Origin of the sequence: Massilia aurea (assembly GCF_014200505.1) — a bacterium.
In the GTDB taxonomy this organism is placed as follows: domain Bacteria; phylum Pseudomonadota; class Gammaproteobacteria; order Burkholderiales; family Burkholderiaceae_D; genus Telluria; species Telluria aurea_B.
Genome location: NZ_JACHBX010000001.1, coordinates 1,372,975 through 1,488,317 on the forward strand (window position 1 = coordinate 1,372,975; position 115,343 = coordinate 1,488,317).

General features: G+C 63.7%; 95 protein-coding genes and 1 tRNA gene (2 of these 96 only partly in view). 55 read left to right on the plus strand and 41 right to left on the minus strand.

The window, feature by feature from the left end:
• On the minus strand, window positions 1–1,701 hold the 5' portion of the coding sequence (locus HD842_RS06120; protein ID WP_183552273.1) for a peptidase U32 family protein. 270 nt of this gene lie to the left of the window's left edge; 1,701 of the gene's 1,971 nt are visible here — the first part of the coding sequence; it begins with the start codon at window positions 1,699–1,701; the stop codon falls past the left edge of the window.
• 164 nt (window positions 1,702–1,865) lie between these two features.
• On the opposite strand from HD842_RS06120, the gene HD842_RS06125 reads away from it, so the two are divergent.
• From HD842_RS06125 to HD842_RS06165, 9 genes are all read left to right on the plus strand, one after another.
• On the plus strand, window positions 1,866–2,969 hold the full coding sequence (locus HD842_RS06125; RefSeq protein ID WP_183552276.1) for a LacI family DNA-binding transcriptional regulator: 1,104 nt from the start codon (window positions 1,866–1,868) through the stop codon (window positions 2,967–2,969).
• Window positions 2,970–3,354: 385 nt separating this feature from the next.
• A complete protein-coding gene (locus tag HD842_RS06130; RefSeq protein WP_183552279.1) occupies window positions 3,355–4,575 on the plus strand; it encodes a fumarylacetoacetate hydrolase family protein in 1,221 nt (406 codons plus the stop codon).
• A 65-nt stretch (window positions 4,576–4,640) separates the two neighbouring features.
• On the plus strand, window positions 4,641–5,444 hold the full coding sequence (locus HD842_RS06135; RefSeq protein ID WP_308638191.1) for an SDR family NAD(P)-dependent oxidoreductase: 804 nt from the start codon (window positions 4,641–4,643) through the stop codon (window positions 5,442–5,444).
• A complete protein-coding gene (locus HD842_RS06140) occupies window positions 5,441–6,313 on the plus strand; it encodes an SMP-30/gluconolactonase/LRE family protein (RefSeq protein ID WP_183552282.1) in 873 nt (290 codons plus the stop codon). Before HD842_RS06135 ends, HD842_RS06140 begins: the two co-directional genes overlap by 4 nt.
• A 21-nt stretch (window positions 6,314–6,334) precedes the next feature.
• Window positions 6,335–8,113 carry an IlvD/Edd family dehydratase gene (locus HD842_RS06145; RefSeq protein WP_183552285.1) on the plus strand — a complete coding sequence of 593 codons (1,779 nt, stop codon included), beginning with the start codon at window positions 6,335–6,337 and terminating at the stop codon, window positions 8,111–8,113.
• A 112-nt stretch (window positions 8,114–8,225) separates the two neighbouring features.
• Window positions 8,226–9,230, plus strand: a complete 1,005-nt coding sequence (gene xylF / locus HD842_RS06150) for a D-xylose ABC transporter substrate-binding protein (protein WP_183552288.1) — start codon at window positions 8,226–8,228, stop codon at window positions 9,228–9,230.
• A gap of 95 nt (window positions 9,231–9,325) precedes the next feature.
• The gene (xylG, locus tag HD842_RS06155) at window positions 9,326–10,879 is read left to right on the plus strand and encodes a D-xylose ABC transporter ATP-binding protein (protein ID WP_183552291.1); all 1,554 of its coding nucleotides are present in this window, start codon (window positions 9,326–9,328) and stop codon (window positions 10,877–10,879) included.
• Window positions 10,880–10,895: 16 nt separating this feature from the next.
• Complete coding sequence (locus HD842_RS06160) at window positions 10,896–12,038, plus strand: sugar ABC transporter permease (protein WP_183552293.1); 1,143 nt, start codon at window positions 10,896–10,898, stop codon at window positions 12,036–12,038.
• A 168-nt stretch (window positions 12,039–12,206) separates the two neighbouring features.
• The gene (locus HD842_RS06165; RefSeq protein WP_183552295.1) at window positions 12,207–13,703 is read left to right on the plus strand and encodes a tyrosinase family protein; all 1,497 of its coding nucleotides are present in this window, start codon (window positions 12,207–12,209) and stop codon (window positions 13,701–13,703) included.
• Window positions 13,704–13,776: 73 nt separating this feature from the next.
• Here HD842_RS06165 and HD842_RS06170 read toward each other — a convergent pair whose 3' ends face one another.
• Window positions 13,777–15,357, minus strand: coding sequence for an aldehyde dehydrogenase (NADP(+)) (locus HD842_RS06170; RefSeq protein WP_183552297.1), 1,581 nt, complete (start codon window positions 15,355–15,357; stop codon window positions 13,777–13,779).
• A gap of 213 nt (window positions 15,358–15,570) precedes the next feature.
• On the opposite strand from HD842_RS06170, the gene HD842_RS06175 reads away from it, so the two are divergent.
• The 5 genes from HD842_RS06175 to HD842_RS06195 all read left to right on the plus strand — a co-directional run bounded on the left by HD842_RS06175 (window position 15,571) and on the right by HD842_RS06195 (window position 25,904).
• Entirely contained in the window at window positions 15,571–17,817 is a 2,247-nt protein-coding gene (locus tag HD842_RS06175; protein ID WP_183552299.1) for an exo-alpha-sialidase, read from the plus strand.
• Window positions 17,814–20,117, plus strand: coding sequence for a glycoside hydrolase family 95 protein (locus HD842_RS06180; RefSeq protein WP_183552301.1), 2,304 nt, complete (start codon window positions 17,814–17,816; stop codon window positions 20,115–20,117). The genes HD842_RS06175 and HD842_RS06180 overlap by 4 nt, the downstream gene beginning before the upstream one ends.
• A gap of 30 nt (window positions 20,118–20,147) precedes the next feature.
• The gene (locus HD842_RS06185) at window positions 20,148–21,833 is read left to right on the plus strand and encodes a DUF5597 domain-containing protein (RefSeq protein WP_183552303.1); all 1,686 of its coding nucleotides are present in this window, start codon (window positions 20,148–20,150) and stop codon (window positions 21,831–21,833) included.
• A gap of 47 nt (window positions 21,834–21,880) precedes the next feature.
• Entirely contained in the window at window positions 21,881–24,748 is a 2,868-nt protein-coding gene (locus HD842_RS06190; RefSeq protein WP_183552304.1) for a glycoside hydrolase family 31 protein, read from the plus strand.
• Window positions 24,749–24,812: 64 nt separating this feature from the next.
• Complete coding sequence (locus HD842_RS06195; RefSeq protein WP_183552305.1) at window positions 24,813–25,904, plus strand: SGNH/GDSL hydrolase family protein; 1,092 nt, start codon at window positions 24,813–24,815, stop codon at window positions 25,902–25,904.
• An 88-nt stretch (window positions 25,905–25,992) separates the two neighbouring features.
• Here the strand turns inward: HD842_RS06195 and HD842_RS06200 are convergent, their stop codons facing one another.
• A complete protein-coding gene (locus tag HD842_RS06200) occupies window positions 25,993–28,335 on the minus strand; it encodes a DUF4214 domain-containing protein (protein ID WP_183552306.1) in 2,343 nt (780 codons plus the stop codon).
• Window positions 28,336–29,137: 802 nt separating this feature from the next.
• Here HD842_RS06200 and yfcF point away from each other — a divergent pair.
• The 3 genes from yfcF (at window position 29,138) to HD842_RS23965 (ending at window position 33,780) form a co-directional block, all read left to right on the plus strand.
• Window positions 29,138–29,755 carry a glutathione transferase gene (gene yfcF, locus HD842_RS06205; protein WP_183552308.1) on the plus strand — a complete coding sequence of 206 codons (618 nt, stop codon included), beginning with the start codon at window positions 29,138–29,140 and terminating at the stop codon, window positions 29,753–29,755.
• A gap of 81 nt (window positions 29,756–29,836) precedes the next feature.
• Window positions 29,837–30,304 (plus strand): hypothetical protein, encoded by a 468-nt coding sequence (locus HD842_RS06210; protein WP_183552310.1) that lies wholly within the window; start codon window positions 29,837–29,839, stop codon window positions 30,302–30,304.
• Window positions 30,305–30,900: 596 nt separating this feature from the next.
• Entirely contained in the window at window positions 30,901–33,780 is a 2,880-nt protein-coding gene (locus HD842_RS23965) for a PAS domain-containing protein (RefSeq protein ID WP_183552312.1), read from the plus strand.
• Here HD842_RS23965 and HD842_RS06220 read toward each other — a convergent pair.
• The 5 genes from HD842_RS06220 to HD842_RS06240 all read right to left on the minus strand — a co-directional run bounded on the left by HD842_RS06220 (window position 33,777) and on the right by HD842_RS06240 (window position 42,830).
• Entirely contained in the window at window positions 33,777–35,342 is a 1,566-nt protein-coding gene (locus HD842_RS06220; protein ID WP_183552314.1) for a GH39 family glycosyl hydrolase, read from the minus strand. The two genes, HD842_RS23965 and HD842_RS06220, sit on opposite strands and share 4 nt — an antisense overlap.
• Window positions 35,339–35,743 (minus strand): helix-turn-helix domain-containing protein, encoded by a 405-nt coding sequence (locus HD842_RS06225; protein WP_183552316.1) that lies wholly within the window; start codon window positions 35,741–35,743, stop codon window positions 35,339–35,341. The genes HD842_RS06220 and HD842_RS06225 overlap by 4 nt, the downstream gene beginning before the upstream one ends.
• A gap of 43 nt (window positions 35,744–35,786) precedes the next feature.
• Entirely contained in the window at window positions 35,787–38,015 is a 2,229-nt protein-coding gene (locus HD842_RS06230) for a beta-glucosidase family protein (RefSeq protein WP_183552318.1), read from the minus strand.
• Between the two features lie 48 nt (window positions 38,016–38,063).
• Window positions 38,064–39,743 (minus strand): sodium:solute symporter family transporter, encoded by a 1,680-nt coding sequence (locus tag HD842_RS06235; RefSeq protein WP_183552320.1) that lies wholly within the window; start codon window positions 39,741–39,743, stop codon window positions 38,064–38,066.
• Window positions 39,744–39,833: 90 nt separating this feature from the next.
• Window positions 39,834–42,830 carry a TonB-dependent receptor gene (locus HD842_RS06240; RefSeq protein ID WP_183552322.1) on the minus strand — a complete coding sequence of 999 codons (2,997 nt, stop codon included), beginning with the start codon at window positions 42,828–42,830 and terminating at the stop codon, window positions 39,834–39,836.
• A 586-nt stretch (window positions 42,831–43,416) separates the two neighbouring features.
• Here HD842_RS06240 and HD842_RS06245 point away from each other — a divergent pair.
• The 10 genes from HD842_RS06245 (at window position 43,417) to HD842_RS06290 (ending at window position 54,144) form a co-directional block, all read left to right on the plus strand.
• Window positions 43,417–43,767, plus strand: a complete 351-nt coding sequence (locus HD842_RS06245) for a hypothetical protein (protein ID WP_183552324.1) — start codon at window positions 43,417–43,419, stop codon at window positions 43,765–43,767.
• A gap of 136 nt (window positions 43,768–43,903) precedes the next feature.
• The gene (gene fdnG, locus HD842_RS06250) at window positions 43,904–46,978 is read left to right on the plus strand and encodes a formate dehydrogenase-N subunit alpha (RefSeq protein ID WP_183552326.1); all 3,075 of its coding nucleotides are present in this window, start codon (window positions 43,904–43,906) and stop codon (window positions 46,976–46,978) included.
• Between the two features lie 3 nt (window positions 46,979–46,981).
• Window positions 46,982–47,911, plus strand: coding sequence for a formate dehydrogenase subunit beta (gene fdxH, locus HD842_RS06255; protein ID WP_183552329.1), 930 nt, complete (start codon window positions 46,982–46,984; stop codon window positions 47,909–47,911).
• Window positions 47,912–47,921: 10 nt separating this feature from the next.
• Window positions 47,922–48,551 (plus strand): formate dehydrogenase subunit gamma, encoded by a 630-nt coding sequence (locus HD842_RS06260; RefSeq protein WP_183552332.1) that lies wholly within the window; start codon window positions 47,922–47,924, stop codon window positions 48,549–48,551.
• Between the two features lie 181 nt (window positions 48,552–48,732).
• On the plus strand, window positions 48,733–49,764 hold the full coding sequence (gene fdhE / locus HD842_RS06265; protein ID WP_183552335.1) for a formate dehydrogenase accessory protein FdhE: 1,032 nt from the start codon (window positions 48,733–48,735) through the stop codon (window positions 49,762–49,764).
• Between the two features lie 2 nt (window positions 49,765–49,766).
• Window positions 49,767–51,224, plus strand: a complete 1,458-nt coding sequence (selA, locus tag HD842_RS06270) for an L-seryl-tRNA(Sec) selenium transferase (RefSeq protein WP_183552337.1) — start codon at window positions 49,767–49,769, stop codon at window positions 51,222–51,224.
• Window positions 51,221–53,140 carry a selenocysteine-specific translation elongation factor gene (selB, locus tag HD842_RS06275; protein ID WP_183552340.1) on the plus strand — a complete coding sequence of 640 codons (1,920 nt, stop codon included), beginning with the start codon at window positions 51,221–51,223 and terminating at the stop codon, window positions 53,138–53,140. The genes selA and selB overlap by 4 nt, the downstream gene beginning before the upstream one ends.
• A 43-nt stretch (window positions 53,141–53,183) precedes the next feature.
• Window positions 53,184–53,279: transfer RNA gene (locus HD842_RS06280), tRNA-Sec, on the plus strand.
• 35 nt (window positions 53,280–53,314) lie between these two features.
• Entirely contained in the window at window positions 53,315–53,761 is a 447-nt protein-coding gene (locus HD842_RS06285; RefSeq protein WP_183552343.1) for a glycine cleavage system protein H, read from the plus strand.
• Window positions 53,758–54,144, plus strand: a complete 387-nt coding sequence (locus HD842_RS06290) for a DsrE family protein (RefSeq protein WP_183552346.1) — start codon at window positions 53,758–53,760, stop codon at window positions 54,142–54,144. Before HD842_RS06285 ends, HD842_RS06290 begins: the two co-directional genes overlap by 4 nt.
• On the opposite strand, the gene map is transcribed toward HD842_RS06290, so the two are convergent.
• The 3 genes from map to HD842_RS06305 all read right to left on the minus strand — a co-directional run bounded on the left by map (window position 54,141) and on the right by HD842_RS06305 (window position 58,473).
• Window positions 54,141–54,914, minus strand: a complete 774-nt coding sequence (gene map / locus HD842_RS06295) for a type I methionyl aminopeptidase (protein WP_183552349.1) — start codon at window positions 54,912–54,914, stop codon at window positions 54,141–54,143. The genes HD842_RS06290 and map overlap by 4 nt on opposite strands.
• Window positions 54,911–55,129 (minus strand): ParD-like family protein, encoded by a 219-nt coding sequence (locus HD842_RS06300; RefSeq protein ID WP_183552352.1) that lies wholly within the window; start codon window positions 55,127–55,129, stop codon window positions 54,911–54,913. The genes map and HD842_RS06300 overlap by 4 nt, the downstream gene beginning before the upstream one ends.
• A 113-nt stretch (window positions 55,130–55,242) precedes the next feature.
• Window positions 55,243–58,473, minus strand: coding sequence for a di-heme oxidoredictase family protein (locus HD842_RS06305; RefSeq protein WP_183552355.1), 3,231 nt, complete (start codon window positions 58,471–58,473; stop codon window positions 55,243–55,245).
• Window positions 58,474–58,779: 306 nt separating this feature from the next.
• Here HD842_RS06305 and HD842_RS06310 point away from each other — a divergent pair, with 306 nt between their 5' ends.
• The 3 genes from HD842_RS06310 (at window position 58,780) to HD842_RS06320 (ending at window position 62,246) form a co-directional block, all read left to right on the plus strand.
• The gene (locus HD842_RS06310; RefSeq protein ID WP_183552358.1) at window positions 58,780–59,469 is read left to right on the plus strand and encodes a hypothetical protein; all 690 of its coding nucleotides are present in this window, start codon (window positions 58,780–58,782) and stop codon (window positions 59,467–59,469) included.
• 132 nt (window positions 59,470–59,601) lie between these two features.
• Window positions 59,602–60,588 carry a heme o synthase gene (cyoE, locus tag HD842_RS06315; RefSeq protein ID WP_183552361.1) on the plus strand — a complete coding sequence of 329 codons (987 nt, stop codon included), beginning with the start codon at window positions 59,602–59,604 and terminating at the stop codon, window positions 60,586–60,588.
• Between the two features lie 59 nt (window positions 60,589–60,647).
• Complete coding sequence (locus HD842_RS06320; RefSeq protein ID WP_183552363.1) at window positions 60,648–62,246, plus strand: alpha,alpha-trehalose-phosphate synthase (UDP-forming); 1,599 nt, start codon at window positions 60,648–60,650, stop codon at window positions 62,244–62,246.
• Between the two features lie 28 nt (window positions 62,247–62,274).
• On the opposite strand, the gene HD842_RS06325 is transcribed toward HD842_RS06320, so the two are convergent.
• Genes HD842_RS06325 through HD842_RS06340 form a run of 4 tightly spaced genes read right to left on the minus strand, consistent with a single transcriptional unit; the run spans window position 62,275 to window position 65,390 of the window.
• A complete protein-coding gene (locus HD842_RS06325; protein WP_183552365.1) occupies window positions 62,275–62,988 on the minus strand; it encodes a glycosyltransferase in 714 nt (237 codons plus the stop codon).
• The gene (locus HD842_RS06330; protein WP_183552366.1) at window positions 62,985–63,599 is read right to left on the minus strand and encodes a class I SAM-dependent DNA methyltransferase; all 615 of its coding nucleotides are present in this window, start codon (window positions 63,597–63,599) and stop codon (window positions 62,985–62,987) included. The genes HD842_RS06325 and HD842_RS06330 overlap by 4 nt, the downstream gene beginning before the upstream one ends.
• Window positions 63,592–64,365 (minus strand): PIG-L deacetylase family protein, encoded by a 774-nt coding sequence (locus tag HD842_RS06335; protein ID WP_183552367.1) that lies wholly within the window; start codon window positions 64,363–64,365, stop codon window positions 63,592–63,594. The genes HD842_RS06330 and HD842_RS06335 overlap by 8 nt, the downstream gene beginning before the upstream one ends.
• The gene (locus HD842_RS06340) at window positions 64,353–65,390 is read right to left on the minus strand and encodes an acyl-CoA dehydrogenase (RefSeq protein ID WP_221290135.1); all 1,038 of its coding nucleotides are present in this window, start codon (window positions 65,388–65,390) and stop codon (window positions 64,353–64,355) included. Before HD842_RS06340 ends, HD842_RS06335 begins: the two co-directional genes overlap by 13 nt.
• 176 nt (window positions 65,391–65,566) lie before the next feature.
• Here HD842_RS06340 and HD842_RS06345 point away from each other — a divergent pair, with 176 nt between their 5' ends.
• Window positions 65,567–66,025 carry a DUF2721 domain-containing protein gene (locus tag HD842_RS06345; RefSeq protein ID WP_183552368.1) on the plus strand — a complete coding sequence of 153 codons (459 nt, stop codon included), beginning with the start codon at window positions 65,567–65,569 and terminating at the stop codon, window positions 66,023–66,025.
• A 3-nt stretch (window positions 66,026–66,028) separates the two neighbouring features.
• Here the strand turns inward: HD842_RS06345 and HD842_RS06350 are convergent, their stop codons facing one another.
• The gene (locus HD842_RS06350) at window positions 66,029–66,940 is read right to left on the minus strand and encodes an alpha/beta fold hydrolase (RefSeq protein ID WP_183552369.1); all 912 of its coding nucleotides are present in this window, start codon (window positions 66,938–66,940) and stop codon (window positions 66,029–66,031) included.
• 130 nt (window positions 66,941–67,070) lie between these two features.
• On the opposite strand from HD842_RS06350, the gene HD842_RS06355 reads away from it, so the two are divergent.
• Window positions 67,071–67,658, plus strand: a complete 588-nt coding sequence (locus HD842_RS06355) for a CGNR zinc finger domain-containing protein (RefSeq protein ID WP_183552371.1) — start codon at window positions 67,071–67,073, stop codon at window positions 67,656–67,658.
• 114 nt (window positions 67,659–67,772) lie between these two features.
• Here HD842_RS06355 and HD842_RS06360 read toward each other — a convergent pair whose 3' ends face one another.
• Entirely contained in the window at window positions 67,773–68,153 is a 381-nt protein-coding gene (locus HD842_RS06360) for a translational machinery protein (protein WP_183552373.1), read from the minus strand.
• Between the two features lie 180 nt (window positions 68,154–68,333).
• Between HD842_RS06360 and HD842_RS06365 the strand changes: the two genes are divergently transcribed.
• The 3 genes from HD842_RS06365 to HD842_RS06375 are packed head-to-tail and all read left to right on the plus strand — an operon-like array spanning window position 68,334 to window position 70,443.
• Complete coding sequence (locus HD842_RS06365; RefSeq protein ID WP_183552375.1) at window positions 68,334–68,747, plus strand: Rrf2 family transcriptional regulator; 414 nt, start codon at window positions 68,334–68,336, stop codon at window positions 68,745–68,747.
• A gap of 9 nt (window positions 68,748–68,756) precedes the next feature.
• Complete coding sequence (locus HD842_RS06370; protein ID WP_183552377.1) at window positions 68,757–69,215, plus strand: MarR family winged helix-turn-helix transcriptional regulator; 459 nt, start codon at window positions 68,757–68,759, stop codon at window positions 69,213–69,215.
• Window positions 69,216–69,252: 37 nt separating this feature from the next.
• Window positions 69,253–70,443: an FAD-dependent monooxygenase gene (locus tag HD842_RS06375; RefSeq protein WP_183552379.1), complete on the plus strand. Its 1,191-nt coding sequence runs from the start codon at window positions 69,253–69,255 to the stop codon at window positions 70,441–70,443.
• Here the strand turns inward: HD842_RS06375 and HD842_RS06380 are convergent.
• Window positions 70,429–71,373, minus strand: a complete 945-nt coding sequence (locus HD842_RS06380) for a LysR family transcriptional regulator (RefSeq protein WP_183552381.1) — start codon at window positions 71,371–71,373, stop codon at window positions 70,429–70,431. The two genes, HD842_RS06375 and HD842_RS06380, sit on opposite strands and share 15 nt — an antisense overlap.
• A gap of 98 nt (window positions 71,374–71,471) precedes the next feature.
• Here HD842_RS06380 and HD842_RS06385 point away from each other — a divergent pair, with 98 nt between their 5' ends.
• A complete protein-coding gene (locus tag HD842_RS06385) occupies window positions 71,472–72,734 on the plus strand; it encodes an SGNH/GDSL hydrolase family protein (protein WP_183552383.1) in 1,263 nt (420 codons plus the stop codon).
• 10 nt (window positions 72,735–72,744) lie between these two features.
• Here the strand turns inward: HD842_RS06385 and HD842_RS06390 are convergent, their stop codons facing one another.
• Window positions 72,745–73,755 (minus strand): tyrosine-type recombinase/integrase, encoded by a 1,011-nt coding sequence (locus HD842_RS06390; RefSeq protein ID WP_183552385.1) that lies wholly within the window; start codon window positions 73,753–73,755, stop codon window positions 72,745–72,747.
• A gap of 413 nt (window positions 73,756–74,168) precedes the next feature.
• On the opposite strand from HD842_RS06390, the gene HD842_RS06395 reads away from it, so the two are divergent.
• From HD842_RS06395 to HD842_RS06405, 3 genes are all read left to right on the plus strand, one after another.
• Window positions 74,169–74,420, plus strand: a complete 252-nt coding sequence (locus HD842_RS06395; RefSeq protein ID WP_183552386.1) for a hypothetical protein — start codon at window positions 74,169–74,171, stop codon at window positions 74,418–74,420.
• Window positions 74,421–75,116: 696 nt separating this feature from the next.
• The gene (locus HD842_RS24440; RefSeq protein ID WP_183552388.1) at window positions 75,117–76,046 is read left to right on the plus strand and encodes a DnaJ C-terminal domain-containing protein; all 930 of its coding nucleotides are present in this window, start codon (window positions 75,117–75,119) and stop codon (window positions 76,044–76,046) included.
• 12 nt (window positions 76,047–76,058) lie between these two features.
• Window positions 76,059–76,412 (plus strand): chaperone modulator CbpM, encoded by a 354-nt coding sequence (locus tag HD842_RS06405; RefSeq protein WP_183552390.1) that lies wholly within the window; start codon window positions 76,059–76,061, stop codon window positions 76,410–76,412.
• Between the two features lie 152 nt (window positions 76,413–76,564).
• On the opposite strand, the gene HD842_RS06410 is transcribed toward HD842_RS06405, so the two are convergent.
• Window positions 76,565–77,431 carry a hypothetical protein gene (locus HD842_RS06410; protein ID WP_183552392.1) on the minus strand — a complete coding sequence of 289 codons (867 nt, stop codon included), beginning with the start codon at window positions 77,429–77,431 and terminating at the stop codon, window positions 76,565–76,567.
• Window positions 77,432–77,647: 216 nt separating this feature from the next.
• On the opposite strand from HD842_RS06410, the gene HD842_RS06415 reads away from it, so the two are divergent.
• The 3 genes from HD842_RS06415 to HD842_RS06425 all read left to right on the plus strand — a co-directional run bounded on the left by HD842_RS06415 (window position 77,648) and on the right by HD842_RS06425 (window position 79,381).
• Window positions 77,648–78,115: a hypothetical protein gene (locus HD842_RS06415; protein WP_183552394.1), complete on the plus strand. Its 468-nt coding sequence runs from the start codon at window positions 77,648–77,650 to the stop codon at window positions 78,113–78,115.
• Between the two features lie 67 nt (window positions 78,116–78,182).
• Window positions 78,183–78,797 (plus strand): 2-hydroxychromene-2-carboxylate isomerase, encoded by a 615-nt coding sequence (locus HD842_RS06420; RefSeq protein WP_183552396.1) that lies wholly within the window; start codon window positions 78,183–78,185, stop codon window positions 78,795–78,797.
• Between the two features lie 305 nt (window positions 78,798–79,102).
• Complete coding sequence (locus HD842_RS06425) at window positions 79,103–79,381, plus strand: hypothetical protein (protein WP_183552398.1); 279 nt, start codon at window positions 79,103–79,105, stop codon at window positions 79,379–79,381.
• A 209-nt stretch (window positions 79,382–79,590) separates the two neighbouring features.
• On the opposite strand, the gene HD842_RS06430 is transcribed toward HD842_RS06425, so the two are convergent.
• A complete protein-coding gene (locus tag HD842_RS06430) occupies window positions 79,591–80,757 on the minus strand; it encodes a tyrosine-type recombinase/integrase (RefSeq protein ID WP_183553675.1) in 1,167 nt (388 codons plus the stop codon).
• Between the two features lie 197 nt (window positions 80,758–80,954).
• On the opposite strand from HD842_RS06430, the gene HD842_RS06435 reads away from it, so the two are divergent.
• Window positions 80,955–81,353, plus strand: a complete 399-nt coding sequence (locus tag HD842_RS06435) for a hypothetical protein (protein ID WP_183552400.1) — start codon at window positions 80,955–80,957, stop codon at window positions 81,351–81,353.
• A 77-nt stretch (window positions 81,354–81,430) separates the two neighbouring features.
• On the opposite strand, the gene pnuC is transcribed toward HD842_RS06435, so the two are convergent.
• Both pnuC and HD842_RS06445 read right to left on the minus strand, forming a co-directional pair.
• Window positions 81,431–82,045, minus strand: coding sequence for a nicotinamide riboside transporter PnuC (gene pnuC / locus HD842_RS06440; protein ID WP_183552402.1), 615 nt, complete (start codon window positions 82,043–82,045; stop codon window positions 81,431–81,433).
• Window positions 82,046–82,150: 105 nt separating this feature from the next.
• Window positions 82,151–82,645: a pyridoxamine 5'-phosphate oxidase family protein gene (locus HD842_RS06445; protein ID WP_183552405.1), complete on the minus strand. Its 495-nt coding sequence runs from the start codon at window positions 82,643–82,645 to the stop codon at window positions 82,151–82,153.
• A 173-nt stretch (window positions 82,646–82,818) separates the two neighbouring features.
• Between HD842_RS06445 and nadB the strand changes: the two genes are divergently transcribed.
• Genes nadB through HD842_RS06460 form a run of 3 tightly spaced genes read left to right on the plus strand, consistent with a single transcriptional unit; the run spans window position 82,819 to window position 86,245 of the window.
• The gene (nadB, locus tag HD842_RS06450) at window positions 82,819–84,429 is read left to right on the plus strand and encodes an L-aspartate oxidase (protein WP_183552406.1); all 1,611 of its coding nucleotides are present in this window, start codon (window positions 82,819–82,821) and stop codon (window positions 84,427–84,429) included.
• Between the two features lies 1 nt (window position 84,430).
• Complete coding sequence (locus tag HD842_RS06455) at window positions 84,431–85,330, plus strand: DMT family transporter (protein WP_183552407.1); 900 nt, start codon at window positions 84,431–84,433, stop codon at window positions 85,328–85,330.
• A gap of 27 nt (window positions 85,331–85,357) precedes the next feature.
• Window positions 85,358–86,245, plus strand: coding sequence for an NAD-dependent protein deacetylase (locus HD842_RS06460; RefSeq protein WP_183552408.1), 888 nt, complete (start codon window positions 85,358–85,360; stop codon window positions 86,243–86,245).
• A 60-nt stretch (window positions 86,246–86,305) separates the two neighbouring features.
• Here the strand turns inward: HD842_RS06460 and HD842_RS06465 are convergent, their stop codons facing one another.
• The 8 genes from HD842_RS06465 to queE form a co-directional block, all read right to left on the minus strand.
• Window positions 86,306–86,626 (minus strand): hypothetical protein, encoded by a 321-nt coding sequence (locus tag HD842_RS06465; RefSeq protein ID WP_183552409.1) that lies wholly within the window; start codon window positions 86,624–86,626, stop codon window positions 86,306–86,308.
• 28 nt (window positions 86,627–86,654) lie between these two features.
• Entirely contained in the window at window positions 86,655–87,518 is an 864-nt protein-coding gene (gene nadC, locus HD842_RS06470; RefSeq protein WP_183552410.1) for a carboxylating nicotinate-nucleotide diphosphorylase, read from the minus strand.
• The gene (nadA, locus tag HD842_RS06475; protein WP_183552411.1) at window positions 87,515–88,648 is read right to left on the minus strand and encodes a quinolinate synthase NadA; all 1,134 of its coding nucleotides are present in this window, start codon (window positions 88,646–88,648) and stop codon (window positions 87,515–87,517) included. Before nadA ends, nadC begins: the two co-directional genes overlap by 4 nt.
• Before the next feature lie 60 nt (window positions 88,649–88,708).
• Window positions 88,709–90,310, minus strand: a complete 1,602-nt coding sequence (locus HD842_RS06480) for an ABC-F family ATPase (RefSeq protein ID WP_183552413.1) — start codon at window positions 90,308–90,310, stop codon at window positions 88,709–88,711.
• Between the two features lie 103 nt (window positions 90,311–90,413).
• A complete protein-coding gene (gene ldcA, locus HD842_RS06485) occupies window positions 90,414–91,331 on the minus strand; it encodes a muramoyltetrapeptide carboxypeptidase (protein ID WP_183552415.1) in 918 nt (305 codons plus the stop codon).
• 102 nt (window positions 91,332–91,433) lie between these two features.
• Complete coding sequence (gene tadA, locus HD842_RS06490) at window positions 91,434–91,952, minus strand: tRNA adenosine(34) deaminase TadA (RefSeq protein WP_183552417.1); 519 nt, start codon at window positions 91,950–91,952, stop codon at window positions 91,434–91,436.
• Entirely contained in the window at window positions 91,945–92,391 is a 447-nt protein-coding gene (gene queD, locus HD842_RS06495) for a 6-carboxytetrahydropterin synthase QueD (protein WP_183552419.1), read from the minus strand. The genes tadA and queD overlap by 8 nt, the downstream gene beginning before the upstream one ends.
• A gap of 42 nt (window positions 92,392–92,433) precedes the next feature.
• On the minus strand, window positions 92,434–93,069 hold the full coding sequence (gene queE / locus HD842_RS06500) for a 7-carboxy-7-deazaguanine synthase (RefSeq protein WP_183552421.1): 636 nt from the start codon (window positions 93,067–93,069) through the stop codon (window positions 92,434–92,436).
• A 172-nt stretch (window positions 93,070–93,241) separates the two neighbouring features.
• Between queE and HD842_RS06505 the strand changes: the two genes are divergently transcribed.
• Together HD842_RS06505 and HD842_RS06510 are read left to right on the plus strand one after the other, a co-directional pair.
• Window positions 93,242–94,192 (plus strand): histidine kinase, encoded by a 951-nt coding sequence (locus tag HD842_RS06505; RefSeq protein ID WP_183552423.1) that lies wholly within the window; start codon window positions 93,242–93,244, stop codon window positions 94,190–94,192.
• A 186-nt stretch (window positions 94,193–94,378) separates the two neighbouring features.
• A complete protein-coding gene (locus HD842_RS06510; RefSeq protein WP_370660795.1) occupies window positions 94,379–95,371 on the plus strand; it encodes a GGDEF domain-containing protein in 993 nt (330 codons plus the stop codon).
• 155 nt (window positions 95,372–95,526) lie between these two features.
• Here the strand turns inward: HD842_RS06510 and HD842_RS06515 are convergent, their stop codons facing one another.
• The 3 genes from HD842_RS06515 to HD842_RS06525 form a co-directional block, all read right to left on the minus strand.
• Window positions 95,527–97,302, minus strand: a complete 1,776-nt coding sequence (locus tag HD842_RS06515; protein WP_183552425.1) for a hypothetical protein — start codon at window positions 97,300–97,302, stop codon at window positions 95,527–95,529.
• A gap of 166 nt (window positions 97,303–97,468) precedes the next feature.
• The gene (locus tag HD842_RS06520) at window positions 97,469–97,744 is read right to left on the minus strand and encodes a hypothetical protein (RefSeq protein ID WP_183552427.1); all 276 of its coding nucleotides are present in this window, start codon (window positions 97,742–97,744) and stop codon (window positions 97,469–97,471) included.
• A gap of 12 nt (window positions 97,745–97,756) precedes the next feature.
• Window positions 97,757–98,545, minus strand: coding sequence for a DNA/RNA non-specific endonuclease (locus HD842_RS06525; protein WP_183552429.1), 789 nt, complete (start codon window positions 98,543–98,545; stop codon window positions 97,757–97,759).
• Between the two features lie 195 nt (window positions 98,546–98,740).
• On the opposite strand from HD842_RS06525, the gene HD842_RS06530 reads away from it, so the two are divergent.
• Window positions 98,741–99,001, plus strand: a complete 261-nt coding sequence (locus HD842_RS06530; protein WP_183552431.1) for a hypothetical protein — start codon at window positions 98,741–98,743, stop codon at window positions 98,999–99,001.
• A 126-nt stretch (window positions 99,002–99,127) separates the two neighbouring features.
• Window positions 99,128–101,473 carry a PAS domain-containing hybrid sensor histidine kinase/response regulator gene (locus HD842_RS06535; protein ID WP_183552432.1) on the plus strand — a complete coding sequence of 782 codons (2,346 nt, stop codon included), beginning with the start codon at window positions 99,128–99,130 and terminating at the stop codon, window positions 101,471–101,473.
• An 89-nt stretch (window positions 101,474–101,562) separates the two neighbouring features.
• Here the strand turns inward: HD842_RS06535 and HD842_RS06540 are convergent, their stop codons facing one another.
• On the minus strand, window positions 101,563–102,741 hold the full coding sequence (locus HD842_RS06540) for a glycosyltransferase (protein WP_183552433.1): 1,179 nt from the start codon (window positions 102,739–102,741) through the stop codon (window positions 101,563–101,565).
• A gap of 435 nt (window positions 102,742–103,176) precedes the next feature.
• On the minus strand, window positions 103,177–104,385 hold the full coding sequence (locus HD842_RS06545; protein ID WP_183552434.1) for a hypothetical protein: 1,209 nt from the start codon (window positions 104,383–104,385) through the stop codon (window positions 103,177–103,179).
• 142 nt (window positions 104,386–104,527) lie between these two features.
• Here HD842_RS06545 and HD842_RS06550 point away from each other — a divergent pair, with 142 nt between their 5' ends.
• Window positions 104,528–105,820, plus strand: coding sequence for an NCS2 family permease (locus HD842_RS06550; protein WP_183552435.1), 1,293 nt, complete (start codon window positions 104,528–104,530; stop codon window positions 105,818–105,820).
• A gap of 178 nt (window positions 105,821–105,998) precedes the next feature.
• The gene (locus HD842_RS06555) at window positions 105,999–106,802 is read left to right on the plus strand and encodes a DUF481 domain-containing protein (protein WP_183552436.1); all 804 of its coding nucleotides are present in this window, start codon (window positions 105,999–106,001) and stop codon (window positions 106,800–106,802) included.
• Between the two features lie 13 nt (window positions 106,803–106,815).
• Here the strand turns inward: HD842_RS06555 and HD842_RS06560 are convergent, their stop codons facing one another.
• Genes HD842_RS06560 through HD842_RS06570 form a run of 3 tightly spaced genes read right to left on the minus strand, consistent with a single transcriptional unit; the run spans window position 106,816 to window position 108,886 of the window.
• On the minus strand, window positions 106,816–107,292 hold the full coding sequence (locus HD842_RS06560; RefSeq protein WP_183552437.1) for a GNAT family N-acetyltransferase: 477 nt from the start codon (window positions 107,290–107,292) through the stop codon (window positions 106,816–106,818).
• Window positions 107,289–108,569 carry an MFS transporter gene (locus tag HD842_RS06565; protein WP_183552438.1) on the minus strand — a complete coding sequence of 427 codons (1,281 nt, stop codon included), beginning with the start codon at window positions 108,567–108,569 and terminating at the stop codon, window positions 107,289–107,291. Before HD842_RS06565 ends, HD842_RS06560 begins: the two co-directional genes overlap by 4 nt.
• Complete coding sequence (locus HD842_RS06570; protein ID WP_183552440.1) at window positions 108,566–108,886, minus strand: thioredoxin family protein; 321 nt, start codon at window positions 108,884–108,886, stop codon at window positions 108,566–108,568. The genes HD842_RS06565 and HD842_RS06570 overlap by 4 nt, the downstream gene beginning before the upstream one ends.
• Window positions 108,887–109,138: 252 nt before the next feature.
• On the opposite strand from HD842_RS06570, the gene HD842_RS06575 reads away from it, so the two are divergent.
• Together HD842_RS06575 and HD842_RS06580 are read left to right on the plus strand one after the other, a co-directional pair.
• Window positions 109,139–109,978: a glucose 1-dehydrogenase gene (locus tag HD842_RS06575; protein WP_183552442.1), complete on the plus strand. Its 840-nt coding sequence runs from the start codon at window positions 109,139–109,141 to the stop codon at window positions 109,976–109,978.
• A gap of 167 nt (window positions 109,979–110,145) precedes the next feature.
• A complete protein-coding gene (locus HD842_RS06580; RefSeq protein ID WP_183552444.1) occupies window positions 110,146–111,936 on the plus strand; it encodes a sensor histidine kinase in 1,791 nt (596 codons plus the stop codon).
• Here HD842_RS06580 and HD842_RS06585 read toward each other — a convergent pair.
• A complete protein-coding gene (locus tag HD842_RS06585; RefSeq protein WP_183552446.1) occupies window positions 111,926–112,411 on the minus strand; it encodes an META domain-containing protein in 486 nt (161 codons plus the stop codon). The genes HD842_RS06580 and HD842_RS06585 overlap by 11 nt on opposite strands.
• A 128-nt stretch (window positions 112,412–112,539) precedes the next feature.
• On the opposite strand from HD842_RS06585, the gene HD842_RS06590 reads away from it, so the two are divergent.
• Window positions 112,540–113,109 carry a M23 family metallopeptidase gene (locus HD842_RS06590; RefSeq protein ID WP_183552448.1) on the plus strand — a complete coding sequence of 190 codons (570 nt, stop codon included), beginning with the start codon at window positions 112,540–112,542 and terminating at the stop codon, window positions 113,107–113,109.
• Here HD842_RS06590 and HD842_RS06595 read toward each other — a convergent pair.
• Window positions 113,075–115,343 carry the 3' portion of a penicillin-binding protein 1A gene (locus HD842_RS06595; protein ID WP_183552450.1) on the minus strand. 206 nt of this gene lie beyond the right edge of the window, so the window shows 2,269 of its 2,475 coding nt (coding positions 207–2,475); its start codon lies beyond the right edge, outside the window; its stop codon occupies window positions 113,075–113,077. The genes HD842_RS06590 and HD842_RS06595 overlap by 35 nt on opposite strands.

Below are 115,343 nucleotides of genomic sequence, written 5' to 3' on the forward strand. Positions count from 1 at the left end.
TTCGCCGGCTTCCTCGTGCGACTCGTATGCGGCGTCGATCAGCTGCACGCCGTGCTTCTGGTAGAACGCGCGTGCCTTGTCGTTGTAGACATTGGCCAGGTAGCTCAGCTGCACGTCGGGATACACCGGGGGAGGCGTCGTTGCCGACTTGCGCTCGGGCCGCTGCCAGGCCGCCAGGCGCGCCACTTCATGCGCCGCGATGGCGTCGCGGCGCAGCGCATTGATCGCCGCGCTCGGCACGAACCACGGCTGGCTCAGCTTGAGCTCGACGTGACCGGCTTCGAACATGGTGTTGCCCAGCTTGGCCAGGCTCGAACGCAGCGAGGCATCCGCCTGCGCGGCCTGCGTCGCCGGCTGCAGGGCAATTGCGGCCGCTGCATGCGACGTGATGCCGTCCTCGTCGATGATGTCCAGGCGCAGGCCGTCCGGCTGTTCGCTGAGCACCAGCTCCAATGCCACCTTGCGCTCGGACGATTTCTTGTTGAGCGTTGCTTCCCAACCGTGATCGCGGTTGCGGTGGATGACGGTGCCGACCTTCAAGCCTGCCAGCGTCTGCATCGGCTCGTTCGGATAGACGCGCCAGCGCTGGCCGTCAGCCTCGTCGCCCAGCTTGTCGGTCTTGTTGGCCTGGATGCCGACCGTGTCGCGCTTGTACATATAGTTCAAACCGTCGCCGTTGGCCATTGGCGCGCTGGTGACGACATCGAAGCTGTCGCCGTTCAAGCGCGCCACGATGCCCAGTTCCACACCCACGTACTTCGGCGAATCGAACGCACCGATATCGGTCAGGCGGCCCTGCGCGAAATATTCGGTATGGCCGCGGTGGAAGTTCTTGTCGACGTCCGGCGTGAACATGACGCGCGTGCGGCCGCTCGAGGCGCGCACGAATTCCGGCCGCTGGTCCAGCAGTTCGTCGAGCAGCAACCGGTAGTGGGCCGTGATGTTTTTCACGTACCCCATGTCCTTGTAGCGGCCTTCGATCTTGAACGAACGGATGCCGGCATCGACCAGCGCGCCCAGGTTGCGGCTCTGATCGTTGTCTTTCATCGACAACAGATGCTTGTCGAACGCAACCACGCGGCCCTGGCCATCGCTGAGCGTGTAGGGCAGGCGGCAATTCTGCGAGCAGTCGCCCCGGTTGGCCGAGCGGCCGTTGTCTGCGTGCGAGATATAGCACTGGCCCGAATACGCCACGCACAGCGCGCCGTGGACGAAGTATTCGAGCGGCGTGTCGGTGACCTGATGGATCTTGCGGATCTGCTCGACCGTCAGTTCACGCGCCAGCACCAGTTGCGAAAAACCGACGTCGGCGAGGAATTTCGCTTTCTCTAGCCCACGAATATCGCACTGGGTACTGGCATGCAGCTGGATCGGGGGCAGGTCGAGCTCGAGCAGGCCCATGTCCTGGATGATCAGCGCATCGACGCCGGCTTCGTACAGCTGCCAGATCTGCTTGCGCGCCAGCTCGAGTTCGCTGTCGTGCATGATCGTGTTCATCGTCACGAAGATGCGCGCCCGATAGGCGTGCGCGAACTGCACCAGCCCGGCGATATCCTCGAGCGGGTTGCTGGCATTGTGCCGCGCCCCGAATGCCGGGCCGCCGATATAGACGGCATCGGCGCCGTGCAGGATCGCCTCGCGCCCGATCTCGGCGGTTTTGGCGGGCGACAGCAGTTCAAGCTCGTGGGCTAGCAATGACATGGGGAATCCTTCGATGCGAAGACCGGGATTATAGCCAGTCGGCGCGCTGCCGTCATGTGCCGCGACGTTGCGGCGCTGGTCGAAGGCCACCGATGTTAGCGCAATCCCAAGCGTTGCTGTGCTAACATCAAGCCCATTTCCCTGGCCTTGAAAACAATCCTGACATGAGTAAAGTGACGCTCGACAGCATCCGTGAAGCGATGGAACACGGCAAGCCAACGATGGTGGACGTCGCCAAGCTGGCCGGCGTCTCCGCCATGACGGTCTCGCGCGTCATGAACGGGAAAACCCTGGTGCGTGAAAGCACGCGGCGCAAGGTCGCCGATGCAGTCGCCGCACTGAACTATACGCCGAACCAGGAAGCGCGCAATCTGGCCGGCTCCAAGCCGATCCGCGTCGGTTTCTTGTACAGCAACCCGAGCGCTGCGTACCTGAGCGAATTTCTCGTCGGCCTGCTGAACCAGTCGGGCCTGAACAATGTCCAACTCTTCGTCGAGAAGTGCGAGGCGGGCAACCACGAAACCGAACACACGCAGCGCCTCATCGACAATGGCCTCGATGGCGTCATCTTGCCACCGCCACTGTGCGACAGCGAAGCCGTGCTGGGGTGCGTGGAACGCGCCGGCATTCCCGCCGTCGTCGTCGCGTGCGGTTCGCCCGCACCCGGCCTGGGGGCAGTGAGCATCGACGACTACGATGCGGCCCACTACATGACGCGCCACCTGATCGCCCTTGGCCACCAGCGCATCGGCTTCATCGTCGGCCACCCGAACCAGAGCGCCAGCGCGCGTCGGCTCGATGGCTATCGCGCCGCGATTGCCGAAATGAACGCCGACGCAGCCGATGAACTGGTGGTGCAGGGGATGTTCACGTACCGCTCGGGCCTGGACGCGGCCGAGCAGTTGCTGGCCCTTGCCGAGCGGCCCACGGCGATCTTTGCCAGCAACGACGATATGGCTGCCGCCACGGTAGCCGTCGCCCACCGCCTGGCGCTGGACGTGCCGGGCGATCTTACCGTCACGGGCTTCGACGATACCGCGCTGGCCACGACGATCTGGCCCGAACTGACCACCGTGCGCCAGCCGATTGCCGAGATGGCGCGCGAAGCAGTACAGGCCCTGGTGCGGCGCGTGCGCGCGATGCGTGAAGAAGAACCGGCCGAGCCCGAGCAGACGCGCATGGATTTTGTCCTGGTGCGGCGCCAGTCTGACGCCGCGCCACGCGTGCGCCCGCCAGCGCGCTTGCCTGCTGCGGCGCGGAGCCTCTGACAAGATACCGTCCCGGCCTCTGGAGGGGCAGGGACCATCTCCCGGCACGGCTGCGAACACTGTATCCATTCCCGTTCCCGCCCCCCTGCAAGCATTCCAATAATTCGTTGACAACCGTCCGAGCAGAAGTTTAGACTGCAATGGTTGCGCTAACAATTCTGTTAAAGGATTGTTGTGACGCACATTAAAATAATCAAAAAGCATCAGGAGACGACCATGCAAGACCCGCACACCCGGCTGCCCGCCGGCGTGGCTGCAGCTACGCTCAGCCGCGCGCCTTCCCGTCACACCTCCTGAGTACCGGTTTGTCCCGGCTGCACAAGCCACGCTGCTTCGCATCCTTCAGCGTGCCCGCCAGGACCCGTCACCACGAACGAGAGAAAACATGACCGCATCTTCCGTCAATGCGCTACCCGGCGCGCTACCCGACGCGCTCCCCGCTGACATCGCGTCGGCCCTGCTGGTTGGCCGCGTCTGGCGCCCGGCGCCGATCGACGGCCCGGCAGTCGTCGCCGTGCGCGCCGGCCGCATCATCGACATCACCCGCTACGCAGCCACCGTCGCCGACCTGTTCGAGCGCGATGCGGCCGACATGCTGGCGATCGTCAAGAGCGCAGCGGGCGAGGATCTGGGCGACGCTGCCAGTCTGCTGCAAGCGGCGCTGGACGGCGGCCTGGGCGAGGGCGGTCTCCAGCTGCTCGCGCCATGCGACCTGCAGGCCATCAAGGCCGCCGGCGTGACGTTTGCCGTGAGCCTGCTCGAACGCGTCATCGAAGAACAGGCCAAAGGCGATCCTGCCCGCGCCTCTGCATTGCGCACGGAACTGCAGGCGACCATCGGCACCAACCTGGCCGAGATGGTGCCGGGTTCCAGCGCCGCGATGCGCCTGAAAACGGAGCTGAGCGCGCGTGGCCTGTGGTCGCAGTACATGGAAGTGGGCATTGGCCCCGACGCCGAGGTCTTCACCAAATCGCAACCGATGTCGTCGCTGGGCCATGGCGCGGTGGTGGGCCTGCACCCGTCGTCGCACTGGAACAACCCGGAACCCGAGATCGTGCTGGCCGTGAACAGCCGCGCCGAGATCGTCGGCGCCGCACTGGGCAACGACGTCAACCTGCGCGACATCGAAGGGCGCAGCGCGCTCCTGCTTGGCAAGGCCAAGGACAACAACGGCTCGTGCGCCATCGGCCCGTTCGTGCGCATTTTTGATGGCGACTTCACGCTCGACACGCTGCGCAGCTGCGAAGTGAGCATGCTGATCGAAGGCGCCGACGACGGCTTCATGCTGGCCGGATCGAGCCGCATGCGCGAGATCAGCCGCGACCCGCTCGACCTGGTGGCACAGACCTGCGGCGCGCACCACCAGTATCCGGATGGCTTCATGCTGTTTCTGGGGACGATGTTCTCGCCGATCAAGGACCGCGGCGCGGCCGGTGGCGGCTTCACGCACCACCCGGGCGACAAGGTCACCATCTCGACCCCGGCGCTGGGCGCCCTGGTCAACACGGTCGGCCGCAGCGACACCATTGCGCCATGGACCTTCGGTGTGCGCGCGCTGTACCAGAACCTGGCGCGGCGCGAACTGCTGGCAGGCCGTTCAGCATGACCCCACCCGACGGCGCGCCCCACGATTTGCTTTCCGATCCGCTTCAAGATAACCACGAGTTCACGATGCACGATTCAACACCAGATTCCACCCCCGCCGCACTGGTCTACGCGACCTATCCCGACCTGCGCGACAAGCGCGTCGTCATCACCGGTGGCGGCACAGGCATCGGCAGCGAACTGGTGACGGCGTTTGCCGGCCAGGGCGCCCAGGTCTGGTTCCTCGACATCGCCAAGGAAGCATCGACGGCGCTGGCCGACGCGCTGGCCGGTTCCGCGCACAAGCCGCGCTTCCTGCCGTGCGACCTGACCGATCTCGATGCGCTGGCCGCGACCTTTGCCGCCATCGAGGCGGAGGCTGGTGGCATCGACATCCTGCTGAATAACGCCGCCAACGACGACCGCCACGGCATCGACGACGTCACGCCCGACTATTGGGAAAGCCGGATGGCGGTCAATCTGCGCCACACCTATTTCTGCAGCCAGGCAGCGGTTGCGATGATGCGCCGCCAGGGCAGTGGCGTGATCCTCAATTTCGGCTCGATCTCGTGGTACCTGGCGTCGAACCAGCTGTCGCTGTACATGATGGCCAAGGCGGCGATCGAGGCGATGAGCCGCGGTCTGGCGCGCGACCTCGGCGCCGAGAATATCCGCGTCAATACGGTGATTCCGGGCGCCGTGCGCACGCCGCGTCAGCAGGCGCTGTGGCATACGCCGGAAGAAGAAGCGCGCATCCTGGCCGGCCAGTGCCTGCCGCAGCGCGTCGAGATGCAGGACGTGGCGGCGCTGTCGCTGTTCCTGGCCTCGAACAACGCGCGCCGCTGCAGCGGCCGCGAATACTTCGTCGACGCTGGCTGGTACGGCGCATGAGCGGCGCCGTGCACTGCCTGTGGGACGTCAAGGCCACGCTGGGCGAGGGTGCCTTGTGGGACGCGGTCCGCCGCAAGATCTGGTTCGTCGACATCAAGGGCCGCCGCATCCACTGCTGCGATGAAGACGGTAGCGGGCGCCAGAGCTGGGATGCGCCGTCCCAGATCGGCTTTCTCGCACCGAGCGACGATGGCGGCATGGTGTGCGGGCTCGAAGATGGCCTGTACCGCTTTCTTGAGACCGATGGCGCGTTCATCGCGCTGGCCCGCGTCGAAGCCGACCTGCCGGGCAACCGCTTCAACGATGGGCACGTCGATGCAGCGGGCCGCCTGTGGTTTGGCTCGATGGACAATGGCGAGAGCGAAGCGACGGGAACACTGTACCGCTTCGACGGTGCCGGCCAGCCGGCGCGCGCGATAGACGCCGGCTACATCATCACCAACGGCCCGGCCATCAGCCCGGACGCGACCACGCTGTACCACACCGACACGCTGGCGCGCACCATCCACGCTTTCGACCTGGGCCCGGACGGCGCGATCAGTGGCAAGCGCCTGTTCGTCACGCACGAAGGCAGCGGCCATCCGGACGGCATGGCAGTCGACGCCGAAGGCCACCTGTGGGTCGCCGTCTTCGGCGGCTGGCGCATCGACCGCTACGACCTTCAAGGGCGCAAGGTCGGTGAAGTGCGCTTCCCGTGCGCGAACATCACCAAGCCGGCCTTTGGCGGCGACGATCTGCGCACCGTGTATGCCACCACCGCGCGCAAGGGATTGAGCGAGGCCGATCTGCTCGCGCAGCCGCTGGCCGGCGGCCTGTTCACGTTCCGCGCCGATGCGCCGGGCCTGCCGCAACATGCGTTGCACCTGTAACGCGCACTGGAGAATCACCGCATGACCAAGCAATCCACCTTCCGTTTCCGCTCCCAGGACTGGTTCGACAATCCGGAGCGGATCGACATGACGGCGCTGTACCTCGAGCGCTTCATGAACTACGGGATCACCCCCGACGAACTGCGCTCGGGCAAACCGATCATCGGCATCGCCCAGAGCGGCAGCGACATCACGCCGTGCAACCGCGTCCACCTGGAACTCGTCAAGCGCGTGCGCGACGGCATCCGTGATGCCGGCGGCATCCCGATGGAATTCCCGCTGCACCCGATCTTTGAAAACTGCCGTCGCCCAACCGCGGCGCTGGACCGCAACCTGGCGTATCTGGGCCTGGTGGAGATCCTGCACGGCTACCCGATCGATGCCGTGGTGCTGACGACCGGCTGCGACAAGACCACGCCGGCCCAGCTGATGGCCGTGTCGACGGTCGACATGCCGGCGATCGTGCTGTCGGGCGGACCGATGCTCGACGGCTGGTTCGACGGTGAACTGGTGGGGTCGGGCGCGGCGATCTGGAAGGCGCGCCGCCAGCTGGCCGCCGGGTCGATCGACGAACAGAAATTCATGAATATCGCCACCGCCTCGGCGCCATCGGCCGGCCATTGCAACACGATGGGCACGGCGTCGACGATGAACGCCGTGGCCGAAGCGCTGGGCATGTCGCTGACCGGTTGCGCCGCGATTCCCGCGCCATACCGCGAGCGCGGCCAGATGGCGTACGAGACGGGCCGGCGCATCGTCGGCCTGGCGATGGAAGACGTGCGCCCGTCGAACATCCTGACGCGCGACGCGTTCCTTGATGCGATCGTCGTCAACGCGGCCATCGGCGGATCGAGCAATGCGCAGCCGCACATCATGGCCATGGCGCGCCATGCCGGCGTGGAGATCACCACTGAAGACTGGATGACCTACGGTTACGAAGTGCCGCTGCTGCTGAACATGCAGCCCGCCGGCAAATACCTGGGCGAGCGCTTCCACCGGGCTGGCGGCGTGCCGGCCGTGATGTGGGAACTCGATCAGGCTGGCCTGTTGCGTTCGGATCGCCTGACGGTGACCGGCAAAACGCTGGCCCAGAACATCGACATGCTTCAGACGATGGACCGCGAGATGATCCGCCCATTTGCCGACCCGCTCAAGGAAAATGCGGGCTTCCTGGTTTTGAAAGGCAATCTGTTCGATTTTGCGATCATGAAGACGAGCGTGATTTCCCCGAGCTTCCGCGAACGTTACCTGGCCACGCCGGGCGCCGAGAACTGCTTCGAGTGCAAGGTCGTCGTGTTCGACGGCTCGGACGATTATCATGCGCGCATCAATGATCCGACCCTCGGCATCGACGAGCACACGATGCTGGTCATCCGCGGCGCCGGTCCGATCGGCTGGCCCGGGTCGGCCGAAGTGGTCAACATGCAGCCGCCCGATGCGCTGATCAAGCGCGGCATCAACAACCTGCCGACGCTGGGCGATGGTCGCCAGTCGGGCACCTCGGACAGCCCGTCGATCCTGAATGCGTCACCCGAAAGCGCAGCCGGCGGCAACCTGGCGCTGCTGCACACGGGCGACATCGTGCGCGTGGACCTGGTGCATGGCCGCTGCGACGTGCTGCTGTCCGACGCCGAACTCGAGGCGCGCAAGCTCGACACGCCGCCGGCGATCCCGCCAAGCCAGACACCGTGGCAAGAGATCTACCGCGCCACGGTGGGCCAGCTGCACACGGGCGCCTGCATGGAACTGGCCTTGCCCTATCGTGCCGTGGCTGGCGCGATGCCGCGGCATAACCACTAAACCGCCGTTTGTACGATGACTAAAAGTGGCATTCATAGCCATTCTTGAGCAGAATGTCGGAACTTCGCCCGGGCCCTACCGTCCGGGCGTCGAAAATACACTGGAGACAAGCATGAAAAAACTCATCACGGCAGTCGGCATCGGTTGCGCAATGCTGTTCGCATCCGCCCCCGCCATGGCCGACGCCAAGAATCCGAAGATCGGTTTTTCGATCGACGACCTGCGCCTCGAGCGCTGGACCCGTGACCGCGACTATTTCATCGGCGCGGCCGAAAAGCTCGGCGCCAAGGTGTATGTGCAGTCGGCCGACGCCAGCGAGCAGCGCCAGATCGCCCAGATCGAGAACCTGATCTCGCGCGGCGTGGACGTCCTGGTGATCGTGCCGTACAACGCGACGGTGCTGAACAACGCGATCCGCGAAGCCAAGAAAGCCAAGATCAAGGTGCTGTCGTACGACCGCCTGATCCTCAATGCCGATGTCGACGCCTACATCTCGTTCGACAACAAGGCCGTTGGCGAACTGCAGGCGCAGTCGATCGTCGCGCTCAAACCGAAGGGCAGCTACTACCTGCTGGGCGGCGCGCCGACCGACAACAACGCCAAGATCCTGCGCGAAGGCCAGATGAAGGTGCTGCAGCCGCTGATCGACAAGGGCGACATCAAGGTCGTTGGCCGCCAGTGGGTCAAGGACTGGAGCCCGTCCGAGGCGATGGCCATCATTGAAAATGCGCTGACCGCCAACGGCAACAAGATCGACGCCGTCGTGGCTTCGAACGACGCCACCGCAGGCGGCGCGATCCAGGCGCTGTCGTCGCAGAAGCTGGCGGGCAAGGTCCCGGTCTCGGGCCAGGACGCTGACCTGGCCGCCGTGCGCCGCGTGATCGCCGGCACGCAGTCGATGACGGTCTACAAACCGCTGCGCAATATCGCCACCAGCGCCGCGACGCTGGCCGTGCAACTGGTACGGAACGAAAAGCCTGCCTACAACGCGCAGCTGAATAACGGCTTCAAGCCCGTCAACACCATCCTGCTCAAGCCGATCCTGCTGAACAAGGCCAACGTCGACATGCTGGTCAAGGACGGCTTCTATACGCAAGGCCAGCTGGCTGGTAAATAAGCCGCCGTTACCCTGCTACAGCGCCCGCGCCTGCGGGCGCACCGGCTGGCGAGCCTCGCCGGCCGGTGGTCCAACGTCTTGAAACGAGTCTTTCGATGGCCGGCTATCTGCTTGAAATGAAGGGAATCGCCAAGCGATTCAACGGGGTGCCTGCGCTCGATGGCATCGACCTGGCGATCCGCCCGGGCGAGTGCATCGGCCTGTGCGGCGAGAACGGTGCCGGCAAATCGACGCTGATGAAGGTGCTGTCGGCCGTCTACCCGCACGGGACCTGGGAGGGCGAGATCGTGCTGGATGGCCAGCCTTTGCGCGCGCGCTCGGTGCGCGAGACCGAGGATGCCGGCATCATCATCATCCACCAGGAACTGATGCTCGTGCCCGAACTGAGCGTGGCCGAGAATATCTTTTTGGGTAACGAGATCACGCTGCCCGGCGGGCGCATGGATTATCCGGCCATGAATCAGAAGGCCGCGGAGATCCTGCGCGGCCTGAAGCTGCCTGACGTGAACGTGGTGCTGCCGGTGAAGCATTACGGTGGCGGGCACCAGCAGCTGATCGAGATCGGCAAGGCCCTGAACAAGAACGCGCGCCTGTTGATCCTGGACGAGCCGTCGGCATCGCTGACGGCGTCGGAAATCGCGGTCCTGCTGGACATCATCCGCGACCTGAAAAGCCGCGGCGTGGCCTGCGTCTACATCTCGCACAAGCTCGAAGAAGTCGCGGCCATCTGCGACACCGTCGTCGTCATCCGCGATGGCAAGCATATCGCCACCACGCCGATGGAAGCGATGAGCGTCGAGCGCATCATCAACCAGATGTGCGGGCGCGAGATGAGCCAGATGTATCCGTCGCTGCCGCATCCGGTGGGCGAGGTGGTCATGGAGGCTCGCCACATCACCTGCTACGACCCCGAGCAGCCGGGCCGCAAGAAGGTTGACGACGTGTCGTTCCAGGTGCGGCGCGGCGAAATCCTCGGCATCGCCGGAATCGTCGGGGCCGGGCGCACGGAACTGGTGACAGCCATCTTTGGCGCCTATCCGGGCAAGCACGAGGGCGAAGTCTGGCTCGAGGGCCGCAAGGTCGATACGTCCGAACCCCTGAAAGCCATCCGCGCCGGCTTCGCGCTGGTGCCCGAAGACCGCAAGCACCACGGCATCGTGCGCGACCTGTCGGTGGGCGAAAACATCACACTGTCGGTCCTGCCGCGCTTTTCGCACGCGAGCCGCATCGACGACCATGAAGAAGCAGGTGCCGTCAGTGAGCAGATCAGCCGGCTGGCGCTGAAGACCGCGACGCCGGCGCTGGCCATCACGTCGCTCTCGGGCGGCAACCAGCAAAAGGCGGTGTTGGCCAAGATGCTGCTGACCGGCCCGAAAGTGCTGATCCTCGACGAGCCGACGCGCGGCGTGGACGTCGGCGCCAAGTTCGAAATCTACAAACTGATGCTGGAACTGGCGGCGCAGGGGATCGCGATCATCATGGTTTCGTCCGAACTGGCCGAAGTCCTGGGCGTGTCCGACCGCGTGCTGGTGATGAAGGAAGGGCGCCTGAACGGCGACTTCGTCAACCAGAACCTGAACCAGGAAACGGTGCTGGCCGCCGCGCTGGGCCAGGCGGCGGCAGCGCCGTCGATTCCTCACCACGCATGACAACCACAATCACACAATGACCACGATGACGTTCAAACGGATTTTCACGCAGTACAAGATTCTGGCGCTGCTGGTGGCGATCGCGCTGATCTGGGCCTTCTTCAGCTGGAAGACGGATGGCGGCTTCACCTCGGCGCGCAACCTGTCGAACCTGATGCGCCAGATGTCGGTGACCGGCATCCTCGCCTGCGGCATGGTGTTCGTCATCATCGCCGGCGAAATCGACCTGTCCATCGGCTCGTTGCTCGGTCTTCTTGGTGGCATGGCCGCCGTGCTCGATGTCACGCATGGCTTGCCGTTGCCGCTGTCGGTCATCATCGTGCTCGGCGCGGGTTTGTTGTGCGGGTTCCTGAATGGGTACCTGACGGCGTATGCGGGCATACCGTCCTTCATTGTCGGCCTGGGCGGGATGCTGGCCTACCGCGGGGTCGTGCTGGGGCTGACCGGCGGCGCCACCGTGGCGCCGGTCTCGCCGGGCATGGAGCAGCTGGGCCAGGCGTATTTGCCGCCGCTGTGGGGCAGCATCCTGGGCATTGGCCTGTTCGTGCTGACCTGTGTACTGGTCTGGCGTCAGCGCGCGAGCCAGGCGCGCCACAAGCTGCCGGTGATCCCGATGTGGCGCTCGGCGCTGCGCGTGGTCGTTGCCGGCGCAGTGCTGGCCGGGCTGATCTCGACCTTCAACAGCTACGAAGGCATTCCGCTGCCGGTGCTGATCCTGCTGGTGCTGCTGGGCGTGTTCAGCTACATCGCGCGCCAGACGGTCTTTGGCCGCCGCATCTACGCGGTGGGCAGCAATATGGAAGCGACGCGCCTGTCCGGCATCGACGTGCGCAAGGTAAAGCTGTGGATCTTCGGCCTGATGGGCCTGATGTGCGCGCTGGCTGGCCTGATCAACACGGCGCGCCTGGCGGCCGGTTCGCCGTCGGCCGGCGTGTCGGCCGAGCTCGACGTGATCGCTGCCTGCTTTATCGGCGGCACCTCGATGCGCGGCGGCGCGGGCACCGTGCACGGCGCGCTGGTGGGCGCGCTCGTGATGGCGAGCCTGGACAACGGCATGTCGATGCTGGACGTGGATGCGTACTGGCAAATGATCGTCAAGGGCCTGATCCTGACACTGGCCGTGTGGCTGGATGTCGCGACGCGCGGCAACACGCGTTAAGCTTCATTGGATTTATCGCTACCAGCGCACCAATTGTCCGATGTGAGCCACGCGCTCTGGCGCGTTTTTGATCGCTGTTAAATCAGGCAATCGTGCGCACGCCATCGGCCGGTTCTTTTCCTACACTCGACTGAACATGTACAGCTTTTTGTTCAGTCGGGGGATGCGATGAAAACCCATAGTGGTGCCAGGAGAAGGTTTTTAAAAACAGGTTTCGGGGTCACTGTTGCACAGTGCTTCCCCGGCCTGGCCGCAGCGCAGGCAAGCAGCGGCCCACGGCTCGAATGGAAGCAGTTCAAGACCACCAGCCAGTATCCGGCTTTCGTCAACGCCATTGCGACGATGCGCGCCAACGCCAATCAGGCCAGCCCGGGTTCACTGTCGTACTGGTCCAATGTGCATGTCAATACCTGTCCGCACGGCGTGCCGTATTTCATTTCGTGGCACCGCGGCTATCTGTACTACTTCGAGCAGCAGTTGCGCAGCGTGTCCGGCAACCCCTACCTGACGCTGCCGTATTGGGACTATTACTCGTACGCGACCTTGCCGACGGAATTTACCGATCCGGCACCGGGCAATCCGCTGTACATGCCCAGGCAGAGTTCGAACGTGTACGGTGCGCTGAGCCTGGCGCCATTCGCGTCAACGGTGCGCAATTTTCAGCGCGGCAAAAGCAATGCGTTCGAGCCGATCATCGAAGACGTGCACACCCCCGTCCATGATCTGATTGGCGGCGTCATGAGCACGATGCAGTCGCCGCTCGACCCCATCTTTTTCCTGCACCACGCCAGTGTCGACCGCTTGACCCATGCATGGTCACAGCTAGCGGGCAAGACCATGCCCAAGTCAGCGAATCCGTATTCGTCGACCAACAGCGACGTCTACTGGGCGGGCAACCATGTGTATGCGAACGCTCTGAGCATCGAGCGCTACAAGACCAGAATTCCCGCCTGGCTGGGCACGACGTATGCGTCCAATGCGGTGCCGACGATGCTGCCGCCGGTCCCTGCCGTGTCTGCGGCCCGTGCTGCGTTGTTGGAGCGGCCGCCGTTCCAGTCGTTCAGGACGGTGGCGGGGCGCCGCCTGTCGAGCACACGGCGCTCAGTCAGTGGCGTGGCGCAAGTGCCGTTCGACGAGCAATCGGTATCGGTACTGCTGCGGCTGGCGAAAAGCGATGCGGCTGAACTTGCGCGGGTCGTTGCGCTGTGCCGTGATCGTGGTGAGTCCGAATCCAGCGCCGATTCCAGGGTCGATTCTCTGCAGATGCCGGGAACCATCAAGCTGGTGTTTGACAACTTGTCGGTGGGCACAGCGGCGAAGAAGGGGGGCTTTTTCTATGCGCTGTATCTCGACATGCCGGCCGTGTTCGCGTCGCGGGCCGAGCGTGAGGCGTCGCTCATCGGCACACTGGGCGCATTCCAGATCGCCGCTGCAGCGCACCACGGCACGCCACGGATCGAATTCGATGTGTCGTTTCTGCTGGCACGGCAAGACCGCGTCAATTTCGGCGAGCTCGCATTGTCCTGGGTGCGTGTCGATGGCGATCGTCCGCCGGCTGGCAAGGTCATCCTCGCCAACGAGATCCGGGTCGAACTTGCGTTCGCCCCGGACGATGCGCATATGTTGTCAGGCGATGCCGAGGATATCGAACGGCAGCATCTGTAGCGGGCCGGGCAGACCAGGGTCGCGGTGTCGGGCCGCGGTCCTGGGGTGCGGCGCTGGTCTGCGTCCGTGGTGCTTACGCAGGCAGCTTCAGCTCGCCATTGACCAGGCGGGCGATTCGCAGCGGATTGCCGTCCTTGAGCGCATCGGGCAGCAGGCCAGCCGGCACGTCCTGGTAGCACACGGGGCGCAGGAAGCGCTCGATGGCGGTCGCGCCGACCGACGTGCTGCGTGGATCGGTGGTGGCCGGGAACGGGCCGCCGTGCACCATTGCATGCGCTACCTCGACACCGGTCGGGAAGCCATTGAACAGGATGCGGCCGACCTTGCGTTCCAGCAGCGGCAACAGGGCGCCGGCCAATGCATGGTCGCTCGCGACCGCATGCACGGTGGCCGTCAGTTGGCCTTCCAGATGGCGCGTGACGGCCAGCAGTTCGTGCTCATCCTGGCACGCGATCAACAGCGAGACCGGGCCGAAGATTTCTTCTTCCAGCGCCGGATTGGCCAGGAAGGTGGCGGCGTCGCATTCGTACAGCGCCGCTTTCGCTGCGCAGCCCGCGCCGTCGCTGCTGCCGTGCGCGACGAGCGTGACGCCCGCGATGCCGGCGCGAATGCCGACTGCGTCCGTATAGGCGGCGTGGATGCCTGCGGTCAGCATCGTGCCCGCCGGCTTGAGCTGCAGCGCTGCCGTTGCTGCAGCGCGGAACGCGTCGAGCTGCGGCCCGGCCACGCCGATCACGAGGCCCGGATTGGTGCAGAACTGGCCGACACCCATCGTCAGCGAGTCGACGAACGCGCCTGCCAGCGCGGCGCCACCAGTGGCCAGCGCGCCCGGCAGCAGGTAGACCGGATTGATGCTGCTCATTTCGGCGTACACGGGAATCGGTTCCTTGCGGCGGCTGGCGATCTGCGCCAGCGCCAGGCCGCCTGCGCGCGAACCGGTAAAGCCCACGGCGCGGATCGCCGGATGGCTCACCAGATCACCGCCGATCATGTTGCCTTCGCCGATCAGCAGCGAGAACACGCCTTCGGGCATCCCGCAGTCGAGCGCTGCCTGCAACACGGCCTTGCCGACCAGCTCGGACGTGCCCAGGTGCGCATTGTGCGCCTTGACGACGACCGGGCAGCCGGCGGCAAGCGCCGAGGCGGTGTCGCCACCGGCGACGGAAAACGCGAGCGGGAAGTTGCTGGCACCGAACACTGCGACCGGGCCCACGGGGATCTTGCGCATGCGCAGGTCGGCGCGTGGCGGCGTGCGCTCGGGCAGGGCCGAGTCGAGTGTCGCTTCGAGGAACAAGCCGTCACGCACCACCTTGGCGAACAGGCGCAGCTGACCGACAGTGCGGCCACGCTCGCCTTCGAGACGCGCTGTCGGCAAGCCACTTTCCTGGCTGGCGCGCTCGATCAGCGCCGGGCCCAGGTCGATAATGCGCTGCGCGATCGTTTCAAGAAAATTGGCGCGCTCTTCCAGGCTCAGCGCGCGGTACGGCTCGACGGCAGCGTCGGCCAGCAGGCAGGCACGGGCCAGGTCGTCGGACGTGGCAAGGCCAAACGCAGGTTCCAGCTCCTGCTTCGTGCCCGGGTTGTAGGCACGCACGGTGCCGGCTGCGCCGCGCACGATGCTTGCGCCAATGATCATTTCTCCGTTGATGTTCATGCAATCTCCTGTGTTGAATTCGTGTAGGTCTCCAATGTTATACGCAATCATGACTGTGTGGAGAAGTTGGCCGACATCCCGGTTCGTATCCTTAAATTTATTTGTTAGCGCGAACATTCTGCTTGCCAGCGTCGTCTGTATTGTTTAGCATGGTTTGCAGCAAGCTAATAGTCGCCACCCACAGGCGACACATAAGAACAATCAGGAGACACCATGCCTTCCACGTACGCGCGCCAGCTTGGCGTGTTCGTGGGCGCGGTCGCGGCCATCGTCGTCGGGGCCGCTGCCACGGCCACGGCCACCGTCACGAATGCAGCGACCACGACGCCATCCTCTGACGCTGGCGTATCGGTGACTGTAGCGACTGCATCGACCATCGCCTACGCCTGGGACAGCGTCGCCATCGGTGGCGGCGGATTCGTGACGGCCGTCGTGCCAAGCCGCAGCGAGCCGGACGTCGCCTATGCGCGCACCGACGTTGGCGGCGCCTACCGCTGGAGCGCAAAAGAGGGCCGCTGGTATCCGCTGCTCGACTGGGTCGGCGAAGACCAGACGGGTTTCCTGGGCATCGATGCGCTCGCCGTCGACCCGCACAACGCCGGCAACATCTGGCTGCTGGCCGGCATCGCTTACCTGAACGGTGGCCGCACCGCCATCCTGCGCTCGACCGACTATGGCAAGACGTTCGACGTCGTCGATGTCACCGCCCAGTTCAAAACGCATGGCAACGGCTTCGGCCGGCAAAACGGCGAGCGGCTCGCCGTCGACCCGGGGTCGCATCAGTCATTGACTACGCGCCTGTACCTCGGCTCTCGCCGCAACGGCCTGTTTACCAGCAACGACGCCGGCAAGTCCTGGCAGAGAAACGACGCGCTGCCGGTCACGACGACGCCGAACGACGTCGGCCTGAACATCGTGCTGCCCGATCCTGCCAGCGTGCAGGCCGGCCATGCGCGCCGGGTGTTCGTCGGCGTCTCGCGTTTCGGCAGCGTCGGCCCCAATCTGTACCGCAGCGACGATGCCGGCGCGAGCTTCCAGCCGGTGACGGGCGGGCCGGCGGACCTGATGCCGCAACGCGCCGCGCTCGATGGCGCAGGCAACCTGTATATCGCCTACGCCGACGGCGCCGGTCCGCATCCGGATAAAAGCGGTACCGAGCCGATGGAACGGGGCCAGGTCTGGCGCTACAAAACGGCCACTGGCGCCTGGACCGATGTCACACCGGCCGGCTGGACGCGCCCGTTCGCCGGCATCAGCGTCGACCCGGCCAACCCGCGCCGTCTCGTCGTCTCGACCATCAACACGTTCATCCCCCAGGGCGACGCCAAGGGCGACCGCATCCTGGTATCGAACGACGCCGGCGCCACCTGGACCGACGTGATTGCGCGGGGCTTTCGGCGCGACGCCGCCGGCGTGCCGTGGCTCGAAGGGCACGCCATCCACTGGGCCGGTTCGGTCGAATTCGATCCCCGCGATCCCCGCGCGGTCTGGGTCACGTCCGGCAACGGCATCTTCCGCACCGCGAACATCGATGCCGTGCCGGCCACCTGGACCTTCACGGTGGAGGGTCTGGAAGAGACGGTGCCGCTTGGCTTGGTGAGCATGCCGAGCGCGCCGCTGGTGTCTGCGATCGGCGACTACGACGGCTTCGTGCACGACGATCCGGCGCGCCATGGCCGCATCCACAAGCCCGAAATCGGCACTACCACGGGTCTCGACGCGGCGGCGCGCCGGCCCGGCACCCTGGTGCGGGTTGGCGACGCAATGCTGGTCACGCGCGACGGCGGCGCCACCTGGAACAAGACGCCGGCGATGCAGGGCAAGCGCGGCCAGATTGCCATCTCGGCCGACGGCGCCACGCTCGTGCACACGCCGCAGGACTCGACGACCTCGTTCCGCTCCGGCGACACGGGCGCGACCTGGACCCCGGTCGCTGGCCTGACGGGCAACCGGATGCGCGCCGTGGCCGATCCGGTGCGGGCGAACGTGTTCTACGCGTATGATGACAAGGCCCTGGTGGCCAGCAGCGACAGCGGCGCCACGTTCACGGCGCGCGCCAGCCTGCCTTCGGGCGGCTCGCGCCTGATCCGCGCCGCGCCCGAACGTGAAGGCGATTTGTGGGCCCCGCTCAAGCAGGGTGGCCTCGCGCGCTCGATCGATGGCGGCGCCAGCTTCAAGCCGGTATTCGATATCGACTATTGCGGCGCGGTCGGCTTCGGCAAGGCTGCACCGGGCAAAACGTATCCGACGGTGTTCATCTGGGGCAGTGTCAAGGGCGTTCGCGGCATCTACCGCTCGCTCGACACAGGCGCCACCTGGCAGCGCATCAATGATGACGCGCACCAGTATGGCGGCCCTGGCGACGGCCACTTCATCGTCGGTGACATGAACCGCTTCGGCGTTGTCTACATGAGCACTGCCGGACGCGGCATCGTGCACGGAAAGCCTGTTACCCAATGACCTTGAATCACACGCTGCGCCTGGCGCTTGCCGCCACCAGCCTTGGCTTCGGCCTGACCTTTGCCGGCGCCGCGCTGGCCGCTCCCGACCTCGTCTTGCGCTACCACGCGCCCGCGCAGGACAACGACACCGGCTGGGAGAAGGAAGCGCTCCCGATCGGCAATGGCCGCATCGGCGCCATGGTGTTCGGCCAGCCGGGCCGCGAACACCTGCAGTTCAACGACATCACGCTCTGGACCGGCGACGACAAGACGATGGGCGCTTTTCAACCCTTCGGCGATGTGCTGGTCGACCTGCCAGCCCATGCGAGCGGTGTGACCAACTACCGCCGCACGCTCGACCTGGTACGCGGCGTGCACACGGTCACCTACACGCACGATGGCGTGAACTACAAGCGCGAAGCGTGGGCCAGTTATCCAGCCCAGGTGATCGTCTTGCGCCTGTCGGCCGACAAGCCGGGCCGCTACACGGGCAGTGTCGCATTGACCGACCGCCACGGCGCCAACCTGGCCGTCAGCGGCAACCGCCTCTACGCGGCGGGCACGCTGGCCGGCTTTGTGTTGCCCGACCAGGCGCCGAGCACGAACGTGATGTCGTACGCGAGCCAGGTGCAGGTGCAGAATGACGGCGGCAAGCTGGCCGTCGACGGCAAGCGGATCGGCTTTGCGAATGCGAATTCGCTCACGCTGGTGCTAGGCGCCGGCACCAGTTTCGTGATGGATCCGGCGCGCCGCTTCGAAGGCGGCCACCCGCTGGCGCGCGTGACGCAGCAAGTAAGCACGGCCGCGGCGCGCCCCGTCGACGAGCTGCGCGTCGAACACGAGCGCGATCTGGGCGGGCTGCTCAAGCGGGTCGAGCTCGATCTGGGCCCGACGCTCGCCGAGCGCCGCACGCTGCCGACCGATGCGCGCCTGCTGGCCTATACGCGCGAAGGCGGCGACCCGGAACTCGAAGCCCAGTATTTCCAGTATGGCCGCTACCTCCTCACCGCCAGTTCGCGCGGCTCGCTGCCGGCCAATCTGCAGGGCCTGTGGAACAACAGCTATGCGCCGCCATGGAACGCCGACTACCACACCAATATCAACGTCCAGATGAATTACTGGCCGGCCGAGGTGACGAACCTCTCCGAGCTGGCCGAGCCGTTCTTCGGTTTTGTGAATGGCCTGGCGCCGGTCTGGCGTCAGCAGACGGCGCAGGAATTCAAGGGCAAGGATGGCAAGCCAATACGTGGCTGGACGCTGCGCACCGAGTCGAACCCGTTCGGCGCGATGGGCTACCTGTGGAACAAGACGGGCAACGCCTGGTACGCCCAGCACTTTTGGGAGCATTACGCATTCACGCGCGACGAACGCTTCCTGCGCGAGACGGCCTATCCGATGATGAAGGAGGCTGCCGCCTTCTGGCAGGACTACCTGAAGGTGTTGCCCGACGGGCGTCTGGTGGCCCCGCAAGGCTGGTCGCCCGAGCACGGCCCGGTCGAAGACGGTGTCGCCTATGACCAGCAGATCGTCTGGGACCTCTTCAACAACACCGTCGAAGCAGCAGGCATCCTGGACGTCGATCCCGAACTGCGCGCCGAGCTGACGAACATGCGCGACCGCCTGGCCGGCCCGCGCATCGGCAGCTGGGGCCAGTTGCTTGAATGGCTGGACGAGAAACACGATCCGGTGCTCGATACGCCCCATGACACGCACCGCCACGTGTCGCACCTTTTCGCACTGTTCCCGGGGCGCCAGATCGGGCCCGTCAAAACGCCGGAGCTGGCCGCTGCCGCCAAGCGCACGCTCGAAGCGCGGGGCGACGCCGGCACCGGCTGGTCGATGGCGTGGAAGATGGCGTTCTGGGCCCGCCTGCACGACGGCGAACGCGCCCACCGCATGCTGCGCGGCGTGCTGGCCGCGCCGGGCGCCCGCGCCGCCGAGCAGGGCGGCATCTTCTCGGAACATAACAACGCAGGCGGCACCTACCCGAACCTGCTTGATGCGCACCCGCCATTCCAGATCGACGGCAATTTCGGCGCCACCGCCGCGATGGCCGAAATGCTCGTGCAATCGCACGCGGGCGAGATCCAGGTCTTGCCCGGGTTGCCCAAGGCCTGGGCCACCGGCTCGGTCAAGGGCCTGCGTGCGCGCGGCGGCTTTGAAGTCGACATCGTCTGGCGCAAGGGGCTGCTGAAGAACGTCACCGTGCGCGCCCCGTCGAACGACGGCAAGGTCAAGCTGCGCTACGGCGCCTGGGTGACCGAAGTCGAGCTCAAACAAGGGCAGAGCCGCACCGTGTCTGCCTCGCTGTTCAAATAAAAAAACGACACCACGAAGGAGACAACCCGCATGAAGCTGAACCAGATCGCCCGCCGCCTGACGCATCTCGCGCCACTGTGCCTGGCCTTGACGGCGCACGGCGCGCTGGCCGCGCCCGACCTGCCACGCCTCGAAAGCAAGGACGGCCGCCACGCCCTGATCGTCGACGGCGCGCCGTTCACGATGCTGGCCGGCCAGGCCCACAACTCCAGCAACTACCCGGCGGCCTTGCCGAAGGTCTGGGCCGCGCTGAAGGATGCCGGCGCCAACACGCTCGAGATGCCGATCGCGTGGGAGCAGGTCGAACCGAAGGAGGGCAGCTTCGACTTCAGCTTCCTTGACACGCTGGTGAAACAGGCGCGCGAACACAAGATCCGCCTCGTGATCGTCTGGTTCGGCACCTGGAAGAACACGGGGCCCGGCTACCTGCCGGAATGGGTCAAGTTCGACAATGCGCGCTTCCCGCGCATGAAGGACAAGGACGGCAAGACCGTCTACAGCCATTCGCCGTTCGCTGAAGAGACGCTGGCGCTGGACCGCCGTGCGTTCGTGCGCATGATGGAACACATCAAGAAGATCGACAGCGCGCACCGCACCGTGATCCTGGTACAGGTCGAGAACGAAGTCGGTACCTACGGGGTGGAGCGCGACTTCGGCGCGCGCGCTCAGGCCGCGTTCGCGCAGCCCGTGCCGGCCGCCGTCGTGGCGCGCCAGACGCCGAAGGTTCAGGGCGTCACGAGCGGAACCTGGTCCCAGGTGTATGGCGACTACGCCGCCCAGTACTTCCATTCCTGGGCCATCGCCAGCTACATCGAGTCGATCGCCAAGGCCGGCCGCGCAGTTTACGACTTGCCGATGTTCGTCAACAATGCACTGCGCGAACCGGCGCTGGACGGCAAACCGGCGGCACTGTGGAAGGACGGTGGCGGTTTCGCCAGCGGCGGGCCAACCTACGACGTGCTCGATATCTACAAAGTGGCCGCGCCCCACATCGACTTCGCCGCGCCCGACATCTATATGCCGGAATCGAAAAAAGTCACGGCGATCCTCAAGTCGTTCCAGCGGCCCGACAACGCATTGATGATCCCGGAGATGGGCAATGCACCCGGCTACGCGCGCTATGTCTACCAGGCCCTGGGCATGGGCGCAATCGGCGTGGCGCCGTTCGGCCTGGATTATGCCGAATACAGCAACTACCCACTGGGCGCGAAGCACACCGACAAGCGAATGGTCGAACCATTCGCCAAGGTGTACGGCGTGTTTGCACCAATGACGCGCCAGTGGGCGCGCTGGGCGTTCGAAGGCCGTACCTACGGCGTGGCCGAGGGTGATGACCGCGCCGCGCAGACGGTGGCCATGAAGGGGTGGACGGCGAACGTGTCGTTCCGCGAGTTCCAGTTCGGCGAGCGCCAGTACCTGAAGGACAAGAACGAGTACCAGTCGGGCACCGAGCAGCCGGGTGGAGGCGTTGCGTTCGCGCAGATCGGCGACAACGAATTCGTCATCGTCGGCCAGCAGGCGCGCGTGAAGCTCTCCGGCAGCGGCGCCAACGACGGCAAGCCGTCGATGCTGGCGCGGGTCGAAGAAGGACGCTTCGACGCCAGCGGTAAATGGGTCATGGAGCGCAACTGGAATGGCGACCAGACCGATTACGGCCTGAACCTGCCGGCCACGCCGACCGTCCTCAAGGTCCGGCTGGGCACCTATACCGAGTAAGCCTAACAAGTAATAAGCATAAAAAGTACACAACAGGAGATCGACAAATGCGTATGACACAAGTGGCGGCCGCAGTAGTGATGCTGGCGGCAACCGGGGCCGATGCCGGCACCTTCCAACAGACCGCGACCGGTATCGAGGTGCGTCCTGACAGCGGCGCCAAGGTGGTGCGGCTGAACCTCATGAGCGACAACATCGTCCAGGTGGTCAAGCTCGACCAGGCCGACAAGACGCTCACGCCATCCCTGATGACGGTCGCCAAGCCATGCGCGAGCAGCTGCGCCTTCACCGTCACGCCCGGCAAGGACTCGGTCCAGCTCAAGGCCGGCAAGATCGCCGCCACCGTGTCGCTCAAGGATGGCCAGGTCGCCTTCTTCGATGCGAATGGCAAGCGCTTCCTGGCGCAGGCATCCGAATCGATGCAGCCCGTGAACGTGGGCGGCAAGCCGTTCGTGGCGATCAAGCAGGGCTTCAACCACGGCACGAAGGATGCGTATTACGGCCTGGGCCAGCACCAGAACAACCAGATGAACTACAACGGCGAAGACGTGCTGCTCCAGCAGCACAATATGATCGCCGCGGTGCCGTTCGTCGTGTCCGACAAGGGCTATGGCGTCCTGTGGGATAACAATTCGATCTCGCGCTTCGGTGACCAGACGCCGTACGATCTGATGTCGCGTGACCTGGTGCTGCGCGGCGCCGATGGCAAGAGCGAAGGCCTGACGGCCCGCTACTACATCGGCGGCAAGCTGGCGCTGACGCGCCAGGAGAAAGACATCGATTACCAGTACCTGAAGGACCTCGACGAGAACTGGCCGAAAGAGCTCGGCCCGCACAAGGACTTGAAGGACGTGCGCGTGGTCTGGGAAGGCACGATGAGCAGCGACAAGCCAGGCGTGCACAAGATGCAGCTGTACTCGTCGGACTACGCGACGCTGACCGTCGACGGCAAGCAGGTCATGGACGTCTGGCGCATGGGCTGGAACCCGTGGTACCACAACTTCGAAGTCAAGTTCGCCAAAAACAAGCCGGTCAAGCTGCACTTGGAGTGGAAGCCATCGGGCGGCATGGTCGCGATCACGCACAACAATCCGTTGCCGGCGCCGGAGCGCCATTCGCTGACGCTGTCGTCCGAGATCGCCGAGGCGATCAACTACTACGTGATCAGCGGCGAGAACATGGACCGCGCGATTGCCGGCTACCGCCACCTGACCGGCCAGCAGCCGATGATGCCGAAGTGGTCGTACGGCTTCTGGCAATCGCGCCAGCGCTACGAGACGCAGCAGCAGCTGCTCGACACGGTGACCGAATACCGCAAGCGCGGCTGGCCGCTCGATAACATCGTGCAGGACTGGTTCTACTGGCCCGAGGATGGCTGGGGTTCGCACGACTTCGACCAGAAGCGCTTCCCCGACCCGAAGGGCATGGTCGACGCGGTGCACAAGCAGAACGCGCGCATCATGCTGTCGGTGTGGGGCAAGTTCTACGCCAATACCGACAACTATAAGGAGCTCGAGTCCAAGGGCTATATGTGGACCAAGAACGTCGAGAACGGCTCGCGTGACTGGGTCGGCAAGGGTTACCTGAACAGCCACTACGATCCCTACACCAAGGAAGCGCGCGACATCTATTACCGCCAGCTGAAAACCAAACTGGTCGACCTGGGCTTTGACGCATGGTGGATGGACAATACCGAGCCTGACGTGTTGTCCAACAGCCGCCTGGAAGACTTCAAGGAACTGATCGGCCCGACCGTGTATGGCGCCGGCGAAATCACGTTCAACCCGTATAGCCTGGTGAGCACGGGCGCGATGGCCGATGGCCTGGCGCGCGACCAGCCGGACAAACGCCAGTTCATCCTGTCGCGTTCGGGCTTTGCCGGCATCCAGCGCAATTCGGTGGCAGTGTGGAGCGGCGACACGGTCGGCCGCTGGAACAACCTGTTCGACCAGATCGCATCGGGCACGAACATGTCGATGTCGGGCATCCCGAACTGGACCCACGACATCGGCGGCTACGCGCAGGAAGTGCGCTACCAGACGGGCGACGTGGGCTCGGCCCAGGAAAACCGCGTCACATCGCGCGCCGAAGCCAATCCGGAAGACATGAAGGAATGGCGTGAATTGAACCAGCGCTGGTTCCAGTTCGGCGCCTTCACGCCGCTGTTCCGCTCGCACGGTGAAGTGGTCAAGCGCGAGATCTACAATATCGCCAATGGCGACGACACCATGCGCGACAATATGGTGTGGTACCTGAAGCTGCGCTATCGCCTGATGCCGTACATTTACACGATGGCGGCCGACACGCACTACGGTTCGGGCACGATGATGCGTGGCCTGGTGATGGACTTCCCGCACGACGAGAAGGTCAAGAACATCAAGGACCAGTACATGTTCGGTCCATCGTTCCTGGTGGCACCGGTGTACGTGTACAAGGCCACGTCGCGCCAGGTGTACCTGCCGGCGGGCGCGGACTGGTATGACTTCCATACGGGCGAGCGCTTCAAGGGCGGCGCCACGCGCACCGTGCAGGCGCCGCGCGAGCGTATGCCGCTGTTCGTCAAGGCCGGCTCGGTCATCACGGCGGGTCCGGTGACGCAGTACGTGGACGAGAAGCCGGATGCACCGGTCACGCTGTTCGTGTATGCGGGCGCCAATGGTGAAGCCACGCTGTACGAAGACGACGGCGTGACCAATGCCTACGAGCGTGGTGAAGCCAGCCGCATCCGCATCGCCTACGACGACAAGACGGGCGTCGTGCAGATCGGCGAGCGCGCCGGCCAGTACAAGGGCATGCCGATGAAGCGCGAGTTCAAGGTGCGCGTCATCAAGCCGGGCGTGTCGACGGCAGAGAACCTGGACGCGGCCGACAAGACCGTGGTCTATGACGGCAAGCCGGTAACCATCAAGCTGTAATCGTTACGGCGCTTAGCAACAGCCGGGTGCCAGCGCGCGCCCGGCTTTTTTCGTACTGACTTCCATGAAAAATCTCGCGTATTCACTCGTCCTGGCCGCCTTGCTGCACCTGGCGCCGGCTGGCGCTGCCAATCAGATCGCCGCAGATCATCCGCATCTGGCCTACACGGGGCGCGTCGACATGGCCGATGCCAAAGCGCCTGTCCTGAGCTGGCCTGGCACGTCGATCGCCGCCAATTTCACCGGGACCTCGCTGGCCATCGTGCTCGACGACCAGAACGGCAAGAATTACTTCAATGTGTTCGTCGATGGCGACACCACGCGACCGGTCATCCTGCAGCTCGAGAAGGGCAGCAAGACCTACCTGGTCGCCAATGGCCTGGCGCCAGGCGCGCACCGTTTTCTGCTCACCAAACGCACCGAGGGCGAGGAGGGCGCGACCGTCTTCAAGGGCATCGAGCTCGATGACGAGGCGACGCTGGCGCTGCCGCCCCCACGGCCCAAGCGCAGGATCGAATTCTTTGGCGATTCGATCACGAGCGGCATGGGCAATGAAGCACCCGACGACGGTCGGGACGACCTGGGCAAGGACAAGAACAACTACCAATCCTACGCGTCGATCGCGGCGCGCCAGCTTGGCGCCGAAGCGCACATCACGTCGCAGAGCGGGATCGGCGTCATGATCAGCTGGTTCCCCTTCACGATGCCGGATTTTTATGACCAACTGAATGCCGTCGGCGACAACGACAGCCGCTGGGACTTCAAGCGCTGGACGCCCGATGTCGTCGTCGTCAACCTGATGCAGAACGACAGCTGGCTGATCGGGCGCGATCACAAGCTGCAGCCGGAACCGACGGATGCGCAGCGCATCGCGGCCTACCAGGCCTTCGTTGCCCGCGTGCGCGCGCTGTATCCGAAAGCGTACATCGTTTGCGCGCTGGGGAGCATGGATGCGACCCGCGCCGGTTCCGTGTGGCCAGGCTACGTTACGTCGGCGGTGGCGAACCTGCGCGCATCAGGCGACGCGCGCATCGATACGCTGTTCTTCCCGTTCACCGGCTACGGCCAGCATCCGCGCGTCAAACAGCATCAGGCCAATGCGGATTTGCTGACTGCATTCGTGCGAACCAAGATGGGCTGGACGGGGGCCGAGTAACGGTGCAGTGCCTGTCATGCCACGAGCGAGAACGTTGCATTCTCGCTGGCGCGGATTGTCGCTTGCAGAAATTTCCCGGCAGGTCAGCTCAATACGGCACGTAATCGAAGCCGTTGCCGATCAAGTCCTGCAGCGCCACCACGTTCTCGACCGACTCGCTGAACGCGGCCAGCACTTGCTCTCGCCCAGCCCCTTCGTCCAGGCGCGCCATCCAGTATTCGTAGCCGCCGTTGTCGGGCGCGCGGTGCAGTACATTCCGGTACAGCAGTTCGACAAATTGCGCGTCACCCGGGGCGCTACCATACAGGCCGTGAAATTCGGCGCTGCCGATGAAGGCAGTGGCGACCTGCTGCAGCGACAAACCCCGGTCGAGCTGGGTGATCCAGAAGCCGACGCCTTCCAGGTCAGGCGCGCGGTCGAAGGCGGCGCGGTACAGGCGATAGGCCTGGCCGCCGTTGCCGTCGATATCGAGCGCGACGCCGCGCTGGGTAAACAACAGGCGCTCGACGCCCGACAGGATGTCGGTGACGCCGGTTTCCAGGTGACGCACGGCTGTCGATCCTCCTTCGCGCACGATCTGGTAAGCATTGGCATAGCCGGGTAGCTGGACGCTGTCGATGCCGGCGCCGCCCTCGAGGCGCAGGCCCTTGCCGCCGACGAGCAGGTCATCGCCCGTGCCGCCCACCATGACTGCGGCCATCGTGGAGAACGTGATGCGTTCTGGTCCCGCGTAGGGATTGCCGGCAAGGTCAGTCACGGCGCCCTGCGGCAAGGTCAGCGTGTAACTGCCGGGCTGGAACAAGGCGAACTGCTTGATGAACAGCTGGTTGCCGGCCACCCACGGCGCGCTCGGCCCACCATCGTTCGAAAAATCATGGCTGACGACATTGCCGGCGGCATCGCGCAGCGCGATGCCGGACAGATTGATCTTGACCGTTTCGCTGAAGGTCAGCACGATCCGGTTGTCGGTGACCCGGACCGCGCTGGCGCCGTCCGGATGGCTGCTGGCCAGTAGCCGCGGGCTGCTGGTGTCGCCGCGCAGCGCGATCGCATCCAGCACATAAGAGCGCTCGCCGAACACGCCACTGCCAACTGCGAGGTCATAGTTGCCGCTGACCGTCGGCACGAACTGCTTGCCGATCGCGTAGTCGCCGCTGTTATTCATGTCGAACGACAGTGGCGCGCCATCAGGCCCGGTGACGCGCAGGTTGAGCGGCTCCCACTTGCCGCTGGCCGAATACAGCGACAGCGCATAGCGCTCGCCAGCCTGGAAGCTCATGCGGTAGACATCGACGTCACGCGCATCTTCCAGCACGCCGCGGGTGGGCGTTCCGACAGTGGCGGCCTGGGCCGTTGCAAGGGTGTCTCCCACCAGGTCGCGTCCGCCCGCGAGCAGGCTGACGCTATAGGCCTGCGGTGCGGGCAGCGAGCCGATGGCGCCGTGCGTGACGTCAAAATAATATTCGCCGGCCTCCGGCGCGCGCACGACCACGCGCATGCTGCCCGCGTTGGTGTTGCCGGCATAGCTGTCGACGAGCGTCCCGGCGGCGTCATACAGGCTCACGTTATACAGGGAAGGCGCCGCGTTCAAGGTCAGCGTATAGGACACGCCCTTGTCGAGCACCAGGCGGAAACGGTCGATGTCGCCGTAGAACTGGACCGTGCCGGTGGCCAGGGCGCCAACGGGAATGGCGCCGTGCGTACCATTGGTCTGCAGGTAGTCGTCATTGACGCTGCTGGTCGTGACCTTGTAATCGCCGGCGGTCAGTCCGAGCAGGTCCAGGTAGTAGGTGCCGCCGTTTTCGGGCTGGAACCTGTTGCCATCGGTCGCTACCAGGTTACCCTGGCTGTCGCGGATGTGGATCTCGCTCGCGTAGGTGTAGGGTGAACTGCCCGGCATCCCGGGCTGCGGCCCCTCGGTGGTGAACCAGTAGGCCACGCCGCCTGTGGCCTCGAACCGGATCCAGTCCCGGTCGCCGGCCACCTCGAAGCTGCCGCTGATGCTGCCGTCCCGCGCCAGATTATCGCGCGTGGACGTATCGTCGGGCCGGTCGTCCGGACCGGTGCGCAGGTCGGCCCACACCTCGTAGCCGCCCACGCTGTACCAGCCAAACACCGAGCCGGCGGACAGGTAATAGGTGCCGGAACTGGCGGCGGTGAAGGCCAGCACCGGGTGTTCGTAACGCGTTCCGGGCTGGAACTGGCTGACCTGATTGCCCGCGTCGTCGTACAGTCCCAGCGCATAGGCCATGTAACCGGTGGAGAGCGGGACGACCCCCGTCGACTTGAGCGAGAACAGGTAGTGCTGGCCAGCCTGCAGGGTGACTGCGAACCAGTCGAAGTCGGTGCCGGATTCAAAATTGCCGGTCTGGCGCCCACCGATGGCGAGCTTGCCGGTGGTCGAGAAATTAGTAGGGAAATCGTCGGGCATGGCAGATTTTGATCGCAACTGCCGCGGCCGCCAAGTCCTTCGCGTGTTCAAGCCAGCCCTGGCAGCGGAAATACCACAGTGGCGCCACGCCGCCGGCGATCACCAGCGCGATGGCAGACGGGAGCCGAAAGAGCCGTTGCGGCCAGCGGGCTGATACCAGGTACTTCCTGCAAGCGTATCGCGGCCGGGGCTTGCCCCGCTTTGTGAAAACGCCAGTTTGGCGCTAACGTGCCCTCGGGGAGAATCCATTCCATCGCTTTGGGTTGTTTGCTATCAATGGTGACAATGCGCGACTTTTTTAACTTGATGAACTGATATGCTCAGATCAATGGCCGGGTTCGGCCAAAAGCGGATGGCTGGTCGTTGCCGTGATCGTCGTGCGTTATACCCAATTAATCGATAGATCATGTCCCATGTCCGCAATACGCAACGCTTCTGCCGTCGTACTGTTCTCCGTTTCTGTATACCGATTGGTTTCGGGGGATAGCTCCACTCTTACCACCGGCATATTCTTGATCTCTGCCACGATCTTATTTTTTTCTGAGCTGATAAGGCGAAAAAAACTACAGCAAAAAAATCAGGATTAGACCAGGTCATGCGAGTACGCTCCGGCGACCAAATGAGATTTCGCCTAAAGACAGCGACTTTGCTGATCTGAACAGCGCCAATCAGCCAGAACCTGACGGTCAAAGCTGGAGGGAAATACTTTCAAATTCAGTGATCTGCTGACGTCACAGTTAGTTGACCCGGCCACGCCTGGCTCGGATACGATCGTTCACACAGTTAAAGATTTGGTAACCCAATGCTGCTTTACGCTGATTCTCAGTACACAAGCCCGTATGCGATGTCAGTATTTGTCGGGCTTAAAGAAAAAAATATCCCCTTCGAACTACGGACCGTCGACTTGGAGAATGGGGCAAACCATCGCTTGGAATACGCCACAGAATCTTTGACCGGGCGGGTGCCCACTTTAGTAGACGTCAATTTCTCACTGTCCGAGTCGTCAGCCATCACCGAATATCTGGATGAAGCCTATCCAGGCGTGGCTCTTTACCCGTCCGATCCAGCAGCGAAAGCGCGTGCACGACAAGTCCAGGCGTGGATCAGAAGTGACCTCCTGCCGCTCCGCCAGGAGCGCTCAACAATCGTCGTGTTCTACCGACCTAGCCACGTTCCCCTATCGCCGGCTGCAGAAATCGCAAGCCGCAAACTGTTCCGGGTGTCGGAGGCCCTGCTTGAGCACAATGGCGATCATTTGTTCGGCAGCTGGAGTATCGCCGATGTCGACCTGGCACTCATGTTGAATCGGCTTGTTCTGAACGGCGATGCTGTACCTGAAAAGCTTGCTGACTATGCCCGTAGACAGTGGCAGCGACCATCAGTACAGGAATGGGTGAGCCTGAAGCGCCCACCACTTTGACGAAACAAGTCCAGTCTGAGGGTTGACTCCGGCAATTTTCATTTGGCCGCCAGGCTGCTATGGGGCGGACGTGGCTATTTTATGTTAAAACGGAACTACGTTAGCCTGCTTGTCCTGCCATTCATCATTTCACCCACCCCATGGCGTGATTCGGATCGTATCGCCAAGGTTGAGCCCAAGCGATTAACGGCTGCCGAGCATCGTGGCCGAGTATTTCGCGAACAGGTGCTCCAGCAATGGAAAATTCGTCCGGCCGAGTTTTTTCTGGAAATGGATGGTCTCTGTCGCGAGAATTTTCTGGGCAAGTCCCTACACGAAGCAAATGCAATGATGCGGGGTGCAGGGCAAGCCTTTGACCTTGCAAAAAGCAGTCAGGCTGCGGCGTTGATACCCCCCGGCACGACCCCGTATGCTGGAGGGCTTGGTCTGCACACGTCATTGATATCAGGTGCGAGCTTTAACATCATGTTTTATGCAGCTATCGCTGGCACGCCCGAAAGGTTGGTTGTCAAAGACCTGACCTGTGGGATCCGACAGGTTTCACTCTAGCGATAGACATGCAATCCACCAGAACGAGAGCGCGTCCATAGGGTGTCATCCGACACCTGACCGCGCGTCACCGCACCGCGTTCAACTGCAGCAGATGGTGGCGAGGGTCATGGTGGCGAGGGTCAGGTCTGACATTTGGACTCGAACTCTTCCTTAGTACCTTTACCAAGAAATCCATAAATAGAGTTTTTGCTAAGCTCGTGTCTGAATGTTAGACCTGACTCCGCTGGTGCTTGACCCCGCTGGTGCCGCTTGACTCCGCTCGTGCAGTTCTTTCCATATACAGGCTACGGCCAGCATCCTCGCGTCAGGCACTATCGCGTCAACGCATCCCTGCTCACGGCATTCATCGGCCGCAAAACGAGATGGAAGCAGGCCGCACACAGCGATGCAAGCGTGCCGTAGCCGCCAGCACAACATGCTAATATGACCACGTTTGATGGGGTGCGAGCAGACGCGCGCGCGCCATCCTGTACCTCTTTACATGGTTGTGGAATGGCAAACGTCAAGTCTCCCGAATTTCAGATTGCAGTGGCACCAAGTGTTGCAGGGCAGCCCGATGGGCGCGCCGGTTCGCTGGTCCCGCTGTAACCGGGGTGGACACCGCATTCTCTCAAGAGCGCCTGCTCCAGGTCCTCGACGTCGTATCCGCCCTGGCTAGCCTTGACAATGTCGACGATGTCGTGCAGCTGTCGCTGAGCCGCCTCCCCGGGATTCTGCCGCTCGACTCGTCCGCGCTGGCCCTGACCCTTCACAGGCTGGTGCAGCCTGACCAGGACGCGCCGTCTGCGCAGCAGATCGAGCAGGCCGTGTATATTGACGCAACTACGCATGCGCGCGCGTTCACGCTGCACGAACGCGAACTGCTCCATCACGTCTGCGTGGCCCTGAGCGCGGCCCTGGCACGCATCGGCCATGCGCGCACTCTTAAAGCCTTGCGTGAACGAGCCGCCAGGCTTGAGCAGCGCTGCGCCCCGCGCGCCCTGGCGCCGGACCGTGCGTGGGCCGTGAGCCTGGAGCCGCTGTGCATCATCGATGCCAATGGCTATGTCGAGCTGGCCAATCCGGCGTGGCAGACGGTGCTCGGCTGGACCGAAGCCCAGGTGTGCAGCCAGCCATTTACGGCGTTCGTGCACCGCGATGACCTCGCGGCGACGCAGGCGGCCTGGATCAAGGCCAGTGAGCAGGGGCAGGCGGTCGTGCGTTTCGAAAACCGTTACCGCACGAGTGGCGGGGTCTGGCGCTGGCTATCGTGGGTGGCCGTGCCTGAGGATGGCAAGGTGTACTGCGCCGCGCGCGATGTCACTGACGAAAAAATGCAGCGCGAAGCGTTGATTCTCCGCACGCGCGAACGTGACGTGCTGGCCGCGGTGTTCCAGGCCACCGATCTGCTGTTGCAGGTGATTGACGCCGATTACCGCTTCCTGGCGATCAACCAGGCCAGCATCGATGATTACTGGCGCATGTTCAAGCGCCGTGTCGCGGTAGGCGATCGTCTGACCGACGTGCTGGCCGACCGGCCAGAGCAACTGCAGGCAGCGCTGGCGCTGTGGGACCGCGCGCTGGGTGGCGAGGCGTTCTCGCTGCAGCAGACGTTCGGCGAGACCACGCCCGAACAGCGCACCTGTGAAATGCGGTTCGAGATCTTGCGCGACCACGACGGCAAGCAGATCGGCGCCTTCATGACGTCACTGGACGTGACCGAGTGGCATGTGCAGCAGCAAGCGCTGGTGGAAACACAGGAGGCGCTGCGGCAGTCCCAGAAGCTCGAAGCGATCGGTCAGCTCACGGGCGGTGTGGCGCACGACTTCAACAACGTCTTGGCAGTGATCAAGTCGAGCATCGAGCTGCTGCGCCGGGTGCAACTCGGCGACGAGCGCCGCCAGCGCTTCATGGACTCAATTTCCAGCGCGGTCACGCGCGGCGCCCGCCTGACAGGTCAGCTGCTTGCCTTTGCCCGCCGTCAGGCCTTGCAGCCGGCCGTGTTCGACGTCGGGAACAGCACGCGCGCGATCGGGGAAATGATCGGCAGCCTGACCGGCGTCGGGGTCGAGGTGGTGCTCGACTTGCCTGACCAGGCCTGTTTCGTCAACGCGGACCAGAGTCAGTTTGATACCGCGCTGGTCAATCTCGCCGTCAATGCACGCGACGCGATGCAGTCGCGCGGCACGCTGTCGGTCAAGGTCGAATCGGTCGACGGCTTGCCGCAGCACGGTCTGCAGCCGGCAATCAGCGGCACGTTCGTGGCCGTGTCGTTGCACGACACCGGCGCTGGTATCGCGCCGGAAAATCTTGACAAGATTTTCGAGCCGTTTTTCACGACCAAGGGCGTCGGTCATGGCACCGGCCTTGGGCTGTCTCAGGTGTTCGGCTTTGCGCGCCAGTCAGGCGGCGATGTGCGGGTCGCGAGTACGCCAGGCGCAGGCACGACCTTCACGCTGTACCTGCCTTGCGCAGCGCAACCGGCTGCGGGCGGCAGCGCGCCGAGCGTCCAGCACACGCTGCCCGGCGGTGGAGGACTGCGCATCCTGGCGGTCGAGGACAATCCCGAATTGCGCGCGATGGTCGAGAGCTCGCTGCATGAACTTGGCTACGTAACGACCATCGTGACCAGCGCGGAGCAAGCGCTGGCACTGCTGCGCGAAGATCCCGAACCCTACGCGGCAGTATTTTCCGATGTTGTCCTGCCGGGCATGACCGGCATCGACCTGGGGCGCGCATTGGCGCGCCTGCAGATCGACATCCCCGTGGTGCTCACCAGTGGTTACAGCCACGTGCTGGCGCAGGAATCGGACCACGGATTCCTGCTGCTGCCCAAGCCCTACGCCCTGGACGATCTTGCGCGTCTTCTCCACGAGGCCGTGCTCCGGCGCGACCGCGCTGCAAGCGTTGCCAAGGTCGGTACGACGCATGCCATGGCCCTCGTCGAAACCGTCTTTGGCCAGCCTGCGCGCGCGCCCGACGAAGGGGTCGAGCGCGTACGCCTGGCGGAGCTGTCAGCCCTGCACATCATGGATACCGAAGAAGAAGCGGCCTACGACGAGCTGACGCACCTGGCCAGCGCATTCTGCCAGACGCCGATCGCGCTGGTCTCGCTGGTCGACGACGAGCGTCAATGGTTCAAGGCGCGCGTGGGCCTGCAGGCCCGTGAAACACCGCGCGAACACGCGTTCTGCAGCTACGCGATCGAGCAACCCGAGCAGATCATGCAGGTGGTCGACGCGTCGCTTGATGCGCGCTTCGTCGGCAATCCCCTGGTGACGGGCGATCCCGGCATTCGTTTTTATGCCGGCGCGCCGCTCGTGACGTCAACCGGTCAGGCACTGGGCACGCTGTGCGTGATCGATACCGAACCGCGCAAGCTGAACGTCCATCAGCTTGACGCGCTGCGCCTGCTCGCCGCGCGCGTCATCGAGCGTCTCGAGGCCCGGCGCGTGGAGCTGAACATGGCGGCGCCACGCGACAGCGAGTCTTAACGCGCCGCGTCGAGTTGCAGCAGGTAGACGTCGTTCTCGCGCAGCGGCAATGCAGTGCTGAAAACGCCATCGCGCCCGATTGTCACCGACGCCTGCTTCAACGGCTTCCCGGTCGCCGTCGCTTTCAGTGCAGCGACCTGCGGGCGCGTCAGCTGCTTGGGCGAGCCCATGCCGATATACGCCGTGAACGCATCGTTCTGCTTGTAGCCGACCTGCGAGACCGTCATCGTGTAGGCGCCGGGCTTCAGACCACGCATCGCGACCTTGACCTGGCCTTTCGACTTCGGCGGCAGGTCCTTGATGAAGTACTGCTGGTTGTTGATCCCAGCCGGCAGCGTGTGCGAGTAATCCCACAGCAGCACCTGGGCGTTGCCCTTGTCGTCGAGCGTCGCCGTCGAATCCAGGTCGGCGTTCTTCAGCTCACGGTCGCCCAGCTGGTTGAGGAACTGGTAAGCAAAATAGGCCGGCTTCTTGATCCCCTGCGTGTTCATCAAGCCGAAGCCGCCATGGAAGGCCTCGAAACGCGGACCGGCTTCCTCGAAGATGTCGGTAAATACCCAGTACGACATCGACTGCACGGCGCCAGTGCTCTGCTTGAGCTTTCTCAGGATGTAGGCTGGCTGGTGGTAGCTGTCATGAGTCGGATCGGACGGCGTGTACGACGAACTCCATTCGGTGTAGTGCAGCTCGAGCTTCGGCATGGCGGACGCGTCGATTTCCTTGCGGTTCTTGAGCACGTCGTGGGTCACGGCCATCGGGTCGGGGCTCAGGACCGTGCCGGTAGTGCCGAATTCGTCGAGGAAGCCCTGGTTCACGCCGTACGAGTGGGTGGAGACGAAATCGAGGGGCACACTGTTCTTGCTGGCGTACCCGATCATCTCGGGAATCCAGGCCGCGCCGGCAGTGCCCGGGCCGCCCACGCGGTACGACGCGTCGACGCTCTTGACGGCGCGCGCGGCGTGCGCATACAGCTTGAAGTACTCGTCCTGCGTGCCGGCCCAGAAACCGTCCAGGTTCGGTTCATTCCAGACTTCGAAGTACCAGCTTGCCACTTCGGCCTTGCCATAGCGCTCGGTCCAGTGTGTGGTGAGCGCCTTGATCAGGCGCTCCCACTGCGCGTAGTCGCGCGGCGGCGTGACATTACCGCGCCACCAGAAGATGGTCTTGGTGCCGCTGGCCATGGCGGATGGCATGAAGCCCAGTTCCACGAACGGCTTGATGCCGACGCTTTGCAGGTAGTCGAACAGGGCGTCGACGTACTGGAAGTTGTACTGCTCCTTGCCCTGCGCATCGATGCGGAACACGGCCATGTCGTCGCTCAGCAGGCCATGCATGCGGATGTAGCGAAAGCCCGTGTCCTTGCGCAGTTCGGCCAGCTGCTGCTGCCAGTCGGCGCGCAGGCCTTCATTGGCGCGACCGGCGCCAACCGACAGGTTGAACATGCGATCGAGCTGGCCCTTGACCTGCGTGACATCGACGTCAATGACACGTTGCTGCGCATGGGCCACGGCTGGCAGGGCAAGCAGGGTCGCCAGCGTCATGGTGGTAATCGTGTGCTTCATGGGGTCTTTTCTCCGGATGTGGGCGAGGGGCAGATGGGCGTGCGATGCGCTTGCGCCCGAAATGCCCTCGGTGTGCAGCCATAATCGAGCTTGAACAGCTTGTTGAAGTACGAAACGTGGTTGTAGCCCACTGTGTAGGCGATGTCGGTGATGCTGGCCGAATCGCGTTCGGCCAGCAGGCGCGCTGCCTCGGTCAGGCGCAACCGGTTCAGGTAACCGGTGAACGTACAACCCAGTTCCGCCTTGAGCACGTCGTTGACCTTGTTGCGGTTCACGCCAGCGCCATGCGCAACCGCGCCCAACTCGAGCTCCGAATCCGCGAAACGGCTGGCGATCGCGTGCAGGATTGCGGATTTTTCGCGGTCCCGATGCGGGGCAGGCGAGCGCTGCTGGCAGGCCACGAGCGTTCAGTCTTTCAGTCGCTGGTCGTGTACAGGTCTGCGATCAGCGCGCGCCTGCGGCAAACTCGCGCGCTGGCAGGCGCACCGTCACCGTCGCTACCGGCGCATCGGCTGCCGTCGACAGGATCACGCGGTAGTCGCCGGCCGCGATCTTCCAGCGGTTGCTGGCGCCGTCGAACACTGCCAGCGTGCGCGGATCGATCGTCACCTCGCTGGTGCGGTTTGCGCCGGCGTCCAGTGCCAGCTTGTCCCAGCCACCGAGGCGCTTCGGTGCTTCCCAGCCGGCGCCCACTTTCGATACGTACACCTGCGGCACCGCCTTGCCGGCGCGCGCACCGCTGTTTGCCACATTGAAGCGCACGCGGATGCTGCCGTTCGTCGCGTCGGCCTTCAGGTTCGTGTAGGTGAAGCTCGTGTACGACAGGCCGTGGCCGAACGCGAACAGCGGCTTGTGGCCTTTCAGGTCGAACCACTTGTAGCCGACGGCGGCGCCCTCGATGTCGTAGTCGACGTCAAAGCGCGTGTCCTTCGGCAGGTCGATGCCATCGATCTTGGGGCGTGGCAGCTGGTTCTCGGCCAGCGGGAAGGTCTGCGGCAGGCGGCCCGATGCATCGACTTCGCCCGTCAGCACGCGTGCGATGGCTTCGGCGCCGTTCGTGCCCGGATACCAGGCCTCCACCACGCCGGCTACATCGTTGACCCAAGGCATCGTGACCGGCGTACCCGTTTGCAGCACGACGACGGTGCGGGCATTGGCCTTGGCCACTGCGGCGATCAGCGCGTCCTGGTTATTCGGCAGCGCCAGCGTCGGCACGTCGGCCGCTTCGGATGTCCACTGCGTCGCGAACACCAGCACCACGTCGGCGCCCGCCGCGACTTTCGCGGCCGCGGCAGCGTCCTTGCCATCGTGCCAGGTGATCTTGGCCTTGGTGCGCGCCGCCAGCGCCTTCATTGGCGAGCCTGGCAGGTAGACCATCGGGCCTGGCCAGGCAGCCGGGCCTTCGTTCGGCACGGCCATGCCGCCGCGCGGATAGACCTGCGCCGAGCCGCCACCCGACAGCACGCCCTTGTTGGCGTGCCCGCCGATGATCGCGATGCGCTGCACGTCCTTCGCCAGCGGCAGCACGTTGTCCTTGTTCTTGAGCAGGACGATGGCTTCTTCGGCGTCCGCCTGCGAAATCTTGCCATGCGCCGTATAGTCGATGTCCTTGGCCTGGACCTTGACGGGATGATCCAGCGCGCCGTGTGCGCCCAGCGCCCACAGGATGCGGGCCACCATGTCGTCCAGGCGTGCCTGTGGCACATGGCCGTTCTCGACAGCCTCTTTCAGCGCGCCGTCGAAGTAGGGCGACTTGTCGAACGGGTAGCCCGACTGCTGGTCCAGACCCGCCAGCGCGGCCGGGATTGTCGAGTGGGCCGCGCCCCAGTCGGACATCACGTAACCCTTGTAGCCCCAGTCGCCCTTGAGCACCTTGTTGAGCAGGTGGTCGTTCTCGCAGCCATACGGTCCATTGATGCGGTTGTACGAGCACATGACCGAGCCCGGGTCGCCCCGTTCGATCGCGATCTGGAAGGCCAGCAGATCGGACATGCGGCCCGCGGCATCGTTGATCTTGACATTGAGGTGGTTGCGGCCCGTCTCCTGGTCGTTGTACGCGTAGTGTTTGAGTGTCGAGACGACGTGGTTGGACTGCACGCCGCGAATCTGTTCACCGGCCATGATCCCGGCCAGCAGCGGATCTTCGCCCGTGTACTCGAAGTTGCGGCCATTGCGCGGCTCGCGCGCCAGGTTCACGCTCCCGCCCAGCATCACGTTGAAGCCCGACAGGCGCGCTTCCTTGCCGATCATCGCTGCGCCCTCGAACGCCAGCTGCGGATTCCAGGTGGCGGCGGTGGCAATCCCGGCCGGCAGCGACGTGCGCTCGCGCGCATCCTTGCCCGGTTGCGAGGCCACGCCGATGCCGGCGTCGGTCAGCCACTGCGGCGTGATGCCCAGGCGCTCGATGCCCTTGATGAAACCGGCCGACTGGGGCAGGGCGCCGGTCGGCGCTTTCTGGCCCTTGAATTCGGTGCCGAAGTAGCCAAAGACCATGCCGATCTTTTCATCGAGCGTCATCTGGCTCACCAGTTTGGCGGCGCGCTGTTGAGCCGCATCCGCTGCAGCAGTCGGCGCTGCAGTCGGCGCAGCGGCTGGTGCTGCATGCGCCGCACCAAAGGCGAGGGCAGCGGCGAGGGCGATGGCCGAACGGCCGAAGGGCAAAGCTGGGTGCATGTGTATGTCTCCTTGAATTTTTATAATGGTGTTGGCAGCGCAGCGACCTTACCACCACGCACTGTAGATCGCGATCAGCGCGATGCAGATGACGGTCGCGCCGAACGCGAACCCCGGCTGCACCTTGAACATCGACGCTTCGACTTCGACGCCCTTGCTCTGCTCGAGGCCAGCTTTCGGCCACAGCTTGCTGATGATGACCATGCCGATGATGACGACGACGAACACGATCGCCATCCGGTCGACGAATGGAATCTCGTAGACGCCGGCGCTGTTCGGCACGGCGAAACCGATCGGCGCCAGGAACGCCAGGTCCATCAGGCCCGGCAAAAACTTGAGGATGATCGAGCCAAGAAAGCCGCCGACCGTGGCAAACATCGCCGCGCTCGCCGTCGCTGGCCGCCAGAAGAAGCCCATCAGGAACATGGCCAGAATGCCGGGCGAGACGAAGCCCGTGTATTCCTGGATGTACTGGAAGCCGCCTTTCTTGTCGATGCCCATGAACGGCGCGATCAGCACCGCCAGCAGCATCGCCACGACCACGGTCACGCGGCCGATCCAGACCATGCGCTGTTCGGAGATGCCCTTGTTGAAGGCTTTCTTGTGGATGTCGAAGGTGTAGATGGTGGCGATGCTGTTGGCCTTGCCGGCCAACGACGCGACCACCGCTGCCGTCAGCGCGGCAAACGCGATGCCTTTCAGGCCGGTAGGCAGCAGCGTGAGCAGCACCGGATACGCGCGGTCGGGATTGACGTCCGCGCCCACGCCCATCGATGCGCCCAGCACGCCCTGCTGGTGCAGCACGAACGCGGCGATGCCCGGCAGGACGACGATCACCGGCATCAGCAGCTTGAGGCCTGCCGCGAACAGGATGCCCTTGCGCGCCGTGTGCAGGTCGGCGCCCAGCGCGCGCTGGATGATGTACTGGTTGCAGCCCCAGTAGTTCAGGTTCACGATCAGCATGCCGCCAATCAGAATCGACACGCCGGGCAGGTCGAGGTAATTCGGATTGTCGCGCGTGAGCACCATGTCGAAGTGATCGGGCGCTACGCCCAGCAGGTGATTGAAGCCGGCCATCACGCCACCGCCGCCATTGTTCTGCGCGACCAGGTCGAGCGCGAGCCAGGTGGTCACCAGGCCGCCGAGCACCAGGCACAGGACCTGGATCACGTCGGTGTAACCGATGACCTTCATGCCGCCCAGCGTGATGATGACGGCGAACACGGCCAGGAACACCATGCAGGTCCAGACGTCGATACCGGCGATGGCGCCGATGGCCAGCGCGCCCAGGTACAGGATCGAGGTCAGGTTGACGATGACGTACAGCGACAGCCAGAACAGCGCCATGACGGTGGCGACCGTGCTGTCGTAACGCTGTTCGAGAAACTGGGGCATCGTGTAGATGCGGTTGCGGCGGTAGATCGGCATGAAGAACACGGCCACCAGGATCAGCGTGAACGCGCCCATCAGCTCATAGACGGCGATTGCCATGCCCATCTTGAAGCCCGAGCCGCTCATGCCGATGAACTGCTCGGCCGAGATGTTCGATGCGATCATCGAGGCACCGATGGCCCACCAGGTCAGCGAGCCTTCAGCCAGAAAGTAATCGTGCGAGGCGGAGGCCGAGCGCTGCTTGCGCTTGTAGACCCAGAAGCCGTAGCCGGCCACGATGATGAAGTAGACAAAAAAGACGAACGTGTCCAGCGACGAGAAAGTCGAGCTTTGCATGGGTCGGGTTTTCCTGGAAAAGCAAAAAGCCCGCTGACCTGCCGCGCGGGGCGGCAGGTCAGCGGGCGTCGGGATTACATCGGCATCGACTTAGAAGGTCACGCCCAGACGCACGCTGTAGCGGGGACCGCTGACGAACCACGCACGGCCCTTGTCGCCGATGTGGTGCGTCATGATCTGCTTGTACTTCGCGTCCGTCAGGTTGGTGCCCTGGAAGTCGAGGCGGAAGTTCTCGTTGAACTTGTAGCTGACACCACCATCGAGCTGACCGTAGTCGTCGGCCCAGATCGGCAAGCCCCAGGCAATCACGTTCTGGCCGACGGTCGGGCTGTCCGGATTGGTGTCCACGCCATTGGTGCCGTTGGTGCCGTTGTTGTTGTTACCCAGGAGGCTCTTCGAGCGCCAGCTGTAAGCCAGACGCGCCGACCATGGGCCCTTGTCGTACAGCAGCGCCAGGTTGTACGAGTTGCGCGACAGGTATTCCAGCGGCAGGTCGCCGAAAGTACGGCCATCGGTGTCGCAGCCGTTCAGGTTCAGGTTCAGGTTGGCTGCGCCGCTCACGTTCGAGCAGTACTGCGAGTACACCGGGCTATACAGGTCGCGCTTGCTCTTGACGTGCGTGTAGTTGGCCTGCACACCGAAGCCCGACATCCAGCCTGGCAGCTTGTCGAAGTACTGCTGGTACGCCATCTCGATGCCGCGTGCCGAACCACGTGCGCCGTTGACGGGCGTCGCCACATTGAAATCGATTACACGGCCGGTCGAGTCAGTCAGCTGGTAAGCCGAATTCTGCTTGACGATGATGTCCTTCAGGCGCTTGTCGAACACGGCGAAGGTCAGCGAACCGGCCTGGGCGAAGTACCACTCGGCGGTCAGGTCCATATTGCGCGAGGTGACCGGGCGCAGCAGCGGGTTGCCAACGGATTCGCCGGTATGGGCCACGGAGGTCACGTTGGTGACCTGGTCGGCGCCGGTGCCGCTGGTCGTGCTCTGCACGCTCTGGCCCAGTGTCGTGTAGGCCTGCAGCTGGCCGAAGTCAGGGCGCGACATGCCCTTGCCAAGTGCAAAGCGGAACTGCAGCTGGTCGGTCGCTTTCATGCGCAGGTTCAGACTCGGCAGCCAGTTGTGGTAGCTGTTCTCGTAATCCTGGCGGCCGGCGAACGGCGCGATGATCGGCACACCCAGACCGGTGGTGCCGCCTGGCGGGATGATAAAGGTCGAGTTGTACACGGTGTAGCCGAACGACTTGTTATCGGTCTTCACGTAGCGCACGCCGATATTACCGTCGATCGGCATTTTCAGGTCATCAAACGCAAAGCGCAGCTGCGAGTAGATCGCCTTGGTCTTCTCGGACTGCTCGTTGTCGCCCGATGGGTTGGCTTCGCCGAAGGCGGCCGCTTTCCATGGATCGCAGCTGTTGCCAGCCTGTGCACACAAGATGTCGTGGTAGCTGTGCAGCTGAGCGTAGGTGCCTGGATAGCCGGCCACGAGCGACTTCGCAGGGAACACGACGGCCGGGACGCTGGCGTCGCCGTTGAAGAAGTTCTTGAACTGGTTGACCGTCGTCGGCGCGTTGAAGCGTGGGTCGCTCAGAGTTGCCAGCTGGTTGATCTGCCAAGGCAACATCCAGCGCTGCGAAATCGCCGACCAGTTGTAGTTCGGGTTCGAGTTGATCGTCTTGGCATCGCGGTCGGTGAAGCGCACGCCGACGCGGATGTCGCGCAGGACCGGATGGTCGAAGTCATACTTGACGTCGCCTTTCCATGCGGTCTGCTCGGTGACGCTGCGATCGCGGTGTTCCTGGGTAAAGGCCCAGAAATAGTTGTTCGGGTCGCTCAGGCCGGCGGTCTGGGCAGCATCGAACATCAGTTTCGGGTAGCTGCCGGTCAGGTCCAGATTCTGCTGCTGCATGATCGTGCCCAGTGCCACGGTCGAATCGAGACCTTCCGATTCGGCCTTGACGTGCTGGACGTCCGACGTCAGCGTCCAGTTGGTCGCCGGCTTCCATTCGACATTCCAGGCGACGTCGGTGGTGGACGAATCACGGTTCGAGGTACGGGTATTGTTGCCGAACTCGATACCGTTATTGGTTGGATTCGACAGGATGCCGCTCATGAACGCGCCATTGGCGTCGTACACGCCGTTGGTCACGCGCAGATTGGTCGGGTTGCCTTCGGCCGAGAACAGCGCGTTCTCGTCCCATTGCATCTTGTACTTCGACTTGAAGTAGGTCAGGTGGCTGCGCAGCGTGTTGTCCAGCTTCCACTGCAGAGCGGCGTAGGCGCCCTGGCGCTTGCGCTCGAAGTCCAGCGTGCGCCACTGCGCGCCTTTTGGAATCCAGACCGTGCCGCCCGGTTCGGCATTGGCCACCGGATAGTACGGTTCCACCTGGAAGGCGTCGGTGCGGGTATTGCTTTCGGAATTGGCGTAGTTGACCAGCACGCCGAATTCGCCCATGTCCGTTTTCCAGCGGTTCGAATACATGAACGAGCCGGCCGGGTCCTTCTTCTTGTTCAGTTCGGTGTACGTGCCTTCGACGCTGCCCGAGATGCGCTGGCCCTTGATGTCGAACGGCAGCGCCGTACGTAGATTGACCAGGCCCGAAATGCCGCCTTCGATCTGTTCGGCGGACGGGTTCTTGTAGACGTCGACGCCGGCCATCAGCTCTGGCGGGACGTCCTCGAAGCTCAGTGCGCGGCCGCCATTGGACGAGAACGAGTCGCGGCCATTGAGCTCCGAGCGCACCCAGGTCAGGCCACGGATCGACACGCCCGAGCCTTCGACCGAGAAGTGTTCCGGGTCGGAGCGCGACATGGTGCGGTCGATGGTGACGCCAGGGATGCGTTGCAGGACTTCGGTGATCGATTTATCGGGCAGTTTGCCAATGTCGTCGGCGACGATCGAATCGACGACCTCGTCCGAGTTCTTCTTGAGTTGCTGTGCGCTGTTGAGTGCGGCGCGCTGACCGGTAATGGTCACGACCTGTGCGTCGGCAGGGGCCGGGGCGGCTTCCTGGGCAAACGCTGCGGACAACCAGCACAGGTGTGCCACGCCCACGGCAATCGCCGATCGATTCAGATGCTTCATTCTGTTGTCTCCGTCTTCGTTGTGAAGAGCCCATCTGCCGGGACTCTCTGCTGGAAATACCGTGCTCGTCAGGGGCGTAGGGGCGGCGTCCATGCAAGCTGTAAAATAATATAACACTAAATGTTAGGCGCAACCATTTTTTGTGATGGCCTGTTGGTAAATACCATTTTTGCTACATAGCACTTGACGCGAGCGCGTCGTTTGATGTGAATAGGGTAAGGAGCGTGATGGATGCGTGTCCCACTGATGCTGATCAATTGCACCATGCGTGACAGCGATTTCTAGCGCGAGAATCCGAAATTTGACGTGTATCTGCAACGCGCGCGCAGGCAGGCTACACTAGCCCCGTCATGTGGTTGCTACCTGCCAGAAAGCAGGGCGGAGGCAGTCGAGATGTCGGTAAATCCGTCAATTTGGCGGCCAGACAGTCTTTACATCCGCCTTTGACGGAAAAATTTGTCATAAAAGCGGGTCAAAACTCACGGAATATCACCCTTTGCGAACGGCTGTGCGTAAAATACTTATTCAAGGAATTATGCATTTCCGCTATATTTTCAGTTGTATCTCTAAGTCAATGGATATTGCAATGATCTATATCAAACAAACAGCGCTTACCCTGCGCAACGCAGCCATCGTGGCGACCGCCGTATTCGCCCTGGCCGCGTGCCAGAAGAAGGAAGCGACCGCGCCGGTGCAGACCCCGGACGTCGCCGGTCCGAATGGCGCCGCCATTGACCCGCACGCAGGCCTGAAATCCGAATCGGCCACCGCCGACGCGGCGGTGCCGGAAACCGGTCCTGCCGAAGGCGGTACCGCGATCGGCGGCATGGTTGCCGGTCAAGATGCAGACTCGAACAAACCCCGCGACAGCGGTGCTTCAGAACCAACGGGTGGCGATGGCGCCACCACGCAGGCAGCGACGCCGCCGGCAAAATAATTGCCGGCGGGTCCAACGGCGCGCACACCGGCGCATGGTGGCGCCGGTAACGGTCAGGATGGAAAGAAAGCCAGGGCGACGACCCTGGCTGACCCCATTCTGATGTGCGCAATCCATTACTAGCAGGAGAATCTAGATGGGCATGAACAGAAGGCAGTTCCTCCGCGCAAGCGGTGCGGGACTCGCCGCCTCCACCATCGTCGCGCTCGGCTTCTCGCCGTTGCCGGCGATGGCAGAGACGCGGCACTATAAATTGGCGAAAGCCAAGGAGACGCGCAACACGTGTCCGTACTGCTCGGTGGGCTGCGGCCTGCTGATGTACAGTCTGGGCGACGGCGCAAAGAACGTTACCTCGGACATCATCCACATCGAAGGCGACCCGGATCACCCGGTCAATCGCGGTACGCTGTGCCCGAAAGGCGCCGGCTTGCTCGACTTCATCCATTCGCCGAACCGTCTCAAGTTCCCGGAAATCCGCGAACCTGGCACCAACGAATGGAAACGCGTTTCCTGGGATGAGGCGATGACGCGCCTGGCCGGCCTGATGAAGGCTGACCGCGATGCGAACTTCATTCCGACCAACGCCGAAGGCCAGCTGGTCAATCGCTGGACGAGCACGGGTATGCTGTGCGCGTCCGCGTCGAGCAACGAAACGGGCTACATCACGCACAAAGCGATGCGTTCGATGGGCATGCTCGTATTCGATAACCAGGCTCGCGTTTGACACGGACCTACGGTGGCCGGTCTGGCCCCGACGTTCGGACGAGGAGCGATGACCAACCATTGGGTTGACATCAAGAATGCCGATGTTGTACTGATCATGGGCGGCAATGCCGCTGAAGCACACCCATGCGGTTTCAAATGGGTTATTGAAGCAAAGCATCACAATAAAGCCAAGCTGGTCGTGGTCGACCCGCGCTTTACGCGTTCGGCCGCCATGAGCGACTATTACGCACCGATCCGCGCTGGCTCGGACATCGCCTTCCTGGGCGGCGTCCTGAACTATCTGCTGACCAACAACAAGATCCAGACCGAATACGTCCGGAGCTACACCAACGCCCCGTTCATCGTGAACGAAGGCTTCGACTTCCAGGACGGTCTGTTCTCGGGCTATGACGAAGCCAAGCGTCGCTACAGCAATGAAAGCTGGGGCTACGAAATGGGTGAAGACGGTTACGCCAAGGTCGATCCGACCATGGAACACCCGCGTTGCGTGCTGCAAGTGATGAAGCGCCACTATTCGCGCTACACGCCTGAGCAGGTCAGCAAGATCACCGGCACCCCGGTCAAGCAATTCCTGAAGGTCTGCGAATACATCGCGTCGACTGCCCAGCCGGGCCGTGCGATGACGATCCTGTACGCACTGGGCTGGACCCAGCACAGCCAGGGTAGCCAGATCATCCGTACCGGCGCGATCATGCAGCTGCTGTTGGGTAACGTCGGTATCGCCGGCGGTGGCCTGAATGCACTGCGCGGTCACTCCAACATCCAGGGTCTGACCGACCTGGGTCTGCTGTCGAACTCGCTGCCAGGCTATCTGTCGCTGGCAACGGATAAAGAGCAGGACCTGGAAACGTACTACAAGCCGCGCGCACTGAAGCCTTTGCGTCCAAACCAGATGAGCTACTGGCAGAACTATCCCAAGTTCTTCGTCAGCCTGCAAAAAGCCTGGTGGGGCGATGCCGCGACCAAAGAGAACAACTGGGCCTTCGACTACTTGCCGAAAATCGACAAGCTGTACGACGTGCTGCAGGCATTTGAATTGATGGGTCAAGGTAAATTGAACGGTTACATCTGCCAGGGCTTCAACCCGGTCGGATCGTTCCCGAACAAGAAGAAGATCATCGCCGGTCTGTCGAAGCTGAAGTTCCTGGTGACGATGGATCCGCTCAACACCGAAACGTCCGAGTTCTGGAAGAACTTCGGCGAGTCGAACGACGTCGATCCAAGCAAGATCCAGACGACCGTGTTCCGCCTGCCTACGACGTGCTTCGCCGAGGAAGACGGTTCGCTGTCGAACTCGAGCCGCTGGCTGCAGTGGCACTGGAAGGGCGCCGAAGCGCCGTACGAGTGCAAGCCGGACATCGAGATCATCGCCGACCTGTTCTCGCGCATGAAGAACCTCTATCTGAAAGATGGCGGTGCCTTCTCGGATCCGATCACCAAGCTGTCGTGGCCGTACAAGATTCCTCACAGCCCTTCTGCCGAAGAGCTGGCCAAGGAATTCAACGGCAAGGCGCTGGCCGATATCTATGACGCAAAAGATCCGACCAAGCTCATCCTGAAGGCAGGCGAGCAGGTGCCGGGCTTTGGCGTGCTGCGCGACGATGGCAGCACCGCGAGCGGTTGCTGGGTGTATGCCGGCGCATGGACGCAGGCAGGCAACCAGATGGCGCGCCGCGACAATGCGGACCCATACAACATCGGACAAACGCTGGGTTGGGCCTGGGCCTGGCCGGCGAACCGCCGCGTGCTGTACAACGCTGCGTCGACCGATCCAAAGACGGGCAAGCCGTGGAATCCTGCGCTGAACCTGATCTCGTGGAACGGTACGGCCTGGACTGGTTCGGATATTCCGGACATCCGTCCTGACGCCGATCCGGCCGAAGAGAACCGTACGCAGCCGTTCATCATGACGTCTGAAGGTGTGGCGCGTCTGTTCGCACCAACCGGCATGGCCGAAGGTCCGCTGCCGGAGCACTACGAGCCGTTCGAGTCGCCGTTCCCGGTCAATCCGATGCACCCGAAAAACCCGCTTGCCCGCGCCAATCCGGCGGCCCGCGTGTTCAAGGGCGACATGGAAGCGTTCGGTACGGCCAAGGACTTCCCGTACGTCGCGACCAGCTACCGCTTGACCGAGCACTTCCACTACTGGACCAAGAACGTTGTCTCCAACGCGATTATCCAGCCACAGCAGTTCGTGGAAATCGGTGAAGAGCTGGCCAAGGCCAAGGGCATCACGAATGGCGATATGGTCAAGGTGTCGTCGATGCGCGGCTTCATCAAGGCCAAGTGCCTGGTGACCAAGCGTATTCCGCAACTCGATTGCGATGGCATGAAGGTCGATACAGTGGGTCTGCCGAACCACTGGGGCTTTGTCGGTGTGGCCAAGCCGGGCTTCCTGGTCAATACGCTGACCCCGTTCGTGGGCGATGCAAATACCCAGACCCCGGAATTCAAGTCGTTCCTGGTCAATATCGAAAGGGTCTAAACAATGTCTTCATTACAATCTCTCGATATTGCGGCGCGTTCGGCAACCACCACGCAGTCGCCGGTGGCCCGTACGCACAAGCCGGAAGTGGCCAAGCTGATCGACGTGTCCAGCTGCATCGGCTGCAAGGCATGCCAGGTGGCGTGCATGCAGTGGAACGATCTGCGCGATGAAATCGGCGAAAACCACGGTACCTACGACAACCCGATCGACCTGACGCCACAGTCGTGGACCGTCATGAAGTTCTCGGAAGTCGTGACCAAGTCCCCGGACGAAGGCGATCGCCTGGAGTGGCTGATCCGCAAGGACGGCTGCATGCACTGCGACGAGCCAGGCTGCCTGAAGGCCTGCCCGGCGCCGGGCGCGATCGTCAAGTACACGAACGGTATCGTTGACTTCATCAGCGAAAACTGCATCGGCTGCGGCTATTGCGTCGCCGGCTGCCCGTTCGATGTGCCACGCATCAGCAAGGTGGACTCGAAGGCCTACAAATGCTCACTGTGCGCCGACCGCGTTGCAGTGAACATGGAACCGGCCTGCGTGAAGATCTGTCCAACTGGCGCCATCCGTTTTGGCACCAAGGAAGACATGATCGAGTACGCGGGTGACCGCGTGGTCGACCTGAAGGAGCGTGGTTACAAGAACGCCGGTTTGTACAACCCGGCCGGTGTGGGCGGCACGCACGTGATGTACGTGCTGCAGCACGCGGACAAGCCGAACCTGTATGCCGGCCTGCCAGAAAACCCGACCATCAGCCCGACAGTGGCGCTGTGGAAGGGTATCGCCAAGCCGCTGGGTGTGGCTGCAATGGTCGGCGCTGCTGTGGCCGGCTTCTTCCACTACATGAAGGTTGGCCCGATCGAGACGCACCACGACGAACCCGATGTTCAGCCGACGCCTGGTCCCGACCAGCGCGACGGCGAACGGGTATAAGGAGAAGACCATGTTTATCACTCGCTATCGCGACATGACGCGCATGAACCACTGGGCCGTGGCTCTGTTGTTCATCTGCGCCGGATTGACTGGCCTTGCCTTGTTCCATCCGTCGATGTACTTCTTCTCCATGTTCTTCGGTGGTGGACAGTGGACCCGTATCCTGCATCCGTTCTTCGGTTTGCTGATGGTGCTGGGTTTCGTGTTCCTGTTCTTCGCCGTGGTACGTGACAACTTCTGGACCAAGACCGATACGGCCTGGGTCAAGAAGGCGCCGGAACTCCTCAAGGGTAACGAGCACGCGATGCCGCCTGTACACAAGTACAATGCGGGCCAGAAAGCAGTGTTCTGGATCTTTGCCGTGAGCCTGGTGCTGCTGTTGATCACTGGCTTCATGTTCTGGCAACCATGGTTCGCGGACTTCTTCCCGATTCCGCTGCGTCGTTTCGCGATGCTGGTGCACGCGGCTTCGGCCCTCGCACTGGTGCTGAGCGTGATCATGCACGTGTACGCCGCTATCTGGGTCAAGGGCTCGTTCCGCGCCATGACCCGTGGCACCGTGCACGAGGACTGGGCGAAGTCGCACCACCCGCTGTGGTACAAGGAAGTGGCAGAGGACGCCAAGCGCAACAAGCGCTAACGTAGTATTGTTGCTCTTCTGAGTCAGCTTCAAAACTGTCGTTCCCGCGCAGGCGGGAACCTCAGTGTGCATGCGGTTCGATTCGCTGGCACACTTGGGTTCCCGTCTCCGCGGGAACGACGTTCTTTGGCAGCTTGAACCGTATTGCCGTTGCAAGAATTCAATAGGAAGCATCCTTTCCATGAGCATTACCAAAGCCTCAAAGCTGCTCAGCCCCGAAGAAATCGCTGTCCGGGCTGGCGAGCAAATGCCGTATATCCAACTCCCGGTGCGCCGCGAGTTGTTCTCCGCCCGTGCCACCCGACTGCGCCAGCTGGCGCCGGGGCACGCGATGCACGACTTCTTGCTGTTTGCCGCCGAACTGGCCGCCGTCCAGCACGAAGTCCTGCAGGATTACCCGACTGTCACGCTGCCGACGCTGGACGACCTGGCCGCCGCCGCGCGCGCCGCCCAGGCACCGGTCCCGGCGCCGCTGTGGCCGCGCGATCCGGTCTGGCGCAGCGCGATGCGCCGCATGCTGGAGCTCTTGACCCCGCGTCTGGCGGGCAGCCCGGCGCAAGCTGCCGTGCAAGCCCTTCTGGCCGCCGGCGACGACCATCTGGAAGGCCAGGCCGAACTGCTGCTGCAGGGCGCGGCGGGTCTGGACATGAGCGCCGCACCGCTGGTGGCGGCCGGTGTGCAGGTGTACTGGACGAACATGGTCCTGGCGATCCAGGAAGCGTATGGCGCCGCGCGCCAGCAGCCATACGGCCGCACGCTCGACATGACGACCTGCCCATGCTGCGGCAGCCTGCCGACGTCGTCGATCACGCGCGTTGACCAGACCGGCAGCAACTTCCGCTATCTGCACTGCTCGCTGTGCTCCGCGCAGTGGCACATGGTGCGGGTCAAGTGCAGCCACTGCGAAAGCACCAAGGGCATCCACTACCATTCACTCGAAGCGCTGGCCACCGATGGCGCCGTGCAGGACGCGTCGCAGGCATCGGTCCAAGCCGAAACGTGCGACGAGTGCCATCACTACATCAAGATCGTGCGCATGGAGCGTGAGCTCAATGTCGATCCGGTGGCCGACGACCTGGCGTCGCTGACGCTGGACATCCTGGTGTCCGAAGCGGGCTACGAGGCGCATGGCGTCAACCTGCTGCTGCTGTCGGGCGGCGAGGAAGCACCGGGCGAACCGGCCATCGCTCCACCATCGAACCGGAGTAATTGATCATGTCGCTCAACGAGTCCGTGGTCCACGGCTCGAAGGCGTCAGTCAAGGATCTGCCTTCGATCGATAAACTGCTGCGTTTGCCATCGGTGCAGGCGCAACTTTCTGCCCACGGCCACACGCTGGTCGCCGGGCAGGCACGCGCGCTGGTCGACGACCTGCGCGCGCAAGCGCTGGCTGGCGTGCTCGCGGCAAGCGCAGTAACGCCCGATGCGCTGGGCGGAGCGCTGGCCGAGCGCATCGCTGCGCGGATCGCGCCGCGCATGCGCCGCGTGATCAACCTGACCGGTACGGTCATCCATACCAATCTGGGCCGCTCGGTACTGCCGGACGTGGCGATCCGCCACCTGACGGCCATGATGGCCGGCCCGAACAATCTCGAATACAACCTCGACACTGGCTCACGGGGCGATCGCGACAGCATCGTCGAAGGCTTGCTGTGCGAAATCACCGGTGCCGAGGCGGCGACGGTGGTCAACAACAATGCCGCGGCGGTATTGCTGTCGCTGGCCGCACTGAGCGGCGGACGCGAAGCGATCATCTCGCGCGGCGAACTGGTGGAAATCGGCGGCGCCTTCCGCATGCCGGACGTGATGGACAGCGCGGGCGCGCGCATGGTCGAGGTAGGAACTACCAACCGCACGCACCTGGCAGACTACGAGCGCGCGATCACCGAGCGCACGGCGATGCTGATCAAGGTCCACACCAGCAACTACATGGTGCAGGGCTTTACCAGTGCGGTGAGCGAGGCCGAACTGGCGCCGCTGGCCCGCGCCCGCGGCGTGGCGCTGGTGTCGGACCTGGGCAGCGGCTCGCTGATCGACATGGGCAAGTACGGCTTGCCGCAGGAACCAACGCCGCAGCAGATGCTGGCGGACGGCTGCGACGTGGTCATGTTCTCGGGCGACAAATTGCTGGGCGGCCCGCAGGCGGGCCTGATCGTCGGCACGCGCGAACACATCGGGCGCATCCGCAAGTTTCCAATGAAGCGCGCGCTGCGCCTGTCCAAGCTGCCGCTGGCGGCGCTGGAAGCGACCTTGCAGCTGTACCTGCAACCTGAACTGCTCGTGCATGAATTGCCGACGCTGCGCTGGCTGACCCGCACGCAGGAGCAGGTGGCCGTGGCCGCAAACGCGATCCTGGAACCGCTGCGCGCTGCGCTGGCGCCGCGCTATACCGTCACGCTCGAACCGATGCTCAGCCAGATCGGCTCGGGTTCGCTGCCGATCGACCGCCTGCCATCGTGCGGGCTGGCGATCGCACCGGTCCTGTCCGGCAAGCGCGGCATGGGCACGGCGCTCGACGCGTTGTCAGACGCACTGCGCGGTCTACCGGCGCCGATCATCGGCCGGATTGCCGACGATCGTGTGCTGCTTGATTGCCGCTGCGTCGACGATCCGAGCGAGGTCATCAATCAATTGGCCGGCCTGCGCCTGGCCATCATCGGAGAAGTTGCATGATTGTCGGCACTGCAGGCCACATCGACCACGGCAAGACGGCGCTGGTGCGCGCGCTGACGGGCATCGACGCCGACCGGCTGCCGGAAGAAAAACGGCGCGGCATCACCATCGAGCTCGGCTACGCCTGGATGCCGCTGGAAGACGGCCGCCGCATCGGTTTCGTCGACGTGCCGGGCCACGAAAAGCTGGTACGCACGATGGTGGCCGGCGCCAGCGGCATCGACTTCGGCTTGCTGCTGATCGCAGCGGACGACGGCCCTATGCCGCAGACGATCGAGCACGCAACCATTCTGTCGCTGCTGGGCGTGCGCCGTGGCGCGGCCGTGATCACCAAGATCGACCGCGTGGAGCCGGCGCGCGTCGCCGAGACCGAAGCGCGCGTACGCGCGCTGCTGGCCAGCAGCGGGCTGGATGAGTATCCGGTGCTGCACGTCTCGAGCGTGCGCGGCGACGGCATCGACGCCTTGCGCGCTGATCTGGTCGACGCACTGGCCGCTGCGCCGGGCGACGGCGTGGAGGGCGCAGGTTTCCGTATGGGCCTGGACCGTGCCTTCACGCTGGATGGCGTCGGCACCGTCGTGGCCGGCAGCGTCTCGGCGGGCGGCGTGACGATCGGCGACGCGTTGTCGCTGGCGGCCTCGCCGGACGACACGTACCGCGTGCGCAGCCTGCAGGTACACAGCCGCGCGGCGCAGGCTGCCGAAGCGGGCCAGCGCTGCGCCGTGGGCCTGGCGGGCCTGGAACGCACGGACGAACTGCGCGGCCAGGTGCTGTGCGATCCGGCCATTGCGCTCACCACGCAGCGGATCGATGTCTGGCTGCAGGTGGCCGCCACCGAAGACAAGGCGCTCCGTTCGGGCACGCTCGTGTACCTGCACGCAGCGACCCAGGATTGCCTGGCGACGGTGGCCGTGCTGGGCCAGCCGTCGATTGCCCCGGGCGCCGGCGCACCGGCCCAGCTCGTGCTGCACAAGCCGGCCAATGTCTGGCATGGCGACCGTTTTATCCTGCGAGACGCGTCGGCGGTGCGCACGGTGGCCGGTGGCCAGGTGCTCGATCCGCTAGGGCCGATTCGTTATCGCCAGACGCCCGAGCGCCTGGCGTACCTGGAAACGCAGCGCGCGGTTGATCCACTGACGCGCCTGCTGGGCGCGCTGGCGCAGGCGCAGTACGGCGTCAATGGCGCCACCTGGCTGCGCAGCAGCGGCCTGGCCCGCTGGCCGTTCGACCTGGCCAGCGTGCCCGACATCGTCGTGGGCGCTGGCGGCGAGTGGCTGATCGCCCGCGCGCGCCTGGATGAAGCGCAGGCCGGCCTGCTGGCGGCCTTGCGTGACTTCCACGACAAGTACCCGGATGAAATCGGCCCCGATGTGCAGCGCGCCCGCCGTCTGGCGGCGCCGCGCATGCCCGAGGCCTTGTGGCTGCAGCTGACGGGCCACATGATCGAGGCCGGCGTGCTCGCCCGCCGGAATGGCTTCCTGCATTTGCCCGAGCACGGCGTGGCATTGCGCGCGGCCGAGCAGATCGTGGCCGAGCACGCACTGCCGATGCTGCGCGAAGGGCGCTTCGATCCGCCATGGGTGCGTGACATTGCGTTGCAGGCCCGGTTGCCTGAAGCGCAAGTGCGCCAGGTACTGGGCCGCATGGCGCGCGGCGGCGACGTGTATCAGGTGGTCAAGGACCTGTTCTATCATCCGGCCGTGATGCACGAGCTGGCAGCGCTGGCAAGGAAGCTCGCCGCGGAAGAAGCGGGTGGCCAGGTCACGGCGGCACGGTTCCGCGACCTGACGGGCCTGGGACGCAAGCGCGCGATCCAGATCCTGGAGTTCTTTGACCGCATCGGATTGCTGCGCCGCGTGGGCGACGTGCACCTGCTGCGGCCGGGAACGTTGCTGTTTTCCGAGAAATCACCGTGAGCCTGACGCAATCTTTCCGGACAAGGTAAAATCGCGGCTCAACGGAAGGAAATCGTCCCTGGTGGGGCGGCTGGGCTTCAAACCCAGTTGGTGGCGCCATGCGTCGCCGGGTGGGTTCGACTCCCGCATCCTTCCGCCATTCTTTCTGTTGTTGTTCCTGTTTTACACACTCCTATGATCATCCTCGGCTTCGACTATCCAGACGACTGCTATTTCGACCTCGACAATGATATGTGGTGCCGTCCATTGGATGACGGTCGCGTGCAGGTAGGCGTGAGCGCATTCGGTGTGCAGATCAGCGGCAACCATTTCTACATGTGCCGCCCCAAGCCGGTGGGGAACGAGGTCGAGCAAGGCAAGACGGTGGGTGTCGTGGAGCTGAGCAAGACGGTCGTGACGATCAAGACGCCGGTGTCCGGGACGATCGTTGAGATCAACACGGCGCTCGAAGAAACGCCAGAACTGATCCATCAGGATCCGTACGGCGCCGGCTGGATTTCCGTGATTCAGGCCAGCGACTGGGAACGCGACCGCGCGCAGCTGGCGCATGGCGCCGACCTCGTTGAACAGGCCGAACGGCGCATGCGGCTCGAGCCGGTCGATGACTGGATCAAGCCGTGATTCCAGCGCAGGGAGGTCTGGCGATCATGGTCTGGTCATGCGACCTGACCCGGCCCGAGACCCTGACGACGCCGTTCATGACGGCGCAAGCCGCGGCGGCGCTCGACATGCCCGTCAAGATGTTGTTTACCAACCAGTCCCTCGCATGGCTGCTGCGCGAGAATAGCGCGCGCCTGACCGGCTTCGGCGCTGACCGCTGGACGGTCGCCCGGCATCTGGATGCGACGGTTGACCTGGGTGTCGAGATCCGCGCCTGCAGTCAGGCGTTAAATGCACTCGGCGCAGACCTCACTGCGTTGGCGCCGCAATGCGCGGGTGTCGAGGGCATGGTGACGTTCGTCGAGCAGGGCAGCGCGCCCGGCTGGCGTATGCTGGTGTTCTAAGCAGTCAGCATTCCGGTTTCTTCAGGCCGCAGCGTCAACACCGCCACGCCGGTCTTTGTCACCGCCACTGTGTGCTCGAACTGCGCCGACAGCGAGCCATCGCGCGTCACCACGGTCCAGCCGTCGTCTTCGGTACGCACACTACGGCCGCCGCGATTGAGCATCGGCTCAATCGTAAACACCATGCCTTCGACCAGTTTCAGGCCCGTACCCTTGGCGCCGAAGTGCAGCACCTGCGGTTCTTCGTGCATTTCACGTCCGATGCCGTGGCCGCAGTACTCTCGCACCACCGAGCAGCCATTGCGCTTTGCATGGCGCTCGATCGCTGCGCCGATATCACCCAGGCGTGCGCCAGGCCGCACGGCGCGGATGCCTTTCCAAAGCGCCTCGTAGGTCGTTTGCACCAGGCGCTTGGCCTTCATGTCGACGTCGCCAACCATGTACGTTTTGCTGGAGTCGGCGATAAAACCGTTCTTTTCCAGCGTGATGTCGAAGTTGACGATGTCGCCGTCCCTGAGCACATCGCGCGTGTTCGGCACGCCGTGGCAGACCACGTGGTTGATCGAGGAATTCAGCACGAAGCCGTAGTCGTACTGGCCCTTGCTGGCCGGCCGCGCCTGCAACTCGTCGACAATGAAGCGCTCGACCAGCGTATCGACGTCGAGCGTCGTCATGCCTGCCAGGGACAAGCCATCCAGCATGCCGAACACCGACGCCAGCAGGCGCCCCGACTCGGCCATCAGCGCCAGTTCATGCGGTTGCTTGGTCATGCGACACGCAATCCGGTGACGAGCGGTGGCACCGCGACGCCGGCGGCAGCCAGCTCACGCGCCATGATCTCGTTAAAGCTGAGCGATGGATTGGTCTCGGCCAGCATGCCGACCTTGAGCCAGAACGCTGCCTGCGCGTTGATGGAGCGGCACGACACCTTGGTGGCCAGCCGGACCTGGTCGTGCAGGTCGCCATCGATGTTGACAATGCCCATGGAAATACTCCTGTATATGAAACGTTTATAGAGTATATATTCGGACCGCAGAATATGCCAGCCAAAAAAAAGCGCCGGGGTGCTAACCCGGCGCTATCATCTCGAGCGAGATCTTACAGCGAGCGCAGGAACGCGAGCAGTGCCTCGCGTTCAACGGTCGCCAGCTTCTCGAAGCGCTTGCGCGCGGCGGCCGCTTCGCCGTCGTGCCACAGGATCGCTTCGCTCAGGGTGCGTGCGCGGCCGTCATGCAGGTAGCCGACCTTGCCATCCTTGCCCATCACCTTGTCGCTGTAGCCAATGCCCCACAGCGGCGCGGTGCGCCACATGCTGCCGGTGGCCTGGCCTTCGACGTAGTCGTCCGCCAGTCCCGGACCCATATCGTGCAGCAGCAGGTCGGTGTATGGCCGGATGGTCTGGTCGCGCAGTTCGGCGAACTGGTGGTTCGCGCCGGTTTTCATCGACGCCGTGTGGCAGGCCACGCAGCGCATCGTCTCGAACAGCTTCTGGCCCGTGGCGACCTGGCGCGTGTCGACCCGGTGCTCGTCAAGTGGCGCGACGCCTTTCGGAAAGCCACTGGCCAGGCTGCGCTGGGCCGGTACGGCCAGCAGCGCCAGGTAGTTCGAGATCGACTGCAGCTCCGCTTCCGAGATCCCGCGCTGGCGGGGCGCGGTGGCGCATCCGGCCGGGTTGGCGTCGCAGCTGAGGCTCGGGTAGACAGGCGACGTGACCGCCATGTCGGCCAGCAGCGCCGATGCCGCCTGGTGGCGCAGCGTGGCTTTCGACGCTTTCCAGCCAAAGCGGCCCAGACGCACTGCGCCGGTTTCGGGATCGAACACGAAGTTGGCCGTACCGCGCACGCCGTCGCCGTCCGGGCTCGAGCGAACGCGCGCCAGGATGTCGGCTTCAGTGATCGCCTCCAGCAGACCGGTGCCGATCATCGGCTGGGCCGCGCGCAGTGAGACAGTCTCCGGCACCGGGCCATCGAATGCGATTTTTGGCTTGCGCAGTTCGACGTTCGTGCCGTCCGCCAGTTGGACCACGCGGGTGTCAAAGCCCGTCACGCGCACGCCGGTGCCCCAGTTCTGCGGGGTGCCATTGCTGGACACCGCATTCATCTGCACCGTAGTGCCGTAGGTCGGATGTGGCAGTTGCTGGCCTTGCGGGCCGACGTGCGCCACGCGCACCGCCATGCCATCGAGACGCTGGTTGATCGCCGCCGGGGCCGGGCTGCGGCCATTGCCGACGTGGCACGCAATACACGCGGACTGGTTGAAGCGGCCGCCCTGCAGACCCACTGCTGCCGCATACCGGTCGTTGCCCGCTTCGTTGTGTTCGCCCGTGGTGAAGTTGGTGTGCAGCAGGCGCCGGCCTTCGACGAAGCGCTGCATGTTCTGCATGCCAACGTTATTGTGCGGCTGCTGGAACATGAACAGGCCATTGTCGCTGTAGTTATACGACACCGAACCGAGGCCGCCGGACAGCACGTCATCGGGCAGCGGCACCGAATTCAGGCGCGGCTGCACGCCGTACCATGGGCGCAGGCCCTGGCCCACGACGTAGCTCCATTCCTGCGAGTAGTAGCGGATGCCGCCCGTGTCGCCCAGCGCGCCCAGTGCTTCGCGGGTGGTGAAATACGACGGCGAGACTTCGATGATGTCGCCCTTGACGAGCGGCCGGCCCGGCACGCTGCGGCCGGTCTTGAAGCCGTCGCTGTTGAGCTCGCTGTGACCCGGGTAATCCTTGACCAGCAAGGTGCAGCCGCCATTGATGCCGTTGGCGCTTGCCAGCCGGTTGTTCTGCGGATAGGGCGTTGGTTTACAGATCGGGATATCGTTATTGACCAGCTCGCCGGGTCGCATCCAGCCATAGCCGGTCGAATAGGGCTCGTCGAACTGGCGGAAGAACGCGACGCCGCCCTTGAGGAAGTCGACCGTCGTGTACTGGTTCACGACCAGCATCGGTTGCGTGATGCCCGCCACGCGGCTGTTGTCGATGATCTCGACGCCCCAGGTGCGGTTCTTGTGATACTGCGGCACGAACGTCAGGTAGTTGCCCGGGCCCTTGTCGACGGGTAGCCCGCTGGCGCGGTCGATCGTGTCGTTCGGACCATAGCCGATCTCGTTCCACTCTTCGCCGCGCTCACGGCCATGGCGGGCCAGGCCACGGGCACCGAAGCGCGTCACCAGCGTGCCGTCTGCAAGGGTAAATTGCAGCGATTCGATCGGCTCAGCCGTGCCTGGCAGCGGGCTTAGCGCAGAGCCATTGGCCGGGAAGGCCACGGCCGACGTCGGCGCATCGGGTAGCGTGTTGTCGCTGCCAGGCGACTTGAACTCGACTTCAAACAGCGAGTAGCCGTATTGCGTGGCGCGAGCGACACCCTGCAGGCGCAGGTAGCGGGCGCGGAACCCCAGGTTGAAGAATTCCTCGACGCCACCCTTGCCGGTGCCGACATGGCGCAACTGCGTCCAGGTCACGCCGTCGTTCGAGGTGAGCACCGTGTAGACCTTGCCGTACGATTGTTCCCAGGTCAGCTTCATATAGCCGATTGCGGTGGGCGCGCCGAAATCAAAATGGATCCAGGCGCCGTCTTCGGGCCGGCTCGACCAGCGCGTACCGGGCTTGCCGTCGATGGCCATGCCGGCCGCCATGCCGCCGTTCTCCGGCGTCGACGACGTCGCAGCCACAGGCTTGATGGCTACGCCCGGATGGGTCAGGTCGATTGGCAGCTCGGGCGCAGGCAGGTCAGGGCTCGGCGTTGGCGCGGCCGGCGTGCCGGTAAAGGCCTGGATCTCGAGGATCGAATAGCCATACTGGCCGGCGCGCTTAACACCCTGCACGCGCAGATAGCGGCCCTGGCCATTCAGGCCCGTGAGATCCTCGGTGCCGCCGACGCTGTCAGTAACGCTCTTGATCGTGGTCCAGCTGCTGCCGTCTTCGGACACCTGTAACAGATAGGCGCTCGCATGGGCGGCTTCCCAGTCGATCCGCACGCGGGTGATCGTCTGCGTCGCACCGTAGTCGAGCGTCAGCGATTCATCCTCGGTGAAGCGGCTACCCCAGCGCGTGGCGTTGTCATGGTCGATCGCCGCCGGGCCATCGAGATCGGGCCGCTCGGCCGAGCTGGCCTGGGCCTTGACCGGGGTCAGCGCTGTTTCCGTGCTGGCGAACACGCCGGCCACGGTCCTGAACAGGCTGGCGCTGGCGTTCTGCATGACGGCGACAGGCGACTCGGCAGTGCCGCCACCACAACCCGCCAACAGCAGCGGTAACAGCAGGATGGGTGCGAGCGGCGCGCCGGGCATGCGGATGCGGCGTGACGACTGCCCGCAAGGCAGTTGATCCATGGTGAAACTCCTAGGTATGAACGTCGATGGGTGAACTTCAGCACTACTTTCCGCATGCCCCGACCATGAATACCGACCGGGATCGTTATAATTGCTCAAAGGCAATTGTTAACCATAAGGTAACCGACCCGTTGGAGACGTGTCAAGGAATCTGCGCCGATGTGACACTTGCCGCCCGTCCACCACCCATAAATACGCTTCAGGCCCGTCGCATTTCTCCAAAAACCAATCGTGCGCGACCTGCCAATTCGTACAATTGCGAATTAGCCCGTTCAACTGGGCAACAATTGTGTAAACGGAGAGACGATGGGGCGATTATTTTTGTGGGCGAAGACGCGCCCGGCGCAGTGGGCGCTGCTGGCTGCGCTCGTGGCCTGTTACCCCGTGAGCCTGCTCCTGCCGCTGTCGTGGGGCCGTGAAGCAGGCGTTCTGGAAAACCTGCAGGTGGCCGTATTGCTGAGTGGCTTCGTGGTGGCGGTCGTCGTCTTCATGCGCCGTCGGCCGGAACGCACGGCGATGCTGGCGCTGTGGGCCGCGCCTGTCTGGTTGCTGCTGGCGGGCCGCGAACTGAGCTGGGGCCGCGCCTGGCGCGCCGTGCCCGGGTTCGACGCGGCGGGCAGGGCGCTGCCGCCCGAGCCGCTGTGGTTCCAGCCGCTGGTCTGGCCGGGCGCCGTGCTGCTCATCGGCTGGCTCGTGTACAGCGCCTGGCATTACCGCATCGACGAGGTAGTGCGCCTGGCATTCGTGCGCAGCGCGCCGTGGCTGCTGCTGTTCGTAGCGCTCGGCGCGGCCGTGGGCTCAACCTGTGCCGAGGGCCATATGTCATGCCATATCGATCTCGTCGCGTCGCGCGCACAGGTCTTTGAAGAGCTGGTCGAACTGCTGGCCTACGTGGCGCTGTGCAGTCTGCAAGCAGTTGTCCTGCGGCACCGGGTGCCGGCCCTGGGTCTACGCCATGAGCACGGCGTCGATGCTCGCGCAAAACAGGTGCGCTGACGCAGGTTTGCTGGCGGCGCGCATGTGGCTCGCTTGGCAAGTAGGACAAATTGCCCGTTGGTCGCGCCGCCGTTTTCCTCTAGCATGATGGGTTCTGTGAAATGACCACTTGCCTGCAGAGGTCGCCCGATCATGTCGAATTCAAAAGTTGTCGAAATCCCGCCGGCCACCCTGGCTATTCCTGATGTCGCTACTGGCGTCGCTACTGGCGTCGTTATTGGCGCCTCGCCAGCTGGTGGCCTGGCGCAGCGCGCCGGCCAGTACTGGGCGCTGACCAAGCCGCGCGTGACGCTGCTGACCGTGTTCTGCGCCGTGATCGGCAGCCTGCTGGCCACCGATGGCGCGCCCGCCTGGTCCGTCTTGCTCTACAGCGCCGCTGGCATCTGGCTGCTCGCTGGCGCCGCCTTCGCCGTCAATTGTTTGCTGGAAGCGCAGGTCGATGCACGGATGACCCGCACGGCGCGCCGGGCCACCGCGCGCGGCGACCTGGGGCCAGCCCAGACGGTCGTGTTTTCGCTGGTGCTGGGGGGCGCCGGCGCGGCCTTGCTGTACACACAGGTCAATCCGCTGACGATGTGGCTGACGCTCGCGACATTTGTCGGTTACGCCTTCATCTATACCTTGCTACTGAAACCCGCCACGCCGCAGAACATCGTGATCGGTGGGTTTGCCGGCGCCATGCCGCCGGCGCTCGGCTGGGCGGCGGTGGCCAATGGCGTGCCGCTCGAGGCGTGGCTGCTGGTGCTGATCATCTTCCTGTGGACGCCGCCGCATTTCTGGGCGCTGGCGATGGCGCGGCGCGACGACTATGCGCGCTCCGGCCTGCCAATGCTGCCGATCACCCACGGGATGGCCCACACGGGCCAGCAGGTTTGGCGTTACAGCGTGGCGCTGGCGGTCGGGACTGCGCTGCCATGGGCGGTCGGCATGAGCGGGCTGTTCTATCTGGCGTGCGCGTGCGCGCTGAATGCCGTGTTCCTGCGCCATGGCTGGCTGGTCCACAAGCACTACAGCGACGCGATCGCGCGTAAGGCATTCGCCTGGTCGATCGTGTATCTGGCGTTGCTGTTCGGCGCACTGCTGGCCGACCATTACCTGACCTTGCTATTGGCGGTTTGAGCCACGTTGGGTTCGTCATCGAACAGAAGCGGAGAACGCTAACATCTTAAGCTGTTCTCATGACAGCTCGATACCACTCCGCCCCCACGACGAGGATGCGCAGCAATCCGGCGCCTCTACCCCTTCCAACCTTTCCGGGCGAGCGCCGCAAGATCGCGCGCCCCACAGCCTTGCTGCCCGAGGACGTGCGCGATAGCGCCGACCTGGCTCGACTGATCGACCAACTTGGCTGTGGCGACGAACTCATTGTCGTGTCCAACCGCGCACCGTGCGTGCATTCGCAGACGGGTGACGGCGTTACTGCCCAGCGGCCCGCCGGCGGCCTGGTGACGGCGCTCGAAGCCGTCCTGTCCAAAGAAGGCGGCTGCTGGATCGCCCATGGCAGCGGCACGGCCGACCGTGCCACGGTCGATGCCAACGACCACGTCCTGTCCGAATATCTGGATGCTCCGTACCGGCTGCGCCGCCTGTGGCTCAGCGATGCCGAAGTGGCCGGCTACTACGATGGGCTGGCCAACGAGGCGCTGTGGCCGCTGTGCCACCGGACCGGCGTCGCGCCGACCTTCCGCCTTGACGACTGGTCGCATTATGTGGCCGTCAACCGGCGCTTTGCCGACGCCGTGATTGCCGAAGCCGCGAGCGAGCGGCCCGTGGTGCTGGTGCAGGATTACCACCTGGCGCTGGTGCCGCAGATGGTGCGCGAGCAGCTGCCGGACGCTGTCATCATCCTGTTCTGGCATATTCCGTTCCCGACGCCGCAGACCCTGGCCACGTTCCCTTGGGCGCAGCAGATGATGGCGGGCTTGCTGGCCAGCACTGTAATGGGCTTGCAAACGCCGGCCGATCTGACCAATTTCAGCCCGGCGCGCGCTGCCATCCCCGGCATCCAGGGCCGCGGCGCGGCGCATGCCGGGGCCTACCCGATCTCGATTGCGTGGCCAGCCAGGAATGATGTGGCCACGCCCGGCATCCGTGACGCGGTGAGCAGCCAGTTCGGCATCGCGCCTGGCGTGCGATTGCTGGTCGGTGTCGATCGCATGGATTACACGAAAGGCTTGAGCGAGCGCCTGCAGGCTTTCGAGCTGCTGCTCGAGCGGCGGCCCGACTTGCGCGGGCAGGTAACGCTCTTGCAGATCGGCGCGCCATGCCGCTCGGCGCTGGCCGCATACCAGACGATCACGCGCGATGTGGTTGCGCTCACGGAGCGCATCAACGCACGCTTTGGCAGGGATGACTGGCAGCCGGTCGTGCTGCATGCGAAAAGCGCGGATGCGGCCACCGTCACCGCGTGCTATCGCGCGGCTGACGTGTGCCTGGTCACGAGCCTGCATGACGGGATGAATCTGGTGGCGAAGGAATTCGTGGCGGCCCGTACCGACCTGCGCGGCGCGCTGGTGCTCAGCAGCCAGGCTGGCGCTGCCGCTGAACTGCATCAGGCGCTGATCGTCGATCCGCGCGACATCGCCGGCATGGCCCGCGCCATTGAGCGTGCGCTGGACATGCCGTTTGAGGAGCAAACCCGGCGCCTGCGCGCGATGCGCGGCGTCGTCAGTCAATACACGGTGTTCCGCTGGGCGGCGCAGTTGCTGGTGGATGGCATGTGCATCGAGGCGAGCCGCCGGATCACGCGTGGCCCGACACACGCTTATCTGCGTTGACCGGGTAACGATACACCCCTGTCAACACTCAGGTCGTTGTCAGGGGCACTTCCATCTCGCAGGTCACGGCCAGCAGCGTGTCGCCAAAGCCACCGCGCGCCCGCGCATCCAGCCTGGCGCTGGTGAACACGCGCGGCAGTGCGCTCCAGGCGAAGCGGGCGCCTGACAGTTCCAGTGCGCGCACCAGCAGCACGTCTTCATGGCAGGCCACTGCCGCAAAACCCCCGGCCGCCTGGTAGGCCAGCGCGCAGACACCCAGATTCGCGCCGTGGATATGACGGTGATCTTCCCGGTCATGGTAGGTGCGCGCAAAATGCTCGCGCAGCAGTTGCGCCTTGTCCGCGTGGGGCGACCAGTCGTCGACCGCCACCGACCCACACACGACGTCGGCGCCCAGCGTGACCTGCACGGCCAGCCATTGCGGCGAGACGCGCGTGTCGGCATCGGTGAACGCCAGCCAGCGCGCATCGGCTGCGATCAGGTGCAGGGCGCCGGCAGCGCGCGCGCTGCCGACCTGGCGCGCGGCGATTTCCAATGCGTCGAGCCGGCAACCGGCCAGCGCGAACGCCGTCTGCCATTCGCGCACGATCGCGGCCGTGCCGTCGTCGCAGGCATCGAGCACGACGCACACCATGACCGGTTCGCCGGCCAGTTGCGGATGCGTCGCTGCCCGCAGGACGGCTTGCAGGCAGGCGCCGAGGCACGCTTCTTCGTTATGGGCGGGGATGGCGACGCCGATCATGCTGGTTCTCCCTGTATTTTCTGCAGCGGCGCCACCGGGCGCCAGACGTCGAGCACGAACGCCTCGTCGCGATGATGCAGCGCGCGGCGCAGGCCGGGCAGCGCATCGGCGATATCGTGCACCGTCGCCGTCGGCGTGATCCGGTCGTCGAAGTCGTGCAGGTAGTGGCACAGCACCAGTTCGCCGTCCGGCGCCAGGTTGGCCGCAGCACCCGCCAGCATCGAGGCGATCGCGTCTTCGTCGAAGTAATACAGCAGTTCGCTGAGTACGACCAGATCGAACGTGTCGTCCAGCGGCCAGTCAGCCGGCAGGCGGCGTGTCTCGAAGCGGATGCCGCGCGTGGCGGCGTCGGGGACGCGGCGCCGTGCGGCGTCCAACGCACTGGTGGCGCCGTCGCAGGCCAGCAGGCGGTCGCAACGTGCGGCCAGCGCAACGCTCATTTCACCGTTGCCGCAGCCCGGCTCGAACGCGCTGCGGTAGTGCGGCTTACCCAGGCTGGCGAGCAGGATCGCACGCTTGCGCTGTTCGTACCAGGCGCTGCGCACGTCCCACGGATCGTCCGATTGGGCGTACAGGGTTTCGAAATGGGCCAGGGGTTGGGCGTCACGCATGGTCGGGGAAGTAGAGTTCAAAAGGATGCAGGACGCGTTCCATCGCAAACGCGGGCAGGATGGGCGCTGCGCCGCTGCTGGCGTCGCCCTCGATCTGGCTGTGGAAGCACCCGAGGGCGGCACGCTTGCGCGCCAGCGCATCGTTTGGCACCGGTAATTTGCGCGCCTGGCTCATGGGCATTGCGCCGTCGCCCGGCGCACTCCAGTGCCAGCCCCAGACCGGCGCCTGCAGCACGCGGGCGCCGCACTGGCGGGCGACGGCGCTGCAGGCCAGCGCCGTCGATTCGTGGTCGGGATGGCCGTCGAAGCGCCAGGTGGTAATGACGATGTCGCCCGGCGCGATGATCGCGGCCAGCTGGCGCTCGAGCTCGGGCGCGGCGGCGGTGACGCCGCCGTCCGGGATATGCAGGCGTCGCACGCGGTCGGCGTCGATGCCCAGGTGGGCCAGGGCGGCATCCGTTTCATCGGTGCGCGCCTGACGCAGGCGCTCCGGTGGCCACGCAGGCGAGCCGGGATGGCTGGCTTCACCATCGGTGACCGCCACGATCAGCGGCGCGTCACCGCGCGCGGCGACCAGGTGCAGCAAGGCGCCGCAGGTCAGGATTTCGTCATCGGGATGGGGTGCAACCACGACGACGCGCGTGCCGGGCGGGATCATCGCATCCAGCGTGATCTGCGGAACGGCAGCCAGCGCAGCGTCGCGCGCCCAGTCGTCCGCTGCCGGGCCGGTGCCGCCAATATGACGTGATCTGTTCACAAGGTCCATGGCGCGTCCTCCAGGGCAGCAACCAGCTTGCCGACGGCTTCCAGGTCGCGCTCCGCGTGGCTCTGGCGCATGAACACCGGCAGGTCCGCATACAGCTGCGCGAGCGCGGCATCCTTGCACAGCGGGCCGGCGCCCAGTGCGCGGCCCACGGCATGCAAGACCGTGTTGGCGGCCGCTTCGACGCTCAGACGTACGGTCATCGCCGTGCGCATGGCATTCGCGCCCGGTGCGCTGTCGATGGCTGCGGCGGCTTCGCGGATCAGCGCGGCGCAGCCTTGCAGTGCGACCGAGACCTCGCCCAGCTGGGCCAGGCGATGGGGATCGCTGCGCTCGGCCAGCCGTTCACGCAGCGCATCGGCCAGACGCGTGGCGGCGCCGAACCAGCATGCGGCCACGCCTGCGCCGCCTTGCCAGAAACCAGCCCGCTCAACATAGAAGCCCGGACCAGCCAGCGGCGTCGCCACCACATCATCGAACCAGACGTCGACGCTGGCCGTGGCGCGCATGCCCACTGCGTTCCAGCCGTCGTCCGTGACGCGCACGCCAGGCTGGCGCAGGTCGACCGCCGCCAGCATCGGAGCGCCAGCGTCATCCCAGCAACTGACCACCGCATGCGTGACGCCATGCGCCCCCGAGCACCAGGCCTTGCGGCCGCGCAGAACATGGCCGTGATCATGGCCGTGATCGACGGCCAGCAGAGCCAGGCGTGCATCCGGCGGCTCCGCACACCAGGTGCCCCAGGTGGCTTGCGGGATGTCGGCCAGCGCGTGCGCTCCGGCTTCGTGCAGGATGGCCACCGCATCCGTATGGCCTTCGAACACCTTCGCCAGGGGCAGGTCATGCGCGCCAACGGCGGCGAGTGCCTGCCAGCGTGCCAGCGTCGCACCGTGACCTGGTAGTGGAAGGCGCGCATGGCCAGCGTGCACGAGTTCACCCAGCGCGTCGGTCGGGGGCATCCCGGCGAGGCCGGTCAAGCTGCTGCGCAGGGTGGTCAGTGCAGGGGCGGTTGAAACAGGATTCTGCATGGCGATGTGTTTTTATGGCAACGATCTGATCCTAGCAGGCGAGGAGCGATTTCGCCTGTTCGCCATATCACACAGTCATGCACTATTCAGTCGGCGCAGCGCCATTCCGACACGCGTGTTTTACATTGTCTTGCTGCTACACTCCTGCCATCTTCCTTCTCACGGACAGCGTTGCAATGAACTTCCAGCTCGGCGATATCGGTCAGGTCATCCAGTTGGCGATCGCGCCCGTATTCCTGCTGGCGGGTGTCAGCATCCTGCTGATCGTACTGACCAACCGGCTTGGGCGCATCATCGACCAGATGCGTTTGCTTGAGGATCGCGCCATCAAGTGCGTCGATGCCGAGTGTGTGGCGTCGCTGAGCGGTCTGCACCGCCGTTCCAACCTGATCAATATCGCGATTGCTGCCAGCACGCTGTGCGGCCTGCTGGTCTGCCTGGTGATTGCGATGCTGTTTCTCGGCGACGCCACCGGCCTGCCGCTCGTCCATCTGATTGCTGCCAGTTTCATTGGCGCGATGCTGGCCCTGACGACCGGCTTCATCTGCCTGATGCGCGAGGTATCGATGTCGTATCGCCTGATGCGTGAGCAGCAGCTGGTGGCGATGGCCATGTGCGCGGGGCGCCCGGCCTGAGCGTTACCCTTTGTTCTTGTGCTTATCCATGCCATGCCGGGCGAGGAAGTCGTGCATGGCATCGGCAATTTCGGCCCCGTGCGTTTCCAGCGCAAAGTGACCGGTATCGAGGAAGCGCACCTCGGCCTGCGGCAGGTCGCGTGTGAACGCGTGTGCGCCCGCTGGCAGGAAGAACGGATCGTTCTGGCCCCAGATTGCCAGTAGCGGCGGCTGGTACTGACGGAAGTATGCGTGCAGCTGCGCATACTGCGCGATGTTCTGACCGTAATCAACCAGCAGGTTCAGTTGCGCATCCACGCCGATGCGCTCGGTGGCGGCGAACGCCAGCGCATAGCCATCCGGCGCGACGCGCGATACATCCTGGACGCCTTCCATGTACTGCCACTTCGTCATCTCGAATGAATTGAATGTGCGCAGTGCTTCGCGATTCGCAGCGCTCGGATCGGCCCACGCGGCACGCATCGGCGCCCAGCCCGGGCTCAGGCCTTCTTCGTAGCCATTGCCGTTCTGGCTCACGATGGCCGTGATGCGCTCCGGATGGCGCACCGCCAGGCGCCAGCCAACCGGCGCGCCGTAGTCGAAGACATACATCGCATAGGTATCCAGACCCACGGCATCCGTGAAAGCGTCGATGACGTCCGCGAGATGCGCGAACGTGAAGGCGAAGGCCGGGTCGGTGCGCGTCATGCCGAAGCCCGGCAGGTCGGGCGCGACGACGCGATAGTGTGTGGCCAGCGCGGGAATCAGGTCGCGAAACATGTGCGACGACGCGCCGAAGCCGTGAAGCAGCAATATGGCAGGCGCGTCGGCCGGGCCGGCTTCGCGGTAGAACACGTCGGTGCCATCGATGGCGATGCTGGCGTAGCGTACGACAGGCGTTACGGTGGTGGACAAGGCGGTAGGGTTATCTTGCATGAATGTTCTCCTGAATGACATTGATTGGCATAACCCCTAAAAATTAATAATAAAGGTTATGGTTGCATTGTGGCATGGGTGGAGTAACCCTTCAAGTATAATCTTGATGGTTATTACATTGGAGGCAGTCATGGCCGATACATTGCAGCCCGAAGCTGGCGCAGCACCTTTGATCGCTGATCATCTGGCGCTCGACATGCTCAACACCGAGGCGGGCGTCGGCGACGCGCAGCAGGATTTCTGGCGGAGCAGCCACGCCGTGCTGGACTGGTTGACGCGTTGCGATATCGATGCGGGACAGCCTTCCGGGCCCGCGGCGGATGCCCTGCTGCGCGACGCGAAGGTATTGCGCGCCGCCGCGCGTGATCTGATCACGCGCCGCATGGAGGGCGAAAAGGGTGATCCTGCGTTGCTGAACCGTTATCTGGCAGCGATGGTGTCAGCGCCGGTGCTTGTCTGGGACGAGGCGCAGCCGCATCTCGTGCGTCAGGGCGAAGCGCCGTCGCCAGCACGTGCGTTGGGAGTATTGGCCGAGGCTGTCGCGACCTTGCTGGCCGAAGGGGATTTCACGCTGGTCAGACAATGCGAGCATCCGGAGTGCGTGCTGTGGTTCTATGACCGCACGAAATCGCACCGGAGGCGCTGGTGCAGCATGGCGCTGTGCGGCAATCGGCATAAGGCAGCGCAGTTTCGCGCGCGGAACCGCTCGGGAGCGTAGCCGCTGCAATCGATACTGCTGAAGTTGCGGTTTATGCTGAGGCGTTAAAAACCCCGCTGTGCCGTGACGGCAAGCGGGTTAGTCGCGCGCTTGCGCTGAAAGACTGTCAGCGAATTACTGCATGCCGCCGCTGCTGATGAAATGCTCGCGTGCGTAGGCCAGCAGTTGGCCTTCCGATGGATGATCCACGGTCTCGACGGACTTAATCTTGTCGGCGATTGCCGGCATCTTGCTCGTCAGGTAGGAAACGAACGCGGTCTTTTCTTCGGCCGGGCCCACGACCAGAATCTGCTCGCTATCGGTCAGCGCTGCGGCGATATCTTTATAGAAGAGCGTGTTGTCGTCACCGTTGACGTGGTTGTCGCCGTGCTTCTGGTGCGGATGCGGGTGGGTCGAATGGGTTTTCATCGACTCGGATTCCGACGCATTCTTGTCGAAGTGGATGACTTGGGCTTTGGTGTGGTCGAGCCAGACGACGGTGTTATTCAGGGACATGGTTGCTTTCATAATGAAGTGTGGGTTGAGCATAGCGCATGTCCCGTGGTGACTGGGTGCGCTACCACACGCACGTCCTGTCACAGTCGACGAAACTGAAACTCGACGAATTGCGTTCAACTCCCGACGATATCGAAACTCCTGAAGTTTCGGTATCATGATGCCAGGAGGATTTCAACGATGAGAGCAGACTTCAGACTGGCGCGCATGCTGCACGTCCTGAGCCATATTCATGGCCGCACCAACACCACGAGTTCCGAGGAACTCGCCGTCATGCTCAATACCAATCCCGTGCTCGTGCGCCGGATGATGGGGGGACTGCGCGCCGCAGGGTATGTGACGTCGACGTCCGGGCGCAACGGTGGCTGGGTATTGGCGGTCGATCCCGACGCCATCACGGTGCTCGATGTGTACCAGGCGCTCGAAGAACCCGTGATCTTCGCAATCGGCGCGAATGTCGATCACCCAGGCTGCCCGCAGGAGCAAGCAATCAACGGCGCACTCGAAGTGGCCATGGCCCAGGCGGCCGGCACGCTGTTGCGTGAATTCGGGCAGGTGCGCCTGTCTGCCTTCATCACGCCGTCGGCAAGCTAGGGGGCGCGCATGTCGACGGAGATCGAGATCCATCCGGAAGCTGCGGTCGCGCCCGGTTACCTTGCCAATCACGCCGCGCGCGTGTTCAACCGTGCGGTTGATGATGGTCTGCGCCCGCATGGTCTGACGCTGGCGCTGATCGGTCCGCTGCTTTTGTTGTCATGGAAGGGAGCGATGTTGCAGCGTGACATGGTGCGCGCTTCGGCCATCAAGCAACCGGCGATGGTTGCACTGCTCGACAAGCTCGAAGGAATGGGAATGATCGAGCGGCAGGTCATGGCGGCGGACAAGCGCGCTTCGGCGGTCAGCCTGACCGAAGCGGGGCGTGCTGGCGCGGCCATTGGCCGCACGGTACTGCTTGAGGTCAATGCCATGGGCGTGGCGGGATTCAGCGACGCCGAGGCGGCGCAGCTGGTTGGGCTGTTGGTCAGACTCATTGCGAATCTGGAAAACACCGCGAAAAATTAATATCATCTATGATGTAATTTTTCAGCGGGAGCATCGCATGTCACAACGCATCTTGATCACCGGCGCGAGCGTCGCCGGCAACACGGCCGCATGGTGGCTGGCGCATTATGGCGTCGAGGTAGAACTGGTCGAACGGGCGCCCGCATTCCGGGATGGTGGCCAGAACGTCGATGTGCGGGGCAATGCGCGCGTCGTTCTGCGCAAGATGGGACTCGAAGCGGCAGCCTTCGGGTGCAGCACACAAGAACGGGGCACGGACTGGGTGGACGAAGACAACCGCGTGATCGCGCGCTTCGAGGCAGCCGATTCCACCACGGACAACGGCCCCACGGCCGAACTGGAAATCCGTCGCGGCGATCTGGCCCGCATCATCCATGACGCCGTCTGCGAACGCGTCAACGTGCGCTTCGGTGACCACATCGCACAGGTCGTGCAGGACGACGACGGCGTCAACGTCACCTTTGACAGTGGCCGCACGGGCCGCTACGCCGCCGTGATCGTTGCCGAAGGCGTCGGTTCGCGCACCCGCGAGCTCGTGTTCCCGGGCGAGAACAAGCCGCGCTGGATGAACCTGACGATCGCGTACTTTAGTATCCCCGCGACGCCGCAGGACGGGCCCTATGCGCGGCAATACAACACCGTCGGCGGCCGTGGCGCAACGCTGAAGCCGGCCCGCGACGGCAAGCTCGGCGCCTACGTGGGCGTGCACAAGACGCCCGAGGGCGAGCACCACTGGGACGCCGCGCGGCAGCGCAAGTTCATCGAGCAGCAGTTTGCGCACGATGGCTGGGAGTTTCCACGCATTCTCGAGGCGATGAAAACGACCGACGACTTTTACTTTGACGTGCTGCGACAAGTACACATGCCGCGCTGGTGCGCCAACCGCGTGGCGCTGGTCGGCGATGCCGCCTGGTGCCCGACGCCGCTGACGGGTATCGGCACCTCGCTGGCCATGATCGGTGGTTACGTGATTGCGGGCGAACTGGTGAGCGGTGCTGCGCCTGCAGCCGCCTTTGCCGCCTACGAACGCATCATGCGGCAGTATGTGAAGAAAGGTCAGCGCCTGCCGGGCATCGTGCCCCGCATCCTGTGGCCGCACACGCGTTTCGGCCTGGCGTTCCTGCGGCGCGCGATGCGCGTGGCCGGTTCGCCGCTGGTCAAAAAGCTGATCAACAACGGGTTCGCGCGCGCTTCCCACGAGCTCGCGCTGCCGTCATACCGTGGTTGACGGTGGCGTTTGAACGCCTTGCGCTGGCGCTGCCACGTGAAAGCCGCCGATCTGGCTGAATTGGTCGACCGCGAAATCGATGAAGGCTTTCACGCGCAGCGGCTGATAGTGGCGCGATGGCGCCAGCACGTACAAGTCCTGACTGCGGGCCATCCAGCCTGGCAATACCTGAACCAGTGCGCCGCTCGACAACAGATCGTGGATCAGCCAGTCGGGGCAAATGGCAATCCCGCTGTCCAGCACGAGCGCTTCCCGGATCGCCAGCGCATTATTGACGCGGTAGCGACTGCTTACCGGGACCTGGAGCGCCTGATCGCCGCGATGCAGATCGATCGTGGTACCGGGTGTCCATGCGAAGCGCACGAAGTCGTGGCCGGTCAGGTCGGCTGGTTGTTCTGGCTCGCCCCGTTGTTGCAGATACGCGGGCGAGGCCGCAAGAAAGCGCGGGACCGTGGCCAGGTGGCGGCCGGTGACATCCGGCGGCAGTGGTCCACCGAGCCGGAAAGCGATATCGACCCCTTCGGCGACCATATCGATGTAGCGGTCGTCCAGTACCAGTTCGATCTCCACCGCCGGATGCGCCGCCAGGAAGCGACCGACGATCGCATTGATCCGCAACTGCCCCAGGCCGACGGGCGCATTGATCCGCAGAAGCCCCGAGACCTGGCCTGTCATTCCCTGGACGGTGCCGACGGCAGCGTCGAAGCCATCGAGCACCAGTTTGGCATCGAGGTAGAACTGCCGCCCCTGGTCAGTTGGCGACAAGCCTCGGGTGCTGCGTTGAAACAGCCGCACTGACAGGTGCTGCTCGAGTTGGGCCAGCAGCTTGCTGACTGTTGGCTGCGTGGTCCCCAGTTCACGCGCGGCCGCCGACAGGCTGCCCAGCTCCAGCGTTCGGACGAAGGTGCGCATGGCGCGCAGAGTATCCATCGATATATTCCTGAATGGAATGAGTGATGTTCGACTTTATCACCTTCCAGCAAGATATCGAATGACCTATCGTGGGTTCTTTATTACTGAGGATTCCCATGCGCTACTACTTACACAACGCCGCGATCTGGGCCGCCATGACCCTTCCAGGCAACGCACTGGCGCAGGACGCACGTACGCATTGGGTGACGTCCTGGTACGCAGCGCCTCAGCCTGCATGGGATAGTCAATTCGTTTTGCCGATGAACGTGCCTGCCGTTCTGGATCATCAGACGGTGCGCGAATACGTTCGCATCAGTGCCGGCGGCGAGCGCATCAAACTGGTGTTCTCGAATCGCTACGGCAAAGCGCCTCTTGCAATCGGCGCGGCCAGCGTGATGATGCGCGAAGTGACGCGCGTGGTGACATTCGAAGGCGCGCGCCAGGTGACGATCGCGGCTGGCGCGACGGTCACGAGCGACACCGTTGCGCTATCGGTCGCGCCGTTGTCGCAGCTGAAGGTTACGACCTATCTGCCACGGCGGACCGCAATCACCGGGTTTCACTGGGGTGCGTCGCAACGTATCAGCATCGCTGCCGGCAATGCGAGCCGGACGGCGGATTTCTCGAACGCGGCAAGGGTGGAAGGGCGCTTGTTTCTCAGCGCCGTGCTGGTTGACGCATTACCGAGTGGCCGCACGGTGGTGGCGCTGGGCGACTCCATCACGGATGGCAACGGATCGACGCCGGATGCGGATCGGCGCTGGCCCGATTTCCTAGCGCGTCGCCTGGCGCCGCACGGCATCGCCGTGGCCAATGCCGGTATTTCGGGTGCGCGGCTGCTGAAAGATGGCATGGGCGAGCGCGCGCTGGCGCGATTCGGGCAGGATGTGCTGGGTCAACCCGGGGTGTCGGACGTGATTGTCCTATTGGGGATCAATGATATCGGCTGGCCTGGCAGTCCATTCGCGCCGGCTGAACCGATGGTGACGCTGGACGAGTTGACAGCGGGTTTTCGCCGGCTTGCGGCCATTGCGCATATCAACGGAATCCGCATTACGGTGGGAACGCTGCCGCCATTCGAGGGAGCGCTGGAGGGAACGCAGTTTGCCGGGCATTACAACCCGCAGAAAGAGGCATTGCGCCTGCGGTTGAATGACTGGATCCGGGGCGCTGGCATCTTCGATGCCGTGGTCGACTTCGACGCTGTGCTCCGTGATCCGGCACGACCGCAGCGCATGCGCGCTGAATTTGATTCGGGTGACCATCTGCACCCGGGCGATGCCGGGTATCGGAAGATGGCCGATGCCATCGATATCGACGCCATCGTAGCGCGCGTTGCGGGCGCTCATCGCGACGCTGCTCCGGCGCCGAGTCAATGAGCCGGTCTGATCATCCCTTGTCGTCGGTGTTTGCGCCCGGGTCTGGCTTCACGCGCGTGAGCTTGTAATCGGCCGCAGAGCGCTCGAGCGCCAGGCCGAGTACGTCCTTGAGGTCATCAGGACTCGCGCCGTTGTCCAGTTGCTGCTTGGCGAACGTGTTGCGCAGCGTGCGGCCGCCGGAGCGTGCCAGATCCATCCCGGCGCGCTCGAACGTGGCGCGCATTTGCACGTAGACCGTTTTCCTCGTCATCCTGGCGCCGGCTGCATTGGCCGGAAAGACGAACTGGCCCGGGATGGCCAGCGTCTCGCGCTCGGCGAGCCACGGCAGCAGCTCATCGGCGCCGTCGCGGGGGAGGGTGATCGTGTGTTCGTGGCTGGTGTCATGCTTTTCGTCGGGCGTGATGGTCAGCACGATCGAGCCGTCGAGCGCCTGCTGGCGGCCGATCTCGGACATCAGCAAGCCGATCGCTTCCGATACGCGCAAACCGGCCAGGGCCATGACGACCTGCATGGCGCGATCGCGCCGGCGCTTCCAGCCCTCGAACGGGGTGCTGGTACGGCGCTGTGGTGCCTCGGCTGGCAAGGCTGCGAAGAACCGTACCAACTGTTCGTCAGACAATGTGCGGCCGGCGTCATCCCGCGTCATGTGGGCACGATCGATATGGAGAATGGCGAGCTGCGCCGGGTTGGGGTTGACGTCGAGGTGCTCATAGCAGCGCTCGAGGAGACGCAGATAGCGGTAGGCGATCTTGCTGTTGAGGATGAGCTTTCCCTTGGTGGTGCGGCCGATGAAACGGGCCAGGTCGGCGTGGGTGACCGTGGAGAAGGTGAGGCCTTGTTCAATCATCCAGCCCGCCACGTTGGCAAACATGAAGTTGTAGATCTTTGCCGATGCCGCAGACGGAATGCGCAACGTGCCATCGGCCGGCAGGCGGCGGCCGGTCTCGGCGAAAGCTGTGGTGGCAACGAATTCCCGGAACGCTTTGATGGGATCACGGTCCCATGAAGTTGGTGTGGACATGGAGGTTGGAATCAGGTTGGGATGCACCAGACTACCATAAAAACGTAACTAACCAACAGAGAGACCTACAAACACGAATTTATCGAAGGCCTCGACTCTCTCCAGGACAACAACTCCGACATAAGCCACCAGAAGGAAGGTCTGATTGTGCCTCGTCGGTTAACGGCCCACATCATTGGCAAATCGAATCAGTTCGACTGATGGGCATGGCTAGTCAGTTCCAGCTGGGCATGCCGCGACGGGGGAGGGGATGACTAATCAAGTATTTGACTGTGCGTGACTTTGTGTGAGCGTATGGGCGGGTTATTCAGTTACTATCAAATAGGAACACGCGTTCTATCTAATCAGGGGGAAGCATGTACCAATGTCCTCAATGTCAGGATTTCTCTCTCTCCAACTCTTCGACATTATTCATGACGCTCGACGGCACGACGACATGTCCGACATGCAGGACGACGCTGCGTATCAAGCGCAAGCCGACAAATTACCTGCTTATCGCATATATGTGTCTTCGCGCGATCCTCGGATCAGTGCTGCCGGGCGGCTATAACGTCGGAATTCATTTCGAATTGAGCGTGATGATTGCCTTGTTTGTGATCCAGTTTTTGTTGATGGAATACGAGGTTGTCACCTTGGGTACGTTGCAAGAGTGCTCTAAGATTTGATCGCTCTGTACGAATGGTTGTCTGTTTTTGAACGCGATCGCTTGCCTGCGCTGTTCCGGGAAAGGTAGGAGCCCGAAAGGCTGGGCGTAAACGAAACTCCAGGAATTACAAAAACACCTGCAGAGCAGGTCTTTCTTGAGCAAGACACCGGGCGATGAGAGCCTGGGAAGTTGTCTTTCGTAGATTCGCAGCCGGAGCACATGGCGCGCCCGCAGGAAACGCGAATTGAAGAACGCGTTGGCCATGCTGATGCCGGGCTGCCACTGAGAACAACCAGCATGATTGGGTTCAAGGACGGCGCTTGGAGAAGGACTTGGCTGGAATGCGACCGATATTGCAGTTCTTGACCAACCCTAGCCTCAATTGCGCTTACTCACTTACTCCGCTACCTATTTGAGTACCGAAGATCTTCAACGAACTTACAGATTACTAACGATCAAATATAAAAGTAACTAACCAACCTAGTCTAAAAACAAAAATAAAAAACAAAACCGCGAACAGAAACCAGGGCATGGCAGTCGACACAAGCTTGCGAAGAGTGGACTCCACCAAACCTCCAACCGGATGTCATTGCTCAAAGACAGTTCAACATGAAAATTGATCTTCGATGATCGAAGTTGCCGAAGATAACGCGATGCAAATGACTCCACCTATGTTTTCTCGCTATCTCAACTAACCGTAATTTCCGGGATTCTTGTGAAATATAAAGACTACTACCAGACCATGGGCGTTCCGCGTACCGCCAGTGCTGACGAGATCAAGCAGGCGTATCGCAAGCTGGCACGCAAATTCCACCCTGATGTCTCGAAGGATGCATCGGCCAAAGAGAAATTCCAGGCAATTGGCGAGGCGTATGCGGTCTTGAAAGATCCTGAAAAGCGCCTTGCTTACGATGCGCTTGGCAAGGCGCCGGAAGGCGCCGACGTTGCGCCGCCGCCCGGATGGCAGAACAACTTCAGCACGGCTGGGGCCGGCTTCGACGACGTCGACCTTGCCGATCTGTTCGCCGCGTTCGGACGTGGTGGGAGGGGAGGTCAAGCACGCCGGCCAATGCCTGTCCGGGGCCAGGACGTGGATATTTCCGCGCCCGTCACACTCGAGCAGATTCACAGCGGCGGAGAGATCGAAGTACGTGCGAATCTGCCCGAGTCCGATGCACGGGGCGTGCCGCACCTGGTCAGCCGGACGTTTCGCATCACGATCCCAGCCGGCGCGGCCAACGGTCAGCGGCTGCGCCTGGCAGGCAAGGGTGGTCCCGGCCACCAAGGTGGTCAGCCCGGCGACCTGTACGTCGCGCTGGCATTGTCGCCGCACCCGTTATATCGCCTCAGCGGGCGCGATCTGTACATGGATCTGCCGCTTGCTCCCTGGGAAGCCGTGCTTGGCGCAGTCGTTCGGATTCCTACATTGGACGGTCACGTCGAACTGACTGTGAAGGCAGGATCCACAGCGGGCCAGCAACTGCGCCTGGCCAAGCGTGGCTTGCGCGGGCCCGATGGTGTTGCCGGTGCGCTTTACGCGGTCATCGTCATCAAGGTCCCATCGCAGATCAGCGATGCCGAGCGCGCGCTGTACCAGCAACTGGCAGAGGCGTCCAAATTTCAGGCCCGTGCCAACTTCGGCTAAGGAGATTTACTCATGTCCATGCAAGTGACCCATGCGGTCTGGCTTAACGATACGGCAGTGTGCTCGATTGATCATCTGGTTGAAGTATCCGGACTATCGTTGGATGACATCAGCAATCTGGTCGAGGATGGCGTGATCGCGCCAGCTGATGCGTCGAACCCGGGCGCCGGCTTCCATTCGGTGCACGTCCTTACCGTCAGGCAGGCGCGCAGGCTGCGGGATGACTTTGAGCTGGACCGAAACGGAATTGCGCTGGCATTGACGCTGCTGCGCCGTATCGAGTCTCTGGAACAGGCGCTGCACATGGCGCAATCGGGTCATGGGTTTGTTTTACCGGTGGCCGGAGACTTGATTGGGAAAGACTGACTGCATGGCTGGCATGGCGCATAGCTGGATCAGCCCGCAGGCATCCAAGCAAAAATCTCAACAGCGCATAATCTATATTATGTTAAATGCGCTATGTGTGTCGATGGCTGATTGCAGGCAGAACGTCGGGCATGCCTCCCTCTCAGCGCAATCTACGATGTGGTCCAGATCGCTGCAGATGCATCGTCTGACGCTTTCACCGCGCGTTCTGCAGTTCGTGCACTCGTGGCTTCGTAGTTCCGCAACTTGTCGAGTTGCGCCTTGAGCCCGTGGGTGATGCACGCCTCCACCAGCGTCGCGTTAGTGTACAAGCCGTAGAGATCGACCAGCCGATAGAAGCCATCGGTCATCACCAGAACACTGGCGTCGTGCGTCAGTTCGACACTGTGTAGACGCGCGTGGAACGGCCCATTCGGATCAAGACACAGGACACCAGGCGCTGGCGCCAGGTTTTGTGATTCGCGGCGGGCTCGTAGCATCGGCAGCATCTGTTCGCGTCGACTTGCCGGATCCGCGATACCGTCGGCTGTCAATTTCGCAATCACATCCTGCAGAACAGCTTCCTGTGGATTCACGAATGGATCGAGATCGATACAAGGCCCGCTGGTCGTGTACAGCAGCGTCTTGCAGTCGCCAAGGCAGTACAGCGTCGCGTGTGCAGCCTCGTCGTGATGCGATATTCTCAACCAGGTCATTGCCGCAATTGGCCACGCGTGCACTGGAACGTCGCGACCGTCTGTCAGGTGCATAAACTGCGCTCGGACATCGGCGCTCGCCATCCGGACGCAATCAGGCTGATCGCGCCCTGGTATCAGTATTTTTTGAAGTGAATCGGTAAATGCATGGACGAACCATGCGACATCGCCGCGTACTTCGTCGATGTAGTCCCGTTCCGCCACGGATGAGCCACCGTCAATGACGATAATGTCGCTCACGTCGGCGCATGTGAACACTGCGATGTGGTCATCGTTGTGTTGCGAATTGGGGTTGGCACCAGCAGAAACATGTTCAATTTTCATTAAGCGACGTATATTTGATGATGCTGGGACTCTACCCTTATCAAGCACAGGGGACAAGGAGATACACCTGCTTCGAAACCTAACTCGACAATATATTCCCTAATGTCGATTGAGATTATTTCGGGCTGAGTTACTCCTACGCCTCTTGATGTCTGACATGTCTTGGCTGCACCTTGCCACCACCATCATCTTCTCTCACCTCGCTGAAAGTCTCAGATGAAAAACCTGGCCATCCCACTTGTCTATTTTGCTGGTATCACAAGCGCTATCGGCGCCCTCATCCACTTCGCTGCCATTGCTGGCGGAACTGGCTGGTTTATATTCTTCAATGCACCGCAGCAGGTCGTGGCATCATCGCGCGCCGGAACCTGGCTGGCACCAGTGAGCACCAGCATTATCGGACTACTCATGACGGTGTGCGCGGCCTACGCCTTCTCCGCACTGGGACGCTTGCCGCGCCTACCGCTACCCCGCCTCATGCTGGCCGGCATGGCCGGCGTCTGCCTGTTGCGCGCTGCAGTGATTGTGCCGCTGGCGATCAATCACCCGCAGCTGCGCACTACTTTTGAACTCATCAGCGCCGTCATCTGGGGCCTGGCCGGCGCCGGCTTCCTGGTCGCCTGCCTGACACCCGTGCGCCAAGCGCAGCCGCTGGCGCGCACGCCGCTCGGAACGATCACCTGAAACCCCTGCCCGTAAGGGTATCAAGATCTGTTGCCTCCTCATCGTCGACTGACTGGATCCACGCTCAATGAACATCATCGAATTCTGGTTCGATTTCGGCAGCAACTACAGCTACCTGAGCATGATGCGAATACGCCGCGCAGCGGCCGCTGCCAACTTGCGTGTCGAGCTGAAGCCGTTCATGCTCGGCCCGATCTTCAAGTCGCTCGGGTGGGAGACGTCGCCATTCGTGCTGCAGACGCTGAAAGGCGATTACGTATGGCGTGACATGCGCCGTCAGTGCGTCAAATACGGCTTGCGCTGGCAACGCCCTTCCCTATTTCCCCGTAATGCGCTGCTTGCCGCGCGCATCGCACTACAGGGCGAAGGCACGTCCTGGCTTGAAGATTTCTGTGAACAGGTCATGCTGGTCAATTTCGCGGACGACTGCGAAGTTGGCGACGAGGCGGTGCTGGCCGGGATTCTCGCCGGACTTGGTGCTGACAGTGCAGAGATCATCGCGGCAACCAAAACGGATGCGTGCAAGGCCGCGCTGCGTGCGCGCACAGCCGATGCCCAGGCCCGCGGTATCTTCGGCGCGCCCATGTTTTTCGTAGGCGACGAGATGTTCTGGGGGAATGACCGTCTCGAGGATGCCATCGCTTACGCTAAGACGATGGTAACGGCGGCAGGAGCAGCATGATTGTGTGCCGTGCTGTCGAGTAGACAATCTATGTTCCGAGTTGTGTTGGGTTGTAGATCCGATAGATACAACGCCGCTCAGGAACCGGCTACTTGCAGCGGGCGCTGAACACGCAAGAAAATCCAACGACGACATGCTCCCCGGCTCTCGCTAACTGCCGTGTGCCCGGCTGCATCCACACATCCCGCCCATTTCAGATTGCAGCAATCCGCGAGAGCCGCGCACGGCACGCATCCGGTGATTTGCACGTAACCGATGACTGCGTGACAATGCGATAACACTGACTGATCACTCAAAGGCACACCATGAACATCACCGTCCAGAATACTGTCCCCGCAACAACCCGCATCACGCTCGTCGGCGAAATGCACGATGGCACTTTCGCTGCCGAAGTCATGACCGAGACCGCCGTTCCCTACACGCCGTATTGGGATAACCTGCTTGAACAGCGCATCGTCTATATCCAACCCGATGATGAACAGCTCGAGGCCATCACCACGGCCTTGAACGAACGTCGTCTGACACTCGACGAGTTACAGAATTACGGCAGCGCTGAAGGCGGCACGTCGTCCATCCCGGTATAAGCAATCGGTCATCGCACAGGGGAAGTGGCAACGCCTCCCCTGCCGATCTGTGGTGACCATCGTTGAATCAGAGCCAACCTCTTTTTTGTAGACTTGTTTGAGTTTTAGTGCCAGTTCCGAAGTAGTTAGCTTTAGAATTTTCGGTTGGCGGTATTTTATATGTTGGTTAGTTACATTTCTAAATGGAAGACCTCGTCCTCTCGATCGTTTTAGTTGATGCCTCGGTCACCGTTCGAACGAAGAATCTCGTCGTGCCGCTCGTGGTCGGTCTTGTGCAGATAGGCTGCCGTCGTCGCGATATTCGCATGCCCCGCCGTGTCCTGCAACGTCTTGAGCTGCACCCCACTATTGGCATGGTTCGTCAGCATGCTGTGTCGCAACCAGTGCGGTGATGCCAGCCTCAGCATCGATGCACTATCGCCATCCCCTTTCGCGGCCGCGTCATCTGCTGCAAGCTGGAAGATCGCTTTGAGTGCTTCGGATGCGGCCTCGTCGGTGATCCCGACGTACTCTTTCGTACGGCTCGACAGCACCAGAGGCATGCGATCGCCCCTGCTCGTCTGCTCCAGTAGACCGAACGCGCGCCGATAGTCGCGGTAGGCGCCGATGGTGGCTGGCGGCGCCGGCAGCCGGCGCGGCTTGTTGCCCTTGCCCAGCACGTCGAGCCACCAGCGGCCGTCGCCCTCGCTGTAGACGGCGCCCATGTTCGCGCTGACGATTTCGTTCAGGCGCGCGCCGGTCTGGGCAAACGCAATCAACAGGAAGCGATCACGCGCGCGCTGACGCGCTGTCGCTTCGGTGTCGCCAGGCCGTGCTTCGGCCGCGGCCAGCGCATAGGCAATCGCGGCCGGACTCAGATAGCGGGTAATGCGGCTCGCGTGTGCAGCGCGGACATTACGCACGAGCCGCGCAGGATTGCGGCGCAGATAACCGGTTTGCTCGGCAAACGTCAAGACGCCCTTGATCGCAATCATCGCCTGGCGGCGGCTGGTGTCGGACAGGGGCCCGGTGAACGGCCGATAACGCGGATCGTTGCGTGGCCATTTGGTGGTACTGATCCACGCGGGCGGCGGCTGCCGGATGAATTCCTTGTAAAGATTGAGGTCACCGACGTTCAGTTGCTGGAATGTCTTGCCTGCTTCTTCGCGGCACCAAGTCAGGAACCGATACAGCTCCTTCTGCAGATTGGCAATCGACTTAGGGCTGAGCTCGCCATGGGAGATGTATTCGCGCGCCAGTTCGGCGTCGCTTGTGGCGGAGGTAACCGGCTCGTCGTCCATACTGGAGAAACTGCCCGCACCGAGCCGGCTGGCGGCCGCCCGATCAGGGTCAGCTGGTGGCAGTGGGTCGAGATTGATCGGTACGAACACAGGCATGAGCACTCAATAAGATAACTGTATGGATATACAGTATAGCACTGTGCTGCCGGGCTTCGTAAGGGCTACTGCCGCAAATTTTCGCTTAATTACCTACGAAGGGCGCTCTCGTCCTACAGCGCCATGCCCTGCGCGCCGATACATGGCCGCCCTGCCCTGCGGGACAATGGTTCATCCATTTCACGAAGGGGACTACCATGAACAGCAACGCACCCGCATCGACGACTGCAACCCAGGATGGCGCCACTGTCGGTATTGGCGGCCAGACCAGCGGCCAGCAAGGCGCGACGCCATCGCATGAGTCGCAGACGGAAACCGGCGGCAATGGCGGCCCGGGGCTGACCCGCAATCAATCAGGACCGTACGTAAACGCACCCGACGGTGCTGAAGGTAATGAGCCGCCAATTACTGACGGCAGCGCCGCGCCGCAGCCGGAAGCGCCGAGCACCGTACCGCTCGATACGGCAGCAACGCATACCAATCCAGGCGCGCAGGATACGCGGCCAGGCCAGGCCGGCCCGAAAGTGACGGGCATGGGCGCGCCGGAAACGGGTGGCAATCAAACTGCAGGTGATCTGCCGCCGTTCACGCGCTGATGTAAGTTGCGCACGCCGCTAACGTGTCGATGTTCGCCTGGCCGGCTATCCACGCAGGCCAGGCGAGCGTCAAGGCTTCATGGCGGGCTGCCTGCAGCGGCATATGCCTCGCTTGAGGCCTGCGCCGCCACCTGCTCCTGCTTCGCCAATTTGCGCCACCAGATCCACGACACGATCGCATTCACCCAGAAGCACATATACAGGAACGCCGTCAGGTACAAGCCACGGCTGAAGTACAGTGGCACGGCAATCGTGTTCACCAACAGCCAGACCGGCCAGCTCTCGATGCGCCGCCCCATCATCAGCAATTGCGCGATGACGGAAAACACCAGCACCGCCGAATCGATGAATGGTGCATAAGCATTGGTGTAGAAGTGGAGTCCAGCGCCATACGCGCCAGTGGCGATGAGACCGACCGGCGCCATCCATGCCATCGTGCGCCAGCCCGCATGGGTAATTGGTAGCGGTGCACCGCCCTTGCCATGCAACCAGCGCCACCACCCCAGCATACCCGTCACGACAAAGAAGGCTTGCAGCACGACGTCGGCATACAGCTGCGCCCCCATGAATAGCAAGCCAAACAGGGTGCAGCCAACAATCCCGGTCCACCAGGTGTGGACGTTGTTGCGGCCAGCCAGGAGGATGGCGACAGCCGTGAAGATGTTCGCGGCCAGTTCGAGGGGAGATGTCATCGGATGCGGCGGGGCCAGGCTGGGAACATAGTGAATGTCCTTTGAATAAGAGCGGCTACTCTACGCCACTCTCATGCCCCGCCGCAAGTTAGTGCAGAAGAATGCTTACAGCTTGATGGTGCCGTGCTCCGAATCCAGATCCGGCTGCTTGCCGGTCACGGCTGCCTTGGCGACGGCAAACAGGCGCACCATCTTGCTGTCGTTCGAATCCCAGTACTCGGCTGCGTGCGGGACCACGCGCACGAGCACGGCGTGCTGGTCTTCCGGGCCAGCCGGGAACCAGGCCTGGACCATCGGGTTCCACATGCTGCGAATCTTGTCGCGGTCGACGATGCGTTCGGCCGTGCCGCTGACCGAGACATACGTGCTGTCATCGATATCCGAGAAGCTGATGTTGACTTCAGGCTGGTGCGCAATGCTGTCCCACAGGGCGGTGCCCGAATGCACGAAGAACCAGATGCCGCCTTCGGCATCGACGTCCTGCTTGGTCATTGGCTGGCTGGCCAGGTGGTCGTGCTCGTCACGGAACGTGAACATGGCAAAGCGCAGGGAACCGATACGGTCTTCGAGGGCTGCTACGTGGGTGCGGTCTGCGGTCATGGTGAATCCTTGATTGGGTGAGTAATAAGCCATCCTAGCGTGCCGGACGCCGCCGTTCGGTGCGCGGGCGTACATTTGCGACCCGTTACGGATGAGGTTGGCCTGGTCACGCTGTCCCGCAGCCGGTAGCAAATCGCTTATAGTATTGCCTCTGTAAACATTTCAACCATCCCATGAAATTCGACGTCGCGATCGTCGGCAGCGGCCTGGCCGGCCTGTCGGTAGCCCTGCACCTGGCCCAGACCCGCAAGGTTGCCATCATCTCCAAGCGCACCCTGCTCGACGGCGCCAGCGCCTGGGCTCAGGGTGGTATCGCGGCAGTGCTCGATTCGGGCGACAGCCACGAGCAACACGTGGCCGATACCCTGGTTGCCGGCGCCGGTCTGTGCGACGAAACGGCTACGCGCTACATCGTCGAACACGGGCGCGAAGCGATCGAGTGGCTGATCGATCAGGGGGTGCCCTTCACGCGTGACGCTAGCGCCGAAATGGGCTTTCACTTGACGCGCGAAGGCGGCCACGGCCAGCGACGGATCATCCATGCAGCCGACGCCACCGGGTACGCCGTGCAGGTCACGCTGGAACAGAAGGTACGCGCTCATCCGAATATTTCGTTGTTCGAGCACCATGTCGCGATCGACGTCATCACGTCCGACAAGCTGCGGCCCAAGGTGGCCCATGGTAGCCAGCCGCGCTGCTACGGCCTGCACGTGCAGGATGTGAACAGTGGCGAGGTGCTCACCTTCGAGGCGGAGCAAACGGTGCTGGCCACGGGCGGTGCCGGCAAGGTGTATCTGTACACGACGAATCCGGACACCGCCACCGGCGACGGCATCGCGATGGCCTGGCGCGCCGGCTGCCGGGTGTCGAACATGGAATTCATCCAGTTCCACCCTACCTGCCTGTACCACCCGTATGCAAAGTCATTCCTGATCACCGAAGCGATCCGCGGCGAAGGCGGCCTGCTCAAATTGCCGCCGGAAGCAGGCGCACAGGCCGGCGAGCGCTTCATGCCGGCGCATGACGCGCGCGGCGAGCTGGCGCCGCGCGATGTGGTGGCACGCGCGATCGACTTCGAGATGAAGAAACGGGGCCTGGATTACGTCAACCTCGACATCAGTCACCAGCCCCCCGAATTTTTGATGGAGCACTTTCCGACCATCTATGCGCGCTGCCTCGAACTGGGCATCGACATCACGCAGCAACCGATCCCCGTCGTGCCGGCCGTGCACTTTACCTGCGGCGGCGTGGTCACCGATCTGGCCGGACGAACCGATATTCCCGGCCTGTATGCGGTGGGCGAAGTCGCCTGCACGGGCCTGCACGGTGCCAACCGGCTGGCCAGCAATTCGCTGCTCGAATGCGTCGTCGTCGGCCGTGCCTGCGCGCAGCAGATCGCTGCGAGTCCGGCGATTGCCAACCCTGCGCTGCCGGACTGGGACGCCAGCCGTGTCACGAACGCCGACGAAGAAGTGGTGATCGCCCACAACTGGGACGAGCTGCGCCGCTTCATGTGGAATTACGTCGGCATCGTGCGCACGACCAAGCGACTCGAACGCGCGCTGCACCGGATCAAGCTCCTCAAGGAAGAGATCGACGAGTACTACCGCAACTTCCGCATCACGCCCGATCTGCTCGAGCTGCGCAATCTGGTCGAAGTCGCGCACCTGATCGTGAAAAGCGCGATGTCGCGCCACGAAAGCCGCGGCCTGCATTACTCGCGCGACTTCCCCGACACCTTGCCCAAGGCACTCCCGAGCGTGCTCACGCCGCGCCGGCGTTAGCATGGAACGGCAGCGGCTTTCACTTACCACCGTACTGCTGCTGAGCATCCCACCCGTACTGTGGGCGGGCAATGCCATCATTGGCCGTCTCGTGCGCGACGCCATGCCGCCGATGACGCTCAACCTGTTGCGCTGGTCGATCGCCCTCCTCATCCTGCTGGTGCTGGGCCGCGCCGCCCTGCGCCCTGGCAGCGGCGTACTGCGCAACTGGCGCCGCTACGCCCTGCTTGGCCTCCTGGGCATTGGACTCTACAACTCCATGCAATACCTGGCGCTGACGACCTCGTCGCCGCTGAACGTGACGCTCGTTGCGTCCGGCGTGCCGGTCTGGATGCTGCTGGTCGGCCGGCTGTTCTACAACGTGCCGGTCAAGGGGCGCCAGATCGGCGGCGCCGTGCTGTCGATTGCCGGCGTGCTGGTCGTCATGTGCCGGGGCAGCCTGGCCGAGCTGGCCGCGCTGCGCCTCGTGGCGGGCGACCTGATCATGATTGTGGCGACCATCGTCTGGTCGTTCTACAGCTGGTCGCTGCTGCAGAAGAACGATGTGCCGGCGCTGCGTGCGGACTGGGCCGCCTTCCTGCTGGCCCAGGTAGCGTATGGCGTGCTGTGGTCGGCCGCGCTGGCCGGCGGCGAGTGGGTGCTGAGCACGCCGCAGATCGTCTGGAGCTGGCCCCTTGCCGGCGCCCTGCTCTACCTGGCGATCGGGCCGGCGATCATCGCCATGCGTTGCTGGGGTGCGGGCGTCCAGCGCGCCGGGCCCGGGATCAGCGCGTTCTTCATCAATCTGACACCGCTGTTTACGGCGCTGCTATCGGCCGCCTTTCTGGGCGAACTGCCGCAGTTGTACCACGTGGCGGCGTTCGGCCTGATCGTCGGCGGAATTGTCGTGTCGGCGCGCTGATTGCAGAGCGGTGGTACGATTCCACCCATGAACGACGAACTTGGCAATTCACTTGGCGAACACCACGCGGCCACGCAGCTGGCCACGTTTCTCGAACAATATCCCCGTGCGCTGGTGCTCACCGGCGCGGGTCTGTCGACGGCATCCGGCATCCCCGATTACCGCGACCGGGATGGCGTGCGGCGCGGCAGGGTCCCGATCCAGGGGCCGGAATTCCGGCGCGACCCGGCAATCCAGCGCCGCTATTGGGCGCGCAGCATGGTGGGCTGGCGGATGATGTCCGGCGCCGCGCCCAATGCTGGCCACCGAGCGTTGGCCGCGCTTGGTGCGGACAACCGGATCGGCTCGATCCTGACGCAAAACGTCGATGGCCTGCATACCCAGGCGGGTAGTCGCGATGTGCTGGAATTGCATGGCAATATCCACCATGTGACGTGCCTCGGCTGCGGGGCAAACTTCACCCGCGCTGCGCTGCAGGTACAGCTCGAGGCAGACAATCCGGGCCTGCGCCAGGTGCTCGCGCAGCCGCTGCCCGATGGCGACGCCGAGATCGATCCGGATGCGGTGACGGAATTCACGGCGCCGGCATGCGTGCACTGTGGCGGCATGCTGATGCCCGACGTCGTATTCTTTGGCGACAATGTGCCGGCCGCGCGTACGGCGGCCGCGCTGGCACGGATGGAAGCGGCCGACGCACTGCTCGTGGTCGGCTCATCGCTGATGGTGTATTCGGGGTTTCGATTCTGTCGGCTGGCCGAAGCGGCCGGCAAACCGATTGCAGCGCTGAACCTGGGGCGCACGCGTGCTGACGACATGCTCACGCTGAAGATTGAAGCATCCGCCGAGCGGGTCTTGCCAATCGTGGCCGATATTGCCGTAGGGTGGACGGCTATGCCGTCCACGCGTTCAAGTTAAGGTGATTTCGTGGTGCGCCACGGCTCGTTGAACGCGTGGACGGAGAATCCGTCCACCCTACTAATTATTGCTGAACTTGATCACCAAACCGGTGATCAACGCCGCCGCCATCGCAATCGACAGCACGCCGTGCAAAACCGGCGAACCGATCGATGCATCCGACGCTGCAGCATCCCGTTGCATCGCCATCGCCCGGCTCAACACGACCGGGCGCAGGAAGCCACGAATACCGACCAGCAGCATGCCGATGCCGAAGAACAGTTCGCCCTTCATATTGTAGAGAATCCCGTCCATCAACTGGGGCACGCCCAGCAGCAGGCCGAAGCCGAGCCAGAACAGGCGGAACACAAGCGAACGTTTCAGTTTGGTGGTGATCGACATAATGTGGTCTGAGAGTTGAGCGGTGCGATCAGACGATGCGCAGCGAATAATCGGTGGCGTGCACATCCTTGGTCAGGCTGCCGATGGAAATACGGTCCACGCCCGTTTCGGCAATCGCGCGCACGGTGTCCAGATTGATGCCGCCCGACGCTTCCAGCAGCGCGCGGCCGCTATTGACCTGCACCGCCTCGCGCATCATGGCCAGATCAAAATTATCGAGTAGCACCGACTTGACGCCGGCCGCCAGTGCTTCTTCGAGCTGGGCGATCGTTTCGACTTCGATCTGCACCGGCACGCCGGCGTTCAGGTTGGCGGCCGCCGTCAGCGCGGGCGTGACGCCCCCGGCAGCGGCAATGTGGTTTTCCTTGATCAGGATGCCGTCATACAGCGCCATGCGCTGGTTCTTGCCGCCACCGACGCGCACCGCGTACTTCTGCGCCTGGCGCAGGCCCGGCAACGTCTTGCGGGTATCGAGGATCGCCGCGTTCGTGCCCGCGATGACGTCGACGTAGCGTCGGGTGGCAGTCGCGACGCCCGACAGCAGTTGCAGGAAGTTCAGCGCCGCGCGCTCGGCCGTGAGCAGCGCACGCGGGTTCGCCGTGATCGTGCAGACAGTGCTGTTGGCCGGCATCAGGTCGCCTTCGGCAAACTGCCACGCGATGTCGGTGTCCTGGTCGACCGCGAGCATGACGCCCTCGAACCACGGCGCGCCGCACAGCACGGCCGCTTCGCGCACGATCACGCGCGCCGTAACGCGGGTGTCGTTTGGCACCAGCTTGCCGGTCAGGTCGCCGCTGCCGATGTCTTCCAGTAGCGCGGCCAGGATATTTTGTTCAAATGCCGCCTGCAGCTTGTCGTCAAACTGGGCGTGGGGATTGTGCAGACTGGTCATGCGGGGCCGACTCCGGAAAACATGGGGGCATTCTGTTCGAGCGCGCCGGTTGGCAGCGCCTTGGCGCGCTTGGCCGCAGCAAAGTCGAGCATGCGGTCGATCGCGCGCTTGGCTTGCAGGCCGACGGCAGGATCGACGTGCACTTGATTGGCGCCTGATTCGAGCACGTCGGCCAGATTGCGCAGACCGTTCATCGCCATCCACGGGCAATGCGCGCAGCTCTTGCAGGTGGCGCTGTTGCCGGCGGTCGGCGCTTCGATGAAGGTCTTGCCGGGAGCGGCCATCTTCATCTTGTGCAGGATGCCATTGTCAGTGGCGACGATGAAGTGGGTGGCGTCCAGCGTCTGCGCGGCATTGATCAGCTGCGTGGTCGAGCCGACCACGTCGGCCTGCGCCACGACGTTCGCCGGCGACTCCGGATGCACGAGTACCTTGGCCAGCGGGTATTCGGCCTTGAGCAGGTCGAGTTCGATGCCCTTGAATTCGTCGTGCACCAGGCACGAGCCCTGCCACAGCAGCATGTCGGCGCCGGTCTTGGTCTGGATGTACGAGCCCAGGTGGCGGTCAGGCGCCCACAGGATTTTCTTGCCCTGCGCGTGCAACTCGGCCACGATGTCCAGGCCAATGGACGACGTGACCATCCAGTCAGCGCGCGCCTTCACGGCGGCGCTCGTGTTGGCATAGACGACAACAGTGCGGTCGGGATGCTGATCGCAGAATGCTGCGAACTCGTCGGCCGGGCAGCCGAGGTCGAGCGAACAAGTCGCATCGAGATCGGGCATCAGGATCGTTTTTTCGGGGCTGAGGATCTTGGCCGTCTCACCCATGAAGCGCACGCCGGCCACGACGAGCGTTTGCGCAGCGTGGTCACGGCCGAAGCGCGCCATTTCCAGTGAGTCGGATACGCAGCCGCCGGTTTCTTCAGCCAGGTCCTGCAGGTCGGCGTCCACGTAATAGTGAGCGACGAGGACGGCGCCTTTTTCTTTCAGCAGGCGCCGGATCTTGTCCTTGAGCGCGTTGCGCTCGGCCAGTTCGGGCGCGCTGGGGATGCGTGCCCAGGCCTCGGCGGTGCAGGCCAGACCGGCCTGGGGCCGGTCGTATTCATATGTCTTGATCGGTACGGTGTCCATACTCTTCTCGGTCTCCTTGGCAGGGGGCGCGTCGAACACAGCACCCCTGCCACTACTACATTACGCGTCGATGCCCTGGCTCGCCAGGTATTCCTCGTAGTTACCGCGGAAATCGACGATCTCGTTTTCACGGATTTCCAGCACGCGCGTGGCCAGCGACGAGACGAACTCGCGGTCGTGCGAGACGAAGATCAGGGTGCCGGCATATTTGTCCAGCGCGATGTTCAGCGACTCGATCGACTCCATGTCCATGTGGTTGGTCGGCTCATCGAGCAGCAGCACATTGTGACGGCCCAGCATCAGCTTGCCGTACATCATGCGGCCCTTCTCACCACCGGACAGCACATTGACCGACTTCTTGACTTCGTCGCCGCCAAACAGCAGGCGACCCAGGATCGAGCGCACGGCCTGGTCGTCGTCACCTTCTTGCGTCCACTGGCCCATCCAGTCGGTCAGGTTGTCGCCCACCGCGAATTCTTCGGTCGGATCCTGCGGCATGTAGCCAGGATTGGCGTTCTCGGCCCACTTGACGCGGCCGCCATCCGGCTGCAGACCGCACAGCTCGCCGCCAATCGTGCGCAGCAGCGTGGTCTTGCCGGCGCCGTTGGCACCGATGATCGCGATGCGCTCGCCGGCCTCGACCATGATCGAGAAATTCTTGAACAGCTGACGGTCGTAGGCTTTCGAGATGTTCTCGGCTTCCACCGCCAGGCGGTGCAGCTTCTTCTCGCCTTCGAAGCGCACGAACGGATAGGCGCGCGAGGATGGCTTGAACTCTTCGATCTTGATCTTGTCGATCTGCTTGGCGCGCGACGTGGCCTGGCGTGCCTTGGACTTGTTGGCCGAGAAGCGGCGGACAAAATCCTGCAGTTCCGCGACCTTCTCTTTGGCCTTGGCATTGTTCGACAGCTGCTGGTTGCGAGCCTGCGTCGAGGCCAGCATGTATTCGTCGTAGTTACCCGGATACACCTTCAGCGTGCCGTAATCCATGTCGGCCACGTGCGTGCAGACCTGGTTCAGGAAGTGGCGATCGTGGGAAATGATGATCATCGTGGAGTTACGCTCGTTGAGCATGTCTTCCAGCCAGCGGATCGTGTTGATGTCCAGGTTGTTGGTCGGCTCGTCGAGCAGCAGGATGTCCGGATTCGAGAACAGCGCCTGCGCCAGCAGCACGCGCAGCTTCCAGCCCGGCGCCACGGCGCTCATCGGCCCCTGGTGCAGCTCGGTGCCGATGCCCAGGCCCAGCAGCAGTTCGCCGGCGCGCGCTTCGGCCGAGTAGCCGTCGTATTCGGCAACCTTGCCTTCGAGCTCGGCGGCTTTCATGTAGTCGTCGTCGGTGGCCTCAAGGTTCGCGTAGATCGCATCGCGTTCGGCGATCGCGTTCCACAGCTCGGTGTGGCCCATCATGACGACGTCGAGCACGCGCGTGTCTTCGTAGGCGAACTGGTCCTGGCGCAGCTTACCCAGGCGCTCGCCCGGATCCAGGCTGACGTTACCGGCGGATGGCTCGAGGTCGCCGCCCAGGATTTTCATGAACGTCGACTTGCCGCAGCCGTTGGCGCCGATCAGGCCGTAGCGGTTGCCGTCGCCGAAGCGCACGGAAATGTTCTCGAAGAGCGGCTTGGCGCCGAATTGCATCGTGATGTTGGCTGTGGATAGCACTGTATGACCCCAAAAAGCGTATTTGATTAACCGACTATTTTACCATCGCATGCCCTGCAGGGCGAATGGGCTGGATTGGCGGGCGCCGTTGGCCGATGCCGGCTCAGGCGAGACGCACGGTCGGGTAGTCCGACAGCGAAAGGCTGAAACCATCAGCGTCCGACTCCAGGTGCCCTTGCGCACCAAACGGAATCGTGACGCGCCGTGGAATATGACCAAAACTCAGCCCCGTGAGCACGGGTACTGGCAACGTGCGGCGCACATAGGCCAGCATGGCGTCGAAGTCGTAGCCATTGTCCAGCGGCCCCAGCCGATAGCCGGAAAAGTCGCCCAGCACCACCGCTTGCTGGCGCTCCAGCACGCCCGTCTGCATCAGTTGCAGCAGCAGGCGCTCGACGCGGTACGGGTGTTCGCTGATGTCTTCGAGCCACAGGATGCCGCCGTCGATCTGAGGAAAGTATGGCGTGCCGACGAGCGAGCCGATCATGGCGAGGTTGCCGCCCCAGACCGTCCCGCGCACATCGAGCTGCGGGTTGCCGCTGACGGTCTCGCGGATCGTGTGCGTCGGACCACTAAGACAGGCCCAGAAATCGTCGAGCGTGAACGGCACCGCTTCTTCGGCGCCGAAGTCACCCGCCACCATCGGGCCGGCGTAACTGAGCGCGCCCGTTCTGGCCATCAGGCCCATGTGCAGCGCCGTGACATCGGAAAAGCCGACGATGATCTTGCCGCTGGCAGCAATCGCGTCAAAATCGATAGCGGGCAACAGGCGGCTGATACCGTAACCACCACGCAGCGCGATGATCAGGTGGATGTCAGGGTCTCGCACGGCCGCATGCAGTTGCGCGAGGCGGGCGTCGTCGGTGCCGCCGAAGCGCTGGTGCGTGCAGCTGTGATCGTAGTAATTGCGGACCAGGCAGCCCTGCGCTTCAAAGCGTGCGATAGCGCGCTCGACGGCGAGCGGATCGTTGGTGCAGCCGGCGGGCGCCACGATGGCGATGCCGAGACGGGAAGTGATCACGGGTGGCGACAAGACGGTAGGTGGAGTCTGGAAACATCTTACCGCGCCCACCGGTGCCGATCAAGGTCGGCCGGCAGCGCCAGCCACCTCACCCGCGAAGGGTCAGACTGCGCTGGCCTTCTTCGCCAATGCGCGCCGCTCGGCAAAAAAGGCGCGCAGCAGGCTGCTGGCCTGATCGGCCAACACGCCGCCAACCACGTCCGTGTGATGGTTCAGCGATGGCTCGTCGAACAGGTTCACGACCGAGCCGCAGGCACCGGTCTTCGGGTCCGTCGCCGCGTAAATCACACGTGCCAGGCGCGCATGCATCATCGCGCCCGAGCACATGATGCACGGCTCGAGCGTCACGTACAGCTCGCAGCCGGGCAGCCGGTAGTTGCCCAGCTTGTCGGCGGCGGCGCGCAGCGCCACGATTTCGGCATGCGCGGTCGGATCGTGCCCGCTGATCGGCTGATTGAAACCGGTCGCGATGACTTCGCCATCTTTGACCACGATGGCGCCGACCGGCACTTCGCCGCGGTCCCATGCTAACTGCGCCTGGGCCAGGGCGAGCGCCATGAAACGCGCGTGCGCCGCATCCGCAGCATGGTCATGCACGACTGCGGACGGCACATCAGGCATCGGTGATCTCGGCCCAGCAGTTCGGGGTTTCGTGCAGCACGAGCTTGTGCAGGCGCAGACCCGTGCCGAAACGGTCGATGAACACGGTTTTGAGGATCGTGAACGCCACTTGCGCGAGATTTTCCACGGTCGGGATGCGGTCGATGACCACCGTCTTGTGATCCGGCAGCGACGACAGGAAGTCCAGCACCTTGTCATCCTTTTCGTACACGATGAAGGCATGGTCCCACACGTCGACCAGGTGCTGCTTGGCTAGCGCCTTGACGTCGGAGAAATCCATGATCATGCCGTTGTCGGAATTGCCGTCAGCGTCGATGACTTCGCCGGTCAGCGTAATTTCGAGGGTATAGCGATGCCCGTGCAGGTTGCGGCACTGGCTCTTGTGGTCGGGAATCCGGTGTCCGGCATCGAATTCAAGCTTGCGGGTAATGGTCAACATTGCTGCTTTACTAGGTAATGGAGTGAAAATGGAGTGAATAAGTCAGGGAATCTGGAGCAGCTTGTGGGTCTGCAGGCTCAGCTTCCATTTCGGATTGGCACGGCACGTCTCGATGGCCAGGCGGATATTCTGCGCCGCAAGCGGCCCATCCATCGCTTGCACGAAGAAGTGCTCGAAGTCGAGCCGCTCGTAGGCCGCCAGGTCTTGCCCGATTTGCGGGATGACCACCTTGATTTCGCTGCCTTTTTCGACAACCAGCGTCGAGCCCATCTTGGGGCTGACGCAGATCCAGTCGACGCCTTCCGGCACCGGCAGTGTGCCATTGGTCTCAATGGCGATGGTGAAGCCGCGCTCGTGCATGGCGTCGATCAGGGCGCGGTCGAGCTGCAGCAGCGGTTCGCCACCCGTGAACACGACATATTTACTCGCGGGATAGGTGGCCGGCCACAGGCCGTCGATCTCGGCGGCGAGCAGCGCCGCTTCCTTGAACTTGCCGCCGCGCTCGCCGTCAGTGCCAACGAAATCGGTATCGCAGAACTGGCAGATCGATGTGGCGCGGTCCTGCTCGCGGCCGGTCCACAGATTGCAGCCGGAAAAGCGGCAGAATACGGCCGGCCGGCCAGCGTGGGCGCCCTCTCCCTGCAAGGTGTAGAAGATCTCTTTAATGCTGTAAGTCACGTTAAGCCTCTCGTCAACCTTCCATTATAGCGCGGCGCATTCGCCGGCGCAGCGGATGTCGTGGACCGCTGAGAGCGTGTCGGAAACGTCAGGTTTGAGACTGAACAATATTCCTACATGAGCTGAGCGGTAAGTTCTTACGGAAACTTCCGACACCTTCACGAGGGCAATCATGAACAAACCGAACTTTTTGCTGGTGACCTTGCCCTTCGTCGCCAGCGGCGCCAGCGCGAGTGACGCCTATTTCATGGTGCCGATGCTGCTACGCAGCGCCGCGCCCGAACTACTGGCCTGCGTCCTGGTGACGCTGGCCGCGCTGGTGCTGGCATGCCTGAGCCTGCGGCGCAGCATGGGCCTGGAAGAACGGGCCCAGGCCCTGCACGGCCAACTGGCGGCCGAACGTGAGTCGCGCGCGCAGTCCGAGCAGGCATTGGCCGACAACCACGATGTCGTGTACCGCCTGGTGCGCCAGAACGAAGATGTGCGCGACAGCGAACGCACGCGGATCGCGCGCGAACTGCAGAGCGAGCTGGGCCGGCGCCTGCTGACACTGCGCACCGACCTCACGACTTTGCACGACAGCGCTACGTCGGCCGAGGCGCCAGCCCTTGCCAGCCGCCTGGCCAGTGCCATGACCCATCTCGACGGTGCGCTGGGCGCCGTGCGTGCGGTGGCGAGCGGCTTGCGTGGCTTTGGTCCGGGCGATGGCCTGCGCCACGCACTCGAACGCTGCCTGGCCGAGCACGCACACCTGTACGGCATGCCCTACCGCTTCGAGGCCGGCATGGACCCCAGCTCGCGCGCGAGCCAGGATCGCGCCGCGCGGCTGGCCGTGTTTCGTGTGCTGCAGGATGTGCTGGCCACGGCTGCGCGGGTCCAGCACGGCGAACTGCACGTGCGCCTGCTGGAAAACGCCAGCTCGCTGGGGCTGGAAATCGACGGCTGCGCCAGCGCCCCGGGCGAAGTCGCCTCGCTGCCGGCCGAGTTGATCGACCAGATCCGCGCCATGGGCGGCGTGCTGCGCGTCGTCGCCACCGCCGGGGATGCCGGGCGCTGGTCCTTGTCGTTGCCGGTCAGGCATCCCGCCACCGAACTGGCTGCGGAAATGGCCGTGGTTGCATAATCGGCGTGTAATGATCGGCGTGTGATGACCGGCGTGCGACCGCACAACCGTGTACGTTAAACACAACGCTGAAACCTCCTTGCTAAAGATCAATAGCGGGTGTTGATGCGAGTAGCAGAATCGGTTCCTGACGGCAGCCACCCGGTTGCCGCAAACCGAAGCGCTACCACTCGCAGAGGACTGCTCATGATCAACACAAGCAGCAGCGCGCCATACCCGACAGCCCTGCTCCGGGACGTCGCCTTCGTCGGTCAGTTGATGGAAAGCCTGTCGGTACCGGTCTTCGTGCTCGATACCCATGCGCGCGTAACGATCTGGAACCGTGCCTGTGAGCAGCTGACCGGCGTGCCGGCGCCCGAGGTGCTGGGCACGGACGACCACTGGCGCAGCTTCTACGACGTCCAGCGGCCTACCCTCGCCGATCTCGTCCTGCGTACCGGTTGCGATCCGGCACAGGCGGGCGAGGCGCTCGCCGCCCCGGGCGATGCCGGGCGCGCCACGCCGGGGCTGTCCATCGAGAGCTGGTGCGACATGCCGCGTGCCGGCCGGCGGCGCTACCTGGCGGCGGACGCCAGTCCCATCTTCGACGCGAGCGGCCAGCTGTCGGCGGTGGTCGAAACCCTGCGCGACCTGACTGATGAAAAAATGGCCCAGGCGGCACTGGAGCAGCTCGCGACCCGCGACGGCCTGACCGGCCTGGCCAACCGGCGCTGCTTCGATGACACACTCAATGCGGAATGGGCGCGCGCGCTGCGTCAGGTGCAACCGCTTTCGCTGCTGATGGTCGACGTCGACAACTTCAAGGCCTACAACGATGCCCATGGCCACCTGGGCGGCGACGAATGCTTAAAGCGCGTTGCGCGCGCCGTGGCCAGCGAAATGCGGGCCAATGACCTGGTCGCGCGCTATGGCGGCGAAGAATTCGCCGTGGTGCTGCCGAACCAGTCGCTCAAGGGCGCGGCCATCGTTGCTGAGCGCATCCGCAGCCGGGTCGAACAACTGCAGCTGCCGTGCCGCTTTGCCGCCGGCCACGTCACCGTGTCGATCGGCGCGGCCACGGCCATCGCCGGGCCGGACAACCATGCGAACCAGCTGGTCGCGATTGCCGATGCGGCGCTGTACCGGGCCAAGCACCTTGGGCGTAACCGGATCAGTCTGCCGATGACCGAGGCGGCCTGACAGCGGTGCTGTCCATGCATTCAACCTGCGGCGTCGGCTGAACGCGTGGACGGGAAACCCGTCCACCCTACGCCATAGCTTCGGAATACCGCGAATGAAACAAAAAAACGGCGCCAACCGGCGCCGTTTTTACTTCTGTCAATGGCCCGACAGGCTTAACGCATCATGCGTTCCCAGCCGTGACGCACTGCCGATTTCATTTTGTCCCAGGTCGACTGCTCGCCTGGATAACGGTTGTCCCAATCGCTGCGCAGATCGGCTTCGACTTCGGTCCATGGACGGTTACGGTACTTCTCTTCGCGCGCCATTTCCGAACCGTAGTTGTAGGCCGGACGGAATTCGTCGTAGGCGCTACCGGTGCTGCCGTAGACCGAATTCCAGTGGTTGCGGTAGTAGATGTCGTCGTCGTTGTCGTCTGTCATCTTGTCCCAGCCATGACGCACGGCATTCTTGACGCGGTCCCATGCCGATGGCTCGCTGCTGTCGCTGCCAGTGGTCGAGAATTCGCGGGTGCCGTCAATGCGGTTGTCCCAGCCCGTACGCAGGTCGGTTTCGACATCGTCCCATGGACGATTACGGTACATCTCGTTGCGGCGCATTTCGGTGCCGTACGAGTAGGCCGGCTTCAGGTCGTCGTACTTTTCGCCGGTCGACGCGTAGGTGCTGTCGTAGTGGCTGCGGTACTGGTCGTCGTCGTTGTCACCGGTCATGCGTTCCCAGCCGTGACGCACGGCGGCCTTCATTTTTTCCCAGGTCGATGGCTCGCCACCGGTCGCGTAACGGCTGTCCCAGTCGTTGCGCAGGTCGGCTTCGATATCGTCCCAGGCGCCGTTGGTGTAGCGGCCGCTGCGGGCAGCTTCGCTACCGTAGCTGTAGGCTGGTGCGTACTCGTCGTACGATGCGCCGGTCGCGCTGTACGTGGTGTCGAAATGATTGCGGTAATAGGTATCGTCGCCGTCGAGGGAGCCCATTGCGCTGCGGCCCGAACCCGATGCAAGACCGGTGGCCGTACCCAGTGCAGCATCGGACTGGCCGCGCGAGAAGATGCGCACGCCGTTACGCTGCTTGTCGGTGAACTGGGTACCGCTGGTGCCGACGCCGCTGGTGTTGCTGGTGTTGCTGGTGTTGCTCATGGTCGTATCGCGCTGCAGCGAGTCACCACGGTCAACCGCCGTCGAACCCTGGCGGATCGAACCGTCCAGCGCCGAACCCTGGATTGCCGTGTCACGCAGGGTCGAGCCTTGCAGCGACGTGCCGCCGGTGGCGGTCAGGCCGCTCTGGCCCAGTGGTTCCTGGTGCGTCGAGTTGGTCAGATCGGACGTGCCCAGCGATTCCTGGTGCTGGAACAGTTGACGGTCGCCTGGATTGTCCAGCGATGGGATCGCCGCGGCTTGCACCGAGCCGGCGCCAGTCGAGGTTGGAGTCGAGGTCGGGGTCGAGCTCGATTGTGCCGACATCGACGATGCCTGCTGCATGCCGATCGTGCTGCCGGCGTGCATCGCGCCGCTGCTGAAGCCGGTCGATGCCAGATCTGGCGTGCCGCTCGACGTTTCATCGATGTCGGTCGGGCCGTAGCGTTCGACGATGTCGGCGCCGCGCTCGACTTCCGGCAGCGAATTGGCGACCAGCGTCAGCACATGGCTACCGCGGTTGACAGCGCCTTCGTAGCGGTTGGCGTGTTCGGCGTTATCCGAACCGAACAGGTCGCCGAAGAAATTCTTGATGCTGGCCGTGATGCCCGTGTCGCCATCGGCGCTGCGGGTGGTGTCGAGATCGGACGATGCGTTCAGGCTATCGCTCTGACCAATCGTGTCTGCATCGGCGGTCGACAGTCGCACATCGGTGCGGGTAAAGCCCGACGACAGCAATTCGTTCATGGCGTTTTGTGCGTCAGTGCGGTTATCGAACACCGCGACGAGGGTATGTTGCATGGTCGTTCCTCCGAAATAGTAGGTCTTGCGCGGGCGGCGACGCCGCCTCTTTCGTTCGCGCTATGTTGTCAACATTACTCTATTCTCGGTGGAACTCGCACACCATTGACGAGCGGAAATTTAGTTCCGCCCGACACACGTCCCTCTCCTCGTCTCGACCTGCCTTTTAGGCAAATGGATTGTCGATCGTCTTGACTTCAGGAGGCGGCAATTGCTCTGGCAACTCGCCAGCCGATGCGCGCGCTTCCAGTGCGGCGACGATCTCACCCAGCACGGCGTGCAGGCGGCGGGCGTGCGCCAGGCCGGGCACGTCCGCAGTCAGGTCGACGTCGCCCGCAATCGTGATGCGGTCGAGCCGGTTTTCCAGCGTCAGGTCGCCAATGCCGATGACATCGGCTTCATTGGCGAACGGGACAAAGCTGACGGGTTTTTTCTTGCTCATGGAATCTCCGTGTTATGAACGTTTCTTGGAAGGCTTGACCGTCGGCAGGCGCAGCATGCGCTCCTTTTGCTTCGTGCTCAGCGACGGCAGCAGTTCGATGCCGACGATCCGCTCGAGCTCGGCCACGGGCACGACGTTGATCGGGGCATCGGCCCGGTTTTCGGTCAGCCAGGCCGCGCCCAGGCGCTGACGCGGGCTGTACACCACCTTGTACAGATGGGTCGGCACAATCACGTTGCCGACTTTTTTCAGGCTCGTGCCCAAGAATGCCGGCCCCGTGATCACGTACAGCTCGCCTTCCTTCTTTGCCATCGTGCGCACGGCGCCTTCGATCGGCGCCCAGATCTTGCGGTTATGGTCACGGTCCTGCGGGACCATATTGGCCAGCGAAAAACTCTCGCGCTGGGTGCGGCGGTCGGGCATGTTCGCGTTCGGCGCCAGATGGCCGCGGTCGAAACCGCTGCGGGCGTAATCGGCCAACTCGGCGCGCTGACCGCGCGGCAGGCGCGACTCGGCATGGAATTTATCGTCCCGATCAAGACCCTGCGCTCGCTTGAGATTATCGGCGCGCACATATTCGGCGGACCACAATGGCGTGCGGGTCACGCCCGAATGCACGACGCCAAACACGCCGTAGCACAGCTCGCGCGTAGACACGGCCAGCTTCTGGTTCTGGATTTCCGGCGGACGGCCGTCGAGGTAATGGACAGGGCAACTCGCGGCCTGGACGGCGGCGGAGGCCAGCAGCGCGCCGGCGAATGCAAGCCGGGCGGCAATACTGGCAAAAGACAATCGGAACATGATGACGATACAGTGAGGGAAACAGCGGGCATTCTAGCTGAGCGACAATTTCCCGAGCATAAAATTCTCGTAGCGCATCAGCACCGGCGTGGCACGCCACGCCCGCGCAGCTTGCGGCAGTCGGTGTTGACGTGCGCCCTGCCCCCAGTCGCTGCGACATAATTGGCGCATATCAAATCAACGTTGGAGATTATCATGACCGATCAAGAGCAAGCAGACCGCAAGCCAAACGTGCCGGTGCCAGCCGGCGGCCAGGAACAACGCTCCGAGAACCTGCTGCCGGGCGAAGAAGGTTTCGAGGACGGCCGTTTCGACGTCGCCGAGGAAGTCAGTCTCGACCAGCACTCCGACGAAGCGCGGCGCATCGGCCAGGCGCCGGGCAACGGCATCGCCGATTCCCTGCCAGAAGCACTGAAAGCCCCGGTGCCATCGCAGCAGGTACCTGAAAAACCGTAATACCGTGATTGCGCGGCCGGCGCCAGTGGTGCCCGCCGTCTTTCTTGTTTGCGGGCAAGGCCGTCATTGACACTTGCTCAGCAGCGCATTAGATTGTCAGAGTAAACACACTCGCAAGCCAGGCGCATGTTGAACACTTCGAACGACTATCCGGACAGTCTCACCAGTAGTTGCATCCTGTTCATCTGCCCGCACGCCACCGTCGATCCCGTCGTGACGCAGGTCGCGTGCGAACTCGACAGGGCGGTCATGCATGCGACCTCCCTCCACGACGGCCTGACGCAGGTGCAGCGCCGGGATTTCGCCCTGGTGCTGGTTGGCTATGCGGGTGACCCCGACGGCATGCTTGCCGTCGTATCCGCCGTACGCAGCAATGCGCGCTCGAGCCTGACGCCCATCGTTGCGATGGGCTTGCCGCTGCCGCTGCCGATGTCGCACGAGTCGCTGTACGACGCCGGTGTGATTGCCGTGCTCACCGAACCACTCTCGCCGACGATCCTGCGCGCCAAGGCGCGCTTCTACACCGCTGCCTTCGACACGCAGATCGAGCGCCGGCGCGCCGAAGCGGCGCTCGACGAGACCAGCCGGCGCCTCGCGCGTATCATCGAAGCTGCCGAACTGGGCATCTGGTGGTGGGACATTCAAGCTGATCGCGTCGAGGCCGACGAGCGTGTGGCCGATCTGTTTGGCGTGCCCCGCCACGAACGCAGCAGCGCCCCGCTGGCGCGCTATCTGGCCGCCATCCATCCCGATGACGTCGAGTCGACGCGCGCCGAGATTGGCACGGCGATTGCCGCGTGCAGCGCCTATGGCGCCACCTACCGGATTCGTCTGCCGGGCGGCGGCTGGCGCTGGGTCATCGCGCGGGGCCATGTCGACACCGATGGCCAAGGCAATGCGAGGTCAGTGCGCGGCGTGATCATCGACGCCACCCGTCAGCTCGAGGCAGAGCAGCAACTGCGCGCCAGCGAAGAGCGTTACCGCACCTTGTTCAACTCGATCGACGACGCCCTGTGCGTGATCGACATGCTGTTCGATGCCGACGGCGCACCATGCGACTACCGCTTCGTCGAAACCAATCCCGCGTTCATCAAGCACACCGGTCTCGTCGACGCAATCGGCAAGACGGCGCGCGAACTGGTGCCCGGCCTCGAACAGCACTGGTTCGACATCTACGGCCGCGTTGCCGCCACTGGTGAGCCGGTACGCTTCGAGAACGAAGTCAAAGGCCTGTCGCGCTGGTACGACGTGTATGCCACACGATTGGGCGGGCCGTTCGCGTACCGCCTCGCCGTGCTGTTTACGGATGTGACCGAACGGCGCCGCTCGGACGCCGCGCTGCGCCAGATGGCGGCCGACCTGTCCGAAGCCAACCGGCTCAAGACCGAATTTCTCGCCACGCTGGCGCACGAGCTGCGCAACCCGCTGGCGCCGATTCGCAGCGGGCTGCAATTCATCCGGCGCGCGCCAGGTGACGCCGCTGCGGTCAGCCGCGTGCACGAGATCATGGGTCGCCAGCTTGACCATCTGGTGCTGCTGGTCGACGATCTGCTCGACGTCGCCCGCATCCAGCGCGGCCAGGTCGAGCTGCGCTGCGGACCGGTCGACCTGGCCACGGTCGTGAACGCAGCCATCGAGACGAGCATGCCGCTGCTCCAGGCGGCGCGCCACAAGTTTACTGCCCACCTGCCCGCCCAGCCCCTGCCGCTGCTAGCCGATCCCACACGCCTGACCCAGGTCATCAGCAACCTGCTGAACAACGCGGCGCGCTACACGCCCAAGGGCGGGCGCATTGCGCTGTGCGCCGAGCGGGATGGCGACGACGCCGTCATCACCGTGACCGACAACGGCATTGGCATCGCAACCGATGCGCTCGAAGCCGTGTTCCGAATGTTCACGCAGGTTGGGCAGGCGCAGCAGCCCGGTTCCGGCGGCCTCGGCATCGGCCTGTCGCTGGTGCGCAGCCTGGTCGAACTGCATGGCGGCAGCGTGCACGCCGACAGCGCCGGCACGAATGCGGGCAGCCAGTTCACGGTGCGCCTGCCCCTTGGCAGCGAGCCTGTTGGTGCAGCGCCGCCGGCAACCCAGGCGGCCCCGGCCAGTGCAGTGTCTCCCTGCAACGTGCTGGTGGTCGACGATAACCGCGACGCGGCCGAAACTCTGGCCGCGCTGCTGTCGATGCTGGGCCACAGCGCGCCGGTGGCCAACGATGGCCATCAGGCGCTGCGGATGCTGCCGATGCTGATGCCGGATGTCGTGTTTCTGGACCTGGGGATGCCGGGCATGTCCGGCTACGAGGTGGCTACCGCGATCCGCGCCGATGTCCGCTACGCCGCCGTGCGCCTGGTGGCGCTGACCGGCTGGGGCGGCGCAGCCGACCGTGAACGCACCGCGCAGGCCGGCTTCGATGCGCACCTGACGAAGCCGGCAACGGTGGAAGCGATCGAGGAGGTGCTGCGGCAGATGACGTAGCCCGTGCGACGTGCCCACGTAAAAAAGGCCGGTGTCCTAGGACACCGGCCTTTTTATGACAGCCTTTTTATGACCACTTGCTGCCGGGATTAACCCGCGTTGGCAACCGCGACCAGATCCGGCGTGCTTGGCACGGCTTCCTGGTTGCTGGCGAAGAAGCGCTCGACCTTGTTGCTGCGCACGGCGCTCTCGATCAGCTCATGCATGCTGCGCGCGGTCAGATCCCACGACGTGCCGGCCACGACCTCACGCATGCGCGCCGCCATCGTTGCACGGGCTTCGGGCGTCAGCGCCAGCTGGCGCTCGCAGGCTGCGATGAAGTCAGCGTGCGATTCAGCGATCTCGACCACATCACCGTATGGCACCTTGACGTCGGTGATCGGCGTGGACACCGATGGCAATTCAGCGGCCATGTACTCCAGCACCTTGGTTGGGCTGATGAACTTGGTCGAGTCGTTGATCGCGAATGGCAGCAGGCAGACATCCCAGCCGGCCAGGAACTGTGGCAGCTCGTTGTACGTGCGCTGACCCATGTAGTGCACGTTGGCCTGCTTTGGCAGCGTTGCCGGATCTATTTTGACGACCGGACCCACCAGGACGATTTGCCATTCCGGATGCGCATCGGCCATGCTCGAGACCAGGTCGACGTCGAAGCGCTCGTCGATCACGCCATAGAAGCCCAGGCGCGGATGGGCAATGTGGTTCTGGTGAGGATGCGAAATCGCGGCATCCTGTGCCTGACGGAAGTGGCCGGCGTCGACGCTGCTCGAAAAGCAGTGTGCGTTGGCGTGACGGTCACGCTTGGACTGGTACAGGCTCGGGCCGCCGGTGAAGACCACGTCGGCAATATTGAGCAAGGCGCTTTCGCGCTGCAGCAGCTGCTTCGGCGCGTTCTTGAACATCGCCAGCTCGTCCATGCAGTCGTAGATCACCTTCGATGGCTTCAGACCTTGCAGCAGTGGCAGTGCCATTGGGGTGTAGAACCAGACGATTGGTTCTTCGCCGGCTGGCACGAGGTCGGCCAGCAGGTTTTGCAGCGTTGGCAGCTGGTCATCGTGGAAGCCCCACTGATGAATCGGCGTGTGCGGACGGCAGACGGTGATGTTGTCGGCAACTTCCATCTTTTCCAGGCGCGCTTCGCCGTCCGTGTGCATCGGCTCTTCGACGAAGAGAATCTTGTAGTGTTGAGCCAGACGTGTCATCAGGTGCTGAGGGCGTTGAAACACGAAATCCCAGCGGAGATGGCAGAACACGATGAGGGTCGGCATGTGAATTTTCCTTTTCGCCTTGGTGGCGCTATAGTTGTTGGTAATTGTGCAGCCGGACGGTTCTTCTCTCTCTACTCGGGACCACCGCTGCTTGCGCGCGGGAACCTGGCCGGACGGGTGGATCGTAACATGCAATTTTCTTAATTTTTTGATTTGTGCATGGCAATATTTCAGGAAATGTAACAGGACTGTTGATGGTTCTCGTCGCGCTTCATAGGGAGAAGCGGTTGTTGACATGATTTCCTGTCAGTGGCGTCCTACAGCGCGACAGGAAGTTCCACTACGAATACAAGTGAAAAACTTGACGAAACTCACCAAAATTCACGCTGTAAAATTGGGCGTGCAAGCAGGTTGCACCGCACCATGGGGCGGCAATTCCAGTACCGCCAAGGTGGCAAGGCGCGCCTAGCGGCGCGCCGTTCAGGCCGACGATGATTAGCGCGGGTGATACGGCTCAGCGCCCTCAGCGTGACCATCGTCGCTGAAAGCCACGGCGATCGACACACCTTCCAGGCCAAGCGACAGCAGCGCGTCGCACAGTTCATCGACTTCAGCCACCAGATCGGCGGCCAGGTCGACCGGCTTCTCGACGCTGCCCCACGGCTGGCCACCATCCAGCGCGTACAGGTTCGCGCGCAGCAGGATGTGTTCTCCCATATCAATCGGCGCGACGGCCGCATGCACGGCATCCGGCGCCAGGTCCTTCGCCTGCAGCAGGCCCTTGATATCGGCCAGCACGCCAAGCGTTGCCAGCTCGGCCACGCCCTGCTCCTTGGCGCCGTAGAACAGGTCCTGGTATAAAAAATTCAGGTCGAGCCTTGCGGGGTCAGCCGCCAGGCAGCGCGCGACCAGAGGCGCTGCCGCCACGGTCCAGTCACGGTAGCGGTCCATGCGGGCGGTGAAATAGGCGTCGCTGCCAGCCTCGTCCTTCGGAATTCGGTAGAACGCATCGTCGCTGCGCTTGAACGAAAAGCCGAGCAGGAAACGCAGCTCGAGCGCCGTTTCGTCGGGTGCAACCGGCTCGCCGGTCCAGCCGCGCATGCTTGCTGCGATGGTCGGGGCCGGTTGCAGTTTCTTTTCCGTCAGCGAGGCGGCTGCTTCGCGCAGCATCTCGTGCAGCGTGCCATAGGCGATATGGTCGATCTCGCCCAGGTCGAACGCGTGCTGAAGCAGGATCACGCGCGCATGCGGGCTGTCGAGGCCGCCATCCTGGAAGCTGGCCACGAGCGCCTCGAAGGCCGCTTCGTCCTGGAACAATTCCTGCGCCACCAAGCCGCCCTCGCTGCGCACGAACAGTGGCACCATGAAGGCGTCGATCTCGTGTTCCGGGCCGCCTTCGCGCCCCACGCGCAGCGTCGCTGCTTCTTCTTCGATGCACCCGCGCAGCACGCGGCAGGCCAGCGGATCGGTGTAGCGGGCCAGTTCGATCGCCTCGTACAGGACTTCGTCGCGCTTCTTGCGCACGGCCTTGCGCACCGCCAGCACGAGCTGGTCGCGGCGCACGGTGTCGGGTTCGCCCGTTTCCAGGTCTTCGCGCTCGGCGATCTCGAGCGCCAGATCGGCCATTTCCTGGGCCTGGGCATTGGTGTCCGGTTCACGTGTGTTGTTCGAGGTGCGGGGCACCGGACGCTTGTTTTTTGGCATGTCTGAAATAGGGGGTGAAGGTGAAAGAATGATCGTGCCCGCATGGTAACACCCCCGGCATGGCCCCTGACAGTTGCCATCCGTCGCCGCTGCGCCGACGCGCAATGCTATGCTTCGCCCTACCGTAATCTGCAGGATCACCATGCTCGACCGTTTCTTCCAACTCAGCGCCAACAACACCACCGTCCGCACCGAACTCATGGCGGGCCTGACCACGTTCCTGACGATGGTCTACATCATTTTTGTCAATCCATCGATTCTGGGCGACGCCGGCATGCCAAAGGCGTCCGTCTTCGTCGCAACCTGCCTGATCGCCGCCGGCGGCACCGCACTGATGGGCCTGTACGCCAATTACCCGATTGCGATGGCGCCCGGCATGGGCCTGAATGCCTACTTCGCCTACGCCGTCGTGCTCGGCATGGGCATCCCGTGGCAGGCGGCGCTGGGCGCCGTGTTCATCTCCGGGTGCCTGTTCATCCTCGTCACGATGGTCGGCCTGCGGGCGATGATCGTCGACGGCATCCCGCGCTCGATGCGGGTCGGCATCACAGTCGGGCTGGGCATGTTCCTGGCCCTGATCGCCCTCAAGAATGCCGGCATCGTCGTCGCCAGTGACGCTACGCTCGTCAAGGCGGGCGACCTGCACCAGCCGGCGGCGTTGATGGCCGTGCTGGGCTTCTTCGTCATCGTTGCGCTGGATCGGCTGCGGGTGCGCGGCGCGATCCTGATCGGCATCGTGCTGGTGACCGTGCTCAGCTTTTTCTTCGGCGGCAATACCTATCAGGGCGTGTTCTCGCTGCCGCCACCCATCTCGCCGACGCTGTTCGCGCTGGACATCCCGGGCGCGCTGGCGGCCGGGATCCTGAATGTGGTGCTGGTGTTCTTTCTGGTCGAGCTGTTCGATGCGACGGGCACCCTGATGGGCGTGGCGCGCCGCGCCGGCCTTCTGGTCGAGGGCAAGATGGAGCGCCTGAACAAGGCGCTGCTGGTCGACAGCGGCGCCATCGTCGCCGGCAGCATGCTGGGCACGTCGAGCACGACCGCGTACATCGAAAGCGCAGCCGGCGTGCAGGTCGGTGGCCGCACGGGCCTGACGGCGCTGACCGTGGCCGCGCTGTTCCTTGCGTGCCTGTTCATCGCGCCGCTGGCGTCGGTCGTGCCGCCTTACGCGACCGCGCCGGCGCTGCTGTTCGTCGCCTGCCTGATGCTGGCCGACCTGGGCGACGTCGACTGGAGCGACACCACCGAAAGCATCCCGGCGGCCGTCACCGCGCTGGGCATGCCATTCACGTACTCGATCGCCGAAGGCATTGCGTTCGGCTTCATCAGCTACGCCGTACTCAAGCTGCTGACGGGCCGCGCGCGCGGCGTGAAACCGGTCGTCTGGGTAATTGCCGCACTATTCGCGTTCAAGATCGCCTACGTCGGGACCTGAATACCATTGCGCGACGCGATCCGGGTGCCCTGGCACGCCGCATCGCGCAGCCTATGCGTTACAATATCGGCCAACTCGCGGCAACCTGTCTGCCGCGCACGATTCATGAACGATTCACGAACGATGGGCCGGTTGCCCTGCGCAGGTCTGGTGCAGTGCGGCCCATGCTTCTCAACGGATGCTGATGAAACTATCCCCGATCCTGGCGCTGCTTGTTGTCAGCGTCCACGGCGCGGCCAACGCGGCCCCCGATCTTCCGCAGGTGGGCGACGTCCATGCGCCGCTCAAAGTCATGATGCCGGCGATTCCCGATGGTGGCTGGTTCACCTCGGCCGAGCTCGGCGCAATCAACACGTCCGGCAACACCAGCGGCACGTCGGTGACGGGCAAGATCGACGCCCGCCACGAAACGTCGGACTGGAGCCATGAATTCATTGCCAGCGGCTACTTCAAGGAAGACGAGTACGAGAACGAAGAAGGCGAGCTGCTGCGCGCGCGGTCGGCCGAGCGCTGGGCCACGTCGGCCAAGGCCTCGTTCAAGCTGCTGGGCGATGGGCGGCGCGCCTTCATCCTCGGCTCGCACGTGAACGACAAGTTCGGCGCCTACGTGCGCTATTCGTCGCTGTCGGTCGGTTACGGTTCGCGCTGGTACACGGCGCCGGACAAGACGCTCGACGTCGAGATCGGTCCGGGCTACTTCAATGGCAGGCGCGAGACGGACGAAGAAGAAGACGGCCTGACCGTGCGCGGCGCGGCGCAGTTCCGCTGGCAGGTCAGCCCGTCGGCGTTCTTTGCGCAGACGCTCAGTGTCGAAAAAGGCACGTCGAACACCCACTCGGTGGCCGAGACGTCGCTGTCGACCAAGATCAACGGCAGCATGCAGATGAAGGCGGGGTTCAGCGTTCGCAACGACAGCAGCGTGCCCGAAGACAAGAAGAACACGGATACCCAGACTTCGCTGACGATGGTCTATTCGTTCTAGACGTTCTCGACATTCAGCGCCAGGCCAGCTCCAGCGTCGCGCCATCGTCCCGCACGATGGCAAAGCCGCAAGCCGCGTACAGCGCGCGTGCGGCGGTATTTTCACAGCGCACACGCAGCGTCATCGTGCGCTGCCCCAGGCAGGCGTCCTGCAACGCTCCCAGCACCGTGCGCGCTACGCCACGGCGGCGGGCCTGGGGCGCCACCGCCAGGTCGACCACGCGCAGCGTGTCGCTCGCCCAGTCCAGGACCACCCGTCCCAGCGCGTCTTTGCCATCGGTCAGCAGCCACGTCTCGGCAGCGGGATAGCGCTGCGCGTACTCGTCGACCTGCAGTTGCTGCTGGTGCCGCGCGATGCCCTCGATCACGCTGCGCGGCACCGGCAAGGCGCCCAGGTCAGGCCGCGTTGCCAGATACAGCGCCGCCAGGAACGCACCGTCGGTGGCGTGCGGCGCACGGCCCGTCAGCGCGCCGAAGCGGGGTTCGTTCACGCCTTCGCCGTGTGCGGGATCAGGCTGCGCGCAAGAATCAGCGCCAGCAGGCTGATCAGCGCAGCGCCGCTCAGGTAGTAACCGACATACTCGAGCCCGTAATTCGTGCCCAGCCACAGCGCGATATACGGCGCGACCGACGCGCCCAGGATGCTGGCGAAGTTGAAGGTCAGCGACGCGCCGGTGTAGCGCACCTCGGCCGGGAACAGCTCAGCCAGCAGCGTGCCCAGCGGCCCGTAGGTAAAGCCGACCAGGCACATGCCCAGCACCATGAAGGCGCCGACCGACCACGCGCCACCCGCCCCGAACAGCGGCCCGTACAGCAAGCCAAAGAGGGCGATCCCCCCGCTGACCAGCATCATCGCCGTGCGCCGTCCCCGCTTGTCGGCCAGCAGCGCCGACAGTGGAATGGTCAGCGCAAAGAACAGCACCGCGAACAGTTGCAGCAACAGGAATTGCTGGCGCGTGTACCCGAGCTGCGCCGTGCCCCAGCTCAGCGCGAAGACCGTCATCAGGTAGAAGATGACAAACGTGGCCAGCGCAATGAACGTGCCGAGCACCAGCGCGCGGCGATGGTCGCGCATGACGGTCACGACCGGCACCTTGACCCGCGCCTTCCTGTCCAACACCTTCTGGAAGTCCGGCGTCTCGGTGATCTTGAGGCGAATGTACAGGCCCACGCCCACCAGCACGGCGCTGGCCAGGAACGGAATGCGCCAGCCCCAGGCAAAGAAGTCGGCATCGGTCATCACTTCGCCCAGCAGCAGGAACACGCCGCCCGACAGGAAGAAGCCGATCGGTGCGCCCAGCTGGGGGAACATGCCATACCAGGCACGCTTGCCCGGCGGCGCATTCTCGGTGGCGAGCAGTACCGCCCCGCCCCATTCACCACCCAGGCCCAGGCCCTGGCCAAAGCGGCACAGCGCCAGCAACAGAGGCGCGGCCACGCCGATCTGGGCATAGGTGGGCAAGAGGCCGATCAGGATGGTCGACAGGCCCATCGTCAGCAGCGCGGCAACCAGCGTTGCCTTGCGGCCCACGCGGTCACCGAAGTGGCCAAATACGGCCGAGCCTACCGGGCGCGCGAAGAACGCAATGGCGAACGTTGCCAGCGACTGCAGCATCGCGGCGCCCGGATCGGCGGTCGGGAAGAACAGCCGTGGAAACACAAGCACGGCGGCCGTCGCGTAGATATAAAAATCGTAGAACTCGATCGTTGTGCCGATCAAGCTGGCAAACAGGACGGTACGGGGCTTGTTGGCCGTGACGACGCTCATGCAGCCGCCTGTGCCAGCGCTTCAGTCACAGCGCCGGTATCGGCCGGACGCACCACGCGCGCGACTTCCTGGCCATCCTTGAGCACGACCACCGTCGGCCACAGCTTGACGCGGAACGACCGGCCCAGCGGCCGGCCGGGCCCATCCTCGACCTTGACGTGCCTGGCAGCTGGTTGCCCGGCGACGGCCTGAGCAATGGCCGGCGCGGCCGCGCGGCAATAGCCGCACCAGTCGGTGCCGAAGTCGAGGACGAGAATGCCGGGTGCCGAATCGATCTCGGCGCGCTCGGGCTGGTGGGTTGCGTAGGCTGTGGACATGCGGGTCTCCTGGTATAGCCAATCTTGGCCTTGTCAATAGCATAAGCCTACCCGAAAACGCCCCTCCGGCCTATCGTGGTTGCTACTGAAACATGGTCGTCCCTGGGTGTGTCACCTAACCGACCGGAGCCGATGACACTGTCACGCTGACGTCTCATGCAGTCTGCTCTCGAGTCAGCTATCAAGTCAGCTTTTAATAAAGTCAGCTCAAGTCGGCTCCCCCTCAGCTCTGAATTCTGAAAGGATCCACCGATGACCATGCCATCCCAACAGCAAACACCCCCGGGCAGCGAAGCTGCCCTGCATCCCAAAGCCGATCACGGCGAAACCTCATATCGCGGTTCCGGCCGCCTGCAGGACAAGGCCACCGTCATCACGGGCGGCGACAGCGGCATCGGCCGCGCCGTGGCGCTGGCCTACGCGCGCGAAGGCGCCGACGTACTGATCTCGTACCTGAACGAACACGAGGATGCGAAGGAAACAGCGCGCCTGGTTGAAGAAGCTGGCCGCCGCGCGATCCTGGTGCCGGGTGACCTGGCCGATCCGGCGCACTGCCGCGCGGTCATCGAGCGCGCCGTGAATGAATTTGGCCGCATCGACGTGCTGGTCAACAATGCCGCCTTCCAGATGAGCCATGAGGCCATCGAAGACATCCCGGACGACGAATGGGACTACACGTTCCAGGTAAATATCACGGCCATGTTCCATCTCTGCAAAGCTGCAGTGAAGCATATGCCGCGTGGCTCGTCGATCATCAACACGACGTCGATCAATTCGGACAAGCCGAAGCCAACGCTGCTGGCCTATGCCACCACGAAGGGCGCGATCGCCAACTTCACGGGCGGCCTGTCGCAGCTGCTGGCGGACAAAGGCATCCGCGTCAACTCGGTCGCGCCGGGCCCGATCTGGACCCCGCTGATCCCGTCGACCATGCCGGCGGACGAAGTGGCAAGCTTCGGTGACGAAACACCGATGAAGCGCCCGGGCCAGCCAAAAGAAGTGGCCCCTGTGTTCGTGATGCTGGCCTCGGACGAAGCCAGTTATATCTCCGGCGCGCGGATCGCGGTCACCGGCGGCACGCCGATTCTCTGATCACTGTCCCAATGTGCGCGTGCAGGCAGGGCTGGCAAGCCCGGCCTGCACGCGCACGTCACGTTGACGCATCCAATTATTAACTTAAGTACAATACGCGCTTACCCGGCACGGCGCGCAGCATCTGCTGCATTCCGCCTTCTTGTCGCGCCCGTCGCCGCCTATCCATGAAAACCCGCACTTACCTGTTCCTGATGGCAGGGGCGATCCTGCTACCCGTGGCAATCGCCTCATGGATCGGCCTGTCCATGCTGCTTGACTGGGAACGCGAATCGCGCTTGCGCAGCGTGCGCGAGATGGCCCGCGCCACCGCCTTCCAGATCGACCGCGAGATCGCCGCCGCAGAGGCGTCGCTGCGCGCTGTCGCCTATTCGGAAGGCATGCGCCAGCAAGACTATGCACGCCTGCATCGCTGGACCTCGAGCACGAACGCCAACAATGCCCAATCCTGGACCGTGCTGTACGACAGCAAAGGCCGCGAACTGTTCACCACCCAAGCGCCGGTCGGCACCAAACTATTATCGAAAACCCGCGACTGGGCGAGCCAGGTGTCACTCGCCGGCGGCACCCTCGTGTCGGGCTACTTCATCGACGAATATTCGGGACTGCCGACCGTCGCCGTCAGCGTGGCGGCCCCGCTCGAGGATGGCCAGTACAACATCGTCAGCCAGATCTTCGACGTGCGCTTCTTCGAGCGCATCCTGCGCCATGACGCCATCGGCGCCGACTGGAAGGTCGGGATTTTCGATCGCAACGGGCTGGCCATCATGCGCAACCGCGGGTCGGACACGCTCGGCCAGCCGATGGGAGCGGATTTCCTGGCCGCCACGCGCGCTGCGAACCACGGCGTGTTTCGCCATGTGACGCAGGATGGGCGCGACGTGTACGGCGTGTTCACGCGTTCAAAAAGCAGTGACTGGACCATCGTCATCGGTGTACCGGTGGCGCAGATCGAAGCGGCCGCGCGCACGGCGACCTGGTATGCGGCGCTCGTGCTGGTGCTGCTGCTGGGCCTGGCCGTGGCCATCGTCTTGTATCTCGGGCGTACGCTCGAGCGGGCGCTGAGCCAGGCGGCGGCAGCCGTTACGCTCTTGGCCGATGGCGCCATCGCCCTGCCTGCCCGCACCCGGGTCGAGGAAGTCGATGCATTGGTCGAAGGCCTGGCCCGCACCAGCGAAGCGCTGTCCAGTGAAAGCCAGGTGCGCAAGTCGCTGCAGGACGAACGCGAACAGTTGCTGGTCAGCGAGCAGCGCGCGCGCCGTCTGGCCGAGGCGCAGAGCCGGGCCAAGGATGATTTTCTTGCCATGCTGGGTCACGAACTGCGCAATCCGCTGGCGGCGATCTCGGGCGCGATGTCGGTGCTGGACATGCCGAACCTCAAGCCGCAGGTCGCAGCCAATGCGCGCGACATCAGTCGGCGCCAGATGCGCCACCTGACCTGCATTGTGGACGACCTGCTCGACGTTCAGCGCATCCTGTCGGGCAAGATCGTGCTGCACCGCGCCCGTATCGATGTGGCGCAGGTCGTGCGCAGCAGCGCCGAGGCCAAGGCGCTGGTCGATGCCGGCGCCCATGCCTGGACCATCGAGACAGAACCGGACGCCTGGGTCGATGGCGACCGCACGCGCCTGGAACAGGTGGTCGACAACCTGCTGCACAACGCCATCAAGTACACGCCCAAAGGCGGCCGTGTCGACGTGCGTGTCTGGCGCGATGGGGAGCAGGTGGCAATCAGCGTCAGCGACAGCGGCGTGGGCATCGCGCCGGAGTTGCATCCGCTGATCTTCGACGTGCTGGTGCAGGGGCCGACGAGCATCGACCGCGGCCAGGGCGGCCTGGGCCTGGGCCTGGCGCTGGTCAAGCAGCTCACCGCCCTGCACGGCGGCACCGTCGCCGTCCACAGCGACGGGCCCGGCAAGGGCAGTTGCTTCGTCGTGCGCGTGCCGGCTACGGCGTGATGCGTTCCCATACATAGTCACCAGCGTCGGCTGGCAAACCCGTGTGCAGGCGATTGTCCTGCAGGCGCCAGGTACGCAGCGCCGGCAGATCCTGCGCCAGGCGCGAATCCACCGCGTCGGGCGGACACATTGCGCGCGTCGTTGCAACCGGCCCCAGGCTCAAGGTGCCGCCCGTCGCATCGGTGGCTACGGCCTGCCACGGACCGTTGCCGCGATTGCAATCGAGCTTGACAGCCAGGCGACCATCCTGGCCGAACGACAGCGTAAAGGCATCCGGCGAAGCGGGCCGCAGCGCCTGACTGCCGTCGTCGTTCGCCTGGAACGACGTCAGGCGCCAGCTCGTGCCGGCCAGCGTGGGTGTTGCGGCGGCCGTCGCGGGTGCGGTCGAGGGAGAATTTGCAGGTGCAGTTGAAGGCATGCTGGAGCAGGCGCCCAGGGCGAGGCTGATGGACAGGAGACAAAGGCTTGCGCGCATAGCGGTTCTTTCCAGAGATAGTAGACGCCCAGAATATCGCATCTGCAAAGGATGACCCGCCCTGCAGGCTGGGAATCTGCCAAAGCGCCCCCACCTGATTGATATCACCTTGTCAATACGAGACCACCATGCGAATCTTCCTGCGCGCCCTCGTGGTTGCCGTCATCCTGATCCTGGGCTACGCCCTGCTCCAACCCACCATCGAACGGGCGCTGTACACGATGCGGCTGGCGTCGATGCCCAAGCCCACGGCGCTGCCAGTGCCCGTTGACGGCGTTGCGGTCCGCGCGCTGCGCGACACCTGGGGTGGCGCGCGCAGCGAAGGCCGCAAGCACGAGGGCATCGACATCTTCGCCAAGCGCGGCACGCCGGTGTTGTCGAGCACCGAAGGCATCGTGGCGCAGGTCGGCACCAACCGTCTTGGCGGCCTGGTGGTCTGGGTCATCGGGCCGGGCGGCCAGCGCCATTATTATGCGCACCTGGACCGGTATTCCGACGTCGAGGCCGGCATGCGCATCGAGACCGGCCGTGTGCTTGGGTACGTCGGCAATACGGGCAATGCAAAAGGCACGCCGCCGCACCTGCATTACGGCATCTACGAGACGGGCGGCGCCATCAACCCGTACCCGCTGCTGCGCGCCGAGCAGGCGGCGGATACGACGGCTAAGGAATCGGCGTCGGCGGCACCTGGCCGCTAGATGCTGGCTGCTGCTCCTGCTGCTGCGGCGGCTCGGTGACCTCGATCGGCTCCTCCTGCTGGATCGGCACGGGCTGCTGCAGGAAATCCAGCTGATCGGCGCGCGATCCCGGCGCCAGTTCGATCGGGGCTTCTTCGAACATCTCTTCCTCGGGCGCTTCTTCTTCGTAGCGGCGCGGCTCCGGGCGTTTGCCACCCGGGAGCAAGGCTGCCGCATCGAGGCGTTTTGAATCGAACGCGCCGCGGAAGAAGTCGCCCACCAGCAGCGCTGCGTTGTGGCCGCCCTGCCCCCAATAGGTGCTGCGGATGGCCACGCGGTTGTCGTTGAAGCCCACCCAGGCGCCCGCCACGAGGTTCGGATGCATCATGATGAACCAGCCATCGGTGTTGTTCTGCGTGGTGCCGGTCTTGCCGGCGACGTCGCCATAAATGCCGAAGCGGCTGCGCACACCGGCACCGGTGCCGCGCGTGACGACGCCGCGCAGCATGTCGATCAGGGTCAGGGCCGACTGCTGCGACATGGCGCGCTCGGGCGCGCTGCCGCCGAAATCGGCAATCACGTTGCCGTCACGGTCTTCGATGCGGCGAACAAAAATCGGCTTGCGGTATTCGCCCTGCGCGGCAATGGTCGCATAGCTGCTGACCATTTCCAGCAGCGTCACCGGACTGGTGCCCAGCGCCAGTGCCGGCACGGCCTCGAGCTTGCTCTGGCGGATGCCCAGGCGCTGGGCCAGGTCGATGATCGGTTGCAGACCCACTTCCTGACTCACCTGCGCGGTGATCGTGTTTTTCGAGAAGATCAAGCCCTCGCGCATCGACATCGCGCGGCCCGTGTTGCCGCTCATGTCGGTTGGTTTCCAGACGCTGCCATTCGCGCCACGGAAGGACTGCACCACGTCGCGGTACATCTGGTCCTGCGGGATGCCCCGCTCGAGCGCAGCGCCATAGACGATCGGCTTGAAGGTCGAGCCCGGCTGGCGTGCGGCCTGGGCCACGTGGTCGAACTGGTCGCGCTCGAAGTCACGGCTGCCGACCCAGGCTTTGACCTCACCGGTGGCCGGATCGATCGCGACAAAACCTGCTTCCAGGCGTGACTTGGCGCTTTTCAGGTCGGCCATGAAACTGCGGTCGGCCTTGATGCGCTTGAGTGCGTCCGCTGGCGCTTCGCCGCCTTCGACGGCATTGCGGTACGCGCCCGTCTCGCGCACGAACGCGTCGAGCTCGCGCCCGTGCGTGATCCAGTAGTACGAAAACGGATCGACATTGCGCCGCATCGACGTGTACATGCCGCCGGACGTCGAGCGCGGGACATTCGGATTGGCCCATTCGACATCGGCGATGGCCTGCAGCATGTCGGCCTGGCGCTTGACGGCGCGCTCGGCGTCGGCCTGCAGCGCTGTGTCGAGCGTCGTGCGCACAACCAGGCCATCGAGCTGCAGATTGACATCGTTTTCGTCGGCCCAGTCAAGCAGCCACTTGCGCACATACGCGCTGAAATGGTTGTCCTTGCCGCTGCGGTCCGGCAGGCGCGCAAAGCGCAGGCGCAGCGGGCGTTTGATCAGCGCCGCATAGCGCCGCTCGTCGAACGCGCCGTGCTTGCGCATCTGGCCCAGCACGACATTGCGGCGCGCCAGCGAGCGCACCGGATTGGCCACCGGGTTGTAGTAGTGCGTTCCCTTGAGCATGCCCACCAGCGTGGCCGACTCGAGCACATCGAGTTTGGACGCCGGCTTGTTGAAATAGGTACGCGCAGCCATTTCGATGCCGTACGCGTTGTACAGGAACGGCACCGTGTTCAGGTAGGCCTCGAGAATCTGCGTCTTGCTGTAGGTGTTCTCGATCTTGATCGCCGTGATCAGTTCCTTCATCTTGCGGTTGATGCTGCGCGCCCGGCCGATCTCCTGCGGGAACATATTGCGCGCCAGTTGCTGCGTGATCGTCGAGCCGCCCTGCGGGGTGCCTTTCACGCTCGACCACAGGGCGCCACCCACGCGCCGGAAGTCGATGCCGTGGTGATCGTAGAAGCGGTGGTCTTCGGTCGAGATCAGCGCCTTGACGACATGGGGCGAGACCTGCGACAGCTTGACGCGCTCCTGCAGGCCCTGTTCAAAGGTGCCGAGCGACTTGCCGCCCGCATCCAGGATCACGGTCGGGCGCGCCTGGCTCGCCTGTTCCAGGTCGTCGATGCCGGGCGTCAGCGGAATCAGCACCAATAGCCAGGCGAAGATCGCCATC

What these genes read in the sequence shown, in the direction of transcription:
- HD842_RS06200 (WP_183552306.1), bottom strand. Translation starts at nt 28,335, where the DNA reads ATGCCCGACGATTTCCCTACTAATTTCTCGACCACCGGCAAGCTCGCC.
- HD842_RS06125 (WP_183552276.1), top strand. Translation starts at nt 1,866, where the DNA reads ATGAGTAAAGTGACGCTCGACAGCATCCGTGAAGCGATGGAACACGGC.
- nadA (WP_183552411.1), bottom strand. Translation starts at nt 88,648, where the DNA reads ATGGACACCGTACCGATCAAGACATATGAATACGACCGGCCCCAGGCC.
- HD842_RS06395 (WP_183552386.1), top strand. Translation starts at nt 74,169, where the DNA reads ATGACGCTCGACGGCACGACGACATGTCCGACATGCAGGACGACGCTG.
- HD842_RS06300 (WP_183552352.1), bottom strand. Translation starts at nt 55,129, where the DNA reads ATGGGCATTGTCAACATCGATGGCGACCTGCACGACCAGGTCCGGCTG.
- HD842_RS06455 (WP_183552407.1), top strand. Translation starts at nt 84,431, where the DNA reads ATGGAACGGCAGCGGCTTTCACTTACCACCGTACTGCTGCTGAGCATC.
- HD842_RS06410 (WP_183552392.1), bottom strand. Translation starts at nt 77,431, where the DNA reads ATGAAAATTGAACATGTTTCTGCTGGTGCCAACCCCAATTCGCAACAC.
- HD842_RS06390 (WP_183552385.1), bottom strand. Translation starts at nt 73,755, where the DNA reads ATGTCCACACCAACTTCATGGGACCGTGATCCCATCAAAGCGTTCCGG.
- HD842_RS06260 (WP_183552332.1), top strand. Translation starts at nt 47,922, where the DNA reads ATGTTTATCACTCGCTATCGCGACATGACGCGCATGAACCACTGGGCC.
- HD842_RS06380 (WP_183552381.1), bottom strand. Translation starts at nt 71,373, where the DNA reads ATGGATACTCTGCGCGCCATGCGCACCTTCGTCCGAACGCTGGAGCTG.
- HD842_RS06575 (WP_183552442.1), top strand. Translation starts at nt 109,139, where the DNA reads ATGACCATGCCATCCCAACAGCAAACACCCCCGGGCAGCGAAGCTGCC.
- HD842_RS06340 (WP_221290135.1), bottom strand. Translation starts at nt 65,390, where the DNA reads ATGCAGAATCCTGTTTCAACCGCCCCTGCACTGACCACCCTGCGCAGC.
- HD842_RS06590 (WP_183552448.1), top strand. Translation starts at nt 112,540, where the DNA reads ATGCGAATCTTCCTGCGCGCCCTCGTGGTTGCCGTCATCCTGATCCTG.
- HD842_RS06545 (WP_183552434.1), bottom strand. Translation starts at nt 104,385, where the DNA reads ATGCCAAAAAACAAGCGTCCGGTGCCCCGCACCTCGAACAACACACGT.
- HD842_RS06465 (WP_183552409.1), bottom strand. Translation starts at nt 86,626, where the DNA reads ATGTCGATCACCACCAAACTGAAACGTTCGCTTGTGTTCCGCCTGTTC.
- HD842_RS06385 (WP_183552383.1), top strand. Translation starts at nt 71,472, where the DNA reads ATGCGCTACTACTTACACAACGCCGCGATCTGGGCCGCCATGACCCTT.
- HD842_RS06530 (WP_183552431.1), top strand. Translation starts at nt 98,741, where the DNA reads ATGACCGATCAAGAGCAAGCAGACCGCAAGCCAAACGTGCCGGTGCCA.
- HD842_RS06535 (WP_183552432.1), top strand. Translation starts at nt 99,128, where the DNA reads ATGTTGAACACTTCGAACGACTATCCGGACAGTCTCACCAGTAGTTGC.
- HD842_RS06520 (WP_183552427.1), bottom strand. Translation starts at nt 97,744, where the DNA reads ATGAGCAAGAAAAAACCCGTCAGCTTTGTCCCGTTCGCCAATGAAGCC.
- HD842_RS06240 (WP_183552322.1), bottom strand. Translation starts at nt 42,830, where the DNA reads ATGAAGCATCTGAATCGATCGGCGATTGCCGTGGGCGTGGCACACCTG.
- HD842_RS06175 (WP_183552299.1), top strand. Translation starts at nt 15,571, where the DNA reads ATGCCTTCCACGTACGCGCGCCAGCTTGGCGTGTTCGTGGGCGCGGTC.
- HD842_RS06355 (WP_183552371.1), top strand. Translation starts at nt 67,071, where the DNA reads ATGGCCGATACATTGCAGCCCGAAGCTGGCGCAGCACCTTTGATCGCT.
- HD842_RS06135 (WP_308638191.1), top strand. Translation starts at nt 4,641, where the DNA reads ATGCACGATTCAACACCAGATTCCACCCCCGCCGCACTGGTCTACGCG.
- pnuC (WP_183552402.1), bottom strand. Translation starts at nt 82,045, where the DNA reads ATGACATCTCCCCTCGAACTGGCCGCGAACATCTTCACGGCTGTCGCC.
- HD842_RS06540 (WP_183552433.1), bottom strand. Translation starts at nt 102,741, where the DNA reads ATGCCGACCCTCATCGTGTTCTGCCATCTCCGCTGGGATTTCGTGTTT.
- HD842_RS06435 (WP_183552400.1), top strand. Translation starts at nt 80,955, where the DNA reads ATGAACAGCAACGCACCCGCATCGACGACTGCAACCCAGGATGGCGCC.
- xylG (WP_183552291.1), top strand. Translation starts at nt 9,326, where the DNA reads ATGGCCGGCTATCTGCTTGAAATGAAGGGAATCGCCAAGCGATTCAAC.
- HD842_RS06445 (WP_183552405.1), bottom strand. Translation starts at nt 82,645, where the DNA reads ATGACCGCAGACCGCACCCACGTAGCAGCCCTCGAAGACCGTATCGGT.
- nadC (WP_183552410.1), bottom strand. Translation starts at nt 87,518, where the DNA reads ATGACCAGTCTGCACAATCCCCACGCCCAGTTTGACGACAAGCTGCAG.
- HD842_RS06230 (WP_183552318.1), bottom strand. Translation starts at nt 38,015, where the DNA reads ATGCACCCAGCTTTGCCCTTCGGCCGTTCGGCCATCGCCCTCGCCGCT.
- HD842_RS06405 (WP_183552390.1), top strand. Translation starts at nt 76,059, where the DNA reads ATGTCCATGCAAGTGACCCATGCGGTCTGGCTTAACGATACGGCAGTG.
- HD842_RS06420 (WP_183552396.1), top strand. Translation starts at nt 78,183, where the DNA reads ATGAACATCATCGAATTCTGGTTCGATTTCGGCAGCAACTACAGCTAC.
- HD842_RS06415 (WP_183552394.1), top strand. Translation starts at nt 77,648, where the DNA reads ATGAAAAACCTGGCCATCCCACTTGTCTATTTTGCTGGTATCACAAGC.
- HD842_RS06570 (WP_183552440.1), bottom strand. Translation starts at nt 108,886, where the DNA reads ATGTCCACAGCCTACGCAACCCACCAGCCCGAGCGCGCCGAGATCGAT.
- HD842_RS06425 (WP_183552398.1), top strand. Translation starts at nt 79,103, where the DNA reads ATGAACATCACCGTCCAGAATACTGTCCCCGCAACAACCCGCATCACG.
- HD842_RS06365 (WP_183552375.1), top strand. Translation starts at nt 68,334, where the DNA reads ATGAGAGCAGACTTCAGACTGGCGCGCATGCTGCACGTCCTGAGCCAT.
- HD842_RS06140 (WP_183552282.1), top strand. Translation starts at nt 5,441, where the DNA reads ATGAGCGGCGCCGTGCACTGCCTGTGGGACGTCAAGGCCACGCTGGGC.
- HD842_RS06220 (WP_183552314.1), bottom strand. Translation starts at nt 35,342, where the DNA reads ATGAAGCACACGATTACCACCATGACGCTGGCGACCCTGCTTGCCCTG.
- HD842_RS06245 (WP_183552324.1), top strand. Translation starts at nt 43,417, where the DNA reads ATGATCTATATCAAACAAACAGCGCTTACCCTGCGCAACGCAGCCATC.
- tadA (WP_183552417.1), bottom strand. Translation starts at nt 91,952, where the DNA reads ATGCCTGATGTGCCGTCCGCAGTCGTGCATGACCATGCTGCGGATGCG.
- HD842_RS06180 (WP_183552301.1), top strand. Translation starts at nt 17,814, where the DNA reads ATGACCTTGAATCACACGCTGCGCCTGGCGCTTGCCGCCACCAGCCTT.
- fdhE (WP_183552335.1), top strand. Translation starts at nt 48,733, where the DNA reads ATGAGCATTACCAAAGCCTCAAAGCTGCTCAGCCCCGAAGAAATCGCT.
- HD842_RS06160 (WP_183552293.1), top strand. Translation starts at nt 10,896, where the DNA reads ATGACCACGATGACGTTCAAACGGATTTTCACGCAGTACAAGATTCTG.
- HD842_RS06130 (WP_183552279.1), top strand. Translation starts at nt 3,355, where the DNA reads ATGACCGCATCTTCCGTCAATGCGCTACCCGGCGCGCTACCCGACGCG.
- HD842_RS06145 (WP_183552285.1), top strand. Translation starts at nt 6,335, where the DNA reads ATGACCAAGCAATCCACCTTCCGTTTCCGCTCCCAGGACTGGTTCGAC.
- HD842_RS06325 (WP_183552365.1), bottom strand. Translation starts at nt 62,988, where the DNA reads ATGATCGGCGTCGCCATCCCCGCCCATAACGAAGAAGCGTGCCTCGGC.
- nadB (WP_183552406.1), top strand. Translation starts at nt 82,819, where the DNA reads ATGAAATTCGACGTCGCGATCGTCGGCAGCGGCCTGGCCGGCCTGTCG.
- HD842_RS06190 (WP_183552304.1), top strand. Translation starts at nt 21,881, where the DNA reads ATGCGTATGACACAAGTGGCGGCCGCAGTAGTGATGCTGGCGGCAACC.
- queD (WP_183552419.1), bottom strand. Translation starts at nt 92,391, where the DNA reads ATGTTGACCATTACCCGCAAGCTTGAATTCGATGCCGGACACCGGATT.
- HD842_RS06505 (WP_183552423.1), top strand. Translation starts at nt 93,242, where the DNA reads ATGAACAAACCGAACTTTTTGCTGGTGACCTTGCCCTTCGTCGCCAGC.
- map (WP_183552349.1), bottom strand. Translation starts at nt 54,914, where the DNA reads ATGACCAAGCAACCGCATGAACTGGCGCTGATGGCCGAGTCGGGGCGC.
- HD842_RS06360 (WP_183552373.1), bottom strand. Translation starts at nt 68,153, where the DNA reads ATGTCCCTGAATAACACCGTCGTCTGGCTCGACCACACCAAAGCCCAA.
- HD842_RS06555 (WP_183552436.1), top strand. Translation starts at nt 105,999, where the DNA reads ATGCTGATGAAACTATCCCCGATCCTGGCGCTGCTTGTTGTCAGCGTC.
- HD842_RS06375 (WP_183552379.1), top strand. Translation starts at nt 69,253, where the DNA reads ATGTCACAACGCATCTTGATCACCGGCGCGAGCGTCGCCGGCAACACG.
- HD842_RS06460 (WP_183552408.1), top strand. Translation starts at nt 85,358, where the DNA reads ATGAACGACGAACTTGGCAATTCACTTGGCGAACACCACGCGGCCACG.
- HD842_RS06350 (WP_183552369.1), bottom strand. Translation starts at nt 66,940, where the DNA reads ATGCAAGATAACCCTACCGCCTTGTCCACCACCGTAACGCCTGTCGTA.
- HD842_RS06370 (WP_183552377.1), top strand. Translation starts at nt 68,757, where the DNA reads ATGTCGACGGAGATCGAGATCCATCCGGAAGCTGCGGTCGCGCCCGGT.
- HD842_RS06320 (WP_183552363.1), top strand. Translation starts at nt 60,648, where the DNA reads ATGACAGCTCGATACCACTCCGCCCCCACGACGAGGATGCGCAGCAAT.
- HD842_RS06335 (WP_183552367.1), bottom strand. Translation starts at nt 64,365, where the DNA reads ATGGACCTTGTGAACAGATCACGTCATATTGGCGGCACCGGCCCGGCA.
- HD842_RS06580 (WP_183552444.1), top strand. Translation starts at nt 110,146, where the DNA reads ATGAAAACCCGCACTTACCTGTTCCTGATGGCAGGGGCGATCCTGCTA.
- HD842_RS06515 (WP_183552425.1), bottom strand. Translation starts at nt 97,302, where the DNA reads ATGCAACATACCCTCGTCGCGGTGTTCGATAACCGCACTGACGCACAA.
- HD842_RS06525 (WP_183552429.1), bottom strand. Translation starts at nt 98,545, where the DNA reads ATGTTCCGATTGTCTTTTGCCAGTATTGCCGCCCGGCTTGCATTCGCC.
- HD842_RS06430 (WP_183553675.1), bottom strand. Translation starts at nt 80,757, where the DNA reads ATGCCTGTGTTCGTACCGATCAATCTCGACCCACTGCCACCAGCTGAC.
- HD842_RS06185 (WP_183552303.1), top strand. Translation starts at nt 20,148, where the DNA reads ATGAAGCTGAACCAGATCGCCCGCCGCCTGACGCATCTCGCGCCACTG.
- HD842_RS06565 (WP_183552438.1), bottom strand. Translation starts at nt 108,569, where the DNA reads ATGAGCGTCGTCACGGCCAACAAGCCCCGTACCGTCCTGTTTGCCAGC.
- yfcF (WP_183552308.1), top strand. Translation starts at nt 29,138, where the DNA reads ATGCTGCTTTACGCTGATTCTCAGTACACAAGCCCGTATGCGATGTCA.
- HD842_RS06235 (WP_183552320.1), bottom strand. Translation starts at nt 39,743, where the DNA reads ATGCAAAGCTCGACTTTCTCGTCGCTGGACACGTTCGTCTTTTTTGTC.
- HD842_RS06345 (WP_183552368.1), top strand. Translation starts at nt 65,567, where the DNA reads ATGAACTTCCAGCTCGGCGATATCGGTCAGGTCATCCAGTTGGCGATC.
- HD842_RS06210 (WP_183552310.1), top strand. Translation starts at nt 29,837, where the DNA reads ATGTTAAAACGGAACTACGTTAGCCTGCTTGTCCTGCCATTCATCATT.
- HD842_RS06165 (WP_183552295.1), top strand. Translation starts at nt 12,207, where the DNA reads ATGAAAACCCATAGTGGTGCCAGGAGAAGGTTTTTAAAAACAGGTTTC.
- selB (WP_183552340.1), top strand. Translation starts at nt 51,221, where the DNA reads ATGATTGTCGGCACTGCAGGCCACATCGACCACGGCAAGACGGCGCTG.
- HD842_RS06285 (WP_183552343.1), top strand. Translation starts at nt 53,315, where the DNA reads ATGATCATCCTCGGCTTCGACTATCCAGACGACTGCTATTTCGACCTC.
- HD842_RS06170 (WP_183552297.1), bottom strand. Translation starts at nt 15,357, where the DNA reads ATGAACATCAACGGAGAAATGATCATTGGCGCAAGCATCGTGCGCGGC.
- HD842_RS06550 (WP_183552435.1), top strand. Translation starts at nt 104,528, where the DNA reads ATGCTCGACCGTTTCTTCCAACTCAGCGCCAACAACACCACCGTCCGC.
- fdxH (WP_183552329.1), top strand. Translation starts at nt 46,982, where the DNA reads ATGTCTTCATTACAATCTCTCGATATTGCGGCGCGTTCGGCAACCACC.
- HD842_RS06305 (WP_183552355.1), bottom strand. Translation starts at nt 58,473, where the DNA reads ATGGATCAACTGCCTTGCGGGCAGTCGTCACGCCGCATCCGCATGCCC.
- selA (WP_183552337.1), top strand. Translation starts at nt 49,767, where the DNA reads ATGTCGCTCAACGAGTCCGTGGTCCACGGCTCGAAGGCGTCAGTCAAG.
- xylF (WP_183552288.1), top strand. Translation starts at nt 8,226, where the DNA reads ATGAAAAAACTCATCACGGCAGTCGGCATCGGTTGCGCAATGCTGTTC.
- HD842_RS06330 (WP_183552366.1), bottom strand. Translation starts at nt 63,599, where the DNA reads ATGCGTGACGCCCAACCCCTGGCCCATTTCGAAACCCTGTACGCCCAA.
- HD842_RS06310 (WP_183552358.1), top strand. Translation starts at nt 58,780, where the DNA reads ATGGGGCGATTATTTTTGTGGGCGAAGACGCGCCCGGCGCAGTGGGCG.
- cyoE (WP_183552361.1), top strand. Translation starts at nt 59,602, where the DNA reads ATGTCGAATTCAAAAGTTGTCGAAATCCCGCCGGCCACCCTGGCTATT.
- HD842_RS06195 (WP_183552305.1), top strand. Translation starts at nt 24,813, where the DNA reads ATGAAAAATCTCGCGTATTCACTCGTCCTGGCCGCCTTGCTGCACCTG.
- HD842_RS06585 (WP_183552446.1), bottom strand. Translation starts at nt 112,411, where the DNA reads ATGCGCGCAAGCCTTTGTCTCCTGTCCATCAGCCTCGCCCTGGGCGCC.
- HD842_RS06510 (WP_370660795.1), top strand. Translation starts at nt 94,379, where the DNA reads ATGATCAACACAAGCAGCAGCGCGCCATACCCGACAGCCCTGCTCCGG.